This is a genomic window from Pyxidicoccus caerfyrddinensis, assembly GCF_010894405.1.
Lineage (GTDB): Bacteria > Myxococcota > Myxococcia > Myxococcales > Myxococcaceae > Myxococcus > Myxococcus caerfyrddinensis.
This window is the reverse complement of record NZ_JAAIYA010000008.1, coordinates 456,123-554,850: the sequence shown is the minus strand read 5'-3', so window position 1 is coordinate 554,850 and position 98,728 is coordinate 456,123. Positions and strand designations below refer to the sequence as shown.

Annotated in this window: 92 protein-coding genes and 2 pseudogenes (1 of these 94 running past the window's edge); 48 read left to right on the top strand and 46 right to left on the bottom strand. The window is 70.4% G+C overall.

The window, feature by feature from the left end; all coding sequences use genetic code 11:
* From G4D86_RS22165 to G4D86_RS22155, 3 genes are all read right to left on the bottom strand, one after another.
* Positions 1-3,391, bottom strand: a 3,391-nt coding sequence (locus G4D86_RS22165) for a non-ribosomal peptide synthetase (RefSeq protein WP_163995961.1), incomplete at its 3' end; no start/stop codon positions are given.
* Between the two features lie 36 nt (positions 3,392-3,427).
* Complete coding sequence (locus tag G4D86_RS22160; protein ID WP_240360396.1) at positions 3,428-5,401, bottom strand: hypothetical protein; 1,974 nt, start codon at positions 5,399-5,401, stop codon at positions 3,428-3,430.
* A gap of 1 nt (position 5,402) precedes the next feature.
* Entirely contained in the window at positions 5,403-6,578 is a 1,176-nt protein-coding gene (locus G4D86_RS22155) for a cupin-like domain-containing protein (protein WP_163995959.1), read from the bottom strand.
* Positions 6,579-6,656: 78 nt separating this feature from the next.
* Here G4D86_RS22155 and G4D86_RS22150 point away from each other — a divergent pair, with 78 nt between their 5' ends.
* From G4D86_RS22150 to G4D86_RS22130, 5 genes are all read left to right on the top strand, one after another.
* Positions 6,657-6,836, top strand: a complete 180-nt coding sequence (locus tag G4D86_RS22150) for a Xan family putative trans-acting RiPP leader peptide (protein WP_163995958.1) — start codon at positions 6,657-6,659, stop codon at positions 6,834-6,836.
* An 18-nt stretch (positions 6,837-6,854) separates the two neighbouring features.
* Entirely contained in the window at positions 6,855-7,868 is a 1,014-nt protein-coding gene (locus G4D86_RS22145; RefSeq protein ID WP_163995957.1) for an aromatic ring-hydroxylating oxygenase subunit alpha, read from the top strand.
* Positions 7,865-8,851 (top strand): c-type cytochrome, encoded by a 987-nt coding sequence (locus tag G4D86_RS22140; RefSeq protein ID WP_163995956.1) that lies wholly within the window; start codon positions 7,865-7,867, stop codon positions 8,849-8,851. Before G4D86_RS22145 ends, G4D86_RS22140 begins: the two co-directional genes overlap by 4 nt.
* Positions 8,852-8,930: 79 nt before the next feature.
* On the top strand, positions 8,931-10,826 hold the full coding sequence (locus G4D86_RS22135) for a hypothetical protein (RefSeq protein WP_163995955.1): 1,896 nt from the start codon (positions 8,931-8,933) through the stop codon (positions 10,824-10,826).
* A gap of 20 nt (positions 10,827-10,846) precedes the next feature.
* Entirely contained in the window at positions 10,847-11,959 is a 1,113-nt protein-coding gene (locus G4D86_RS22130; protein ID WP_163995954.1) for a hypothetical protein, read from the top strand.
* A gap of 36 nt (positions 11,960-11,995) precedes the next feature.
* Here G4D86_RS22130 and G4D86_RS22125 read toward each other — a convergent pair whose 3' ends face one another.
* The gene (locus G4D86_RS22125; RefSeq protein WP_163995953.1) at positions 11,996-13,273 is read right to left on the bottom strand and encodes a TldD/PmbA family protein; all 1,278 of its coding nucleotides are present in this window, start codon (positions 13,271-13,273) and stop codon (positions 11,996-11,998) included.
* Positions 13,274-13,472: 199 nt separating this feature from the next.
* Between G4D86_RS22125 and G4D86_RS22120 the strand changes: the two genes are divergently transcribed.
* A complete protein-coding gene (locus G4D86_RS22120; RefSeq protein ID WP_163995952.1) occupies positions 13,473-14,813 on the top strand; it encodes a metallopeptidase TldD-related protein in 1,341 nt (446 codons plus the stop codon).
* A gap of 21 nt (positions 14,814-14,834) precedes the next feature.
* On the opposite strand, the gene G4D86_RS22115 is transcribed toward G4D86_RS22120, so the two are convergent.
* Entirely contained in the window at positions 14,835-16,205 is a 1,371-nt protein-coding gene (locus G4D86_RS22115) for a cupin-like domain-containing protein (protein ID WP_163995951.1), read from the bottom strand.
* A gap of 201 nt (positions 16,206-16,406) precedes the next feature.
* On the opposite strand from G4D86_RS22115, the gene G4D86_RS22110 reads away from it, so the two are divergent.
* Complete coding sequence (locus tag G4D86_RS22110; RefSeq protein ID WP_163995950.1) at positions 16,407-17,051, top strand: hypothetical protein; 645 nt, start codon at positions 16,407-16,409, stop codon at positions 17,049-17,051.
* Between the two features lie 3 nt (positions 17,052-17,054).
* Here the strand turns inward: G4D86_RS22110 and G4D86_RS22105 are convergent, their stop codons facing one another.
* Entirely contained in the window at positions 17,055-17,531 is a 477-nt protein-coding gene (locus G4D86_RS22105) for a carboxymuconolactone decarboxylase family protein (protein ID WP_163995949.1), read from the bottom strand.
* Between the two features lie 125 nt (positions 17,532-17,656).
* Positions 17,657-19,129, bottom strand: a complete 1,473-nt coding sequence (gene pdxR, locus G4D86_RS22100; RefSeq protein ID WP_163995948.1) for a MocR-like pyridoxine biosynthesis transcription factor PdxR — start codon at positions 19,127-19,129, stop codon at positions 17,657-17,659.
* A 241-nt stretch (positions 19,130-19,370) separates the two neighbouring features.
* Here pdxR and G4D86_RS22095 point away from each other — a divergent pair, with 241 nt between their 5' ends.
* A complete protein-coding gene (locus G4D86_RS22095; RefSeq protein ID WP_205519676.1) occupies positions 19,371-19,682 on the top strand; it encodes a TetR/AcrR family transcriptional regulator in 312 nt (103 codons plus the stop codon).
* Here G4D86_RS22095 and G4D86_RS22090 read toward each other — a convergent pair.
* Positions 19,604-20,020: a VOC family protein gene (locus G4D86_RS22090; RefSeq protein WP_275899134.1), complete on the bottom strand. Its 417-nt coding sequence runs from the start codon at positions 20,018-20,020 to the stop codon at positions 19,604-19,606. The genes G4D86_RS22095 and G4D86_RS22090 overlap by 79 nt on opposite strands.
* Positions 20,021-20,381: 361 nt before the next feature.
* Here G4D86_RS22090 and G4D86_RS22085 point away from each other — a divergent pair, with 361 nt between their 5' ends.
* Together G4D86_RS22085 and G4D86_RS22080 are read left to right on the top strand one after the other, a co-directional pair.
* Positions 20,382-20,588: a cold-shock protein gene (locus G4D86_RS22085; RefSeq protein WP_163995947.1), complete on the top strand. Its 207-nt coding sequence runs from the start codon at positions 20,382-20,384 to the stop codon at positions 20,586-20,588.
* Positions 20,589-20,664: 76 nt separating this feature from the next.
* Positions 20,665-20,847: a hypothetical protein gene (locus tag G4D86_RS22080; protein ID WP_163995946.1), complete on the top strand. Its 183-nt coding sequence runs from the start codon at positions 20,665-20,667 to the stop codon at positions 20,845-20,847.
* 145 nt (positions 20,848-20,992) lie between these two features.
* On the opposite strand, the gene G4D86_RS22075 is transcribed toward G4D86_RS22080, so the two are convergent.
* The gene (locus tag G4D86_RS22075; RefSeq protein ID WP_205519675.1) at positions 20,993-21,865 is read right to left on the bottom strand and encodes a LysR family transcriptional regulator; all 873 of its coding nucleotides are present in this window, start codon (positions 21,863-21,865) and stop codon (positions 20,993-20,995) included.
* A 107-nt stretch (positions 21,866-21,972) separates the two neighbouring features.
* On the opposite strand from G4D86_RS22075, the gene G4D86_RS22070 reads away from it, so the two are divergent.
* Complete coding sequence (locus tag G4D86_RS22070) at positions 21,973-22,920, top strand: alpha/beta fold hydrolase (RefSeq protein ID WP_163995944.1); 948 nt, start codon at positions 21,973-21,975, stop codon at positions 22,918-22,920.
* A 19-nt stretch (positions 22,921-22,939) separates the two neighbouring features.
* On the opposite strand, the gene G4D86_RS22065 is transcribed toward G4D86_RS22070, so the two are convergent.
* From G4D86_RS22065 to G4D86_RS22050, 4 genes are all read right to left on the bottom strand, one after another.
* Entirely contained in the window at positions 22,940-23,293 is a 354-nt protein-coding gene (locus G4D86_RS22065) for an NIPSNAP family protein (protein ID WP_163995943.1), read from the bottom strand.
* Between the two features lie 51 nt (positions 23,294-23,344).
* Positions 23,345-24,190, bottom strand: a complete 846-nt coding sequence (locus tag G4D86_RS22060) for an SDR family oxidoreductase (RefSeq protein WP_163995942.1) — start codon at positions 24,188-24,190, stop codon at positions 23,345-23,347.
* A gap of 90 nt (positions 24,191-24,280) precedes the next feature.
* The gene (locus G4D86_RS22055; RefSeq protein WP_163995941.1) at positions 24,281-24,910 is read right to left on the bottom strand and encodes a TetR/AcrR family transcriptional regulator; all 630 of its coding nucleotides are present in this window, start codon (positions 24,908-24,910) and stop codon (positions 24,281-24,283) included.
* Positions 24,911-24,963: 53 nt separating this feature from the next.
* The gene (locus G4D86_RS22050) at positions 24,964-25,821 is read right to left on the bottom strand and encodes an SDR family NAD(P)-dependent oxidoreductase (protein WP_163995940.1); all 858 of its coding nucleotides are present in this window, start codon (positions 25,819-25,821) and stop codon (positions 24,964-24,966) included.
* 71 nt (positions 25,822-25,892) lie between these two features.
* On the opposite strand from G4D86_RS22050, the gene G4D86_RS22045 reads away from it, so the two are divergent.
* On the top strand, positions 25,893-26,606 hold the full coding sequence (locus G4D86_RS22045; protein WP_163995939.1) for a TetR/AcrR family transcriptional regulator: 714 nt from the start codon (positions 25,893-25,895) through the stop codon (positions 26,604-26,606).
* 6 nt (positions 26,607-26,612) lie between these two features.
* Here G4D86_RS22045 and G4D86_RS22040 read toward each other — a convergent pair whose 3' ends face one another.
* The gene (locus G4D86_RS22040) at positions 26,613-27,254 is read right to left on the bottom strand and encodes a helix-turn-helix transcriptional regulator (RefSeq protein ID WP_163995938.1); all 642 of its coding nucleotides are present in this window, start codon (positions 27,252-27,254) and stop codon (positions 26,613-26,615) included.
* Between the two features lie 176 nt (positions 27,255-27,430).
* On the opposite strand from G4D86_RS22040, the gene G4D86_RS22035 reads away from it, so the two are divergent.
* From G4D86_RS22035 to G4D86_RS22010, 6 genes are all read left to right on the top strand, one after another.
* On the top strand, positions 27,431-29,851 hold the full coding sequence (locus G4D86_RS22035) for a DNA polymerase domain-containing protein (protein WP_205519683.1): 2,421 nt from the start codon (positions 27,431-27,433) through the stop codon (positions 29,849-29,851).
* A gap of 7 nt (positions 29,852-29,858) precedes the next feature.
* The gene (locus tag G4D86_RS22030; RefSeq protein WP_163995937.1) at positions 29,859-30,746 is read left to right on the top strand and encodes a hypothetical protein; all 888 of its coding nucleotides are present in this window, start codon (positions 29,859-29,861) and stop codon (positions 30,744-30,746) included.
* Positions 30,747-30,827: 81 nt separating this feature from the next.
* Positions 30,828-31,661 carry a vWA domain-containing protein gene (locus G4D86_RS22025; RefSeq protein ID WP_163995936.1) on the top strand — a complete coding sequence of 278 codons (834 nt, stop codon included), beginning with the start codon at positions 30,828-30,830 and terminating at the stop codon, positions 31,659-31,661.
* 9 nt (positions 31,662-31,670) lie between these two features.
* Positions 31,671-32,219 (top strand): protein phosphatase 2C domain-containing protein, encoded by a 549-nt coding sequence (locus tag G4D86_RS22020; protein WP_163995935.1) that lies wholly within the window; start codon positions 31,671-31,673, stop codon positions 32,217-32,219.
* Entirely contained in the window at positions 32,204-32,452 is a 249-nt protein-coding gene (locus G4D86_RS22015; RefSeq protein ID WP_163995934.1) for a PP2C family serine/threonine-protein phosphatase, read from the top strand. Before G4D86_RS22020 ends, G4D86_RS22015 begins: the two co-directional genes overlap by 16 nt.
* A complete protein-coding gene (locus G4D86_RS22010) occupies positions 32,453-34,057 on the top strand; it encodes a phosphotransferase (RefSeq protein ID WP_163995933.1) in 1,605 nt (534 codons plus the stop codon). It begins immediately after the preceding gene.
* 9 nt (positions 34,058-34,066) lie between these two features.
* Here the strand turns inward: G4D86_RS22010 and G4D86_RS22005 are convergent, their stop codons facing one another.
* Positions 34,067-35,230, bottom strand: coding sequence for an FIST signal transduction protein (locus tag G4D86_RS22005; RefSeq protein WP_163995932.1), 1,164 nt, complete (start codon positions 35,228-35,230; stop codon positions 34,067-34,069).
* A gap of 121 nt (positions 35,231-35,351) precedes the next feature.
* The gene (locus tag G4D86_RS22000) at positions 35,352-36,200 is read right to left on the bottom strand and encodes a helix-turn-helix domain-containing protein (RefSeq protein ID WP_163995931.1); all 849 of its coding nucleotides are present in this window, start codon (positions 36,198-36,200) and stop codon (positions 35,352-35,354) included.
* 90 nt (positions 36,201-36,290) lie between these two features.
* On the opposite strand from G4D86_RS22000, the gene G4D86_RS21995 reads away from it, so the two are divergent.
* Positions 36,291-36,698: a DUF3224 domain-containing protein gene (locus tag G4D86_RS21995; protein ID WP_163995930.1), complete on the top strand. Its 408-nt coding sequence runs from the start codon at positions 36,291-36,293 to the stop codon at positions 36,696-36,698.
* 66 nt (positions 36,699-36,764) lie between these two features.
* The gene (locus G4D86_RS21990; protein ID WP_163995929.1) at positions 36,765-37,208 is read left to right on the top strand and encodes a GFA family protein; all 444 of its coding nucleotides are present in this window, start codon (positions 36,765-36,767) and stop codon (positions 37,206-37,208) included.
* Here G4D86_RS21990 and G4D86_RS21985 read toward each other — a convergent pair.
* On the bottom strand, positions 37,205-38,485 hold the full coding sequence (locus tag G4D86_RS21985) for an RNA polymerase sigma factor (RefSeq protein ID WP_163995928.1): 1,281 nt from the start codon (positions 38,483-38,485) through the stop codon (positions 37,205-37,207). The genes G4D86_RS21990 and G4D86_RS21985 overlap by 4 nt on opposite strands.
* Positions 38,486-38,581: 96 nt before the next feature.
* A complete protein-coding gene (locus tag G4D86_RS21980) occupies positions 38,582-38,998 on the bottom strand; it encodes a hypothetical protein (protein WP_240360395.1) in 417 nt (138 codons plus the stop codon).
* 219 nt (positions 38,999-39,217) lie between these two features.
* Here G4D86_RS21980 and G4D86_RS21975 point away from each other — a divergent pair, with 219 nt between their 5' ends.
* From G4D86_RS21975 to G4D86_RS21955, 5 genes are all read left to right on the top strand, one after another.
* Entirely contained in the window at positions 39,218-39,739 is a 522-nt protein-coding gene (locus G4D86_RS21975) for an SET domain-containing protein (protein WP_163995927.1), read from the top strand.
* A 47-nt stretch (positions 39,740-39,786) separates the two neighbouring features.
* Positions 39,787-40,209 (top strand): PaaI family thioesterase, encoded by a 423-nt coding sequence (locus G4D86_RS21970; RefSeq protein ID WP_163995926.1) that lies wholly within the window; start codon positions 39,787-39,789, stop codon positions 40,207-40,209.
* A gap of 142 nt (positions 40,210-40,351) precedes the next feature.
* Complete coding sequence (locus G4D86_RS21965; protein WP_163995925.1) at positions 40,352-41,497, top strand: aspartate aminotransferase family protein; 1,146 nt, start codon at positions 40,352-40,354, stop codon at positions 41,495-41,497.
* 56 nt (positions 41,498-41,553) lie between these two features.
* On the top strand, positions 41,554-42,012 hold the full coding sequence (locus G4D86_RS21960; RefSeq protein ID WP_163995924.1) for a GNAT family N-acetyltransferase: 459 nt from the start codon (positions 41,554-41,556) through the stop codon (positions 42,010-42,012).
* A gap of 84 nt (positions 42,013-42,096) precedes the next feature.
* Complete coding sequence (locus G4D86_RS21955) at positions 42,097-42,387, top strand: hypothetical protein (RefSeq protein WP_163995923.1); 291 nt, start codon at positions 42,097-42,099, stop codon at positions 42,385-42,387.
* A gap of 3 nt (positions 42,388-42,390) precedes the next feature.
* Here the strand turns inward: G4D86_RS21955 and G4D86_RS21950 are convergent, their stop codons facing one another.
* Positions 42,391-43,704, bottom strand: a complete 1,314-nt coding sequence (locus tag G4D86_RS21950; RefSeq protein ID WP_163995922.1) for a sigma 54-interacting transcriptional regulator — start codon at positions 43,702-43,704, stop codon at positions 42,391-42,393.
* 165 nt (positions 43,705-43,869) lie between these two features.
* On the opposite strand from G4D86_RS21950, the gene G4D86_RS21945 reads away from it, so the two are divergent.
* Complete coding sequence (locus G4D86_RS21945; protein ID WP_163995921.1) at positions 43,870-46,950, top strand: serine/threonine-protein kinase; 3,081 nt, start codon at positions 43,870-43,872, stop codon at positions 46,948-46,950.
* A 159-nt stretch (positions 46,951-47,109) separates the two neighbouring features.
* Here the strand turns inward: G4D86_RS21945 and G4D86_RS21940 are convergent, their stop codons facing one another.
* The gene (locus G4D86_RS21940) at positions 47,110-48,627 is read right to left on the bottom strand and encodes a PQQ-dependent sugar dehydrogenase (RefSeq protein ID WP_163995920.1); all 1,518 of its coding nucleotides are present in this window, start codon (positions 48,625-48,627) and stop codon (positions 47,110-47,112) included.
* A gap of 456 nt (positions 48,628-49,083) precedes the next feature.
* Positions 49,084-49,218: a hypothetical protein gene (locus G4D86_RS53850; protein ID WP_275899133.1), complete on the bottom strand. Its 135-nt coding sequence runs from the start codon at positions 49,216-49,218 to the stop codon at positions 49,084-49,086.
* Positions 49,219-49,398: 180 nt separating this feature from the next.
* On the opposite strand from G4D86_RS53850, the gene G4D86_RS21935 reads away from it, so the two are divergent.
* Together G4D86_RS21935 and G4D86_RS21930 are read left to right on the top strand one after the other, a co-directional pair.
* Complete coding sequence (locus G4D86_RS21935) at positions 49,399-49,983, top strand: hypothetical protein (RefSeq protein WP_163995919.1); 585 nt, start codon at positions 49,399-49,401, stop codon at positions 49,981-49,983.
* Between the two features lie 21 nt (positions 49,984-50,004).
* Positions 50,005-51,006, top strand: coding sequence for a toll/interleukin-1 receptor domain-containing protein (locus G4D86_RS21930; RefSeq protein WP_163995918.1), 1,002 nt, complete (start codon positions 50,005-50,007; stop codon positions 51,004-51,006).
* Between the two features lie 197 nt (positions 51,007-51,203).
* On the opposite strand, the gene G4D86_RS21925 is transcribed toward G4D86_RS21930, so the two are convergent.
* The 8 genes from G4D86_RS21925 to G4D86_RS21890 form a co-directional block, all read right to left on the bottom strand.
* Positions 51,204-51,815: an MBL fold metallo-hydrolase gene (locus tag G4D86_RS21925; protein WP_163995917.1), complete on the bottom strand. Its 612-nt coding sequence runs from the start codon at positions 51,813-51,815 to the stop codon at positions 51,204-51,206.
* 79 nt (positions 51,816-51,894) lie between these two features.
* Positions 51,895-52,395, bottom strand: a complete 501-nt coding sequence (locus G4D86_RS21920; protein ID WP_240360407.1) for a hypothetical protein — start codon at positions 52,393-52,395, stop codon at positions 51,895-51,897.
* Between the two features lie 257 nt (positions 52,396-52,652).
* Positions 52,653-53,255: a hypothetical protein gene (locus tag G4D86_RS21915; RefSeq protein ID WP_163995915.1), complete on the bottom strand. Its 603-nt coding sequence runs from the start codon at positions 53,253-53,255 to the stop codon at positions 52,653-52,655.
* Positions 53,256-53,329: 74 nt separating this feature from the next.
* Entirely contained in the window at positions 53,330-54,028 is a 699-nt protein-coding gene (locus tag G4D86_RS21910; protein WP_163995914.1) for a hypothetical protein, read from the bottom strand.
* 600 nt (positions 54,029-54,628) lie between these two features.
* Positions 54,629-54,913 (bottom strand): hypothetical protein, encoded by a 285-nt coding sequence (locus G4D86_RS21905; protein ID WP_163995913.1) that lies wholly within the window; start codon positions 54,911-54,913, stop codon positions 54,629-54,631.
* Positions 54,914-55,048: 135 nt separating this feature from the next.
* Positions 55,049-55,339 carry a hypothetical protein gene (locus G4D86_RS21900; protein ID WP_163995912.1) on the bottom strand — a complete coding sequence of 97 codons (291 nt, stop codon included), beginning with the start codon at positions 55,337-55,339 and terminating at the stop codon, positions 55,049-55,051.
* 391 nt (positions 55,340-55,730) lie between these two features.
* On the bottom strand, positions 55,731-56,987 hold the full coding sequence (locus G4D86_RS21895) for a nuclease A inhibitor family protein (RefSeq protein ID WP_163995911.1): 1,257 nt from the start codon (positions 56,985-56,987) through the stop codon (positions 55,731-55,733).
* 83 nt (positions 56,988-57,070) lie between these two features.
* Positions 57,071-57,220, bottom strand: coding sequence for a hypothetical protein (locus G4D86_RS21890; RefSeq protein ID WP_205519673.1), 150 nt, complete (start codon positions 57,218-57,220; stop codon positions 57,071-57,073).
* A gap of 209 nt (positions 57,221-57,429) precedes the next feature.
* Between G4D86_RS21890 and G4D86_RS21885 the strand changes: the two genes are divergently transcribed.
* From G4D86_RS21885 to G4D86_RS21855, 8 genes and pseudogenes are all read left to right on the top strand, one after another.
* Entirely contained in the window at positions 57,430-59,367 is a 1,938-nt protein-coding gene (locus tag G4D86_RS21885) for a serine/threonine protein kinase (RefSeq protein WP_163995910.1), read from the top strand.
* Between the two features lie 104 nt (positions 59,368-59,471).
* Positions 59,472-60,395, top strand: a complete 924-nt coding sequence (locus G4D86_RS21880) for a DUF2381 family protein (protein ID WP_163995909.1) — start codon at positions 59,472-59,474, stop codon at positions 60,393-60,395.
* A gap of 245 nt (positions 60,396-60,640) precedes the next feature.
* Complete coding sequence (locus G4D86_RS21875) at positions 60,641-61,129, top strand: hypothetical protein (protein WP_240360394.1); 489 nt, start codon at positions 60,641-60,643, stop codon at positions 61,127-61,129.
* A 3-nt stretch (positions 61,130-61,132) separates the two neighbouring features.
* Positions 61,133-61,594, top strand: a complete 462-nt coding sequence (locus G4D86_RS21870; RefSeq protein WP_163995908.1) for an SMI1/KNR4 family protein — start codon at positions 61,133-61,135, stop codon at positions 61,592-61,594.
* 24 nt (positions 61,595-61,618) lie between these two features.
* Positions 61,619-61,741 (top strand): annotated as a pseudogene (locus tag G4D86_RS53035) (DUF5953 family protein); the annotation flags it as partial.
* A 203-nt stretch (positions 61,742-61,944) separates the two neighbouring features.
* Positions 61,945-63,648, top strand: a complete 1,704-nt coding sequence (locus G4D86_RS21865; RefSeq protein WP_163995907.1) for an RICIN domain-containing protein — start codon at positions 61,945-61,947, stop codon at positions 63,646-63,648.
* A 17-nt stretch (positions 63,649-63,665) separates the two neighbouring features.
* Entirely contained in the window at positions 63,666-65,618 is a 1,953-nt protein-coding gene (locus G4D86_RS52185) for a glycoside hydrolase family 16 protein (protein ID WP_205519672.1), read from the top strand.
* 232 nt (positions 65,619-65,850) lie between these two features.
* Positions 65,851-66,216, top strand: a complete 366-nt coding sequence (locus G4D86_RS21855) for a VOC family protein (protein WP_163995906.1) — start codon at positions 65,851-65,853, stop codon at positions 66,214-66,216.
* Here the strand turns inward: G4D86_RS21855 and G4D86_RS21850 are convergent.
* Positions 66,191-67,156, bottom strand: coding sequence for a CPBP family intramembrane glutamic endopeptidase (locus G4D86_RS21850; protein ID WP_163995905.1), 966 nt, complete (start codon positions 67,154-67,156; stop codon positions 66,191-66,193). The two genes, G4D86_RS21855 and G4D86_RS21850, sit on opposite strands and share 26 nt — an antisense overlap.
* A gap of 11 nt (positions 67,157-67,167) precedes the next feature.
* Entirely contained in the window at positions 67,168-68,544 is a 1,377-nt protein-coding gene (locus G4D86_RS53030; RefSeq protein WP_163995904.1) for an alpha/beta fold hydrolase, read from the bottom strand.
* 112 nt (positions 68,545-68,656) lie between these two features.
* Here G4D86_RS53030 and G4D86_RS21840 point away from each other — a divergent pair, with 112 nt between their 5' ends.
* Complete coding sequence (locus tag G4D86_RS21840; RefSeq protein WP_163995903.1) at positions 68,657-69,592, top strand: AraC family transcriptional regulator; 936 nt, start codon at positions 68,657-68,659, stop codon at positions 69,590-69,592.
* A gap of 24 nt (positions 69,593-69,616) precedes the next feature.
* Here the strand turns inward: G4D86_RS21840 and G4D86_RS21835 are convergent, their stop codons facing one another.
* Entirely contained in the window at positions 69,617-70,039 is a 423-nt protein-coding gene (locus G4D86_RS21835) for a hypothetical protein (RefSeq protein ID WP_163995902.1), read from the bottom strand.
* A gap of 47 nt (positions 70,040-70,086) precedes the next feature.
* Between G4D86_RS21835 and G4D86_RS21830 the strand changes: the two genes are divergently transcribed.
* Both G4D86_RS21830 and G4D86_RS21825 read left to right on the top strand, forming a co-directional pair.
* Positions 70,087-70,776, top strand: coding sequence for a MerR family transcriptional regulator (locus G4D86_RS21830; protein WP_163995901.1), 690 nt, complete (start codon positions 70,087-70,089; stop codon positions 70,774-70,776).
* A 203-nt stretch (positions 70,777-70,979) separates the two neighbouring features.
* Positions 70,980-73,070, top strand: a complete 2,091-nt coding sequence (locus G4D86_RS21825; protein ID WP_163995900.1) for a sensor histidine kinase — start codon at positions 70,980-70,982, stop codon at positions 73,068-73,070.
* Here G4D86_RS21825 and G4D86_RS21820 read toward each other — a convergent pair.
* Positions 73,021-79,077, bottom strand: a complete 6,057-nt coding sequence (locus tag G4D86_RS21820; protein ID WP_240360393.1) for an ATP-binding protein — start codon at positions 79,075-79,077, stop codon at positions 73,021-73,023. The two genes, G4D86_RS21825 and G4D86_RS21820, sit on opposite strands and share 50 nt — an antisense overlap.
* A gap of 382 nt (positions 79,078-79,459) precedes the next feature.
* Here G4D86_RS21820 and G4D86_RS54305 point away from each other — a divergent pair.
* A pseudogene (locus tag G4D86_RS54305) lies at positions 79,460-79,510 on the top strand (hypothetical protein); the annotation flags it as partial.
* On the opposite strand, the gene G4D86_RS21815 reads toward G4D86_RS54305, so the two are convergent.
* Both G4D86_RS21815 and G4D86_RS21810 read right to left on the bottom strand, forming a co-directional pair.
* On the bottom strand, positions 79,488-79,898 hold the full coding sequence (locus tag G4D86_RS21815) for a VOC family protein (protein ID WP_163995899.1): 411 nt from the start codon (positions 79,896-79,898) through the stop codon (positions 79,488-79,490). The pseudogene G4D86_RS54305 and the gene G4D86_RS21815 overlap by 23 nt on opposite strands.
* 64 nt (positions 79,899-79,962) lie before the next feature.
* A complete protein-coding gene (locus G4D86_RS21810) occupies positions 79,963-81,456 on the bottom strand; it encodes an alpha/beta fold hydrolase (RefSeq protein WP_163995898.1) in 1,494 nt (497 codons plus the stop codon).
* Between the two features lie 77 nt (positions 81,457-81,533).
* On the opposite strand from G4D86_RS21810, the gene G4D86_RS21805 reads away from it, so the two are divergent.
* On the top strand, positions 81,534-82,430 hold the full coding sequence (locus G4D86_RS21805; RefSeq protein ID WP_163995897.1) for a LysR family transcriptional regulator: 897 nt from the start codon (positions 81,534-81,536) through the stop codon (positions 82,428-82,430).
* A 6-nt stretch (positions 82,431-82,436) separates the two neighbouring features.
* Here G4D86_RS21805 and G4D86_RS21800 read toward each other — a convergent pair whose 3' ends face one another.
* Both G4D86_RS21800 and G4D86_RS21795 read right to left on the bottom strand, forming a co-directional pair.
* On the bottom strand, positions 82,437-83,351 hold the full coding sequence (locus G4D86_RS21800) for a type VI immunity family protein (protein WP_240360392.1): 915 nt from the start codon (positions 83,349-83,351) through the stop codon (positions 82,437-82,439).
* Between the two features lie 115 nt (positions 83,352-83,466).
* Entirely contained in the window at positions 83,467-84,399 is a 933-nt protein-coding gene (locus G4D86_RS21795) for a hypothetical protein (protein ID WP_163995896.1), read from the bottom strand.
* 234 nt (positions 84,400-84,633) lie between these two features.
* On the opposite strand from G4D86_RS21795, the gene G4D86_RS21790 reads away from it, so the two are divergent.
* Positions 84,634-86,235, top strand: a complete 1,602-nt coding sequence (locus tag G4D86_RS21790) for a serine hydrolase domain-containing protein (protein WP_240360404.1) — start codon at positions 84,634-84,636, stop codon at positions 86,233-86,235.
* Here the strand turns inward: G4D86_RS21790 and G4D86_RS21785 are convergent.
* Complete coding sequence (locus tag G4D86_RS21785) at positions 86,222-86,674, bottom strand: DoxX family protein (RefSeq protein WP_163995894.1); 453 nt, start codon at positions 86,672-86,674, stop codon at positions 86,222-86,224. The two genes, G4D86_RS21790 and G4D86_RS21785, sit on opposite strands and share 14 nt — an antisense overlap.
* A gap of 123 nt (positions 86,675-86,797) precedes the next feature.
* Here G4D86_RS21785 and G4D86_RS21780 point away from each other — a divergent pair, with 123 nt between their 5' ends.
* Entirely contained in the window at positions 86,798-87,163 is a 366-nt protein-coding gene (locus G4D86_RS21780) for a winged helix-turn-helix transcriptional regulator (protein WP_240360391.1), read from the top strand.
* A gap of 141 nt (positions 87,164-87,304) precedes the next feature.
* Here the strand turns inward: G4D86_RS21780 and G4D86_RS21775 are convergent, their stop codons facing one another.
* The 4 genes from G4D86_RS21775 to G4D86_RS21760 form a co-directional block, all read right to left on the bottom strand.
* Complete coding sequence (locus G4D86_RS21775) at positions 87,305-88,282, bottom strand: IPT/TIG domain-containing protein (protein WP_163995892.1); 978 nt, start codon at positions 88,280-88,282, stop codon at positions 87,305-87,307.
* Positions 88,279-89,097, bottom strand: coding sequence for an alpha/beta fold hydrolase (locus G4D86_RS21770; protein ID WP_163995891.1), 819 nt, complete (start codon positions 89,095-89,097; stop codon positions 88,279-88,281). Before G4D86_RS21770 ends, G4D86_RS21775 begins: the two co-directional genes overlap by 4 nt.
* A gap of 11 nt (positions 89,098-89,108) precedes the next feature.
* Positions 89,109-90,047 carry a sigma-70 family RNA polymerase sigma factor gene (locus G4D86_RS21765; protein WP_163995890.1) on the bottom strand — a complete coding sequence of 313 codons (939 nt, stop codon included), beginning with the start codon at positions 90,045-90,047 and terminating at the stop codon, positions 89,109-89,111.
* A gap of 93 nt (positions 90,048-90,140) precedes the next feature.
* Positions 90,141-91,586, bottom strand: a complete 1,446-nt coding sequence (locus G4D86_RS21760; protein WP_163995889.1) for a hypothetical protein — start codon at positions 91,584-91,586, stop codon at positions 90,141-90,143.
* Between the two features lie 316 nt (positions 91,587-91,902).
* Between G4D86_RS21760 and G4D86_RS21755 the strand changes: the two genes are divergently transcribed.
* The gene (locus G4D86_RS21755) at positions 91,903-92,346 is read left to right on the top strand and encodes a hypothetical protein (protein ID WP_163995888.1); all 444 of its coding nucleotides are present in this window, start codon (positions 91,903-91,905) and stop codon (positions 92,344-92,346) included.
* Here the strand turns inward: G4D86_RS21755 and G4D86_RS21750 are convergent.
* Positions 92,327-94,102, bottom strand: coding sequence for an ABC transporter ATP-binding protein (locus G4D86_RS21750; protein WP_163995887.1), 1,776 nt, complete (start codon positions 94,100-94,102; stop codon positions 92,327-92,329). The genes G4D86_RS21755 and G4D86_RS21750 overlap by 20 nt on opposite strands.
* Positions 94,102-95,886: an ABC transporter ATP-binding protein gene (locus G4D86_RS21745; protein WP_163995886.1), complete on the bottom strand. Its 1,785-nt coding sequence runs from the start codon at positions 95,884-95,886 to the stop codon at positions 94,102-94,104. Before G4D86_RS21745 ends, G4D86_RS21750 begins: the two co-directional genes overlap by 1 nt.
* A 153-nt stretch (positions 95,887-96,039) precedes the next feature.
* On the opposite strand from G4D86_RS21745, the gene G4D86_RS21740 reads away from it, so the two are divergent.
* The 4 genes from G4D86_RS21740 to G4D86_RS21725 all read left to right on the top strand — a co-directional run bounded on the left by G4D86_RS21740 (position 96,040) and on the right by G4D86_RS21725 (position 97,899).
* Positions 96,040-96,396 (top strand): ArsR/SmtB family transcription factor, encoded by a 357-nt coding sequence (locus tag G4D86_RS21740; RefSeq protein WP_240360390.1) that lies wholly within the window; start codon positions 96,040-96,042, stop codon positions 96,394-96,396.
* Positions 96,383-96,949 (top strand): SRPBCC family protein, encoded by a 567-nt coding sequence (locus tag G4D86_RS21735; protein ID WP_163995885.1) that lies wholly within the window; start codon positions 96,383-96,385, stop codon positions 96,947-96,949. The genes G4D86_RS21740 and G4D86_RS21735 overlap by 14 nt, the downstream gene beginning before the upstream one ends.
* 20 nt (positions 96,950-96,969) lie before the next feature.
* A complete protein-coding gene (locus tag G4D86_RS21730; protein ID WP_163995884.1) occupies positions 96,970-97,392 on the top strand; it encodes a DoxX family protein in 423 nt (140 codons plus the stop codon).
* A gap of 78 nt (positions 97,393-97,470) precedes the next feature.
* Positions 97,471-97,899, top strand: a complete 429-nt coding sequence (locus G4D86_RS21725; protein WP_163995883.1) for a DUF1801 domain-containing protein — start codon at positions 97,471-97,473, stop codon at positions 97,897-97,899.
* A 97-nt stretch (positions 97,900-97,996) separates the two neighbouring features.
* Here G4D86_RS21725 and G4D86_RS21720 read toward each other — a convergent pair whose 3' ends face one another.
* Both G4D86_RS21720 and G4D86_RS21715 read right to left on the bottom strand, forming a co-directional pair.
* Positions 97,997-98,524, bottom strand: coding sequence for a DUF1801 domain-containing protein (locus tag G4D86_RS21720; RefSeq protein WP_163995882.1), 528 nt, complete (start codon positions 98,522-98,524; stop codon positions 97,997-97,999).
* 145 nt (positions 98,525-98,669) lie between these two features.
* On the bottom strand, positions 98,670-98,728 hold the final stretch of the coding sequence (locus G4D86_RS21715; protein ID WP_163995881.1) for an AraC family transcriptional regulator. Its footprint extends 874 nt past the window's final position; only the last 59 of its 933 coding nucleotides appear in the window; its start codon lies off the right edge, out of view; its stop codon occupies positions 98,670-98,672.

Below are 98,728 nucleotides of genomic sequence, written 5' to 3'. Positions count from 1 at the left end.
GCTCCACGGCTTCCGGTACGTGGTACGCGCAGGAGTCAGGCTGAAGCTGGTGAAGGAACCACAGCCGCTGCTGGGCGGAGGAGACGACAGGCGGCGTGCCTTGCGCAAGCGGCGAGGGCGCCGGAAGCGGAGGCAGCCCCGCTGAGCGCAGCTTCTCCAACTCGCGCGCCAGTCCGGCCACGGTGGGAGACGCGAACAGCGCCGCCAGCGGCAACTCCACACCGAAGGCCTGCCGCACCCGCGCCACCAGCCGCGTCGCGCTCAGCGAGTGCCCTCCCAGGTGGAAGAACGAGTCCTCGCGCAGCACGCGCGCGCGTCCCAGCACCTGCCCGAAGAGCCCGGCCAGCAGCTCCTCCACGGGCCCGCGCGGGGGCTCACCTTCCTCGGGCTGCACGTCGCCATCCACGTGCAGCGCGGCCAGCGCCTTGCGGTCCACCTTGCCGCTGGTGGTGGTGGGCAGCTCCTTCAAGGCGATGCAGCGCGAAGGCACCATCGCCTCCGGCAGCACCGCCGCCAGCGCCGCGCGCAGCCTCCGCGCCGCATGGGCCTCGTCGTGCTCCAGGACGACGAAGGCCTCCAGGTGCGAGTCCACCGGCCCCGAGCGGGCGAGCACCGCGGCCTGACGCACGCCGGGCACGCGCAGCAGGGCGGCTTCCACCTCCTCCAGCTCGATGCGCACGCCGCGCACCTTCACCTGGAAGTCGGTGCGGCCCATGAAGCCCAGGGTGCCGTCGGCGAACCAGCGCACGCGGTCGCCGGTGCGGTACAGCCGTTCTCCAGGCACGCCGGAGAACGCATCCGGGATGAATCGCTCGGCCGTCAGGTCCGCGCGACCCCGGTAACCGCGGCCCAGGCAGGTGCCGCCGATGTACAGCTCTCCGGGCACACCGGGGGGCACGGGCTCGCCGCGCGCGTCCAGCACGTACAGCCGGCACCGGTCCAGCGGGCGTCCCAGGCGCACGGGCCGGCCCGCGAGCGTGTGCTCCGCGGCGACGTTGATGCTCGTCTCCGTGGGCCCATAGGTGTTGACGAGCCGCGTGCGCGTGAAGGCGAGCTGCTGGACGAGCCCCTCGGGCAGCACCTCGCCGCCGGCCACGACGACCTTCAGTGTGCGCAGGGCCTCCGGCGCGCCGGGCTCCTCCAGGGCCGTCGCCAGCGACGACGGCGTCATGACGATGTGGGTGACGCCGTGGCGGAGGATGTCGCGCCCCAGCCCCAGCGGGCCCACCTCGCGCAGCACCGTGCGCGCGCCCCGGGTGAGGCTGAAGAGCAGCTCCTCCAGGTGGATGTCGAAGGACAGGCTGCCCGACGCGGCCCAGCAGTCACCGGGCTGCGTGTCGTAGTACGCGTCGAAGGCCGCGAAGCAGTGGACGACGTTGCGGTGGGTGAGCTCCACTCCCTTGGGCTCGCCCGTGGAGCCGGAGGTGTAGAGCAGGTACGCGAGGTGCTCCGCGCGAGCCCGCCGCGGCACCACCGCGGGCACCGCGCCGCCCACGTCTGGCGCCAGCACGGGCACGCCGGGCTCCACGCCCTCGAACAGGGAGGGCCGGCTGACGACGAGCCGCGCCCCGGAGCGCCGCAGCAGCGCCGCGCGCCGGGCCGGCGGGTGCGAGGCCTCCAACGGCAGGCACGCCGCGCCGCTCATGAAGATGCCCAGCAGTGACACCACCGCGTCCAGCGAGCGCTCCAGGCACAGGCCCACCACGCCCTCGGGCCCGGCCCCGGCCGCCGCCAGGTGCGCGGCCAGCCGCGAGGCCCGCGCGGCCAGCTCGCCGAAGGTGAGCGTGCCCTCGGGAGCCACCACGGCCGGCGCGTCCGGCGTCAGCGCCGCCCGGGCCTCGAAGAGCGAGGCCACCGTGGCCTCTGCGTCGAAGGGCCGCGCGGTGTCGTTGAAGCCGTGCACCACCTGCGCCCGCTCCGAGACGGACATCAGCGCCAGCGCATCCACCGCGGTGCCCGGCGCGGCCAGCGCGTGCTCCAGCAACCGCAGGCAGTGGCCGAGCATCCGCTCCACCGTCGCGGGCTGGAACAGCTCGGTGCTGTACTGGAAGGAGAGCTCGAAGCCGCCGCCCGTGGCCACCACGGTGAGCGACACGTCGAACTGGCTCGTCCGCGTGTCCAGCCGCACCGGCCGCGCTCCCAGTCCGGCCAGGGCGCCCGTGAGCGAGCGCTCCTCCTCGTACAGGTCGAACATCACCTGGAAGAGCGGCGTGCGGCCGAGGCTGCGCTCCACGCCCAGCGACTCCACCACGCGCTCGAAGGGCACCTCCTGGTGCGCGGTGGCGTCCAGCACCGTGCGGCGCACCCGGGCCACGTGGGCGTCGAAGGTCAGCCCCTCGGGCAGCGCCGTGCGCAGCACCACGGTGTTGACGAAGAGGCCCACCACGTCCTCGGCCTCCAGGTGCGAGCGGCCGGCGACGGGCGTGCCCACGCACAGCTCCGCCGCCTGCGTGTAGCGCCGCAGCAGCGCGGAGAAGGCCGCGTAGAACACCATGAAGGGCGTCACCTGGTGCTCGCGGCAGTACGCGCGCACCTGCGCCGTCAGCGCGGCGGACAGCGGCACGGGCTCCGTCTGGGCTCCCCGGTCCGTGCGCACGGCCGGACGCGGCAGGTCCGTCACCAGCTCCAGCACCGGTGGCGCGCCGGCCAGCTGGCGCTTCCAGTACTCCAGGTGGGTGGCCTCACGGGCCTCCGTCGCCGGCGTGCGCAGCCACGCGGCGAAGTCGGCGTACTCCAGGCGGGGCGGCGTCCAGCGCGGCTCCTCGCCCCGCGTCAGCGCGGAGAGCAGCTCACCCAGCTCGCGCATCAGCACGTTGAGCGACCAGCCGTCGAACACCAGGTGATGCAGCACCAGCAGGAAGACGTGGCGGCGGGGGGCGAGGCGGAAGAGGCGGAAGCGGTAGAGGGGCCCGCGCTCCAGGTCGAAGGGGCGCGTGGCCTCGTCCTGGAGCCGCGCCGCCAGCCGGGCCTCGCGCGCGTCGGCGTCCAGGGCCTCCAGGTCCTCCAGCGCCAGCACCCGGGCCGGGGCGTCGTGGAAGGCGACGAGCGGGCGCCCCTCCGCGCTGGGGAAGGTGGAACGCAGCGCCGCATGGCGCGCCAGCAGGAGCACCAGCGCGCGCTCCAGCACCGCCGCGTCCACGTCCCCCGTCAGCTCCACCGCGCGCGGCACGAGGTACGCCGCCGAGTCCGGCTGGAGCTGGTGCAGGAACCACATGCGCTCCTGCGCGAACGAGGGCACCGCGGGCGCGCCGTCCGGCCGCCGCACCGGCCCCACCGTGTTCGGCGCGGCGGCGGGTCTGGAGGCCTGCGCGCCGCCGCGCTCCAGCAACTGCTTGAGGCGCTCGCGCTGCTCGGCCGGGGAGAGGGGGGCCACGTCTTTGCCAGAGGCCATCGGCGGGGTGTTTCCTCGAAGGGCTACATCGAAGGGCTACATCCGCATGCGGATGTTGAAGCCGGCACGGAACAGGCCGAGCGCCGTCGCGGGCACGTCCGCGACGCCGGTGTCGGGCTCGAAGCGGAACTCGCCACCGCGCGGCCCCAGGGGCGTCTCGACGAAGAGCTGCACGGAGACGTCCCGCCTCGGCGTGAAGCCGAAGTCCAGGCGGGAGAAGAGGGACACATCACTGACGTTCGCCAGCGTGGTGAGGGTCACCGCGGGCGCGAAGACGCTGCGGCGCGCGAGCGACACCTGTCCCATGCCGTAGAAGCGCCCGAAGTAGAGCGGCTGGAAGTCCCCCGTGGAGCGCAGCCACGTGAGGAAGGCCCGGTCCTCGTAGCCGTGCTGGTTGAAGAAGCCCTCCGCGCGCAGGACCATCCGGTAGATGTCCGCAATCCGCACCTGCGTCATCACCCCGCCGCTGGCCTGCACCCAGGTGCCGCGCGGCGTCTGCTCCTGGAAGCCGTCCGCCGTGCGCTCCCAGCGGTGCACCGCGTCGTCGCGCAGCAGCGCCACCTCGGCGTTGAGGTCCAGCGGGCCCACGCCGCCGGACCAGTCCAGGCCGTAGCGCGGGCGCCGGCCCTCGTCGAAGACGGCGGTGGCGGCGAGCTCGCTGGAGCCCATGGCCACCTCCGCTCGCACGGCCCCGCCATAGCGCGCGCGGTCCGGCGTGCCGCCCTCCAGGTCCGCCGTGGCGATGAGCCACAGGTTGGACGCCAGCGACTCCCAGGGGATGTTGACCTTGATCATGTCCACGCCCGTGCGCAGGTCGAACGCGTCGAGCGGCAGCAGGTTGGGCTGGCGCAGGAAGTCCGTGGTGTTCCACACGCGTGAGCTGCCCCACTTGATCTGCTGCCGCCCCGCCGTCACGAAGACGGTGTCGGCGAGCACGAAGCGGAACCAGAGCTGGTCCAGCAGGACGTGGGGCTCGGACAGCGTGGAGTCCAGTGGGTCATAGAGGAGCCGCCCCGTGACGAAGCCGCGCAGGCTCTCCGACGGCTTCACGTCCAGGTACACGTCCACCAGCGCCGGGAAGAGGGGCTTGAGCTGCGTCTGCCCTCCGCCGCGCGAGCCGCTGAGCTCGCCCCGCTGGTAGTACATGCCGCCCACCGTGAGCAGGTCCGGCGGCTTCGCGGCGACGGGCTCGCGCTGCACGTCCTCCACGACGGCGCTGCCCAGCGCCTCCGCGTCCGGCGGGGTGGCTGCCTCCGGGGACGCCGGAGAGACTGGAGCGGCCGATGCCGGCGGTGGCGCCACGGGGGACGCCGCCGGGGCGCTGTCCTCGCCGGGAGTGGAAATCTCCGCGGGCCGCATCAGCTCGTCCACGGATGCCGTCGCCACGTCCGGCTCGCCCGTGCTCGTGGACGCGGGCGCTGGCGCGGGGGGCGCCGCCACCTCGGGCGCCGCCGCGGCCTCCGCCGCGGCCTCCGCCTCGGGCTCCGGCAGCACCGGTGCCTCCAGGACGCTCGGCGCCGGAAGGTTCGGGGGCAGGTACGTCATCGCCTGCACCTGGCCCTGCGCGAAGAACACCGTGACGCCGAGCGAGGCGTAGTGGAAGGCGAGCTGGTTGCCGGCGGTGGCCTTCACCCCGTAGCAGGGCTTGCGGCCCCTCCGCGCGGCGCACGAGGGCCCGAGCTCCGCCTCCAGCGCCTCGCGGGTGGGCGCGGGCCGTGGGAACACCTCCAGGCGCAGCAGACTGCCCGTGCGCGAGGTGAGCACGGCGCGCACGCCGCGCGTGCCGGGAGGCGCGGACGCACCGAGGTAGGTGACGACGTGGTCCTTGCCCTCTTGCGCCTCCAGGGCGGGCCTGCCGAGCTCCCGGTAGAGGATGCGCGCGGACGTGACACCCGGCTGCAGGTCATTCCAGCCAGCGCCGGCGGCCACGCTGCTCCAGGCAAGCCACAGCACCAGAGCGAGTCGGGCGGGGGAGGGAAGAGGCATCATGATGTCGACCGAGCGTCGCAAGTTACTCCATCGGCTCGCGGGCGAAGAAGGTGGGGGCCCCGGCGTTGCGCTCCACCATGGCGGCGAACGCGCCCGGCGGCGTAGGGATGGGGTCGCCCGACGCCTGGAACGTGAAGTGCTCGTAGTACAGCGCCACCTGCCGCCGCAGGAAGGCCGGCAGGCCCGCCACCAGCGCGCGAGTCCGGGCGCGGTGGCGAGCGTCGGCGGCAGGCTCGTCCGGCTCCGGCGCGAAGGCCTCCGGCGCGTCGACGAAGACGGTGCGCCGGTACAGCGCCAGCGCCCGGGCGCGCTCGGCGTGCGTGCGCGGGAAGAACAGCCGGATGGCCTCCGTCAGGTTGCGCTGCACCTCGCCGAGCTGCTCGAAGGAAGCCGCGAGCACCCAGTTGTTCACCATGACGTTGAGGCCGAAGGACTCCACGTGGTGCCACCACATGGGAGGGATGACGAGCACGTCGCCAGGGCCGATGACGGCCACCCGCGCCTCGCGCTGCGCCTCCCGGAAGCGGGGGAAGCGCTCCAGGTCCGGGGACAGCATGCGCACGTGGCTCGCCTGGGCCTCCTCCAGCATCCGGTCGAACGGCGCGTGGTACAGGCTCGCCATCAGCTCGGGCGCGAACATCGTCACGCGCTTGGTGCCCTCCACCATGCAGATGAAGTTGAGGAAGTCGTCGTAGTGGAGGTTGACCACCTGCCCGTTGGAGCCCGCCCACATCAGCGGGCGGAGCTGCTCCTCCGTGAGGAAGGGCAGCACGCCGGGCCCCAGCCCGTCGAACAGGGGCGTCCCCCGCTCGATGAGGTGCGCCTGCATGTAGACGTAGTCGCCCGACTCGCCCCGCAGGCTGCGCAGCAGCTCGTGCCCGAAGGCGTCGAAGGGCGCGCCCTCGCGGGGGGCGCCGAACGTCACGTCCTGCAAGTCTTCCCGGAAGTGATAGTGCCCGCCGGACCGCGGGTGCATCTGGTGGAAGGTGACGGGGCGCGCGCCGAAGCGGGCCCCCAGAGCGGCCACCTTTGCCTCGGGTGTGGCCGCCGCCCGCAGCTCCCTCAGGAGCGGCCAGTCCTCCAGGCACCCCTCCACCACCACGGGGGCGTCCAGGGCCCGGGCCAGCAGCGCCTCCGGGCGGGGACGGTGGACGCGGGGGACGGGCTGGGCCTCGAAGGGGAGGGGGGGCACGTTCATCGGGAGCGGACTCTACCAGCGTTGACAGCATCCCCGCCTTCCGGGAGCATCATATTCTCATCTTTCAAGGAGGTCGCAATGGCGTCGGACGGAACCACTCCCGTGCAGGCAGCTCCCAGCGTGTCGAGCCAGCCAGCGGCCGAGCCCATGCCGGTGGAGGCCTCGGCGGCGGCGCCCGAGAAGCTGGATGAAATCGAGGAGATCGACTTCCTCCTCGAGGAAATCGAAAGCAAGATCGCCCCGCTCGCGCTGGCCTGAGCCCGGCCCCGTTCCGACGTGCGCTCCTACCGCGAAGCCTTCTCTCCGTACTGGCACCCCGTCGCGTACGCGAGCGAACTGAAGGACCGGCCCCTCGCGGCCCGGTTGCTGGAGACGGACCTGGTGGTGTGGCGCACCGGCTCCGGCGTCGCGGCCACGCAGCGCCACTGCGCGCACCGTGGCGCGGACCTGTGCGCCGGCGAGCCCACCGCCGAGGGCCTGCGCTGCGCCTTCCACGGGTGGACCTGGGGGCCGGAGGGCGCGTGCGTGCGTCTTCCCTCGCGGCCCGGAGGCCCCATTCCGCCCACGGCCCGGCTGGCGGCGTTCCGGGCCACGGAGCGCTACGGCCTCATCTGGGTGTGCCTGGCACCGGAGCCCGCGGCGCCGCTGCCGCACTGGCCGGAGCTGGAGGACGGCGCCCTCGCGGTGGTCCACCTGCCCCGGCTGGACTGGGACGCCTCCGCGGGGCGGATGATCGAAATCGTCCTCGACGTGGCCCACCTGTCCTGGGTGCACCGGGGCACCTTCGGCAACCCGGACGAGCAGGAAGTGCCTCCCTATGACGTGGAGCGCCGGGAGGACGGGGTGCATGCGCGGATCATCTATCCGGCGCTGGCCCCCGGCCTCGACGGCGCCCCGCCGAAGGTGGACCGGACCACGCTCACGTATGACGTGACGCTGCCCTTCGCCGCGCGCCTGGCCTTCAAGCCCACGCTCTTCTATGCGCACACCGTCTACGCCATCGCCTCGCCGGTGTCGGAAGAGAAGATGCGGTGCTTCTACTTCGCGACGTACCACCCGAGGCTGCGCCACTTCCCGGACATGTTCGTGAAGAGCGAGCTGGCCATCCTCGAGCAGGACCGCCGCGTGCTGGAGGGCGTGCGGCCCCGGGCCCATCCCACGGACTTCGCGGGCGAGGTTCACACCCCCGCGGACCGGCTCCCCATCGAATACCGCCGTGGCGTGCTCGCCCTGCGACTGGGCCAGCACGTGGACGGGCCCGCGCCGGACGGCGCTGGAGGAATGCCATGAGGTGGACGAGGGCCGCGGCCCTGTTGCTGGCGCTGGCCGCGTGCCGCGAGCGCGCGGAAGCACCGCCCGCGGAGGCGAAGGCTCCTCCCGCGGAGGCGAAGGCTCCTCCCGCGGAGGCGAAGGCTCCGGCCGTGGAGGCGAAGGCCGCCGCCGCGAACGCCGCACAGGTGGAGCGCGGGCGCTACCTGGCGGAGCACGTGCTGGGCTGTGTCTCCTGCCACACGGAGCGGGACTTCGGCCGGTTCGGCGGCCCGATGACGGGCACGCCCCTGGCGGGCGCCTGCTTCGGCGACGGCTGGGAGCTGCCGGGCCGCGTCTGCGCGCCCAACATCACCTCGGACCCCGAGCACGGCGTGGGCCGGTGGACGGACGCGGAGCTGCTGCGCGCGCTGCGCGAGGGCTTCGGCCGCGACGGCCGCGACCTGTTCCCCATGATGCCGTACCTGGAGCTGCGCGCCCTGTCCGACGCGGACGCACGCGCGGTGGTGGCGTGGCTGCGGCAGGTGCCTCCCTCGCCCCGCGCCACCCCGCGCACGCAGGTGCCCGCGGAGGTGTCCGAGGAGTTGAAGGGTCTGGCCGCGCCGCTCACCACGGCGGTGGCGGAGCCCGGCCCCACGCCCGTCGAGCGCGGCCGCTACCTGGCCACCGTGGCGCAGTGCGCCTTCTGCCACTCCGGTCCCCCGGGCCCCGGCGGCCCGGGGCCCTTCGTAGGCGGCCGTGCCACGCCCACGCCTCACGGCGCCGAGCAGGCCCCGAGCCTGCTGCTGCCTCCGAAGGGCCGCCTCCCTCCGGACGAGGACGCCTTCGTGGCCCGCTTCACCGCCTTCCGCGAGGTGGCGGACGCGCCTGTCCGCGACGGCCAGCTCAACCGGCTCGTCATGCCGTGGAGGGACTTCTCCGGGATGAGGGAGGATGATCTCCGCGCCCTCTACCGCTACCTGAGGACCGCGTCCGCGCCGGTCGCCGCCAAGGCGGGTGACTGACGTGCGCTGGCCTCCCCCCAATGATCCCGGTAGACTTCCGCCGCGCCGCGAAGCCGCTCCCCCTGGTGGCCCCCTTCCCATGAAACCGTCTCCCCTGAGCTGTGTCCTCACGCTCGCGCTCGTGCTTGGCGCGGGCTGTGACGTCCTCAACACCTCCGACGCGGAAGGGACGCGTGGCCGTGGCGCGAGGGCGTTCGACCCCTACGCGAGCTCCGCTTCCGGCGCCATCTCGCTGTCCCTGCTGTCGTTCCAGGGCTGCGCGGTGCTCCCCAGCGGCGAGCCCGTGGCCTCCGGCACGCGGCCGCTGCCCGGCTACCCGGCTGCTTGCCAGAACATCAACTCCGGCTTCCCGCCCGGTCCGCCCGCGCCCCCCACGGCGAAGTTCAACGTGACGCCCGGCGCGCTCTACTTCCTGCGCGAGCTGACGGTGATGGACGCCGCCATCAACGTCCACACGAACTTCACCAACCGCCAGGCCCCGGCGACGTGGATGCGCAAGCAGTCGCTCTTCAAGAGCCTGGACTGGTCCGGCCTGGCCGTTGGCCGCGACGAGTGGCGGCTCATGAGCGACGACGCCTACCGGCGCGAGACCTACTTCGAGAACGCCGCGTGGATGACGTCCAGCGACGACACCTTCCTGCTGGAGGTGCTCGACGCGGACGGCAACGTGCGCGCGGAGCAGACGTACAAGCGCACGGACTTCCTCGCGGAGACCAGCGTCACCGGCCGCACCCGCGTGAGCTGGGCGGTGAACGGCATCGGCCGTCCCAACTTCCCCGGGGACCCGGAGCTGCACCGCGTGGCGAAGTTCGGCGACCCCGTCTTCCACACGGGCGTGAAGGTCTCCCTCGCCAACTCCACCAACCCGTTCAAGTCCTTCACCATGCCGCAGCTCACCGGCGAGGGCGCCATCCGCGTCACCTGGAGCCTGATGAAGGACGCGCCCTTCTACTTCCCCGTCAACTTCGTCCCCGAGGCGGAGCGCCCCGCCACCTGCTACCGCCTGGACGCGGACGGGCTGGCCACCTCCGAGCGCGTGCCCTGCGGCTTCGGCCTGGAGCAGGCGGTGCGGATGAACACGCCCGCCAACGGCCAGTTCTTCCAGCCGGGCGACACGCTGGACTTCCAGGTGTCCCTCCAGGACGGTGACGGCCACGCCCTGCACTCGCGCGACCTGATGCCCAGCTTCGATGAGTACCTCGGCGACGAGTCCAACGGCCTGGGCTATTTCAACGAGGGCATGCTGCTGAACTTCCGCGACACCAGCAGCTCCGAGTCCGGCTTCAAGGTGGTGGGCCCGCTGCAGGACCTGAAGGTGGTCAACGGCACGTACTCGCTGCCGTACTTCGCCTTCCCGGAGCTCAGCGAGCCCAAGTACTACGTCGCGCCCGGCACCAACGTCATTCCCGGCGGCAACGCCACCGAGCCGCCCACCCGCTACGCCGTGAAGCTGCCGGAGAACGCCAGGGCCGGCACCTACGCCGTCGTCCTCAAGGGCCACCGCTCCTTCATGGGCGAGCGCCTCAACCGGATGGACCCCTTCTTCTTCCAGGTGGGCCAGGCCGAGCCCACCACCTACCCGGGCCGCGTGGGCAACTGCCAGCTGTGCCACAACGGGGTGAACTCGCTGAGCAACCTGCACCACGGCGTGAGCGTGGACCACGTGGAGCTGTGCAAGACGTGCCACTTCGACGCGTCCGTCGGCCACATCTCCGAAATGATTCACAGCCTGCACATCAACTCGCGCAAGTACGCGCAGAACAAGGGTGACTGCACGCTGTGCCATCTGACGCGCGAGAGCACCCTGCGCCCCAGCCTCATCGCCTGCAACAGCTGCCACCTCACCTCGCACGGCACCGACTACTTCGACCTGCAGTTCGCGCCGCTGCAGGTCACCCCCAACGCCTACGGCAATTGCGCCAACGCGTGCCACGTCGCCGCGCCGCCGGCAGAGCACGTCCTGCCGAAGAACTGAGCTTCCGAGAGAGACCGCCCATGAGGACTTCCACCGCTGTCTTCACCAGCGTCCTGCTCGCCCTCTCCGGTTGCTCCGGAGAGGACGTCGTCCCGTCCGCGCCGCTGGCGGACGAGGTCCCCTTCTCCCCGCTCCCCGAGCGGCAGACCACCGTCTCCGGCATCGTCTATGACCCGGAGGCGTTCTTCTTCTCGCTGGCCATGTTCCCGCCCGACCCGGAGGACCCGGAGGGTGAGAACGCGCCGCCGCCCGCGCTCTTCGAGGGCATCCCCTTCCTCACGCTGTCGGTGGCCGTGGGCTCCAGCGTGAGCCTCGTGGCCGACGGCGCGCGGGCGGGCTCCAGTCAGGCGCCCTCCACGCCCACCGGCTTCTGGCAGGTGCAGGGCGTGCCCTCCAGCGACACCCTCCACTACCTGGCGCGCGCCGAGCCGCCCGCGCAGGGCCCGGTGCTCACCGGCGGCGTGGACATCTTCCCGTCGCCTCCGTTCGAGACCGTCCCCGAGGGCCAGTACTTCCCCACCACCGCGCTGCGCCCCATCATCGCCTCGCCGGCGATGTGCCAGGGGCAGGTGGCCGCGCTGGTGGGTGAGACGGGCGCGCTGGGCGCGCTCGCGCAGCTGCTCTCCGCGCAAGGGACGCCCACCACGGCGGCGGACCTGGCGGACCCGGCGAAGACGGGCGGCGTGCTGCTCGTCTGGGTGTACGCCCCCAGCTTCGCGCTGGACCTCTTCAACATCCCCAGCGGCGGCATCATCGCCGAGGCCTCGCGCGGCACCGTCTACGGCCTCGACTGGGCGCCGCCGGGCGCCGTCCCCGAGGGGCAGTCGCCCATGGGGTACCTGGCCGCGCCGGAGCCCACCAGCAGCCTGGGGTACTTCGCCGTGGTGCTGCCTCCCGGCGGCGGCTCGGCCCCGGTGACGCTGACCTTCAAGGACACCAAGGTGACGGGGCCGGAGGAGGAGCCGGGCCCGTTCGGCCCCCGCCCCTGGCGCGTGCCGGCCATCACCGTGCCGGGCGTGCCGGGCATCTCCTTCCTGCGCCACTTCGCGCTGCGCGCGGAGGACGAGCCGGTGGACCCGGACGCGGATCCGGTGCCGCCGGACGACCTGAGCTGGCGCTGCATCGGCCAGTGACGCCGAGCGGCGCCGGGGCCCGCTTCCGGGCGGGCCTCAGCGCCAGGGCCGGACGTGGAGCTGGCGGAAGCGCACGGAGGGCTGCCCGAAGGACACGGGCAGCGGGCCGTGGTCCATCTTCCGGCAGCCGCGGGTCGCGAAGAGGTTGGTGACGTCGGCGCCCACCGCGTCGATGGCGGCCAGGGCCTCCAGGCCATTGCCGCTGAGGATGGCGGGTGACACCCGCCGGCCCGGCACGCCGTCGCGCACCTCCTGGGCCTCCACCACGTAGAAGCTGAAGTCCCCCGACAGCAGGTTCATGTGGCGGGGCGTGAGGTGCCGCACGAGCAGCCCGTGCCGCACGTCATGCAGCAGCGAGGCGAGCTCCCCCTGGTGGGGCTCCACGCGGGTGTGCGCCATGCGGGGCAGGGGCGGGTGGCGGAAGCTCACCCGGCGGCCGTGGCCGTTGGGCGAAAGGCCCAGGGCCCGCGCGCTCCGCGTGTCGAGCAGGGGCACGCCGACGACGCCCGCGCGCAGCAGCGGCACCGCGCACGCCGGCTGGCCCTCGTCGTCCGTCGCGTAGGCCAGCGCCTCGTGGCCGTCGGTGGGGTCGTCCGACACGGAGACGTGCTCGGGCGCCACGCGCTCCCCGAGCCGGCGCGCCAGGTACGAGCCGCCGCGGGCGACGACGTCTCCCTCCAGGGGATGGCCGCAGACCTCGTGGAAGAAGCAGGCGGAGGCCGCGCCGGGCGGGAAGACGATGGGCAGCGGGCCCGTGGGGCACGGCACCGGGGGCGTCTGCTCCCCCAACTCGCGCGCCAGGCGGCCCACCCGCGTCCGCAGCGTGGAGGCCGCCTCCAGGAGCCGGGGGACGTCCGGGTACGCGGCGCAGCGCCACTGCTCCACCGGGCCGCCGTCGGCGGTGTGGAGCACCTTCACCTCGACAATCACGGCCTCTCGCTGCGCTCGCACACGCCGCGCTTCGTCGGAGAAGAGGGTGTCGCGCCGCACGTGGCGCAGCAGGACGTCGAGGTGGGCCGCGCCCTCGGCGCGCGCCGCGTCCACCAGTCCGTGGATGAGCTCCGCGAAGGCCTCACCGCCGCCGGAGAGTCCCGGCTCGGGGGCGAGCAGCGCGCGCGCTTCCTCCGCGAGCGAAGCGGGCAGGGCACCGGGAGGCAGGCCCGCGCCCGCCACTTCCGTCCACGTGTGCTGGCTGCCGCCGGGGTGCTCGCGGTGGACGGAGCAGCCGCGCTCGAGCGTGGGCGCCCGGACGCGCAGCCCCGAGCGCTGGTGCACCACCTCGCTGACCTCGTGCCGCTCGACGAACCAGTCCACGCGTTGGCTTCTCCAGGGGCGGCGCCCTGGTGCGAATCATGGCACCGGCGCACACCGGGTGCCCAGCCCGTCCGGCGGGGCGCGGCGGCGGGCGAGGAGGCTGGTGCCGCGAGCGGCCCGGTGTCATGGGCACACGGGGCGAAGCACGCGCGGGAGCGCGGGGATGCGGCATGATGCGGGCGGGAGCCTGACGCGACGGATGCGAACCCCTGGCGGTGGACGGGACGGTGCGGAGACGGAGCAGGGCGCTTCGCTGGCGGCGCTGGCCGAGGCGGGACGTGACGCGCTCGCGGACACCGCCCGCGCGCTCGGCGTGGACAGCCTGGAGTTGCATCTCTCGGCGACGCGGCGGGTGAGCCGGGAGCTCGACGTCCACGCCGGCACGGCCGTCACCACCCGGGGCGAGTCCCGGACGGCGTGCGCCCGCGTCTGGCTGGGAGACTCCTTCGGCGCTGCCGCGGCGCCAGTGGGCGGGCGCGAGGACGTGCGGGACGTGCTGGCCGCCGCCGTCCGGAGCGCGGCCTCCGGCGCGCGAGGACCCGTGCCCCCCGCGCTGGAGCCGGGCCCTGACGTCCCTCCCGCGCTGCCGGAGGACACCTCGTCCCGGCTGGAGGCGCTGTCGGAGCGCCTCCTCCGCACGGGACTTCCTCCCGGCGTGGTGGTGCAGGCGGCGGTGCTCACCCAGACGGCCACCTGGCGCGCGGTGCTGCGCGCGGACGGCGGGTGCCGGGGTGAAGCAGGGCGCGCGGAGGAGGCCTTCGTGCGCTGCGAGACCGCACGCGGCGCCGTGGTGGACGCAGTGGCCGCGCCGCCGGGCGGCGAGGTGGACTTCGCGCCGCTCCGAGCGCGCCTGGAAGAGGCCGTGGCCGCGCTGGAAGGGCCCGCCGGGCCGCCGTCACCGGGCCTGCCGTGGGTCCTGCGCCCCGCCGTGGCGGCGCCGCTGGTGGCGGGCCTCGCCTGGCTGCTGCGCGGAGACGTGGCGGCCTCGACGCCCGCCCTGGCTCGTGCCGCGGGGAAGAAGCCCTTCCCGTCACTGCTGTCCGTGGAGGACGACCCGCGCCAGCCGCTGGGCACCCGCCCGAGGACGCTCGACGACGAGGGCCAACCCACGCGCGGGCTGAAGCTCATCTCCGAGGGGCGGCTGGCGGCCTTCCTCCACTCGGCGGAGACGGCGGCACGGCTCGGCGCCGAGCCCCACGGCCGGGGCTTCCGCGAAGGCACCGCGCCTCCCGCGCCCTCGCCCCTCAACCTCTTCGTCGTCCCGCGCGCCGACGCGCTGCCCGCGGACTGCACGGAGCTGGTGGCCCGCGTGGAGACCTTCACGACGATGTCCCGCCCCGGCGTGGTGCTCCTCATCGCCGGGGGCTGGGAGGTGCGGGGCGGACGCCGCGTGCGCCGCATCGCCCCGGTGGAGCTGGAGCTTCCCGTGATGGAGACGTTCCGCGCGCTCAGGGGCGTGGGGAGCGATTTGACGTTCTTCCCCACCGCCGACGGCGTCGGCACGCCGAGCCTCGTCCTGGCCCTGACCCCACCGGGGTGAGGGCCGGGACGGGCGCCCGCGTCAGGCCTCCTGGCCGGGCTCGCAGTGCTGCACGGCCCGCCAGCGCACCAGGTCGTTCAGCAGCCCCTGGAGGGCGCCGCGCTTGAAGGTGCGCCCCTCCAGCTTCGTGAAGAACGCCTCCTCCAGCTCCTTCACGCGCACCGGCGTGCCCGCGTTGAGGGTGGCCACGAGCTTCTCCATGCGGCGGCTCACCGCGGCATTGGCGGCCAGCATGGACGAGCGGCCATTGGCGGCCACCAGCACCTGGCCTCCCGGGAGCGGCATGGTGACGATGGGCCGCGAGGGATGGGCCCGCACCCAGTCCTGGCCGGTGACGGGCTTCGCGGAGCGGTCCTCCGGCGGCACCCCTTCCATGGCGCCGTTGGTGAGGAAGCGCACCCAGGCGGCGGTGCTCTCGCGGTCCGCGGCCATCACATTCTCCCGCTTGCCGCGCTTGCCGATGGAGCTCTTCAGCGCGTTGGGCACCTTCCACTTCGGCGCGCCCGGCATCTCCGTGTGGCGCAGCCGGTCGGGCCACTCGTGCTCCGGGGCCATCTCGACGAACTCGGGCGGGCGGAAGTTGAAGCCCACCGACGCGGACACGCACATGCCCTTGCCCGGCTCCGCGCGGTGCCAGTACGAGGCCGGCCAGAAGAGGACGTCGCCCGGCGAGGCCTCCAGGAACTTCGCCTGCGAGAGCAGCTGCTCCTCGTCCGCCTTGTCGCGCAGGTGGATGAGCGCGTTGTGGTCGATCAGGTTGGGGCCGTCCTTCGGCAGCTCCTCGCGATGCGCGAGCTTCTCGAAGGGCCAGAGGCTCATCACCTTCTGCCCCTGGATGACGAAGTTGAAGATGTGCAGGTCGTCCTTGTGCACGCCGAAGGGCGTGTACAGGTAGTTGCCCATGAAGAGCGTCGAGTCCACGCCCGACAGCGGCACGCCGAGGGCCTGGAAGAAGCCCCCCAGGAAGCTCTTCACCTGGAGCCAGTGGTTCCAGTGGTACGTCTGGAGGTTGTTGAGCAAGACGCCGAAGCGCCGGCCCTTCAGCTGGTGCGTCATGCGCGCCGTGTACCCGTCGAGCGTCCGGTCCTCGGGGACGGGCAGGTAGCGCGACAGCGAGAAGATGGAGGAGTAGTCAGGGACCTGACCGGGCTCCGGCTCGTGCTCGATGTAGATGCGAATCTGCTGCTTGAAATCGCCCTTGCGGTAGCGCTCACCGCACGCGAGCACCGCCTCGAAGGCGTCCTGGGGCGTGGGGAAGTGCGCGGGAAACAGTCCCCGGAAGACGGTGGGCTGACGGTTCCAGTACTCCTTGACGAACGTCTTCCAGAAGGAGCGGGGGAGGGCGAGGGACGGCTCGGGAGGAAGGTCGAGCACGGAGTTGGATGGGGCCATGGAAGTTCCCTGGGGGGTGAAGCCGGGAAAGAGGCGAGGGGATGATAGCACCAGCCAACGGTGCCTCCGCTCCCAGGCGGGCGGGCGGGCGGGCGGGCAGGCAGGCGAAGCGCACGGGATGAATCCGGTGCATGCTGCGGCCCGCGCGTCGCGCCGGACCCAGGCGGGTCCGTGGCGCGTGACGCTCCCCGGAGGATGCGGATGTCGGGTCAGTCACTGGCGGCGAAGCTGATGGAGGGCGCGCGCGAGTGGGCGAAGCGGCTGCCCTCCGCCCTCGGTGAGGACGTGGCGGTGGACGTGGGGCGCAAGCGGCTGCGCCTGTCCCACCCCCGCGTGGAGATGGTGGTCCGCCAGCTGCTGCGCAAGGTGAAGCACCTGGAGCTGCGCGAGTGGACCGCGAAGCCGGACGTCTACGACGTGCGCCTGTCGGTGCAGGGCTGGAAGCTGCGCGTGCAGACGACGCTGGAGCGCGTGGAGCTGTCCTCCGGCCGCTACCGGCTGTGGCTGCTCACGCCGGGCGTGGTGGAGCTGGAGGAGTCGCGCACGGCCTCGTCCCTGATGATGGGCGTGCTGCGCGCGGGCGCCGGACAGGCGGCACTGCGCGCGCTGGCGGAGCGGCTGCTCCCGCCGGGCATCCGCTGGGACGGCAAGGTGCTCCAGATTGAGGGCAAGCTGCCCTCGGAGGGGCCGCTGCCAGCGAAGCTCTTCGACAACACCTCGCTGGAAGTGTCGGCCGAGCACTGCGCGGAAGGGCTCTGGCTCGGCGCCGAGGCGTGGCCGGGACTGATGGACCTGCTCCAGGTCCTCTTCGGCACCGAGCTGCCGCGCACGCCGCCCGGGACGTGAAGCTCAGCCGCCCTTCTGCGGGGACACCGGGGCCTTGTAGGTGCCCGGCGTCGTCCGCGAGGCGATGGCCAGGCGGTTCCACGCGTTGATGGCGGCCACGGCGAAGGTGAGGTCCGCCAGCTCCTTCTCGGAGAAGTGCGGTTTCACCGCCTGATACACGCTCTCCGGCACGTGGCCCTCCGACACGAGGGTGACGGCCTCCGTCCACGCCAGCGCCGCGCGCTCGCGCTCCGAGTAGTACGGGCTCTCCTCCCACGCATCCAGCCCGTAGAGCCGCTGCTCCGTCTCCCCGGCGGCGCGCAGGTCCTTCCAGTGCATGTCGATGCAGTACGCGCAGCCGTTGACCTGCGACGCGCGCAGCTTGATGAGGTGCAGGAGGTTGGCCTCCAGCCCGCACTCATGCAGGTAGCGCTCCAGCCCCATCATCGCCTGGTACACACCCGGGGCAACCTTCGCGGGATTCAGTCGCTGTGCTTCCATGGCCCATCCTTCCGTGTGGCCGGGCGGCTTTCGGTCCCGGCGTTCGTGGGCCTGATGTAACGGGAGGCCCCGCGCCACACGAGAGCCACTTTCGAGCCGGCTCATGGGGCCACTTTCCGCCCCCATCAGCGCAGGGCCCGCGCCAGTCGTGACACGCCCTCCACCAATTCCTTCTCCGGCACGCAGGCGTAGCCGAGCAGCAGCGCCCCGCGCCCCTGCCCGTGCAGCCGGAAGGCGGAGAGCGGGTTCGCCACCAGCCCCGCCTTGGCGGCACGCTCCGAGGCCTCGCGGTCATCCCTCCCTTCCGGAAGCCAGCCGACCAGGTGCATTCCCGTGTGCAGGGGCTCCACGTCCAACAGCCCCCGAAGCTCGCGCCGGGCGGCCTCGACGAGCACCTGCTGCCGGGCGGCGTAGAGCACGCGCATGCGCCGCACGTGTCGGCTGAAGTGGCCCTGGGTGATGAAGTCCGCGAGCACCGCCTGGTCGAGGATGGGCGAGTGCCGGTCGATGTACCGGCGGGCGGCGCAGAAGGCATCCACCAGGGCCTCGGGCACCACGAGGTAGCCCAGCCGCAGCGCGGGCGACAGCACCTTGCTGAAGGTGCCGGTGTAGAGGACGCGGGCGTCCGGAGCGAGCCCCTGGAGCGCGGGCAGCGGACGCCCCTCGTAGCGGAACTCGCTGTCGTAGTCGTCCTCCAGCACCCACGCATCCGAGCGCGCCGCCCAGTCCAGCAGCGCCTTGCGACGCCGCTCGCTCATCACCACGCCGAGGGGAAACTGATGCGCGGGCGTGACGACGGCGAGCCGCGCGTCCGGACGCAGCCGGCGCCCCGCCTCCACGTCCAGCCCCTCCGCGTCCACGGGCACGGGAATGCGCGTGGCGCCCGCGGCGGTGAGCGCGCCATGCGCGGGGACGTAGCCCGGGTCCTCCACCCACACGGCGTCGCCGGGGTCCAGCAGCACCTGCGCCGCCAGGCTCAGCGCCTGCTGCGTGCCATTGACGATGAGCACCTGCTCCGGCACGCAGCGCACGCCGCGCGCGGTGGCGAGGTAGTCCGCCACGGCACGGCGCAGCGGCGGGTGGCCCGCGGCGGGCACGTGCGACATCAAGTCCCGCCACGAGCGCTGCCAGCGGGTGTGGAGCAGCCGGCCCCACAGCTCGCTCGGGAAGCCGTCCAGCGAGGGAAGGCCCATGCGGAAGGCCATGTGTCCCGGGGCCATGCCGGCCGCGGGGTTTTCCAGCGGCGGCATCGAGGCCACCGCGGCGCCCCGCTTCGACAGCGCGGGCGCGTCCACGCGGCGCTCCGGCACCCGGGCGGTGGCGCGGCGCACGGAGAGCAGCCGCTCCGGCAGCTCGCGGGCCACGTACGTCCCCGAGCCCGTCTGTCCCACGAGGTAGCCCTCCGACAGCAGCCGCGAGTAGGCGTTGAGCACCGTGTTGCGCGACACGTCCAGTTGCTCCGACAGCGCGCGCGTCGACAAGAGCCGCGTGCCCGGGGCCAGCCGCTCCGCGAGGATGGCCGCGCGCAGCGCCTCCGCGAGCTGCTCCTGCAGGGGCGCGCCCGTGGACCCGTCCAGCACCAGCGACGTGGCCGCCATGACGGGCGGCCGCTTCCGGAGTCTCTGCTTCGCTGTCACCTCTCATTCACCTCGGTGATGTCCCACATCACCAACCATCACTGGGATTAACGGTAGAAAGCGCGCAGCGTCTCCGTCGTAGGCATGAGTCCAGGAACACCCGCCCACGTCGGGTGTCCGGGAGCCTGGCGGGGCGGGCCCGCCGGGAAGCCTGTGCCGGGTCTCCTCGTGGGGCCCGGCTCGAGTCCAGGGGGAGGAAAGCATGTTCGGGCTGCCGTGGTTCGACCTCATCGTCGCGCCGGTGCGCATGAAGAGCGACGAGGGAACGCGCGACAGGGTGCTGCGGGCCGCGGCGGGGCTCGTGCGGGAGCAGGGCCCCGAGGCGCTGACGCTCGAGGCCGTCGCGCGCCGTGCCTTTGTAGGCCCGGGCGCGCTGCGCTACCACTTCGGGGGCAAGCGGGGGCTGATGAATGCGCTGGAAGCAGCGCGGGCCGTTCAGGCGCCCTCGTCGCCCCACACGTTCGCCCGTCCCTCGAGCGGCCCCCGCTGGGGCCGCACGACGCAGAAGCGCTGACCGGAGGGCGCTTCCATCACCCACCAGCGCTTGATGAACTCCACCCGCTTGGCGCCCAGCGCCTCCAGCCGCTTCACCTCGGCTTCGATGTCATCCGTCTCGATGTCCAGGTGGACGCGGCTGGGGTGCCCCACCTTCTGCACCAGCAACATCGGCTCGCCGTCCCCCGTCTTCAGCTCCCGGTAGTTGGGGCTGTCGGCGTCGGGCGGGTTGGCTGGCCGGCCGAAGGCGCGGCTCCAGAACTCCGTGGCGGCGTCCAGGTCGTCCACCTTGCAATCAATCACGAATGCGCAAAGCCGGCTGTGGTGCATGTCTCCTCCAGGAGGGACGGAGGCCATGCGGCCCTCCGTGCGGGGGTCCGGATACACGGAAGACAGCGGGCAGGTGAATGCCTTGTGCACCGGCCCGCACTCCGCCACGGCCCCCATGTCGGCTCGCGGATAATCCGTGACTCCCGCGTGCCGGAAACGGGCGAAACGGGCCCTGGCGCATTAGTTTGAGACTGCCGCGGGGCGCTTCCCTGGGGGGCAAGGGGCCGGAATTCTTCGGTTCTTCCGCCAGTTTCACTTCACGGCTGACAACCTGTGGATATTCGGGACCTTCCACAATCGACTTTGGTCCCCTGACAGGCTAGAGGCTGGCCCACCCCACGTCGGGACCTGGGGCGGCCTCCGGGCCGCATGCAGAAAGAAGAAGCACATGGCGACTGGTACCGTGAAGTGGTTCAACGACTCGAAGGGCTTTGGCTTCATCGCCCAGGACAACGGCGGCCCTGACGTGTTCTGCCACCACAGCGCGATCCAATCGGATGGGTTCCGGACCCTGGCCGAGGGCCAGAAGGTGGAGTTCGAGGCGAAGAAGGGCCCCAAGGGCCTTCAGGCCGAGAACGTCCGCATCGTTGGCTGAGAGCTCGGCTCCAGCACCCGTCGGCCCGGCTTCCTCATGATGGGGCCGGGCTTTTGTTTTCAGTGAAGGAGGCTCAATGCAAGGAAGATCCACGAAGCGCCAGAAGGAGCAGGCGCGCAAGCAGCACCAGCAGGAGAAGGACGTCAAGCGCTCCGAGCGGAAGAAGGAGAAGTCTGAGCGCCCCACCCGTCAGCCCGGCGATATCGACCCCGACATCGCGGATATCGTCCCCGGCCCGCAGCCGCCGCTGGAGTACTGAGACACACCGTCTCGGAAGAGGCTTCCAGCGGGTCGCTCGGACCGCGCTCGTCCCGGTGCTGCTCCCCATGCGCTCGCAGGGGACGGCATGCGGTGGAACGGAGCCGGGTGACACGCTGGAAGCGCCGCAGTCCGGAGCGCGGCCTTCAGCGGAACAGCGGGCCAACGAAGTCGATGAAGGCCCGCAGCTTCGGGAGCCGCTCCCGCCCTGGTGGCCAGAGGAGCCAGTACGCCCCTCGCTCCACCAGGTGCTCGCGCAGGACGGCCACGAGCTGGCCCGACGCGAGCGCAGGTGCCGCGACGAGCTCCGGAACCTGGGCGATGCCCATCCCATCCATTGCCACCAACTGCACCGCCTCCGGGTGGTTGAAGACCAGCGTCCGGGGCACGTGCACCGGCGCGTCCTCGCCTTCCACCGACGAGAGTGCCCACGGCTCCAGGCGCCCGGTGGAGGGGAAGCGGAAGTGGATGCAGTCGTGCTCCGCGAGCTGCGAGGGAGTGCGCGGCACCCCGCGCTTGCGCAGGTACTCGGGTGACGCGCACAGCACGTAGCGGATGGGCGCGAGCCGCCGGGCCTTGAGGCGGGAGTCGGCGGGCTCTCCCATGCGGAGCGCGACGTCGTAGGAGCCGGCGGCGAGGTCCACGATGGAGTCCTCCAGCTCCAGCTCCAACTGCACCTCGGGATACCGGTCGCGGAAGCGGCGCAGCTGGGGCACCAGCACGCGCAGGCCGATGATGGGCGGCACCGTCACGCGCAGCCGGCCCCGGGGCTTCGTGAGGCTCTGGGAGACCTCGGCCTCCGCGTCGCTCACCTCGCCGAGGATGCGCACGCAGCGCTGGTAGTAGAGCGTGCCCTCCTGGGTGAGCGACACGCGGCGCGTGGTCCGGTCCAGGAGCTTCACGCCGAGCCGCTGCTCCAGCCGCGCCACGCTCTTGCTCACCGCCGACGCCGTGGTCCGCAGCTGTCTCGCCGCCCGGGTGAAGTTCCGCGTCTCCGCCACGCGGACGAACGTGGCCATCGTCGTGAGGGTCTCCATGCGTGGGATGCATTTATGACATCCATGTCCAAGGTGTCATGCCGCGAGTCGGTCTACCGGGGCAGGGGGGCGGCTCGTAGATTAGGGGCATGAAGACACCTGAGCTTCCTGCCTCTTCAGTCCCGGTCTCCCGGCGACAGGCCCTCGCGAGCGGCTCGCAGCCCACGTCCGATGCGAAGGCGTTCCGCTACCGCACCGTGGACATCGACGGGCTCTCCATCTTCGTGCGCGAGGCCGGAGACCCGGCGGCCCCCACGCTCCTCTTGCTGCACGGCTTCCCCAGCTCGTCCTTCATGTACCGCGAGCTGATGGACGCGCTGAAGGACGAGTTCCACGTCGTCGCCCCGGACTACCCGGGCTTCGGCCACAGCTCGGCGCCGCTCCGGGGCGAGTGGCCCAACACGTTCGAGGCCATCACCGACGTGGTGGACACGCTGACGACGCGGCTCGGGCTGAAGCGCTACGCGCTGTACGTCCAGGACTACGGCGCGCCCGTGGGCTTCCGGCTCGCGGCGCGGCACCCCGAGCGCATCACCGGCATCGTCACGCAGAACGGCAACGCCTACGAGCAGGGGCTGACGCCGCTGTGGGCTCCCATCCGCGCGCTGTGGGCGAACCGGGACGACGCGGCGGCGGAGGCGGCCGTGCGCGGCATCTTCACGCGCGAGTTCCGGAAGATGGAGCACGCGACGGGCATCCGGGACTCCAGCCGCGTCAACCCGGATGCTGCGCTGCTGGACCAGCTGCTGCTGGAGCGGCCTGGCGTGGCCGACGTACAGCTCGACCTCTTCTACGACTACCGCACCAACGTCGCGTCCTACCCCGCGTGGCAGGCGTACCTGCGCCAGCACCAGCCGCCGCTGCTCGCGGTGTGGGGGCAGAATGATCCGGGCTTTGCCCCCGAGGGCGCACTGGCCTTCAAGCAGGACGTGCCCGGCGCCGAGGTGCACCTGCTCGACAGCGGCCACTTCGCCCTGGAGGACCACGGCGACGTCATCGCCGACCACGTGCGCGGCTTCCTGCGCCGCCTCTCCTGAGCGCAAGGCCCCTGGCGCGTTAGCGTGACAGGTCCGCGCCCGTCCGCCGCAGGTCCTGGATGGTGGCTTCATCCACCTCGAGCATCACCGAGGTGAAGCTCTCGATGAAGGCGAGGATGGCCTCGCGAGGCCCCTTGCGCCACTCGTCGCTGCCGTAGAAGGCGTCCTGGCTGCGGTCCCGGTCCGCCACGCTGTCGTAGGCGCGGATGAGGAAGTACGAGACGTCGTCCTGCGGGGACGGGCCCGCGGAGACGACGTCCACCTTCCAGCGCTTCAGCATCGGCAGGGCCTCGCGCAGGAAGAGGTCGTGGAAGGACTGCCGCGTTCCCGGCTTCAGGTTGTACGAGCGGACTTCAATCCAGCGTCGGGCCATGAGGCAAACCTAGCCCCGGACGCGGGTGGAGTGCATGCGCGGGAGCGCCGCTCAGGAGTACGCGGCGCGGTGCTCCTGGCACCACTGCTCGAAGGTGTGAGCCGGGCGGCCGGTGACGCGCTGGACGTCGTGCTTCAGGATGCCGCCGTTGCCGGACCGGATGGCGGTCCACAGCTCCATCAGCCCCTCCACCATCCACTCGGGCGCTCCGGACTTGCGGACGTTCTCCCCCGCGACGGTGACGGGCACGTCCACACACTGGATGGGCTTGCCGAGGACGCCCGACAGGATGCGCACCTGGTCATGCGCGCTCAGCAGCTCCGGCCCGGTCAGCTCGTAGATATGCCCCTCGTGGCCGGGGGAGGTGAGTGCCACCGCCGCGACCGCCGCGATGTCCTTCGGGTCGATGGGTGCCACCCGGCCATCCGCTGTCGGAGTGAACACCTTCCCCTGCGCGCGGATGGGCCCGCTCCACTGGAGCGCGTTGGACATGAACGAGCCCGGCCGGAGGAAGGTCCAGGCCATGCCCGACTCCTCGATGAGACGCTCCTTCTCGCGATGCTGCCGGCCCATCCGGCTGTTCCCCGAGGTGCCCAGCGAGGAGACCTTCACCACGTGCCGGACTCCGGCCCGTCGTGCCTCCTCGATGAGCATCGGGTCCGCCGTGTCGCCTTCGCCGGTCAGCAGGGTGACCATGAACAGGCGCTCTACGCCCTGCACCGCGCGCTGGACGGTGGCGCGCTCACCCAGGTTGCCGATGATTCGCTCGATGCGGGCATCCAGGTGGGCCACCTTCCGCTCGTCGCGCGTGACGATGCGCAGCGGCGCTCCCTGCGCCGACAACTGCTGGACCAGCTCACTGCCGATGTTTCCCGTCGCTCCGGTGATGAGGATCATCTCTCGCTCCTGGCTGCATGTGGACTTCGTAATTGAATGGTCAATCATTAATGGTGCATGAAGAAGGCGTGGGTACCGCCTCGTCGGCGGTCAGCGCCGGGGAGGGCGCTCGGGGGCCAGGCCCACCCAGAGGGAGTGGACCACGCCGCGCACATACGCCTGCTGCGCGGAGGGCTGCTTGCGCACCTTGTCGACCACCACCTGCAGGAAGTTGTGGTGCCACAGGGCGCCGATGAAGGTCTGCGCGACGATGTCGAAGTCGCCGTCGCGAAGTCGTCCCAGCCGGGCCTCGGCGGCGAGGTAGTCCGCCACCTTGCGCGTCCTCCTCGCGGCGCGCTCCGAGGCGCTCGCCATGGGGTGCTGGGTGCGCGGGCCCTCCTCGGCGTCCTGGCGGTTGCTCCAGGCCATCATCGTCGTGGGCGTGAAGCTGGAGAACTGCTCCAGCAGGTGCGTGCCCAACTCCACGAGCGTGTCCTCGACGCTGCCCTTGCCCACCCGGGCGTCCAGGTCGATGGGGAGCAGGTGCTCGGGGTCTCCCTGCGGCGCCATTGCCGCGCGGAAGAGCGCCTCCTTCGTCTTGAAGCGCTTGAAGAGGATGCCCGGGGAGACCTTCGCGCGCTCGGCGATTTCCAGGCTCGTCGCGCGCATGCCGCGCTCGAGGAACACCTCGCGCGCGGCCTTGAGGATGTCTTCGTCCTGGATGGTGACGGGCCGGGCCATGATGGATTATTGACTGGTCAATATCCTAATGAGGCCGGCCGGGCCCGTCAACGCTATCTGCGGGCGGGAGCCGCGCCCGGGGCGAGCGTAGGCGTCGCGGGGGGGCGGGGCTTCATCATCCGCGCGGCGACGCGGAGGATGAGCGTCCTGGAGAAGATGCGGGGCAGGGAGGACTGGATGCGGTTGCGCCAGCCCGGAATGACGGAGGCGCGACCCTGCTCCAGGGCCCGCAGGCCCTCCGCGGCCACGGCCTCGGGCGTGGCCATGGGGCCCACGGCCGCGTCGCGAGTGCCCACCACCTCGAAGAAGCCCGTCTCCACGGGGCCCGGGCACAGCGCGAGCACGCGCACGCCGCGCTCGCGCGTCTCGCCCCACAGGGCCTCGGTGAAGGAGAGGACGAAGGCCTTGGTCGCCGCGTACACGGCCATGTACGGCACCGGCTGGTAGCCGGCGATGGAGGCCACGTTGATGATTCCGCCCGTCCCGCGAGCGAGCATGGCGGGCAGAAAGAGGTGGGTGAGGTCCATCAACGCGGTGACGTTGAGCATCACCTGCTCGTGCTCCCGCTCGAAGGGATTGGCGTCGAAGGGCCCCAGGGAGCCGAAGCCCGCGTTGTTGATGAGCAGGTCCACGGGCAGGCCGCGCGCCTCGCACGCGGCATGGAGCTGGCGCGGGGCATCCGGGCGGCTGAGGTCCGTGGCGAGCACCTCGGCGCGGATGCCGTGCGCCGCTGACAGCTCGGTGGCCAGCGCGCGGAGCTTGCCCTCCGAGCGCGCCACCAGGACGAGGTCCAGGCCGCGCGCGGCCAGCAGGCGGGCGAAGGACTCGCCGATGCCACCGGACGCACCGGTGATGAGGGCCCGGTGGCCCGGGGAGAGGACGGAGGAGGGACGGGGATTCGGAGCGGTCATGTGCTAGAGAATGTGAGCGCGAACTCACGTTCTCAACTCGCCTACTGCTCGCGTTCGGCCAGGAGCCCTCCATGACGTCCAGCACCCCGCTCCCTCCTCGGAGGAAGCCTCGCCAGTCCCGTGCGCAGGCGACGTGTGACGCCATCATCACCGCGACCGCTCAGATTCTCGTCAGGGATGGGTACGACGCCGCGAGCACCAACCACGTCGCGCGCGTGGCGGGCGTGAGCGTGGGCTCGGTGTACCAGTACTTCTCCAGCAAGGAGGCGCTGGTGATGGCGGTGATGGACCGCTACCGGGCGGAGGGACTCACCGACCTGGAGGAGGGCTTCGCCCGGGTGTCCGGCGCGACGCTGCGGGAGGCGCTCCAGCTGCTCATCCGCCAGTTGCTCGCGACGAAGGCCGCCAACCCGCGGCTGCACCAGGTGCTGGCGGAGCAGCTCCCCCGGATGCGGCAGCTCCAGCAGGTGGACCCCTATGCCGTGCGCATGCTCCGGATGGTGCGCACCTTCCTGGAGCCGCACGCCCGGACGCTGCGTCCACGGAGCCTGGACATGGCCGCCTTCATCATCTTCAACACCGTGGAGTCGCTCACCCACGCGGCGCTGGCGGACCGCCCCGAGTACCTCGCTCGCGAGGACTTCGCGGACGAATTGTGCGCGCTGGTGATTGGCTACCTCCAGCCGGAGCGGGAGGAAGTGAAGCGCGGCGGGCGCCCACCGGTGCGGGCACCCAGGCCGGCCCCCGTCGCCGCCCGCAAGGCGCGGTCCTCCCGGAAGCGGTAGCCCCCGTTACGGCACGGTGCGCAGCACCTCGGCGTGGGTGATGCGGTCCAGCCGGAAGGGGCGGCGCTCGTCCTTGTCCAGCTCGACGGCGTCGATGCGCGTCTCGTGCCGGTCCATGATGACGGACATGATGCGCACGTCGCGCTTCGTCTCCAGGTAGTTGCCGTCCACGTAGGTGATGCGGATCGGCTGCTGCTCGAACCACGCGCGCTCTATCGCCTCGCGCACGGCCTTCTTCGCGGGGAGCGACGGCACGCCGAGGAACGACAGCTCCTTCAGCCGTGTGAGCAACTCACGCTGCGCGGACGTGGACAGCGCGGAGCGCACCTTGTCGAGCGCCGACTCCAGCGTGTCGGTGAAGGGCATCAGGCGCATGTCGATGGCGAAGCGCCCCAGCGCGACGACGAGCGCGGCCTCGCGCGCGGTGAAGTTCACCGGCGGCAGGCTGTAGCTCCGGTCCAGCGCGTAGCCACCTCCGCGTCCGCGCTCGGCGGCGACCGGCATCGCCGCGGCGCGCAGGGCATCCAGGTCCCGATAAATCGTCCGGATGGTGACGCCGAAGCGCTCGGCGAGGGTCTCCGCGGTGACTCCCGTGCGGCGACCCCGGAGGTATTCGGCGAGGGCGAAGAGACGCTCGGTGCGCTGCATGGCGAGGAAACCTGACATACCACTGTCACACCGGTGCCTCAAGATGACACTCAGCCACCCCCGCGCGGGGCCTTCCCACCTTGCATCGCGAGCACGGAGCGGGTTGCATCATGAGCGTTCTCGACGGTCACCCGCGACTGGGCCTTGCCCCTGCAGCCACCCTCATGGCCAACCCGATGGAGGATGAGTGGCTCTGGGGCTGGGACCCGACGCCGGGCATCGTCTCGGTGTGGGCGGAGCCCGACGGTCGCGCCTTCGTGTGGCGGAGGCCACCCGGCGGGGGTGGGCTGGTGCGCGAGGACGTGCGCTTCCGTCCCTGGCTCCTCCTGTCCTCGCTGGAGGACCTGGCGCACCTGGGGCCTCGGCTCCGTCCGGAGAAGGAGGGCCCCGGTCCGAATGTCGTGACGTGGGAGGAGCTGGAGGGACCGGGCGCGCTGCGCTACCTCGTCCGCGCGAATGACGGACGCGCGCTGTCGGCGGCGGTGCTGCACGGGGCGTCGCGGCGCCTGGGGCGTCCCTTCGGGCACCTGCGTGATTTGGACGCGAACACGGCGCTGTCGCTGCCGCCCGAGGAGCAGTACCTCACCGCCTCCGGGCGCACGTACTTCCGCGACCTGGCCTTCGACGATTTGCGCCGCCTGCAGTTCGACCTGGAGACGACGGGCCTGGACGCGGAGAAGGACCGCATCTTCCTCGTGGCTCTCAGAGACCCGGCGGGCGGGACGGAGGTGCTGGACGCGCGGGGCGACGACGATGCCGCCGAGGCGGACCTCATCCAGCGGTTGATGGAGCGCATCCGCGTCCATGACCCGGACGTCATCGAGAACCACAACCTGCACGGCTTCGACCTGCCCTTCCTCGCGCGACGCGCGCGGTTGCTGGACGTGCCGCTCTCACTGGGGCGCGCGGGCTCTCCAGGACTGCGCCAGCGCCCGGCCTCGCGCGGGGCCGCGGTAGGACGCGGAACGGGGGGGCGCTCGGACGCCATGCGCCGCAGCCGGTACACCGTGCCGGGCCGCGAGCTCATCGACACGCTGGACGCCGTGCTCCGGCACGACTTCTCCGCGAGGGACCTCCCTGGCCACGGGCTCAAGGTGGTGGCGAAGCACCTCGGCCTCGCCGGGCCCGAGCGCGAGCTCATCCCCGGAGCGAAGGTCCACGAGGTCTTCCTGAAGGACCCGGAGCGGGTGAAGCGCTACGCCCGCGACGACGTGCACGAGGCCGCGGGTCTCGCGCGCCTGCTCGGTGGCGCCGCCTTCGCGCTGGCCCGCATGGCGCCGCGCCGCTACGAGCGCCTCGCGGACGCGGGGCCCGCCACCGGTGTGCTGGACCCGTTGCTGGTGCGCGCCTACCTGCGCGCGGGGGCGGCGCTGCCCGCGCACGAGGCGGGAGACGGCACGTCGCACAGCGGCGCGGCGCTGCACCTGTTCGCCACCGGCGTCGCGCGGCACATCGTGAAGGCGGACGTCGCCAGCCTGTACCCGTCGCTGATGCGCCAGTACCGCATCGGCCCGAAGCGGGACAGGCTCGGCGCGCTGCTCGCGATGGTGGAGCGACTGGTGGACCAGCGGCTGGCCGCGAAGGCGAAGGCGAAGGCCGCGCCCCCCGGCTCGGCGGAGCGCTACACGCACGAGGCGCTCTCCGCGGCGATGAAGATTGTCGTCAACTCGGCCTATGGCTACCTGGGCGCGGTGGGGCTCACGCGCTTCTCGGACGTGCATGCCGCCAACGAGGTGACGCGGCACGGGCGCGAGGTGCTGGCGCTGCTGTGCCGTGAGCTGGCGCGGCGGGGCGTCACGCTGCTGGAGGCCGACACGGACGGCGTGTACTTCGCGGTGCCGGAGGACTGGCGCGAACTGGACGAGCGGCGCGTGGTCTCCGAGGTCGCCGCGCTGCTGCCGCCCCGAGTGAAGCTGGAGTTCGACGGGCGCTACGCGGCGATGCTGTCCCACGAACCGAAGAACTACGCGCTGCAGCCGTATGACGGGGCGCTCGTGCTGCGGGGCGTGGCCTTCCGCTCCAGTCGGGCGGAGCCCTTCGGCGAGGACTTCCTGCGCCGCGCGCTGCGCTGCCTGCTGGCGGGCGACATCCCCGGTGTGCGCGACGCCTATGTCTCCACGGTGATGGCGCTGCGCAGGCGGCAGGTCCCCACCTTCGAAGTGTCCTCGCGGGTGCGGTTGACGAAGAGCCCGTCGCAGTACCTGGCCATCCGCGAGCGCCGGCGCGAATTGTCCTACGAGGCCATGCTCTCAGGTGGGCGGAAGGACTGGGCCGTGGGCGAGCGGGTGCGCATCTACCGCGCGATAGGTGGCCGCGCGGGTCTGCTGCCGGACCCCGAGGACGACAGCGCAGCGAGCAACACGGCTGCCGCGCGCGACTACGACGTCGAGTACTACGTGCGCCTGCTGCGAGAGACGTTCGCCGCCCGGCTGGTGCGCGCGCTGACGCCCGAGGACTTCGCGACGGTGTTCGACGACCCCGGCCAGCCGTCCCTCTTCGCGCCGCTGCTCACGAATTCGCGGCCGGTGCTCACCGTGGTGCTCGACCCTCGGAGCGTGGAGCCGGCCGAGGGCGGTGAGTCCCCGCCCGCGAGCTAGTCGCCCCATGGCCGCCGTGTCCTTCTCGGACGGAGTCGCCGTGGACGCCGACACCCTCGTCGTCGGCGCCACCGAAGGGAGTGCTTCCCGCATCCACCTGAAGCTCGCGGACACGTGGCTCACGCACGACGTGGCGCACGACTCCATCACCTCCGTGGCGCACCACCACGGCCTGGTCTGCGCGCTGGGAAGGCACGGCCTGGTGACATGGGTGGGGGAGTGGGGACGGCCCCTGACGCCCTGGCGCATCCGTGGCCGCTTCCGCGAGTACGTCATCACCGAGGCCGAGGCGCGCGGCCCGCTGGAGCGCGTGCGCGCGGTGGACGGTGCGTTCTTCGCCTGCGGCCGGGGCGGGCAGGTCTACCGCGTGCAGTCGGGCTCCTGGCTCCGGCTGGAGCGGGGCCTGGACCCCTGGCGGGAGAATGCCTTCCTGGACCTGGACGGCGTCGCGCGGGATGACCTCTACGTCGTCGGCTTGGATGGCGTCGCGGCGCACTTCGACGGCTCGCGCTGGCGCTACCTGGAACCGCCAACGCGCGCGCACCTGTATGCCGTCCGCTGCCTCTCCCGGGGCGAGGTGGTGGTGGCGGGCGCGGAGGGCGCGCTGTTCCGGGGAGGTCGGCGCGGATGGCGCGCGCTGCGGCATGGCGCGCCGGGGGAGAGCTTCTGGTCCATCTGCCCCTTCGGCCGGAAGCTCTACCTCACCTCGGGGCTGCACGGCCTCCACGCGTACGCGCGGGGCACCTTCACCAACGTGACGCCCGGCGGGGCGCACCGGCCGCTGACCCATCGCTTGGACGCCGCGGGTGACGTGCTGTGGTCCGTGGGGCCGCGCAGCCTGCTGCGCTTCGACGGCACCGCGTGGTCGGAGAGTGCCTTCCCGGAACCTGCGTGAACCCGCGCTCCGGACTATTGGCCCGGGCCCGGCTGCACTACGCTTTCGGCCCCTGCCATCACGGCTTGCTCGAAGGAGACCATGGCGTACTCGGCGGAGATCAGCCGGACAAACCCGGCGTGCATCCTCATCCTCATCGACCAGTCCGGCTCCATGGAGGAACCGTTCAGCGGCTCCCAGCGGCGCAAGGCGGACGGGGTGGCGGACGTCACCAACCGGCTCCTGCAGAACCTTGTCGTCCGGTGTGCCCGCGAGGAGGGCATCCGCGACTACTTCCACCTGGGCGTACTGGGCTACGGCGGAGAGGTGGGGCCTGCTTTCCGGGGGCCGCTCGCGGGGCGGAGCCTCGTGCCCGTCAGCGAGATTGGCCACGCCCCGGCTCGGCTGGAGGAGCGCACGCGCGAGCGTGAGGACGGGATGGGCGGGCTGGTGCGCGAGAAGGTCCGCTTCCCCATCTGGTTCGAGTCGGTGGCCAACGGCGCCACGCCCATGTGCCAGGCGCTCGGCCGCGCGACGAGCCTCGTGGGGGACTGGGTGCGCCGGTATCCCGACGGCTTCCCGCCCATCGTCGTGAACATCTCCGACGGTCAGCCCACCGACGGAGACCCCACGGCGGTTGCGTCCGAGTTGCGCGGGCTGCGCACCACGGACGGCGAGGTGCTGCTGCTCAACGTGCACCTGTCCGCGCACGCGTTCACGCCCATCCAGTTCCCCAGCTCGGACGCGGGGCTGCCGGATGCGCACGCCCGGCTCCTCTACGGACTCTCCAGCCGGCTGACGCCGGGCATGCTGTCGGCCGCGCGCGAGGAGGGGCTCCAGGTGGGCGAAGGCGCGCGGGGCTTCGTCTTCAACGCGGACATCATCTCGCTCATCAAGTTCCTGAACATCGGGACGCGCCCGAGCAACCTGCGCTAGGGGACGTTCGTGCGCATCCGCCTCGAAGCCGTCTCGCTGCAGAAGGCCGGGAACCAGCCCTCCGAGAACGAGGACGCGTACGCCCCCGAAAGCGCGGGCGCGTCCCGAGGTGCGGGCGCTTCCGGTGTCGCGCCATTCCTCGCGGCCGTCGCGGATGGCGCGACGGAGAGTCTCTTCTCCGGCCATTGGGCCCGGCTGCTGGCGGGCGCCTTCGCGCGCGGCGAAGTTCCCGATGCGCAGGGGCTCCTCGCCGTCCTCCCCGAGCTCCAGCGGCAGTGGCACGCGCACGTCGGCGCGAAGCCGCTGCCCTGGTACGCGGAGGAGAAGCTCCGCGAGGGCGCCTTCGCCACGCTCCTGGGTGTGCGGCTCTCGGAGCAGCCCACGGTGGACTGCTCCGGCACGTGGGAGGCGCTCGCGGTGGGGGACTCGTGCCTCTTCCAGCTGCGTCGCGGCGGGCTCCTGCGCAGCTTCCCCTGGAGCAGTCCGCCGCGTTCGGCTCCACCCCGTTCCTCCTCTCCACGCATGTGCACCAGAACGGACGCGTGGGCGCACAGGTGAAGGTTGCCTCGGGAGACCTGCGGGACGGCGACACGCTCTTCCTGATGACGGACGCGCTGGCGTGCTGGTTCCTCGCGGAGCACGAGCGCGGCCTGTCCCCCTGGACGGAGCTCCCCGGCTCGCTGTCAGGAGAGGGCAGGGCCGCGTTCGAAGCACTCATCGACCGGCTGCGCGCGCGGAAGGCCATCCGCAACGACGACGTGACGCTCCTCCAGCTCTCCGTGGAGAAGTGAGTGAAGCTCCCTTCCGACAGTGACTACCAGGCGGCCATCCAGCACCCGCACCAGGCCTTCGCGGACCCGGAGCTCCAGGCGGCCGTGCCGGAGCTGGTGGAAGCGGGGGCCCTGGCCGGACTGCCCCGGCCCCGTGCGGGGAACTTCGCCACCGTCTACAAGCTGAACCATGGCGAGCGCGCCTTCGCGGTGCGCTGCTTCACCCGGCCCATCCAGTCAGACCAGCCGGCACGCTACGCGGAAATCATCCGGCACCTGTCCGCGAACCGGATGCCGTGCGCCGTGGACGTCACCTTCCTCGACCGGGGCATCCAGGTGCACGGGGACTGGTTCCCCGTCGTGAAGATGGAGTGGGTCCAGGGCGAGTCCCTGGCCCGCCACGTCGACAAGCACCACGCGTCGCCCAGGGCGCTGTTCAACCTGGCCGCCGCCTGGGTGGAACTTCAGGCGGACCTGCGGCGCGTGCGGGTGGCCCACGGGGACTTGCAGCACGGCAACGTCGTCATCGCTCCCGAAGGGCTCCGGCTGGTGGACTACGACGGCATGTTCGTCCCCGCCCTCGCCGGGCGCCGGAGCCATGAGCGCGGGCACGCCAACTACCAGCACCCGGACCGCGCTCCGGACTTCTTCAATGAGCGGCTGGACCACTTCTCAGCCTGGGTGGTGTGGGCCTCCCTCGTCGCCCTGGCCCACGAGCCCGCGCTCTGGGCGCGGTTCCAGGGCGGTGATGACTGCCTGCTGTTCCGCAAGAAGGACTTCGTCGAGCGCCAGCGCTCCCCGCTGTTCCAGGCCCTGCTGTCCTCCCCCCACGAGCGTGTGAGGGCGGTGGCGTCCTTCCTGTTGGACTCGCTCCTGACGCGCCCCCCGCACGAAGTGCCTCCCCTGGACGCGCCGGCCCTCGCCGGCCTCCAGGTGCCTGCTGCCGCGGTGGGCCCACGAAGCGCGGCGAAGGCGGCGCTGCCTCCGGGGAAGGCGCCTGCCGCGGTGCCGGCGCCCACTGCCGCGCTCGAGGTGTCGCGCTTCATGGTCCCCGCCCCCGCGTCCGCGTCCGCGCCAGTGCCCGCCGCGGTGCCGGTGGAGGACCGCCGGGTGGCCAACGGCTTCCTGCTCGCGGGCGGCCTGTCCGCTGTCCTAGGCGTCGCCCTGTCTCCCGCGTGGTGGGTGGGGCTGGGCCTCACGGGCGGCCTGGGGTGGGTGTGGGCGCGCTCCGCGTTCCATCGGCAGGCGGCCCTGAAGCGGCACGGAGAGCTCCAGGCGTCGCTCGCCACGACGCAGCGGGAGCTGGCGGAGGCAGAGGCCCGAATCCAGCAGTTGATGGAGAAGCGCGCCCGTCGCGAGAAGGAGCTGCACTCCCTGGGCGCGGAGGTCCTGGCCGGCATGGAGGACCTGGAGCGCCCGCGCAGCGCGCCCTCGCTCGCCCTGGCGCTGAAGTCGCGGACCACGAGCCTGGAAGTGCTGGGCCTGGAGCTCGTCGCGGCCCGGCGCCAGTGCGCCAACCTCCACTGGCGGCGCGAGGAGCTGGAGCGCGAGCTGGCCTCGCTCGGCATCGTCCAGTTCAGCCGCTACCTGGCGCTGCTGCTCAAGGACAGCCAGGAGGCCACCTGAGCCCCGGCGTCACGGCGTGGCGCCGAGCACCAGCGCCGTCAGCGTCGTGTTGATGTGGAACCCCGAATAGATTTCGAAGTGCACGTTGGAGCCCACGGCGGGCGGCGCGTACCGCAGCGTGTCCGCGAGCGCGGGCGCCAGGCCCAGCGAATGCGCCATCCCCATCCGCGCGCCGCAGTGGAACAGCAGTGCGGCCTGGGGCCGGGAGACGCGGCGCGGAACCTCCTCGGTGAAGAAGCGCCGGGTGGAGTCCACCAGGTCCCCCAGCCTCATCAGCTCCAGCTCCGTGTCCTCCTCCAGGAGGTTGGCGAAGAGGATGGAGCCGTCCTCCAGCGGCTTCCACGGTGAACGCAGGAAGTACTCGCGTCCCACCTTGAGCGCCGTGGGACGCAGCGAGAAGCCGCGCGGCTTGCCGAACTCCAGCTCGTCCACGCCCACGCCGAGCAGCTCCGCGTACCGGCGGGCCGCCGGCTGGCCGTCGATTTCCAGCGCGCGCGTGTGCGTCTCGTCCACGCGGGTGATGCGCAGCAGCTCCCCAGTGGGCACGTACCAGTGCGAGCGCATGGCGGCCCAGGGCGCCTGGGTGTGGAGGAGTGCAATCCAGGCCGCGTCGGTGACGACCTCTCCGTCCACGTGGAGCAGGGCGGACTGCTTCGCGGGGTCCGGCTCGTGGTCGCTCGCGCCGCCGCCGACGAGCACCAGCCCCTGGTTGCGCTCCAGCAGGCCGAGCAGCAGTTCCTCCTTCTTGTAGCGGTAGCCATCGTCCATGACGACGCCCACGTACCGCCGCGGGTCCAGGTCCTCCTGGCGGACGCCGAGCTCCTGACACGCGCGCCGCATGGCCTGTCTCCCGGCGGCGAGCGCATCCATCGACAGTCCCAGGCCCAGCCCCAGGCCCACCTCGAAGTCACCGGACAGCGCCCCCATCACCACGGAGCCCGAGTGGATGCCCCGGTTGTCCAGCTCCCCCGCCGTCGTCGCGCCCACCAGCCGGGTGCCCTTCGGCAGCCGCTCGCGCACGGCCCGGTTGAGGGCGTGCTGGTCGCGCTCGCGCGAGGCGAAGAGGGTGACGAGCTTCGGGGTGGGGCCGAAGAGCTGGGACACCAGCTCCTCCGCGACGGCGACCGGGTCCTGCTGGGCGGACCGGGCCGTCTGCATCTGGATGCGGGGCATGAAGGGGGGCGTTCCTGGAGCCAGGGGACGGGCGACGACTGGGAGCAATCGTCGCCTCAATCAGGCCCGATTGAAAATTTGCACCTGTCCTGCTTGGCGAGCACCTGGGGCTTCTCGGGGCTCAAGCGCCGGAAAAGCCGGTTCCCCGCCGTCCCGCTCTGCTCGCCCGCGCTTCGGCGACGTACCGGGCCGGTGGGCGGCCCACGACCGCTTTGAAGTCGCGGATGAAGTGCGACTGGTCGAAGTACCCCAACTCCAGCGCGAGGCTCGCCATGTCCGGCACGTCCGCGCGGGCGAGGCGCTCGGCGGCCTCGTGGAGGCGGTAGCGCTGGAGGACCCACTTGGGGCTCACGCCCACGGCCGCGCCGAAGCGGCGCTGCAGCTTGCGCGGCTCCAGCCCCGCGAGCGCGGCGACCTGCTCCATGCGGAGGATGGTCGGGTCCGCGGCGAGCCGCTCCACCAGGTCCCTCAGCCGGGCCGTCTCCTCGGGCAGCGGTGGCAGCCGCTTGCACAGGAAGTCCTCCGCGAGCACCACGCACCGCCGCGCGTCCGGCTCTCCGAGGATGGCGTCCCGCAGCGCATGGGCCTCCGGGCCGAACACCGTGCGCAGGCTCAGGCCCCGGTCGGTGATGCGCGAGAGCGGCGCGCCGAGGAAGGGCTGGAAGGCCGCCGGGCGGAACTTGATGCCGAAGACGCGGTCCTGGCCGCGCAGGTACCGTCTGAATCTGCGCGCCGTCTGCACGCCCATCACCCGGGCCCGTCCCCGCTCGAAGACCAGGTGCACACACGGGTGCGGCAGCGTCTCCGCCAGCACGGGCGGCTCGCCGCGCAAATCCCACCGCACCGCCCAGTAGTGCTGGACGAAGGGCTCCAGCAGAGGGGAGGGCGCGAAGCGCTCATGGGCAATCCGGCCCTCGGGCGCGCGGCGCTGGAGGACGCCACGGGGCGCGTCGCGACGGGGGCGGCTCACTGTCCGGCATTCTGGGCAGGTGTCGCGTTTTTGCAATCGCAGCGCGGCGCGAGGGCGTATCTGACGGGCCACTCAAGGAGTGAAGACGCCATGACGAAGCGCGCGAGCGGAGCATTCGACGTCAAGCTGTCCCCCATGGCCCCGGACGCGGGGGCCGAGGCCTCGGCGATTGGCCGGCTGGCCCTCGACAAGAAGTTCCACGGTGACCTGACGGCGACGAGCCAGGGACAGATGCTCGCGGTGAGGACGCCCGTCGAGAACTCGGCCGGGTACGTGGCCCTGGAGCGCGTCACCGGCAGCCTGCACGGCCGCACCGGGACGTTCGCCCTCCAGCACTCGGGGACGATGACGCGCGGCGTGTCCCACCTCGTCCTCACCGTGGTGCCGGACTCCGGCACGGGGCAGCTGGAGGGGCTCTCCGGCGCCATGAAAATCATCATCACCGGGGGCCAGCACGCGTACGAATTCGACTACGCGCTCCCCTCCGGTGAAACCTGACATAAGGCTGTCACGACGGGGGCCTAGAACTCTTCCTGTCCTTCACGCCGCACAGGAGAACCCGTCATGAGCGAGACCCAGACCCAGAAGACCTCCAGCAACCTGAAGACGCACGCGGGCGGCTGCCGGTGTGGCGCCGTGCGCTTCGAGGCCGAGCTGGACCTCACCGCGCCCGTCAGCCGCTGCAACTGCACCATCTGCACCAAGGTGGGGGCCACGAGCGTCGTGGTGAAGCCGAGCGCCTTCCGCCTGGTGTCCGGCGAGGAGAGCCTGGGCCGGTACAGCGAGGGGAACAGCCCCAACTACCGCGCCTTCTGCAAGAAGTGCGGCATCCAGGTCTTCGGCGGCGGCCACGTGCCGGAAATCGGCGGCGACTTCCAGAGCGTCTACGTCAACTGCCTGGATGACGTGGACCTGAGCGAGCTGACCGTCCGCTACTGGGACGGCCGCAACAACAACTGGGCCGCGGGCATGCGCGCCCAGCCGTGGCCCGTCCGCGCCCGGGCCTAGTGCCGCGCCCGGGAGGACTCGGCGCACGCCTCGGCGCGCTCCAGCAGCAGCTTGCGCTCACGTGCGTTGCGCGTGAGCGAGGCAGCGCGCTCGAACTCCTTCCGGGCCTCGTCGAAGCGGCCGAGCTTCGAGAGCAGATCGCCCCGCACGCTCGGCAGCAGGTGGTAGCTCTTGAGCGAGGGCTCCGGCAGCAGCGCGTCCACCAGCTTCAGCCCCTCCGCGGGGCCGAAGGCCATGGAGATGGCGACGGCGCGGTTCAGCTCCACGACGGGGGAGGGCATGAGCTGGACCAGCTCGCCGTAGAGCCCGGCGATGCGCGCCCAGTCCGTCGCCTCCGGCGTCCGCGCCCGCGCGTGGCAGGCGGCGATGGCGGCCTGCAGCACGTATGGGCCCCGGGGGGCGCCGCTCTGCTCGGCGCGGTCCAACTCGGCGAGCCCGCGGCGGATGAGGAGCTGGTCCCAGAGGGCGCGGTTCTGGTCGAGCAGGAGGATGGGCTCCCCCGTCGGGCCGGTGCGTGCCCGCATCCGCGACGCCTGGATTTCCATCAGCGCGACGAGCCCGTGGACCTCCGGCTCGTTGGGCGTGAGGCCGGCGAGGATGCGCCCGAGGCGGAGCGCGTCCTGGCACAGCTCCGGCCGCATCCAGTCATCCCCGGCGGTGGCGGAGTAGCCCTCGTTGAAGATGAGGTAGATGACGCCGAGCACCGACGACAGCCGCTCGGCAAGCTCGGGCCCGCGCGGCACCTCGAAGGGCACCTTCGCCTCGGCCAGCGTGCGCTTGGCCCGGACGATGCGCTGGGCGACGGTGGGCTCCGGGACGAGGAAGGCCCGAGCGATTTCGTCCGTCGTGAGGCCGCCGAGCAGCCGCAGCGTGAGGGCGACGCGCGCCTCGGACGACAGCACCGGATGGCATGCGGTGAAGACCAGGCGCAGCAGGTCGTCACCGACGTCGTCGTCGAGCGCCGCGTCCAGGTCTGGCGTGGACTGCTCCTGCCAGGCCTGCATCTCGTGGCTCAGCTCCTCGTGCTTGCGCTCCAGCCGCTGGTTGCGGCGGATTTCGTCGATGGCGCGGTGCTTCGCGGTGGCCATGAGCCAGGCGCCCGGGTTCGTCGGGACGCCTGACTTCGGCCACTGCTCCAGCGCGGCGACGAGCGCGTCCTGCGCCAGCTCCTCGGCGCGGCCGACGTCGCGCACGAAGCGCGTGAGGCCGGCGATGAGCCGGGCCGATTCGATTCTCCAGACCGCGTGAATCGCGCGCTGCGTCTCGGTGGCCGTCACGGCGCTCGACTTACGCAGGCCCGGCCATCCGTGCAAGGCCGGGCATGACGTCCCACCCGCGCCGTGCTCCTCACACACGCGGCGCGAGGACTCCGCTCACTTGCCCGGGCGGAAGCGCATGGCACTCCAGATGGAGTCGAGCGCTACCTGACGCACGCCCTGGATGCCCTGCTTCTCCAGGTGCCGCCAGAGGATGTCCCGGTTGAGGTCCGTGTCCAGCTGCCCCGCCTTGGGATACGCCACCCACGCGATGCGGTCCGCCTTCGCGGCCTCGATGAGGGGCGCGCACTTCGCGTCCACCTCGGCGAGGTTCTTCACGAAGACGAGCAGGCCCTCTGCCTTCGCGGAGGTGGTGGTCACCACGTCGTCGAGGTCCACACCCGCGGGCTTGCCGACGACGCGGGTCTTCATTCCGTCCTTGAGGTTCAGCTTCTTCGCGAGGCTCATGGCGGGGCTCGCCTCCCGTGCGAGCGTGCTCATGCAAAAGATGAAGTCGAAGGGCAGGAACAGCATGGCATGAGGTCTCTGTGAAGGGCCCGGGTCTGCGCTGCTTCCAGCCCTACGACGAACGAGCCTCAGGGAGATCGACACTCCGAATTTCCCGGGGCTTTTCGCCCGGGCAAGTGCGCGGAATCACAAGGGCCCCGTGGGTAGGAGACCTGGAGGCAATTGCGCGGGCGGCGGCCCCCGGTTAGAACTTGATTCTAGAATCAGATTCTAGAGGAGTCGCGCATGCTCGACATCCAGGGCTGGCTGAGGAGCGGGCTGTACGTGGCCCCCTCCGCCATCCAGGGCCAGGGGCTCTTCACCGACCGACCCATCGCCGAGGGTGAGCTCGTCATCCGCTGGGGCGGCCGAATCCTCCCCGCCTCGGTGCGCGACGCCGGAGGTGTGCGGGACCACACCTCGGTGGCCATCGCCGAAGGGGTGGTCATCGCGGCGCTGCCAGACCAGGAGTGCAGCCCCGACGACTTCATGAATCACGCCTGTGACTCGAACCTGTGGATGCACGACGCGCTCACGCTCTGCGCGAGGCGGCCCATCCCCGCGGGCGGCGAGCTCACGGCCGACTACGCGCTGTGGATGGACGCGGAGACGTACGTCATGCGCCGCGAGTGCAACTGTGGTGCACCGGCGTGCCGTCGCACCGTGACGGGCCGCGACTGGCGGCTCGCCGGCGTGCGGGAGCGCTACGCCGGCCACTTCTCGCCCTTCCTCCTGCGCAGGATGGCGCGCGAGACGGCCGCGGCGTGAGTCGAGCGCCCACGCAGAATCAGCAGGCAACGAAGGAGGGACACCCCATGGATGCGCTGTTGCAGCTCGGTCGACAGGTGCTCGGACAGCAGTCGTTCAGCACGTTGCTGGGAACGGAGCTGACCCATCTCTCGCCGGGCGATGCCGTGCTCGAGCTCCGCCTGAAGGACGACCTGCGCCAGCAGAACGGCTTCGCCCACGGTGGCGTGCTGAGCTACCTGGCGGACAACGCCCTTACGTTCGCGGGCGGCACGGCGATGCAGGTGCCCGTCGTCACCTCGGAGTTCAAGATCAACTACGTCCGCCCGGCCATCGGCGTCCGCCTCATCGCGCGCGCCCGCGCGGTGCACGCGGGGAAGCGCCAGGCCGTGTGCCACTGCGACATCTTCGCCCTCTCCGAGAAGGGCGAGACGCTGGTGGCCGTCGCCCAGGGCACCATCGCCGCCATGCCCCCGCGCGAAGAGTCCTGACCGAGGCATGCAGTGCATATGCATGAAGGCGGGCGGGTTGCTGGCATAGGAAGGTCGTCACTTGTGTTGCGAATGGGTCTGCATAATATGCGCGCCCATTCTCACCGCGGCCATGTGACCGCCAGGAGCTCGTTCCACTCCCATGTCCAGCCAGCCCGGCCTTCCGGCCCTGCTTCCGACCTACGCGCCCTATCCGTTTCCCATCCACCGGGGGGAGGAGGACCGCGTCTATGACGACCAGGGGCGGGCGTATCTGGACTGGTACGGAGGGCACTGCGTCTGCGCCACCGGCCACTCCCACCCGCGAGTGGCGGAAGCGGTGGCGGCCCAGGCCCGCGCGCTCCTGTTCTATTCGACGGCGGCCTCGCTGCCGGTGCGCGACGCCGCCGCGGAGAAGCTGGTGGCCTTCGCGCCCGAGGCCATGGCGTCGGTCTTCTTCTGCAACTCGGGTACGGAAGCCAACGAGAACGCGCTGAAGATTGCGCTGCTGCTGACGGGGCGGAAGCGGCTGGCCGCCTTCGAGGGTGGATGGCACGGGCGCACGCTGCTGGCGCTCTCCGTCACGGATGACCCGAAGCTGACGCAGCCCCTGGCGGACCTGCTGGTGCCCAAGCGGGTGCTGCCCTTCAACGACGTGGCCGCGCTGGCGTCGGCGGACCTGTCCGACGTGGCGGCGGTCATCGTGGAGCCCATCCAGTCCATGGCCGGGGTGCGCACTGCGAACGTCGAGTGGCTCCAGGCCCTGCGCCGCGCGTGTGACGCGAGCGGGACGCTGCTCATCTTCGATGAAATCCAGACGGGCATCGGCCGCACGGGCGCGCCATTCGCCGCCCAGCGCTTCGGCGTGACGCCGGACCTCATCACCTGCGCCAAGGCCATGGCGTCCGGTGTCCCCATGGGCGCGGTGCTGATGACGGCCGCGGTGGCGCGGGCCCTCAAGTCGGGAGACCTGGGCTCCACCTTCGGTGGCGGGCCGCTCGCGTGTGCCGCGCTGAGCGTCACCCTGGACATCCTGCGCGACGAGCGGCTCATGGAGCGCGCGCTCCACGTGGAGGCCCTGCTGCGCCGCGAGCTGGAAGGCACCGTGGTGCGACAGATTCACGGCGCGGGGCTGTTGCTCGGCCTGCGGGTGGGCCCGCGTGCGTCGGCCCTGCGCCAGCACCTGCTCGCGTCGAGCATCCTGGTGGGTGGCTCGCATGACCCCGAGGTGCTCCGCCTCATGCCGCCACTCAACGTCCGCGACGAGTCCGTTGCCGCGCTGGTGAAGGCCATCCGAGCGTTCCAGTAGCGGGGCTGTCGCGAAGACGGGTGGCGCGCGCATGGGCATTTGCATAGATGGGGGCCATGGCCCCCGTCACCTTCCGCATCGCCACTGTCGCCGACCTGCCCACCATCCTTGCGCTGCTCGCCGATGACGCCATTGCCCGCTCGCGCACGGGCTACAGCGTCGAGCCCACGCCGGCCGTGCGCGCCGCCTTCGATGAGATTTCCGCAGCATCGGACAACGAGCTCATCGTGGGCGAGCTGGCGGGCGAGGTCATCGCCACGCTGCAGCTCACGTACATCCCGGGCCTGAGCCGCGGAGGGATGCGGCGCGCACTGGTCGAGGCGGTGCGCGTGCGCGCGGACCTGCGGGGGCAGCGCATCGGCGAGCAGTTGATGGAGGACGCGATGGCCCGCGCCCGTGCGCGCGGCTGCGGGCTGATGCAGCTCACCACCGACAAGCGCCGCGCTGACGCCCATCGCTTCTACGCACGGCTGGGCTTCGAGGCGAGCCACGAGGGCATGAAGCGCGCGCTCTGACCGCGTCCCGGCTCCGAAGCGGGCCTGGAACTCTCCGGCGGCGCGCGGTTAGAGTCCCGGCCCCTTTCAGTGGAGTGTTCCAAGATGGAGTACCTGAAGAAGCTGGGGCTGGGGCTCGTGGTGGCCGCCGCCCTGATTGGCTACAAGTTCTATAGCAAGAGCAGCGCGAAGTCCGAGGTGCGCGAGCAGCTCGTGCAGATCTGCGAGAAGGACGCCGAGTGTCTCGGCAGCGTCGATCAGCACTTCGAGTCCTGCTTCGATTCGCACTACAAGCTCGGCGGGCGGCGCCGCGCTGGCGGGCTGGACAGCAGCGCCATGGTCTCCTGCATCAACGACAAGGCCGGCAAGGCGCTGTTCTCCGTCAGCGACGAGTAGTCCCTACGGGCTTTCCAATCCCCACCGCTGCATCAACCGGTAGAGCTGGGTGCGGTGCAGTCCCAGTGCTCGGGCCGCCGCGCTGACGTTGCCGCCATGCGCGGCCAGCGTGGCCTCCAGCGTGGCGCGGTCCGGTGGTGTCGCGGGAGGGGAGGGCGCCGTGGATTCGGAAGGCCCCTCCAGCGCAAGGCCCGCCTCCGCGTCCAGGTGCTCGGCGCGCAGGGAGCGGTTACCGGAGGACATGGCCTCACGCGCTGCGCGCCGTGCCTCACCCAGCAGCTCGCGCACGTTGCCGGGCCAGGCACGGGCAAGGCAGGCCTCCACGAAGGTGGCGTGGAGGGCGGAAGTGGGCGCGTCTCGTAGTGCGTGCGCGAGCAGCCACGGCACCTCTTCCAGTCGCTCGCGCAGGGGTGGCAGTCGCACCCGAGCCTGGGCCAGCCGGTGGAAGAGGTCCGCGCGGAACTGTCCGGCCGCCACCGCGGCGCGCAGGTCCTTGTGGGTGGCCGAGCACACGCGCACGTCCACGGGCTGTGCCCGCGAGGCCCCGAGTGCCAGCACCTCGCGTGTCTCCAGCACGCGCAGCAGCTTGGCCTGCACCTCGGGCGACAGCTCGGCCACCTCGTCGAGGAAGAGGACGCCCCGGTCCGCGGCCTGCACGTAGCCCTCCGCGTCCGCATCCGCGCCCGAGTAGGCGCCGCGCCGCGAGCCGAAGAGGAGCCGCTCGGCCACGCTGGCGGGCACCGCGGCGCAGTTGATGGCGACGAAGCGCCCCCGCGCGTTGGGACCGGACTGGTGGTAGGCGCGCGCGGCCAGCTCCTTGCCCGTGCCCGTCTCACCGGTGATGAGCAGCGTGTCGCCGGCCACGGCGGCCGGAGTCACCTGCTCCAGCACCGCGTGGAAGGTGGGGCCCCGCACCACGTCAGGACTGGAGACGACGTCCGCGCCGGCCAGCCGCCGCACGTCCTCGCGGAACAAGGCCAGCGTGTTGCCCAACCGCAGCACGCGGGGACTGGTGAAGGTGCGGCGGCCCACCACCTGCTCGCCGTCCACGAACGTCCCGTTGCGGCTGCCCAGGTCCTCGACGTGCCAGTGCAAGCCGTCGCGGCGCACCTCCGCGTGTTGTCGCGAGAGGCGCTCATCCGGCAGGGGCAGGTCGCCCACGCCCTCGCGTCCCAGGGTGAGCCGGCCACCGGAGAGGGGAACGGGACGGAACAGCGGCGCGCCTCCGGAGAACACGAAGACGAGGCCGGGCCGGGGTGGCTCCGGCGCGGCCTGCTCCAGCTGGCTGTCTTCCTGTGTCTCCAGGTCCGTCCGCATCGTGACCCCGCTGTCCCGGCGGTGCCCGCCGGGTGAGAGGCTGGCACGGCGGCTCCGCACCTGCCAGTCGCGAGGGCGGCACCTCCGGCGCGCCCTGGCCGGGCTGTTGCGTGACGACACACCCGTGTCAGCCTTCGGCCCGGGGACTCCGTGAGGAGGGAGTGCATGAACTGCCCGGACATGGAGACATGGCAGGCCTGGCGCCTGGGCGCGCTGCCGCCAGAGACACAGTGCGAGCTCGCGCTGCACCGCGAGGGCTGTGCGCGATGCCAGAGCCTCGGCCAGGGCGCGGGTGCTCCGACGGCGGATGATGTCTCGGTGACCTCCGGCGACCTGTCCCGTCCGGCGTCACGTCCGCTGATGCGGGGCACGAGCGTGGGGCGCTACGTCGTGCTGGAGCCGGTGGGCTCGGGCGGGATGGGCGTGGTGTATGCGGCGTATGACCCGAAGCTCGACCGCAAGGTGGCACTCAAGCTCGTGCGCACCGACGCGGACGTGCCGGGCGCGGCCCGGCAGCAACGGTTGCTCCAGGAGGCTCAGGCGCTCGCGCGGCTCTCCCACCCGCATGTCGTCTCCGTGCACGATGCCGGCAGCTTCCTGACGGACCAGGTGTTCCTGGCCATGGAGTTCGTCGGCGGCGGCACGCTGCGCGACTGGCTGAAGGAGGGCCGCCGTTCCTGGCGCGACACGTTGCAGGTCTTCCTCCAGGCGGGACGGGGGCTGGCGGCCGCGCACGCGGCGGGGCTCGTGCACCGCGACTTCAAGCCCGACAACGTCCTGCTCGGCACGGACGGGCGGGTGCGGGTGACGGACTTCGGGCTCGCGCTGAGGGACGCGGACGGAGCGCGGAAAGGCTCCGATGCCGCCATGGGCTCCCTGGGCCACCCGGTGGCGGGCACTCGCGGTTATCAGGCACCGGAGGTGCTGGCGGGCAGACCCGCCGATGCGCGCGCCGACCAGTTCTCCTTCTGCGTCGCGCTGTACGAAGCCCTCCATGGGCGCAGGCCCTTCGACGACGGCTTCGAGGGACCGCCCGCGTCTCCGGGGGAGGCCCGCGTCCCCGCCCGCGTGCGGCGCGTGTTGCGGCGTGGCCTGTCCCTGGAGCCGGCGGAGCGCTACCCGTCCCTGGATTCACTGCTTCAGGAGCTGGCCCGGGACGCGGGCGCCACGCACGCGCGCCGGCTCGCGGTCGCCGCCGTCGTGCTGGCCGTGCTCACGGGGTTGGGGCTCCTCCCGTACACGCGCTGGCGCGAGGCGCGCGCGTGCGCCGAGGCAGCGAGCCTGACGGGCCTCTGGGACGACGCACGGCGGGACGCGGTGTCCCGGGCCTTCGCGGCTCTCGGGCGGCCCTTCGCGACGGAGGCCTGGCGCCGGGCCGGGCCGCTGCTGGACGCCTACGCGAGCGTCTGGGCCGCCCAGACGCGGGACAACTGCGAGGCCACGCGCGTGCGCGCCACGCAAGGGGAGGAGGACTACCGCCTGCGCGACACCTGCCTGGAGCGACGGCGCGACGAACTGCGCGCGCTGGGGGACCTGCTCGCGCAGCCTGACGACGAGGTCGCGGGCAAGGTGGTGCAGGCCGTGCAGTCGCTGAGCCCCGTCACGCAGTGTGGCCCGGGCGAGGCGGTGCTCCCCCGCGCGGCGGATGACGGCGGGGCCACGTCGAAGGCGTTGTGGGCCCAGGTGGCGCGGGCGCGGGTGCTGCGCGCCGCGGGGCGCTATGCCCAGGGCATGGCGTTGGCGAAGGACGCCGCCGAGCGCGCCGAGCCCGGCTCCTCGCTCCAGGCGGAGGCCCTGCTGTGGCTTGGCGTGCTGCAGGACCTGGCGGGGGACTCCCGGGCCGCGGAGAAGAGCCTCGATGAGGCCCTGCTCGCCGCCGAGCGCTCGCGGCAGCGAGAGCTGGAAGCGTCGGCCTGGATTCAGCTGGTCAACACGGTGGGCGTCAACCAGGGGCGCGCCGAGGACGGCCACCGCTACGCGCGCCACGCCGGCGCGGTGCTCGAGTCGCTCGGCCGGCCCGACCGGCTGGAGATTGCGTTGTCCATGGCCGAGGGACAGCTCGCCTGGCGCGAGGGGAAGCCGGTGGAGGCGCTCCAGCACCTGGAGCGGACGCTGGCCCTGCAGGAGAAGGAGCTCGGCCCCGACCACGTGGACCAGGCGCGCATCCTGACGATGATTGCCGTCGTCCAGCTCGGGCAGACGCGCCTCGCCGAGGCACGGGCGACGTCCCAGCGCGCGCTGGAGTTGCGGGAGAAGGTGCTCGGTCCGGAGCACCCGGAAGTGGCGGCGTCGCTGCACGTGCTGGGCGCCATCGTCCGGCAGATGGACGAGCTGCCCACGGCCCTGGCCCTGACGCAGCGGGCGCTCACCCTGCGCGAGCGGGCGCTGGGGCCCGAGCACCCGGAGGTGGCGGCGTCCGCCAACAACCTGGCCATCATCCTGACGGAGCTGGGCCGCCTGGAGGAGTCCCGCCCACTGCTGCTGCGCGCCCTGTCCATCCGTGAGCGCGTCCAGGGAGTGGACCACCCGGAGACGGGCACCGCGCTCAACGGCCTGGGCGTGCTCGCCTTTCTCCAGCACGAGAACCAGGAGGCGCTGCGCTACTTCCAGCGCTCGCTGGCCATCAAGGAGAAGGCGCTGGGAAAGGAGCACCTGAGCGTCGCCTTCGCCGTCTGCAACATCGCCATCGTGTTGCACCGGTTGGGGCGTGAACAGGAGGCGCTGGCCTGGCACCAGCGCGCCCTGGAGGTGCGCCTCAAGGCGTTCGGAGAACGGCACGACGACGTGGCCTACTCGCTCGCGGAGCGGGGCGAGGTGTACCGCGCGCTGGGCCGGCTCACCGAGGCGTGGGACGACTACGCGCGCGCCCTGCGCATCTACCGGGAGATGGGACGCGAGAAGGTCTCCACCGTGGCCGCGCCCCTGCGAGGCCTGGCGGAGGTGCACCTGGCGCGCGGGCACGGCGCCGAGGCGGTGGCCCTCTTCGACGAGGCCCTGAAGCTGCTGGAGTCGATTCCCGCCACGGCCCAGGACATCGCCGAGGCGCGCTTCGCGCTGGCACGCGGGCGGTACGCGACAGGCCGCCACGCGGAGGCGCTCGCCGAGGCCCACCTGGCCCGCACGGAGCTGGAGGCCGCGGGCGAGTCAGCGCGGCACTCGCTCGCCGAGGTGCGTGCGTGGCTGTCCCGGCACGAGCGCCGCGCGGACACGGGGGGCCCGCGTGAAATAGCCCGCGGCCAGAGGTGATGCACATCAACCCGCTCACGCCTGGGCTCGCGACCACCGCCGAGCAGAGCTCCCGTCCGTCCTCAAGCAGTCCGGCACGGCGTTCACCGGACGGATACCCTACGTCAGCGTGAGCCACGCGATTCTGTACGTGCGCACGAATTGAGCGCGGGCGTCTGGTTATCGCTGGTAGCCGATTGCGATGATTCGGCCTGACGCGTCGCTGCTCACAAACAACTCGCCATTGGGGCCCACACCCAACCCCACCGGCCGATGCGGCCAGCTGGCTGCGGTGTCGCTGGCGCCGTCGAACTCGAAGAAAGGCTCGTAGCGAACCGGCAACCCGTTCTCGAACACCACCCGCACCACCTCGTAGCCCTGGGCGGGCTGTCGATTCCAGGAACCGTGGAAGCTGACGAAGGCGTCGTCGACCACCTCGGGCGGGAAGGACGCGCCGTCGTAGAAGACGATGTCGAGCGGCGCAACGTGAGCGGGCATCGCCAACCTCGGAGGCACCACATTGTTGACGTCGCGGCACCACGCATCGGAGTGGGTGCCATCATTCATGAAGCCCGGATCTGCCCACTGCGTCGTCGGGCCCATTCCCACACCAGACGGAAGCAGGAACTCACTGAAGCAGTAGGGATAGCCATAGAACCGCCCGGCTTCGGCGAAGAGGTTCAGCTCTTCAGCGGGATTGTCGGTGTGAATGTCGCCCCCGAGGTCGGCACGGTTGAGATTGTCTCGCCCGTTTTCCACACCCCACAGCCGGCCCTGGCTGTCGAAACGCAGGCCCACTTCGTTCCGAAGGCCATCGGCAAACACCTCGCCGTCCGTGAAAGCCACGTTGCCCGCCTGAACCTGGGCCGCGGTGAAGCGACGAATGCGAGCGCGCGTCGAATCGTTGTCCACGTTCGTGGCTGAACCGACGCTCACGTAGAGGCGGCCTTCGGCGTCGAAGATGATCGTCCGGGTGACATGGCCGCCCGCAGGGATGCCGGTCACCACTTCTTGCTGGCCGCTCAGCGCTGCTCTCGTTCCGGTTGCGAATGGCCAACGCAGGACGCGCGTCGCGGAAGAGGCATAGAGATATCCGTCGTGCAGTGTGATGCCATGGTTGAGCCCGCTGGCCTCGGCCAGCGTCGCCCGTTCGGACGAATCCGAAACGCCGTCACCGTTCGAATCGTAGAGCGCGGTGATTCGACCCCCGGTGCGCTCGATCACCAGAACGTCTCCGTTCGGAGCGACGATCAACCCTCGCGGATTCGCAACGGTCGCCCAGGTCCATGCACAGTACCCCGCTGGCAACCTCGCATTGGCCACGTTGGCGCTCGAAGGCCCCAGGCAGCTGTTCTTGAGAGAAGTCCCAGCATCGGAACTCCCGCCGCCGTCCGCCACACCGGCGTCACTCGTTGGGTTTTGATCTCCGGCATCGGTTCGACTCCCGGCATCCATTTCGACGCCGGCATCGCTCTCGGTGGAGGGCCGGTCCGAACAAGCCAGGAGGGTAGAGGCACAGAGCGCTGCGACGAGCCCAAGTCGTTGGTGAAGCGGCATGGCTCCGCAACGGACGCGCCCGTCCGCGAGCAGCTTCTCGGCGGCCCGGTTCGCCCCCACGGTCGCCTCGAACACGCCGAGCCCGAGGGCCGGCATCTTGACGCCGTTGCTGAGCGGGAGGGAGAAGCGTCTTCCAGTCATGGTGTTGTTGCCTCAAAGAAAGAGGGGTTTGCTGCGGCCCGTATTCCTTGTCGCGCGCTGGCTGCTGGCCGGACGAACGAACGTCTTGATGGAACAGAAATACGCTCTGAGCATGCGGAACACTAGTAACTGGGATGCAATGGCCTTTTAAGCACAGGTTGAAAATGAGGTGCGCACTGCGAGCATTGAAAGCGGCGGGATGCGCTGCCCTTGACGGCTGTCGGTCAGCCGAACGCGAACTTCCCAGCCCTCTTCTGGCAGGGGCGGCGGACGCGCCTGCCACCGAACATGTGCGCGAGCAGGGCTCAGGAGACCGTCCGGTCCGTCGGCCTCCAGAACCAGGGACAGGGTCCCACCGGCGCCGGGGGAACCACCGCGACGACAAGGGCATTCATCACCTGCCTCTCCCTGCTGCGGCCTGGGCCCTGCCTGGGAACCGCGCCCCTCCCCTGATTCCTAGCGGGTGGCCTGGAAGCAAAGGAAGTTGCCGCCCGTGAAGTTGAAGTAGAGGCCCGTCGAGCTGGAGGTGCTCGCCGAGGGGAGGCAGCGCGTCACGACAATCTCGGCGCGCTCCCGGTTCGCTCCCGACACGGTGGAGTCGGCGCCGGAGAATACCTTCAGGTGTCCGGCCGAAAGCGAACCATCGGACCTCACGCATAAGAGGGATGGGGGCCCTGTTGAGGGAGAGGGAGGGTGCAGAGGGGCCGAGGAACCAGGCCCGGTCCGGCGCGGCTCCCAGGAGCGCTCGCGCCATGGGAGGGAGCATGCGAGGTGGGTGAAATCCACTTCCCCAACGGGAACCGTGCCGGGTGGGTCCGGGCCTCGCCCGAGGAGGAGGAGGCCCCCCTGCTGCGAGCGCTCGGTCGCGAGCAGCCTCGAGCGCTCCTGCTCCTGCTGGGCGGCGCGGACGCGATGGCGCCCGAGAGCGAAGCCCGGCTGCGGCAGTTGTTCAGCCGGGGGCTCGCGACAGCCGCCGTCGAGTCGGGCGCGCTCGTCATGGATGGGGGAACCCACACCGGCATCATGGCCCTGATGGGCCAGGGCATGGCCGGCCGGGCGCGGCGTGCATCGCTCCTGGGCGTGGTACCGGAGGGGCGCATCACCTGGCCCGGCAGGCCGGCGGGCGACGGGCTGGCGCAGGGGTCCCCGGTGGCGGTGGTGCTCATTCCGCGGGCGGGCCCGCCCACCACCTTCAAGCGGCTGGTCCTCCGGCACCTCCAGACGGCCTCGTATCTCACCTACCAGCAGGCGGAGGGTCGGCTCCTGCAGATGCGCGACGCCCTCGCGCGGCTCCATGCCCGGCAGGGCACGCCCTCTCAGGAGGCCCCGTCGAAAGCCCCCCACCCCAGCCACTGAACCAGCACGGGAGCACAGGTCATGGCGAAGATCTTCGTCAGCTACCGCAGGAAAGACAGCCCCGGGCAATCGGGCCGGCTCTATGACCACCTGGTGGCCCACTTCGGGGAGCAGCAGGTCTTCCGCGACATCGAGGCCATCGCGCCCGGCGTGGACTTCGTCGACGCCATCCAGGAGGCCGTTGGCTCCTGCGACGTCCTGGTGGCGGTCATCGGCCGCGAATGGCTCACCATCCGCGGCGAGGATGGACAGCGCCGGCTCGACAACCCGAAGGACTTCGTGCGGCTGGAGATTGCCGAGGCGCTGGCACGGGACATCCGGGTGATTCCCGTGCTGGTCGCGAACGCCACGATGCCCTCCGCAGGAGAGCTGCCCCCGGACCTGGTCACCCTGGCCCGGCGCAATGCCATCGAGATCGACGACGCCCGGTTCCGCACGGACATCGACCGGCTGATCCACTCCATCCAGCAGGTCGTCCCGGAGCTACACGGGGTGCAGGCCCGTGCCCCGGCGGAGGCCACCTTCGTGGCCGCCAGCCGGGCGCAGCTGAGGGTGCCACCACCGTCCCCTGCGAAGCGCTCGCACAAGGGCGTCATCGTGGGCCTCCTGGGGGTCCTCCTCGCCCTGGCCGCCCTCGTGCTCAGACCCCAGCTCGTGGTGGGGATCCGTGAGGTGGCGCGGGACACGACAGCGCAGTTCAAGAAGCCCGTCGTGAAGAAGTCCGTCGCGAAGAAGCCCGTCGCGAAGAAGCCCGACCCGGTGCCGGGGACTGGCGCGGGAGGCTCGGGGACGGCGGGCCAGGAGGCGCGCGCCAACTCCCTGGCCGAGAAGAAGGAGGAAGCGAAGAAGGCGGAGGAAGCGAAGAAGGCGGAGGAAGCGAAGAAGGCGGAAGAAGCGAAGAGGGCGGAAGAAGCGAAGAGGGCGGAAGAAGCGAAGAAGGCGGAAGAAGCAAAGAGGGCGGAGGAAGCGAGGAGGGCGAAGGAGGAGATCCTCAAGGAGGTCCTCAAGGAGATCATCCACTAGGAGCGGCCTCGTCCTGCCCGGGGTGCCCGAGCGGCCCGGAGCCTCCGGACGGGCTCAATGGCTGGCGGAGACGCCCGGCGCGTCCTCTGCTCGCGCGCCTACCACGGAGTCCTCAAACGCCGAGCAGGCCTTCCGGCCCGCCGCCCTGCGCATGCCTTCCATCCACATCCGCGTGCGGTTCGAGAACGGCATGAGGCTCAGGTGTCCTGGGGCAGCGCGGCCACCAGCTCCTCCAGTGCCGCGCGCCCGCCGCGGAACACCGGCCAGCCGTCGCCCACCAACACCGTGTCGATGCGCGTCCTGGCCAGCAGCCCGCGGACAGAGGCCCGCGCGCGGGCTGCGTCCTTCAGCTTCGCGTCCGGCAGGAGGTTGAGCCGGCCGCCCATATGGCCGCGAAGGAGGTCTCCCGTCAGCAGCGTCGTGTCCTCCAGGAGGAAGGCCAGCTCGCCGGGCGTCTTGGAGCCGTGCAGCTCCAGGGCCTCCAGGCCGGGGACGAGCGTCTCGCCGTTGGCGAGCCACCGGTCGCATTTCAGGGGAAAGGTATCGGACTCGGCGCGGGGGCCGGCGACCTTCGCACCGAAGTCCGCGACCAGCTCCCGCGTGGCGCGCACATGCTCCGAGTTGGTCAGCACGACCCAGGTCACCCCACCCAGCGAGCGCAGGTGCGCGGCATCATGCGTGGACAGCGGGAGCGGGTCGAAGACCACGTTCCCTTCAGGGCGGACCCAGAGGACGCTGTGGAAGTCCAGGTTGCGCGCCTCGTCGAAGCGAGACCATCCATAGAGGTCTTTGCGGTGCAGGGCTTTCATGGCGCCCCAGCCTGCCCGCATGGCGTGCCGCCGGGAAGCGCCAGTACCCGTCACGCCCGCTTCAGCGGACCGGGAAGCGTCACGGACGTCGCTCGATGTGGAGCGGGCCCTGGAAGGCAGTCGGCGGGGTCAGCTCCAGCTCGGGCCCCATCGGAAAGGCGGCCGCTTCCTGGACCGGAGGACGCCCCTGGAACCCGTCACACGTGCCGTCCTCCTGCCATTTGGAGCGGAACTGCCGCTCGGAGAACGCAGCGTCATCCGCGCGCACCCGGTACTTCCCGAGCACGAGGAACGGCATTCGCGGAGCGACCGGGAACGTCATGAACGCCGTCCCTGAGCAGTCGCCGGTCTCGAAGTAGACGAGGAAGGCCAGGTCCGAGAGGGTGGTGGAATGGCTCGGGACGGTGCCCTCGTGGGTGGGCTGGCCCGTCTCCTGATCCACCCGCCACGTGTAGCCCTGCGCATCGACAAGGTACGGCGCGCAGACGGGGGCGACCACGCGCCCCGCCGCATCCACATAGAACAGGTCGTCGCACGTGCCCGGCTTGCCAGGGACACCCTGCTCCCCCTGAGGGCCCACCGGACCGCGCTCCCCCGCTGCTCCTGCAGCCCCGGGCTCTCCCTGCCGCCCCTGGGGACCTGGGGGACCCTCCTTGCCAGAATCGCATCCCACCATCGCCAACAGCGCTACGCACAGACATCCACGAATCATCATGGTTCCACTCAGGCTCGGGTCTCGAGCACGACCTTCGTTGGTTTGACTCACGGGGCGCTCCGCCCGCTACATCAAGGTGGCGCAGACCAGTACGGCGTCGAGCTGGCGGTCGGCCCGCGAATTCAACGTGTATTGCGGAGCTTCCCGAGGAGCAGCGGCAGCTTCAGCGTGAGGACATAGGCGACGTCAGCCCCGCCCGGGCGCTGGCGTCGCAACTCGCGTGACAAGGGAATGGTGTAGCGCACGGAGGCGGAGAAGACTCCGAGGGTCAGGAATGGAGCCATTTGAAAGGCAGACATGCCAGGCCTGTCATCTGTCTTCGGCTCCCGGCTGTACCCCATCTCCAGCCCGACGATGCTGTAGGTCGCCTGGAGTCCGCCGGACCAGCGCCACTGGCGTTCATCCAGCGGCTGGAACTGGGTGAACACGCCCACGCCCAGGACACAGCCCTCCTGGAAGAGGCACTTCTCCTTCGGGTGGAGGTAGTGGAGGCTGCCCTCTCCGCCCAGCGCGAGGGTCCGCTCCCCCGAGGGCTCGGGGATGATGGTGAGGGTCGGCCCGAGGTTGAGGAAGAGGCCCCCGTCATCCGCCTCGACCATCAGGGATAAGAGGGGTTCGAGCCATCCGAGGTCTACATCGGTGATATCGGCGCGTGCGGCAGGTGCCCACAGCACGGCCACCGCCCAGCACAGCCCCGCGAGCCACGGGAATGCCCTTCGCGCCACGGCCCGCCGCGGAAGCTCTTTTCGCCAGACACGCAAGACACACACGCTCGACGTCATGGGCCGTCCTCACGAAGTCAGAACAGAAGTCCGAGGCCGAAGTAGGGCCCCACATGGCCATCCGAGGAGGCGGCGCCCGGCACGCGGCCCACATCCTTCAGGACGAGTCCTCGCAGCCCGACCCGGAGCTGAACGATGCCCGCGTGGAGGGCCACCCCCGCCTGGGCATCGAGCTGTTGGAAGGGAAGGGGAGTCGCCTGCACACGGGCCTCCACGTCGACCCGGTCCACCGCGCAGGCTTGAAATGAGAGCGCCAGGCTGGGCCCCCACTGCGTCAGGCCTGGAGCCACGGCCCGACTCAATCCGGACTCGATGCGCAGGCGCGCGAAGGCGCTCCTCCACAGGGCCCAGGAGAGGTGCAGCGTCTGCAGGGAGAATTCCTCCATCTTCGACGTGCCCGCGGGCGTCACGGACAGTCCGGTGAGGCGCCCCTCCACACCGAGCCGCCACACCTCGAAGCCGAGATACAGGTCCCCGCCCACGCCGTCGCCCAGGAGCGCATCCACCTGCCCACCCAGTCGAAAGACGGCGGTGTCGCTCCAGACGCGCGACCGCAGCTCCCGCGGCGGGCCGCCGTGAGGGTCGTGGTCTGCGTCGCCGAGTGAGGCAATCCAGGCCGCTGCCTCCAGGATGCCCACCACGTCCGAGATGGGATTCGAGGAGTCGGAGCTGCTCTCGGTCGGGGTCTCCGTCGAGGTCGGTCGCGAGGTCCCCACCGCGGACGCCTCATGGGCCGGAGAACTCTGGGGATTCCCCACGGGCGAGGCACGGTGGGAGCGCGAGGCGGGCGGGTCGGAGGACGGCTCGGCGCTGGCGGAGACCGCGCGGAGCAGGACGAGGCTGACGGCCCATGCCCTCCATGGGACGAAGGGGGGAGACGTCACGGGACGACCTGGACGCGCGGCCACCACAGGGAGGAACCTTGGCGGCCCCCCGCTCGCGCCGGCCGCGCGGCGTGGGTGCTCGCCACGCCCGGAGAGAGCAAGCCATGTGCCGAGGACATGGACTCACCTGCGACGCAGGTGACTCGCGCTCACGCAAGCCGTGGCGACGAGGCCCGCTGTGCAACGCGTTGCACACGCGTGCACGCCCGTGCGTGTGTCATGCCCTCGCGCCCCCGCCGGACGTCTGTCGGGAACGCGAGTGGGGCTTCCCTGGCGTTGGGACTGGCCGCCAGCCTTCGCCCGTTTCGCAAGGAAGTGTGCGGCGAGCCCGCGGACATCGCCCGGCTGCGCTCCAAGCCCGGTCAGGCGGAGGTGTTCCGCGCGGGCGCCGCGCACACGTCCAAGGCCGGCGGCTCATGCTGACAGCTCCTTCTACGGGCTGTCGATGACGACCCGAGGCCCGTCCCCGCCCGACAGCTCGCGGGTGAGCTCGATCTTCAGGGGAGAGCCTTGCGGAATCGGCACCTCCGACCGGATGACCACGAGCGTCCCCTCCACCCGGGACGGAGTCACACAGCCGACTGCGTTGGCTCTGAAGTCGGTCGGCGCGGGCTGGGGTGTGAACCAGCCAGCCAGGACACAGACGGACTTGCCGTCCCCGTCACAGTCGCCTCCGTCGCCGTCATTCGCGTCCACGCAGGTGAGGACGGCGGTCACCGTGACATGGCCATCCACATCACGAGTCGCCGTGGCCGCTCGAGGCCCCACGACATCGAAACGCGGGCCGCAGGCGGTGGCAAGACCCAGGACAACCATCCATGAAATCACGCGCATCGCAGTCTCCAGGGGTGCTCAAGGATTGGCGAGGACGAGGCTGCCGACGCGCACGTCGGCCCGGACCAGGATGTTCAGATCCGGCTCCCTCGGAATCGGCTCGGGTGAGACGAGGGACAGCTGCGCGCCGATGATGGTCTCGACCTTCTGGCACGACTCGGCCGTCGCGATGGGGCTCTCGAAGGCGGTGTCCGTCGCCTCGTACCACTGAGCGGAAACACAGACGCGGTCACCATCCGCGTCACACTCTCCATCACCCCGAGGGAGACCATGGACCACGTCACACGAGAGGGTAACGGCGATGGACACGCGGTCGTCCTCCTGTCGCGATGCGGTGGCCTCTTGGATACCGGGAGCTTCGAGCCCGGGCTCACAGCCGGTAAGAGACAGCGTGACGAACGCCGCGAGAGTGGGACACAGCCAGCGATTCACGTGGGTTCCTCCCAGAGTGGGTCGCGAGTGCTTTTGCAACACACGTACCGCAATGGAAGCACGGGCCTCCAGAGGGAGGAGCGCCACCGCCCTGACACGGAAGTCGTGAAGGCGGGGCGCTGATGCGTCGCGGGCCGGACAGGGCTGTCATGCCCGCCAGGGCCCGGTCCCCACCGGGCCGCCAGTCATGTGGACCCGCCTACGTGGCCTTCATGAAGGACCGCTGCATCGTCGTGGACATCCTTGGACAGTTCGTGGTCGCGCGGGATCAGGTCTCGATGGCGATGGACTTGATGCCGACGAGGTCACCGCACGAGGTGCGGCCGACGAGGAAGACCTGCACGGCGGCCTGGTTGGGGCTGCCCGGCGGCGCGTGCAGCGCGACGTAGATGACGTCGGTGAGCTGGGTGTCGAACGCGTTCTCGATGTTGGCCGCGGCCCACGGATCGGCGCTGCTGCTCGACGGCTCCAGCGCGCGGAAGTAGTTCGAGACCACGCGCACCTCGGCGGTGTAGCCAAACGGCACGCCGGCCAGCGCCAGCACCGTGGCGGCGGTCGGCGCGCTCCCGCCCTCGCCCGGCCACGACACCAGCTCGACGGGAAGGTCGCTCTCGCTCATGAGCAGCACGTGCGGCAGCTGCGGCGACACCGCGTTCGACCACAGCGTGATGCAGGTGGAGAGGCCGCCCTGCGCGTAGGTCCTGAGCGCGTCCATCGTCGCCGTGCCGATGCCGTACGTCGCCGCCACCGCCGCCAGCGACGTGTACGGGCGCGCGGCGATGAGGTCGTTGGCCTGCGCGCCGGCGACGCCGTGCCCGGTGAGCTGCGCGTACGTGGCCTGATTGGCGAGGTCCAGCGCGGTCACGGCGGTGGGCTCGTCGAAGGTGACGCCGTCGAACGTGCCCGCAAGGCAGGTCTGTCCGTGCAGGCAGTTCCACCACGGCAGCGCGTGTGCGCGCAGCTGCGCGAGCGCCGTCGTGCCGACCCAGGTGACGGCGCCCATCTGCGCCACGCGGGTGTACGGGCGCCCCGTGTACAGGGAGTTCGCGGCGCGCGCCTCGAGGAGGTTGTGGATCGTGGCCGAGTCGGCGTGGTTGACGCCCCACACCACCGACTCCGACTCCCAGCCGCGGAAGCTCACGCCCTCGACCGTCTCGCCCGCCGGCGCCGGGTGCGCCGCCGCGTACACGTCGAGCTGCTGCAGCACCGTGTCGTCGACATTGGGCACCGCGTCGAGCTCGGCGATGGTGGTGAAGTAGGCGTCATCGGCCGAGGGGGAGACGCCGTCGGCGCCGTCGCGGTGGGCGGTGATGGCCACCGCCGCCCAGGGGTGGATGCCCACCTGGTTCTGGAGCACGCCGACGACGCTGCCGGGGTAGTTGACGAAGTCGAGGATGCGCGCCTCGGCCTCGGGCGAGAGCTGGAGGGCGGCGGCGGCGGAGCGGGCCGCCTCGGAGCCGTCCGGGGGAGGGGCCTCGGAGCATGCAGCGAGGAACAGCAGGACGAGCGAAGCGATGCGTCTCATGACGGAACTCGATTGTGGAGGGACGGCCGCAGGATGCGTGACGAGCGCAACCGTCGAAGCGTCATCCGGCAGGCGATTTGCTGTCAACGCCACGACTCGTTCCACTCGTGGACCTTCCGCGCCTCCAGCAGCGACAGCGGCATGAGGCCTGTGTTGTTGATGATGACGTCCACGCGTCCCAGCTCCGTTCGCGCGGAGCCGATGAATGCCTCGAAGACCGAGGGCAGGTTCACCCACGCGATGCTGCGGCAGTAGCGGGCGCGGCATCGACGGCGGGCGCCCGGTCATCGAGCCGGAGCGCCTCCCGCTGTCCGCCTCTGCGGGGCGAGACGGCATGGGGCGGCACGCGGATATCGGCACGCGCTCCGACCTACGGCTTTTGCTAGAAGGGGACCCAGCACGTCTTCTTTCTTCAGGCCAACCTGACCAGGGCGCCAACCGCATGAACACCGACCTGTTCCACCCGGATCGCCTCGGCCCAGGCGACTGCATCGGCCCCTGGAAGATTCTGGAGGTTCTCGGCGCGGGCGGCCTGGGGCGTGTGTTCAAGGTCGAGGGCGACGGCAAGGTGTACGCGCTCAAGATGGCCGTTCGTCTCCCCGGCGAAAAGATGCCCGGCGAAGAGGATGTGGACGGTTGGTGCCTGCGCGAAGCGACCGCGATGATGGGCCGCTCTCCGCATCCGAACATCCCGCGCGTTTTCTCCGTGAGCCGGTGGCCCGACCCGGAAGCAGGATTCCTGTTCATCGTCATGGAGCACATCGACGGATGGCGGTTCCACGACTGGCGTTACGAGAAGCATCCGACGGCATCGCAGCTCGTAGACGTGCTCCTTCCCATTGCGCGGACGCTGTCGGACCTGCACAAGCGCGGCATCCATCATCGCGACCTCAACGCGAACAACATTCTCATTCGGAAGGATGATGGCGGGCCGTTCGTGCTGGACTTCGGCAGCGTACGCCTTCCCGGCGCTCGCACGCTGACCCAGGGAATGCCGCTCGTAGACCTCTCCGTCATGCCTCCCGAAGCGCTGGAACAGGCCCGCGCGCATGGCGACGACGCACGTTTCGAGGGTGGAGAGATGGCCGACCTCTACGCGTTCGGCGTGCTGCTCTACACCGCGCTCACGGACGGCTACCCCTTCAATCCGGCGCTATCGCCAGAGCAGCTGGCGGTCGTCATCCGTTTGCGCGTTCCCCGCGCTCCGCACCGGGTGAATCCCAAGGTGCCACTCAGCCTCAGCGCCATTGCCATGCGACTCCTGGAGAAGCGTCCGGAGGACCGCCTCCCGAGCGCGGAAGCACTGCATCAGGCGCTCTGGGAAGCGAGCAAAGGGCGAACGACGCGCGCCTGGAAGGTGCCGCTGGACCTGCCCGAAAGCGGCCCCGCGCCGATGACGCAAGAGGAGGTATACGAGCGCGAGCTGGAGGAGCGAACCCGCAGTGCCGTTGCAGTGCGCAAGGCCGAGGGAAACGCAGCCCTGGCGGAGAACACCGCGGACGGCGAGGAGAATCAGCCTTCAGTGGAGGAACTCTTCGCTCACATCGGGGAGGCTGCCGCGCGACGCGGGCGGGTTGGCGGGACGTGGGAGCGCGCCCGGCGCTCCCTGCCTGGCGCCGCCACGGCCTGTGTGCTGGTGGCAGGCCTCATAGCCCTTGCCTCATGGTGGAGCGCGCACCGACCGGACGCTCTTCCTTCTGTGTCGTCTCATGCTTCTACGCAGCCTGCGCAGCCAGAGCCCGGTCGGGAAGTGGCGGCCCCGATGAAGCCGCCGGAAGCTAGGACCGCCGCAGCCTCGCCCGAAGTGGCGGTGTCCACCCCTGCGACCATCGCAGCACGCGCTGTTCCCTCCGAGGACTCAACTTCCGTGAAGACTCATACGAATGTGCAGCCCACGCCCTCCAACGCGCTTCGTGCCGCGAGAAGAATGGTCGGCGCTGCCATCACCTGCTCCGCTCTCACGGGATGTCCCGGCGCCCAGCTCCGTCCACCGCCTCCCGCTGAGGAGTGCCCTGACGGTGCGGTGGAGACCATGGCGGAGTGGGGTATCAATACGAGAAGGCAGCACCTTGCGACGTTCGATCCCCTGACCGGTGCCCATTTCATCACCGTGAGAGAGGGCCGGACCACGATCTTCATCATAGGTGGCCAGTTCGAGAAGATGCCTGTAGACGCGGAGCTGATCGGGCGACTCATCTTCGGGGAGCGCGTCTTTGGCCGAATCACGGAAGCCAGGGTGAACGGTCGTACCTTCCCGGTCTGCTTCGAACTGGAGGATGAGGACAAGGGCCGTGGACTCGTTCGTGAGCCGGGCGGTGGGCCTGACACACCCAAGGTATTCTCCAGCGTCACCGTGCGGGCAGTCCGTCGGTTCGAGTAGGCCCGGACGGACGGCTCCGTGGAGCACGGACACCGAGGCAGGACATGGTAGAGACGACGCAGCAAGTCCCTTCGTTGCGTTCTGACTCGTGAGGTCTCCTCTCCGTGTTCGCCTCCCCGCCCATTGTTCTCCTGGCGCTCATGCTCCTGGATGGGTCCTCTGCTGCAAAGCCGGGTGCCGCTGCCTGCCAGACCGGCGTTCAGCACGTCGAGTTACCGGCAGTGCCCACGGACAATATTCCCACGGTGTGTATCTCCCCGGGACAGGGCACGACCTTCAGCTTCGATTCGGACTTCACGCGCGAGTCGCTGGCATTGGATGGAGCGGAGAACTTCACGAAGGTGGACGCGGCCCAGAGCACCGTGAAGCTCGTGCCCTCGGAAAAGCTGGTGCCCGGAGAGAGGCTGAAGCTGACGGTGCGCTTCCGGGACGACGAGGCCCCGGCCGGAGCGGCATTGCAACTGGTGGTGCACGCCGTCCAGGCCGCCACGCATGTGGAGGTTCACCGCGAGAAGCGCACGGTGGAGTCATGTCAGCGCGAATTGAGGGAGAAGGATGCCGCGCTTCAGCAGTGCCGTGCGGACAACGAACGGCTCCGGACCGAGCGAAGCGGGCCTGGGGGCATCGTGGCCCTGCGTGCATCAGGGCTCATGGACAGCGACGGAGTCGTAGCCAGCCTCATCACCAAGAGCGTCACCGAGGCCGCTACGAACGCGCTCCGCGCGTCGGGAGTCACTGCGTACCGGGCAGCAATGCGTGTCGCCGTCGAAGTGTTCCTGGTCGTTCTGGAGGACGCGCCCCCGTGGAAACCGGAGAGCGCGACACTGACGCTTCAGGGAACGAGGGGTGTTGAACTGAAAGTGCTGACGGTCTGGCTGTCGGAGCCCATGGTCCCTGGCTCGATGGGCATCAGTGTGTTCGTGGAGGCAGACGCACCCGCGGACGCGCCGGCGGGACCCTTCACGCTGAAGCTCTGGGATGCGAGCGGAGCCCGTACCGTTACCATCAGCGGTATCACGTTCCCGTAGGCGGCGACGCCTGCTTGTCGGGCCAACCCACCAAGAGGGCTCCCCACCGCCGTGACTTGTGTGCGGCGCGTTGTCGGTGCTATCCGCTTTTGCGTGTTTACCCCTGCCGAGCATCGTCCGCTCGTCGTCGCGCTCACTGCGGCGGCCCTCGCCGCGTGCGGCTCGGCCACGGTCGGCGCAGTCGGCATGCCCCCGCCACTGCGAAGTGGGTCGGGCCGGTGGTGCCGAGCCCCGAGGGCGGCCGGGTGACCACGACCATCTACTACGGCCCGTGGCAGTGCAACGCCAAGCAGTTGGGGCGCTGCCAGCACCAGTGCGCATCCGAGGGCCGCGTGCTCATGGGCTGCATCTGGCTCGCGGACATCAAGGGCGATTGGGTCGGGCGCTTCATGTTCCTCCCGGCGGAGGGTGGCACCCGCTATCCGCTCACTCACTGCTGCTGCGACTACGCGACTGTCGATCCCCGGCGCGGCAGAGGCATCTGGGACAACGCGCGGGACGCGTTCCGGGCCAATTGGATTGAGGAGTTCGGCGCATGGCCCAGCACGGCCGGCCGCAACTGGCCGGGCCACCACATTCGCGACCTCGGCCACGGAGGGCACCCCACCGACCCGAGCAACATTCTGCCCGTGCCGGACCCTGTCCACACGCTCTTCAACAACGCCTATCCGCAGTGCTACGCGCGCGGCAGTCGGTGGTCCGCCCCCGGGCCCAACCTCCCCCACAGCGATTAGCCCATGACGCCAACCCTGGACCAGCTCCTGGCCACTGTGGTGCGCGAGCACTACCCGCACCCTCCCGCGACCGAGGCGGAGATTGCCGCGTTCGAATCGCGCGCGGGCTGGCAGCTCGGGGCCGAGCTGCGCGCCTTCTACTTGCGGTGCAATGGCGCGGAGCTGTTCGAGCCGCTGCCCAACGCGCGCTACAGCCTCCTCTCTCTCGGAGAGCTACAGCGCGCCCGCGTTCGAATGCGCGGCAGCGACGATGACTCCATGGGCCCCGCGTCCTGGTGGACGCTGGTGGACTGCCAGGACTCGGATTTCATCTTGGTGGACGTGGCCCAGCCGCCCCCCTATCCCCTGTTGGATGCGTACCACGGCACATATCCGGCCGTGACGCCCGTGGCAGCGTCGCTCCGCGAGTTTCTGACGCGCGCCCTCACGAGCAACAACCGCCTCTACTGGCTCCACGATGACTAGTGGAGTGTCCGCGAAGTAATCCTGGTTGTGCAGCTCACGGACGCGCCGCTCGACCTCGACAACCCCGCCCACCTGGACGCGCTCCTGTATGCCTATGCGCGCTTCCCGGAGATCGGCGGGCGCTCAGCGCCCCGGTTCCCCGCCTGACACAGGTGTGTCGTCACGTGACAGGCCCCGGGAACGACACGCTCGCGAGTCCTCGCGCGCAAGTGCGCTGAATTCCGAGCCTTCACGCTTTTCACGGATGGGGCGCGGACTGGCACATCGGTTGCCAGTGGGCAGGCCGAAGCCCCGGCCCTCGTGGAGCGAAGGCGTTCCGCGAGGGTCTCCCCCTGCAAAGGATTCCCTCCGTGAAAGACGACATCAAAAGAGCGTTGTGGCGCAGTGGCGCCCTGGCCGTGGTGGCCGGGACGGCCCTCGCGGCCTCCCCCGCGCTCGCGGCCCCCACCACCATCGTCGCCCAGCACTCCAACAAGTGCCTCGACGTCAGAGGCGGACCGACGGCCACCGGCGACGGCGCGCTCATCGAGCAATGGAGTTGCACCGGCCAGTCCAACCAGGCCTGGACGCTGACCGACAAGGGCCAGGGTCAGTACCAGCTCGCCGCCAGCAGCAGCGGCAAGTGCGTGGAGGTCATCAACGGTGCCACCGGCAACGGCGCCGGCATCCAGCAGGCGACGTGCTCGGGCCTGTCGAAGCAGCTCTGGCGGCTCAACAGCAAGGGCTCGGGCCGGTACGAAGTCGTCGCCGTCAACGGCGGCCGCTGCCTGGATGTGACTGGCGGCCCCACCGCTACGGGCGACGGCGTGCTGACGGAGCTGTGGGACTGCACCGGCGAGGCCAACCAGGCCTGGACGCTGACGCCGCCCACGGCGCCGCCGCCGCAGAGCACGGCGAAGCCGCTCGTCGCGAAGCACTCCGGCAAGTGCCTGGACGTGCGCGGCGGGGTGACGGCCGTCTCGAATGGCGACCGCATCGACCAGTACGCCTGCACCGGACTGGCGAACCAGGACTGGACGCTGAAGGACATGGGCGGCGGGCAGTACGAAATCATCGCCCGCAGCAGCGGCAAGTGCATGGAAACCATCAACGGCGGCACCGCCAACCTGACGGGCATCCAGCAGTGGGATTGCACGGGCCTGCCCCGGCAGCTCTGGAACATGCAGAGCGCCGGTGCCACGGGTGAGTACCGCTTCGTCCACGTCCCCAGCGGCCGCTGCCTGGATGTGACGGGCGGCCCCACGGCGACGGGCGACGGGGTGCTGATGGAGCTCTGGGATTGCACGGGTGAGGCCAACCAGACGTGGACGGTGGGCACGCCGACCACGCCGCCACCGACCAACACCTCCGGCCCCTATGGCCAGGATGCGAGCCAGTACACGCTGTACTTCAACGAGGAGTTCGACGGCTCCACCCTTGACACGGGCAAGTGGACCGACCATCTCTGGTACCAGCCTGCGGACTCGACGCCCAACTACGTCATCAGCAATGGCAGTCTCAAGATCTTCCCGGTCGCCGGTACCAGCTACGTGCGCGACTACCGGCACATCACCACGGACGGGAAGTATTACCAGACGTATGGCTATTTCGAGATGGAGGCGAAGCTGCCCTATGGCCGGGGCCCGTGGCCGGCGTTCTGGCTCTACAACCATGACCAGCCGGACCCGTACCGCCCCGAAATCGACATCATGGAGGCCTATCCCGGCGGCGGTCCCAACAGCGGCTGGTCCAACTCCAGCCTGCGTCCCACTGCGTATGGCGCCACCATCTGGACGGGCTGGCCGGAGGAGCAGGGCGGCTACAAGATGGTCCAGGCCGGCACGGACCTCTCGGCTGGCTATCACCGGTATGGCTTGAAGTGGGAGGCCAACCGCCAGTCGTTCTACCTGGACGGGAACCTCGTCTACACGACGGCGGTGAGCATGCCCGAGCGCATGTACATCCTGCTGAGCTTCCAGTTCGGCAGCGCCAGCGGCGCGGGAGATTCCACGACGCCGACGGGGCAGGGCAACGCGTTCGACGTCCGCTACGTGCGCGCTTGGAAGTTCAAGTAGTCAACCGAGAGGGCTCCATGAAACTTCATCAAAGACTCTTCGAATCTGGCTATGCGGTACTGCTCGCGTTCTTCCTCCTGGCGCTGAGCCCGGAGGCGCGAGCCCAGGGCACCACGGTGCAGCGGCTCGGCACCCCCAGCCTGTCGGCGGCGCCGGGCCAGTCCGTGACGCTGGCGATGCGCTTCAACGCGGCGCCCATGGCGGAGGACTACGCGGTCTTCATCCACTTCATCGACTCGGCTGGCGTGAATCGCGCGCCGTCCAGCGTCGACCACGCGCCGCCCGTTCCGACCTCCCAGTGGAGCGGCACCGTCGCCTACAACCACACGGTGACGCTGCCGGCGTCCCTGCCGAAGGGCACCTACTCCGTCCGCGTGGGCCTCTACCAGACCCACTCTCCCTGGGGCCGCGCGGCCCTGACGACGGGGACGGGCGTCACCGTCGATGACCAGCTCCGCTACACCGTCGGCACGCTCACCGTGGGCGCGGCGACGTCGGAAATCCTCCAGCTCGCCACCCCGAGCCTGTCCGCGCAGCCGGGGCAGTCGGTGACACTGGGCATGCGGTGGAATGCCGTGCCGCAGGGTCAGGACTATTACGTCTTCGTCCACTTCGTGGATGCCAATGGCGTGCAGCAGGCGCTCAGCGGTGACCACCTGCCGCCGGTCAGCACGGCGACGTGGAGCGGCGCCGTTTCCTACAACCGGACGGTGACGGTGCCCACGGGCTTTCCGGCCGGGCAGTACACCATCCGCGCGGGCCTCTACCCGATGTCCGCGCCGAACAGCCGCGTCACCTTGAAGCCAGGGCCTGGCGTCACCGCGGACACCGAGACGCGCTACACCATTGGCACGCTCACCGTCGGCCAGCCGCAGACCACCACCCAGGTGCTGCAACTCTCCACCCCGAGCCTGTCCGCGCAGCCAGGACAGACGGTGACGCTGGGCATGCGGTGGAACGCCGTGCCGATGTCCCTGAACTATTACGTCTTCGTCCACTTCGTGAGCTCGAGCGGTGTGCAGATGGCGCTCAGCGGCGACCACCTGCCTCCCGTCGATACCTCCGTCTGGAGCGGTGCCATCTCCTACAACAGCAGCGTGACGGTGCCGGCGAATTTCCCCGCCGGCCAGTACACGATTCGGGTGGGGCTCTACCCCATGTCCGCGCCGGACAGCCGCGTCACGCTGGCGACGGGGCCGGGCGTCACCGCCGACAATGAGACGCGCTACACCGTCGGCACGCTCACCGTCTCCGGGGGTACTTCGTCTTCCGGCGGGCCCGTCGGCCAGGATGCCAGCCAGTACGTGCTGACCTTCTCGGAGGAGTTCAACAGCGGCTACGACACCAGCAAGTGGAACGACCACATCTGGTACGAGACCTCCAATCCGACCCTCAACTACGCGGTGAAGAACGGCGTGCTGAAGATCTGGCCGCAGCGCGATGCCAGCGGGAACTTCTTCAACCGCACCATCGACACCGACGGGAAGTACTACCAGACGTATGGCTACTTCGAGATGGAGGCGAAGCTGCCCGTGGGCCGAGGCGTGTGGCCGGCATTCTGGCTGTTCAACCACCCCGGTGACCGCAGGCCCGAAATCGACATCATGGAGGCGTACCCCGGCGGAGGCCCGAGCTCCGGCTGGGGTGACTCCAACCTGCACCCCGTCGCCTTCGCCGCGACGGTATGGAACAACGGCGCCAGCAATCCCGCGGCCGGCAGCAAGACGCTGCAGACGGTGGACCTGTCCGCGGGCTTCCACACGTACGCGGTGAAGTGGGAGCCGGGCCGGCAGACGTACTACTTCGACGGGCAGCCGTTCTGGACCCTGAACGTCAGCATGTCCGACCCGATGTACCTCATGCTGGACCTGTGGTTCGGCAGCGCGAGCGGCACGCCCGACGGCTCGACGCCCACGGGGGAGGACAACTCCTTCGAGGTCAACTACGTCCGCGCCTGGCAGTTCAAGTAGTGCTCACTGGGCCCGCTTCGGACACGCCGGAGCGGGCCTCGCCATCCACTCGGGGAAAGCGACCGCGCTTGCACCGGAGGACGCGGCCCCTTATTTTGCGCGCCGGTCGGAAAACGGCAGAGCGGTTCGGTGAGCCCCGCTCACTCCCACGGTGGGAGCACTTGTTCCACCTCGTTCAGGTGAGAACCCACGGCCATGCAAGGCACACGTGTGCCTTACAGAGGCTCCCACCATGAAGCTGAATCACCTCGACCTGCAGGTCCCCGACGTCCAGCGCACCGCTCTGTTCTTCGAGCGCTACTTCGACTTCGAGCACGGCTCCAATCGCGCCTCGCCGGCCATCGCCATCCTCTCGGACCGGCATGGCCTCGTGCTCGTGTTGCAGAAGCTCAAGGACCCGGCGCAGGCCTACCCGGAAGGGTTCCACCTCGGCTTCTACGTCGACACCGAAGACGCCGTGATGCAGTTCCACGCCCGAGCGACGGGCGACGGGCTGGACGTCTCCGAGGTCATCCGGAACAACCGCGGCACCATGGTGTACTGCAAGGCGCCGGGTGACCTCCTCGTCGAGGTCAACTGCCGCCCACGCTCGTCCTGAGCCGCACGGGGACGACGCTGTTCCGGCGCACCAGCACCAGGGCCCCCACCACCAGCAGCGGGCACACGATGAGCATCGTCACGTGCAGGGGGGTGGGGAGCTGCGAGGAGGGCGTCGCGTAGCGGGTGAGCAGGAATGACACCGCGTTGTTGAGGATGTGCACGCACACCGGCAGGCGCACGCTGCCGGTGTGCTCGGCGAGCCACCCCAGGAACAGGCCCATCGCCAGGGCGATGGGGCTGTGGATGGGGTCCATGTGCATGACGCCGAAGAGCGTGGCCGCGGCGGCGATGCCCGCCGTGCGGCCCCAGCGCTCCACCAGTCGGCCCTGCAGGTAGCCGCGGAAGAACAACTCCTCGGCCGTGCCCGCGACCAGCGCGCCGAAGAGCATCAACAACGCGAACGCCCCGGCCGAGGCCCCGCTGGTGGCCTGGATTCCCTTCAGCGTGGTGGTCCAGTCCCACGCGCCGGTGAGGATGGTGGCGCTCTCCATCGCCTGCCCCAGCGCGCAGCAGCCCACCACGGTGGCCGCCCACACCCAGGCAGGCAGCGGTGCCCCGGCCTGGAGGCGCAGCCGCTCGCGCCACGGCTGGGGAGACAGCGAGGCGCCCAGGAGCGCCACCGCGAGCGTGGTGGTGCTGGACATCACGATGCTCGCCACGTGGAGCCAGGGCCTCAGCTTGAGTTGCTCCACCAGGGCGTTGATGGCCGCAGTGTCCTGGGGCTTCGCGCCGGTGCGCGCCAGCTCCACGGCCACTGCGATGCCGAACATGAGGGCCCCGGCCACCACGAGCGTCACCAACGTGAGCACGAACGCGAGGAAGACGGTCCACACGCGCGGGCGCGCCGGAGCGAGCGGCGTCGTGGCATGGAGTGGGACGGACAGCGGCGCGGGGGAGGGCGTACTGTCAGTGGAGGAGGGCTCGGACTGGGAATCCATCGCGCGCGACCTTAGCGCGCAATGCCTCCCACGCGAACCCCCGGGCTGGCGGACGACATGAATGCGCGGATCTCCGAGATGACTTCCTCCGAGGTGTCTTCGAAGAAGAAGTGGCTCGCATTGGGGAACTCGACGGTCTTGTGATTGGGAAGGGTCTGTTCCCAGCGCTCGAGGTCGCTCCGGGGGAAGCCGGGGTCCTTCTGCGCCCAGAAGATGAGCGCCTGTTTGTCTTTGAGGGCGGGAAGGCCGGCCTCCAGCTCCGCGAACCAGTCGTTCGCTGCGGTAATCTGGCCCGGATAGAAGGCGGCAATGCCGCGTCGGCCGAGCGGCCGGAACGGACGCACGTAGACGTCCGCCACGTCGGCAGGCAGCTCGCGGACGATGCTGTCCTTCAGCGCGAATGTGGCAATCCCGTTGAAGTTGGTCTGCACGAACTCACCCACGGGCCCGCCGGCGATGACCGACCAGATGCCGCGCGGCTCGCTCGTGCTCGTCCTCCACGCCCAGGTGCTCCCCAGGATGAGGCGGCGCACGAGCTCGGGACGGCGCTCCGCGAAGCTGGTGCCGATGGGCCCACCCCAGTCCTGCATGGCCAGTGTCACGTCACGAAGCCCGAGCTGGGCGACGAACTCCTCCAGGACGCGGCTCTCCTCGCCAGGGGTGAAGCCGAACCCGTCCGGCGCCTGGGACAGGCCGAAGCCGGGGTAGTCGAGCGCGATGCAGCGGTACGAGCCGCGAAGCCCACGAATCAAATCTCTCCACTGGAAGGACCAGGACGGGTTGCCGTGCAGGAAGAGCAGCGTCTCGCCGTGTCCTTCGTCCACGTAGTGGATGCGCGCGCCGCTCGGGAGGTCGATGAACCGGTGCTCGACGTCGAACATCGAGCGCGGGATGTCGGCAACGGCGGGCGGCGCGGCGCGCTCGCTCGCGAGCGCCGCGAAGACGCCAGCGGCTTCGAGCGTCCCGAAGAGCACGAGGGTGGCCACACCAAGACGCGAGCGGCGCGTGCGCTCGGCGGAGCGGGGGACGAACCAGGCCACGGCGGCGGCAGCGGCGAGGACGGCGGGGAGCCCGGCGGCGGCGAGCCCGCGAGGGCCCAGGAGGGCCATTCCCAGGAGCAGGACCAGCGCGAGCCCGGAGACCGCCATGGCCAGCGCACGTCGTGGCCGGCCCGCACGTCCGGCAAGCGCGCGGTACGCGAACGCCGCGCCCACCGCGATGAGCACGCACACGGGCGTCACGACCGCATAGCGGAGCTCGGGGAAGAAGGTGAGCCCACGGGTGCGCGGCACCACCGCGATGGCGAGCGTTGCGAGCAGCACGGCAGGGACGGACGCCGCCCATCCCGACGCGAGCGTGCGAAGAACCTTCGGAGTTGCTGATTCCATGGTGTGACCTCCTCCGTTTCGCGAAGTACCGTAGGTCCGAGCCGGAGGACTGTCAGTGCCTGGAACGCCAGAAGAAGTATCCAATCGTCCAAACCTGAGGGCGCTCGCGAGCGTGGACCCGTTCAGCGACGTGTTCACCGCGATGCGCGTCAGGAGTGCGCTGTATTGCCGGATGGAGGCCACCGCGCCATGGGGCGTGAAGTTCCCCGGCTCGCCGCACGCGAAGTTCGGGCTGGTGACGCGCGGGAGCTGCTGGCTGGAAGTCGCCGGGGAGCCGAGCCCGATTCCCCTGCGCGGCGGTGATTGCTACGTCGTCGCGCCCGACGTCGGAATCACCGTGCGCGACGCGCTCCGCACCCGTCCCGTCGACGGGGAGGCGCTCATCCAGCAGAAGGTCGGCGACTTGCTCCACCTGGGAGGCGGCGGCGTGCGCACCCACGTCATCACCGGCCTGTTCGAGTTCGACGCGTGGAGCGGCAAGCCCGTCTTCGAGATGCTGCCGGGCGTCCTGTGCGTGCGGGGCGACGAGGCCCAGGCCAGCGCGCTGGGGGCGACGCTCAACCTCCTGGCGCTCGAGACCGCGGCGCCCACCATCGGCTCCCCCGTCGTCATCAACCGGCTGGCGGAGATTCTCTTCGTGCAGACGATTCGCGCACACTACGCATCGGGCAGGGCGGGCGAGCAGGGGTGGCTGGCGGCGCTCGGGAGCGGGCCGCTCGGCGCCGCGCTGCGCGCGATGCACCATTCGCCCGCGCACCCCTGGTCGGTCGAGGCGCTCGCCAGCGTGGCGGGCATGTCGCGCTCGGCCTTCGCCCTGCGCTTCAAGGCACAGGTGGGTGAGACGCCGCTGGAGTACCTGACGCGCTGGCGGATGTACAAGGCGGGGTGCCTGCTGCGCGACGGGGACTCCGGGCTCGCGGAAATCGCCGATGCCGTCGGGTACGAGTCCCCCGGCGCCTTCAACCGGGCCTTCCAGCGCGTCCACGCGCAGACCCCGGGCGAGTTCAGGCGTCGCACCCGTGTGGATGCCGCGGCCCGGGCCGGATAGCGACGGGCGGACGGGGCCAGCGGCTCACGCGGCCGAGAGGCCCGCGAGGAGCAGCCCCGTGCCCGCCGCCAGCAGCCCGAGCGTGAGCGAGCCCACGCCCACCCAGAGCAGGGCCATGAGCCGGTTGGGGCGCTGCGGGTCCTTCCCGAGGACGGACAGGAAGAACCCCGCCGGCATGAGCAGCGCGGACACCGGCACGCCGTAGCGCGCGACCAGGTCGAAGGCGAACGGCAACTTCGCGGCGTCGATGACCGCGAGGATGGCGATGCTGAGCACCAGGAGCACCGCCGCATGGGCGTGCCCCGCGCGGAAGAAGTTCTTCTGCAGCGTGTTCGCGGGGACAATTCCCCGGCCGACGCGGGTGAGGAACCAGCCACCCGACTCCACCGTGATGAGCGAGAGGAGGAGGGTGCCGATGAGGATGAGGGTGTGAGGTTGGATACTCATGGTATCCAATGTTAGATAGCGTAGCTATCCAGTGCAAGGAAATCCGCATGCGCATCTCCGAGCTCGTGGAGCGGACAGGCGTCCCGCTCGCGACCATCAAGTACTACCTGCGCGAGGGGCTGCTCCCGGCCGGCGAGGCGACCGCCGCGACGCGGGCCGAATACGGCGAGGCCCACGTGCGCCGCATCGCCGTGATTCGCGCGCTCACCGAGACGGTCGGCCTCAGCGTGCAGAAGGCGCGCGAGGTGCTCCGGCTCATCGACCAGCCCCGGGACTCCCTCTTCGACACCTTCGGCCAGGCCATCGAGGCCCTGCCGCCGGAAGTGACGCCGGAGGCCACGGCCGACTACCCGCGCGCCCGTGCCGTGCTGGAGAAGCTCGGCCAGCTCTATGACCCCCGCTTCGCCGCCGTCGCCCAGCTCGAGCGCGCGCTCGCCGCCGCCGAGGCCGCCGGCATCCCCCTGGACGACGCGCGACTCGCCGTCTACGGGCCGCACATCCGCGCCATCGCCGAGTTTGACATCAGCCGCATGCCACTGGACGACGCCACGGCGGCCGTCGAGTACGCCGTGCTCGGCACCGCGCTCCACGAGCCCGTGCTCGTCGCGCTCCGCCGTCTCGCGCATCAGGACGTCGCGGCCCGGCGGTACGGCGTCGCTCCGCCCGCGACACCGCCCGCGTCGAGGAAGTCCGCGCGCAAGTCCCCCCGTGCGCGGAGCCGGCCCAAGGGGAGCTGAGGCTGCGGGAGCGCCATAGCGGGCAGCCGGGCTCGGCGGCCCCGCCAGGCGGGCGTCGACGCCCTTGGGGAAGCGTCGGGACGAGGCACGACGGATTATGGATGTAGGGCGAGGACCGCCTGCCTGGAGCGGGCGACGGCCGGTATTCCCATCTTTCATGCACCTGGGATGGGACCCCCCTTCCCAGGGCAGGGGGCTCTGGCATGAGGTGGTTGCGAGAGCTGCGAAGCACCACGCGCGAGACGCTGGTGACGGTGGGCTGGGCCACCGTGCTGGGGTGCTTCTTCTTCGGCCTCGGGGTGGTGAGCGAGCGCACCACCTTTGCTCCCTACAACAGTGCCTCCATCTGGCTGCCGAGTGGACTGGCGCTCGCGGTGCTCGTCCGGGTCGAGCGCCGCCACTGGGGCATCCTCCTCGTCGCCATCTTCCTCGCCGAGCTGGCCAAGGTGCTGGTGCTCGGCGGTGCGCTTCCCCTGGCCCTGGCGTGGGCGGCAGCCAACTGCCTCCGTGCACTGCTGGGGGCGGCTCTCCTGTGCGCCTGGGCGGGGAGGCCGGTGCGGCTGCAGTACGTCCGCGAAGTCGCCGGCCTCATCCTCTTCGGAGGGCTGCTCGGGCCGCTCGTCAGCGCGACGCTCGGGGCCGCGTCGATGATGCTCTGGCTGGAGGGCGCGGCCCCCTTTTCCACCGAATGGCGCGCCTGGTTTCTGGCCGACTCGCTGGGAACCCTGCTGCTGACGCCGCTGCTGCTCACATGGTGGCCCCTCCCACGAGAGTTCGCGCGTCCGCGGTGCCTGGCCGAGCTGGTCCTCGTCCTCGGTGCAGTGGCGGCGGTGTGCCACTTCGTCCTCGGAGGCTCCATGCGCTGGGCCTTCCCCTATCTTCCCTTTCCCCTGCTCATCTGGGCGGCATTCTGGTTGGGGCCGGCGGGAACGGCCGCCGCGGTGGCGGCGCTCGCGGGCTTCACGCTGGGAGAAACAGTCGCCGGGCGTGGCCCTTTTTCCGGCGAACCCGTGTCGCTCGAGGCGCAGCTTCTCGCGACGCAGGCCTACCTCGTCGTGATGGGGCTCTCCGCCTCCGCGTTCGCGGCGCTGGTCGCGGAGCGCCGCGCTACCGCGCGCACCCACCGGTTCCTCGCCGACGTCGGGGTGCTCCTCGCCGAGTCCCTGGATGCTCGCCGCACGCTCTCCATCATCGCGGAGCGGGTGGTCCCCCATGTCGCCACGGGGTTCGCCGCATGGGTGGCGCAGGAAGACGGGCGGCTCGTCCAGGTGGCCGGGACGGGGGTGGGGCCGGAGCACCACTCGGTGCTCGCCGCCCGGCTGGTGCCTCCCCTCCAGCCATGGGTGGATCCGTCCGGGCGCATCATCCTGGTGCCGATGTCGGGCAGGGAGAAGCCGGTGGGCGCGCTGGTGCTGGTGTCGGAGGAGCGGTTGCGGCCGCTCCGCGCTCGCGAGCGGTGCCTTGCCGAGGAGCTCGCGCGGCGCTGTGCCCTGGCCGTGGAGAACGCCCGGCTCTTCGACCGCTCGCAGCAGGCCGTCCATGCTCGCGACGAGTTCATCGCCATCGCGGCCCACGAGCTGCGCACCCCGCTGACCGCCCTCCACCTGCAGCTGGGCACGCTCATGCGGTCGCTGAGCCAACGCCCGGTGGTCGAGTCGGTGCGGCGGAAGCTCCAGCTGGCCATCAAGCAGGTGACGCGCCTCTCACACCTGGTCGACAGCCTGCTCGATGTCGGGCGCATCCACTCCGGGCGTCTGGAGCTCGCCCGCGAGGAGGTGCGACTCGACGAGCTCGCGCGCACCACGGCGGAGCGTTTCAGGGAGCAGCTCGAGCGGGCCGGCTGCCCGCTGCTGCTGCGCCTCGAGGACGACGTGACTGGAGAGTGGGACAGGCTCCGCATCGAGCAGGTGCTCACCAACCTGCTCTCCAATGCCGTGAAGTTCGGCGCGGGACGCCCCATCGAGGTGGAGGTGTCCCGGGCCGGCGACCGGGCCCTCCTCAGCGTGAGGGACCATGGGGTGGGGATGGATGCCCAGGCACTCGCGCGTGTCTTCGGCCGCTTCGAGCAGGCGGTGTCCCCGCGCGAGTATGGGGGGCTCGGGCTGGGGCTCTACCTCGCGCAGGAGATTGTCGAAGCGCATGGGGGCCGGGTGCATGCCGCGAGCCGCCCCGGCGAGGGCGCCACCTTCACGGTGGAGCTTCCCGCGCTCCCCGAAGAGGCGCCCAGCCATGGGGGACCGGGGTTCAGCGAACAGGCCGCCGAAGGGCTGGGTCCATCGGGAGCACCACCGTGAAGGTGGCCCCTCCGCCCTCCGTTCGCGTCAGGTGGATGGCGCCCCCGTGGGCCTCCGCGATGTGGCGAGCCATCCACAGGCCCAGTCCGAAGCCCCCATAGTTCCGGGTGGGCGCGGCACGCTCGAAGCGGCTGAAGATGCGCTCCGCGTCCTCGATCGCGACACCTCCGCCATGGTCCACGATGCGAATCGAAGCGCCGCGTGCGTCCCCGGCCACGGTGACTTCCACCGGCTTGCCCATCCCGAACTTGAGGGCGTTGTCGAGAAGGCCCTCCACCAATTGGCGCAACCGCGCACGGTCATAGGTCCCCACGACGGGCGAGCTCGCGCTCAACGTGAGGGTGCAGCCCATGCGTGCGGCCCTCTCTCGCGTCTCCTCGACGATGGCACCCACCATCGTGGAGAGGTCGGCTTGCTCCGGGGCGAGCTCCAGGTGGCCCGAGACGAGCTCCGCCACCTCGACGAGCTGCTCCACCTGCCGCGTCAGGCGGTGGAGCTGTCGCTCCGCGGCGTGGGCCCGGGTGCTCACGTCCTCGGGAGCCGGCGCGGCGCGCTCCCCGGAGGTGACGCCGCGAATCAATGACCGGACGCTCAGTGACAGCGCGCTCAGGGGCGTGCGCAGCTCGTGGCTCACGACGTTGAGCCACTCGTCGCGCGCCTTCACCGTCGCGCGGAGCTGTTCCTCGGCATGTGCATGTTGCGCCACGTCCCGGCGCACGCGCGCCATCTCCAACTGGGTCCGCACCCGGGCGAGCAGCTCCCGTGCCGAGAAGGGCTTGACCAGGTAGTCATCCGCGCCGCTGTGCAGCCCCTCCACCGTGGACTCGTCGCCCGCTCGGGCGGACAGGAGGATGATGGGGATGGCCCGCGTGCGCTCGTCGGCGCGCAGGGCGCGCACCAGTCCGAAGCCGTCCAGCCCTGGCATCATCACATCGGAGAGGATGAGGTCCGGCGGGTGGGCGCGCGCCTCTTCGAGGGCCTTGTTCCCGTCCGTCGCCATCTGGACGTTGGGGAAGATGCGCCGGAGCAACCCGGAGACGTAGGCGCGCAGGTCCGCGTTGTCGTCCACCAGGAGGATGCGGGAGCGCGCGTACTCCGGCGGCACCTCGACCGCGCCGTCGAGTCCTCCGAGGCTGGAGGTGTCCTCCGCGTCCCCGGCGCCCGAGGACCAGCGCCGGGCCTCCTCGACGAAGGGCGTGGCGCCAGCCGCGGAGGCGCGCGTCCTGAGCGTCTGCTGGATTCGCTCCGGGGGAAGGTGTGCCGAGCCGCGCGGCAGGCGCACGGTGAAGGTGCTGCCCTCACCCAGGCTGCTCGTCACCGCGACGCTGCCGCCGTGCATCTTCACCAGCTCCTGCACCAGGGCGAGGCCGATGCCGGTTCCCTCGTGGCTGCGTCCCTCGGTGGCGCGGACGCGATAGAAGCGCTCGAAGACGCGCGGGAGCTCTTCCTCGGGGATGCCCACGCCCGTGTCCCGGACGGTGAGGACGGCCTGCTCGCCCGTCCACTCGAGGCCGACGCGGATTTCACCCCGGTGGGTGTACTTCACGGCGTTCGAGAGGAGGTTCAGGACAACCTTCTCCCACAGGTCCGGGTCGACGTAGATGGGCTCGGGCAGCGGCGGGCAGTCCACCACCAGCCTCAAGCCCGCGCTCGCCGCGGCGGATTCGAATGCGCTGGCCAGGTGGCTGGTGATGCGCGCGAGGTCCGTCGGAGCGAACGTCGCCTGGGCCCGGCCCGCCTCCATCCGCGAGAAGTCGAGGAGGGTGTTGACCATCTTGTAGAGCCGCAGGGCATTGCGGCGCACCAGGTCCAGCTCCGCTCCCTCCAGGGCCTTGCGTGTCCGGGACAGCGCGTCCTCGATGGGGCCGAGAATCAGCGTCAGCGGAGTCCGGAACTCGTGGCTCACGTTGCTGAAGAACGCCGTCTTGGCCTGGTCGAGCTGGGCGAGCTCCTCCGCCCGCTTCTTCTCCTGCTCATAGGCGCGGGCGCTGGAGATGCTGGCGGCGAGCTGCCGCGCCAGGAGCTGCAGGAAGCCCCGGTACTCGTCATCGAGCGCGCGGAGCGGGCTGAGCCCGACGACGAGCACGCCCGTCGTCTCCGCGTCCGCGCCCATGGCCACCGGAAGCAGGAGGGCCCGCGTCGTGGGCTCGGGCCAGGGCCCGCCCGGGAGGGGGCCGAATCTGGAGTGGAGGTCTTCGACCAGCACCTCCTGCCCCGTGCGAGCCACGCCCTGAAGCGGCCAGGACGTCGTGTCGCCAGGGCTCAGCTCGGTGGGCGCGGCGCGCGCTCCCTGGGCCAGGCCGGCGCGGCTGACCAGGTGCGCCGTGTCGGCCTTGACGGCGTAGAGGAGGGCGAAGGGCACATCGTTGCCGGCCTGCGCGAGGACGACATCCAGCGAGCGGTAGATGTCCTCGACCTTCTTGTCGAGGGCCGTGCGGATGGACAGCTCCCGGAGGATGGCCAGCTGCCGGTCACCGACCACCTGACGCGTCGTCTCGCTCGCGATGGCGAAGAGGCCCGCGATTTCTCCCTGCTCGCCAATGGTCGGGTTGTAGGACCAGGTGAAGTAGGCCTCTTCCCTCAAGCCGCCGGGCCGCCGCGCGAAGTTGACGTTCCCGTTCTCGATGAACAGCGGCTCGCCCGTCTCGTGAACGCGCTTCATCAAGGGGCCGAGGAGGGTCCATTCCTCGGCGAGCGCCTCATTCCCGCGCGCGCCCATGGTCTGCGGATGCTTCGCGCCGAGGATGGGCCGGAACGGGTCGTTGTACAGCATGATGAGCTCCGGCCCCCAGAAGAGGATGATGGGGTAGGGGGAGCGGAGCATGGTGCTGACGGACGTGCGCAGGGACTGCGGCCAGCGCTCGAGCGGACCCAGCGGGTTTTGGGACCAGTCGATGGAGCGCATCAGGGCGCCCATCTCGCCGCCGCCCTGGATGAAGGCTTCCCCGGTGGCCGGCCGCGTCGGCGGTGGGTGCGCCTGGAGATGAGCGACCACCGCCGCGGGCACGACGGCCTTCGCCGTGCGCTCGAGCGGGAGTGAGAAGGAGAACGTGCTGCCGCCGCCGGGCGGGCTCTCCAACTGGATGCGCCCGCCGTGGCCTTCCACGATGCCCTTCGCGATGGAGAGGCCCAGGCCATGGCCCTCGCGCCGCTTCTGGGCCGCGTGCCAGTAGCGGTCGAAGATGTGGGGTTGTGCTTCGAGCGGGATTCCGGGGCCGGTGTCCGCCACGCTGAAGCGGAGGCTCCCGGTGTCCTGCTCGGACTCCACCCGCACCCGCACGGTGCCGCCGGGGGGCGTGAACTTGATTGCATTGGAGAGGAGGTTTCCGAGGACCTGGAGGATTCGCTCCCGGTCGCACGGCACCGGCGGGAGGCCGGCGGCGATGTCGGTCTGGAGCGTGACGCCCTTCTCCATCGCCTGCGGCTCGAAGGTCTCGCGCACGTCGCGGACCAGCTCCTCCACCGCGTGGGGCCGGGGCTCGAGTGAGAGGCTGCCGGAGTCGATGCTCGCCAGGTCGAGCAGGTCCCCCACGAGCCGGTTCATGCGGCCCACGGAGCGGAGGACGGAGTCCGTCTGCCTGCGCCTCCGGGCATCGCGCTCGTCCTGGCCCAGGGAGCGCTGGAGGAGCTCCGTGGCGGCGCTGATGCTGGCCAGGGGAGAGCGCAGGTCGTGACTGACGATGGCCAGCGTCTCCTCGCGGGAGCGGGTGGCTCGCTCGGCTTCGGCGAGCAGCCGGCTGGCTTCCTCTGCGTGGGCGCGCTCGGCCTGGACGGCCTGCCGGCGCAGGTGGGAGACGGTGAGCTGCGCGTTGACGCGGGCGAGGAGCTCGTTCGCGGAGAAGGGCTTGACGAGGTATTCGTCGGCGCCGCTCTTCAGGCCCTCGATGGTGGCCTCTTCTCCCGCGCGCGCGGAGAGCAGCACCACCGGGATGGTCCGGGTGCGCGGGTCCGTGCGCAGCATGCGGACCAGGTCGAGGCCGTTCATGCCCGGCATCATCACGTCGGACAGGATGAGGTCCGGGGGATGTGCCTGGGCCGCGGCGAGCGCCCGCGCACCGTCGCTCACCGCCTCCACCGTCCAGTGCGGCGACAGCAGGCGCGAGAGGTAGGTGCGCATGTCGGTGTTGTCGTCCGCGACCAGGATGCGCGCACCCGCCTGGAGCGGAGAAGGTGCCGCCTGCGCGGGGCGCGGCGCCGTGAGCGGAGCGCTGGCGTCGTTCCATTGGGAGACCTCGGCGAGGAACGCGTCAGGTCCAATCCCGGTGGGCGCGAGCGCCCGGGCCTCACCGAGCTGCTCCCGGGGCAGGTGCGCGGCGCCGGTCGGGAGGCTCACGCTGAAGGTGGTGCCCTTGCCGAGGACGCTCTTCACCGACACCTGCCCACCGTGCAGGTGCACCAGCTCCCGCACCAGGGCGAGGCCGATGCCGGTACCCTCGTGACTCCGCCCTCGCGCGCCCTCCACCCGGTGGAAGCGCTCGAAGATGCGCGCCAGCTCCGCGTCGGGGATGCCCGTGCCCGTGTCCTGGACGGTGAGCTCCACGCGCTCGCCCAGCCACTTCAGCGCGACGCGGATTCCGCCCTGGAAGGTGAACTTGAAGGCGTTGGAGATGAGGTTGAGGACAATCTTCTCCCACATCGTCGGGTCGACATAGATGGCCTCCGGCAGGGCGGGGCACTCCACCACCAGCTCGAGGTCGGCGGACGTCATCGCCGAGTCGAAGGTGCTCGCGAGGTCCCGGGTGAGCGCGGCGAGGTCCGTGGGGACGAAGGAGGCCCTGGCACGCCCCGCCTCGAAGCGGGCGAAGTCCAGCAGCGTGTTGACGAGCTTCTGGAGCCTGAGGCCGCCGCGCCGCACCAGCTCCTGGCGCTCGCGCTGTCCGGGCGGGAGCGGCTCCCGGACGTCCGCCAGGCCGTCCTCGACAGGCCCCAACATCAGGGTGAGGGGCGTGCGGAACTCATGACTGACGTTGCTGAAGAAGGCCGTCTTGGCGCGGTCCAGCTCGGCGAGGGCTTCGGCCCGTTTCCTTTCCTCCTCGTAGGCGCGGGCGTTGCTGACGGCCGTGGCGAGGTGGTCCGCCACCAGGCCCAGGAACCCGCGGTAGTCGTCGTCCAGCGGGCGGCGCGCGCTCAGGCCCACGACGAGAAAACCGTAGGCGCGCTCGGCCCCCGGACGGGAGATGGGCAGCACCCAGGCGGAGTGGGGAGACTCGGGCCACGCGCCGCCGGGCAGCTCGCCGAAATGGGCGCGCACGTCGGAGACGAGCCGGGCGCTCTGGGTTGCCATGACCTCGTGGAAGGGCCATGGGGCGCTGGCCGGGTCCTCGCTGGAGTGCGTCCATCCCGCCGTCGCCACCAGGGTGGGGTGCGTGCCCGTCTCTTCCAGCCGGTAGAGCAGGGCGAAGGGTACGTCGAAGGCGTTGCCCTCCAGCGCCCGGGCTGCTTCCCGCCAGGCTTCTTCCTCCCGCTTCACCGCCCCCGCGCGTTCCGCGAGGTCCCTCAGCGTCCGCAGCCGCCGCTCTCCGAGGACGCGGTTGGTGGTCTCCGTCACGGTGACGAGGACGCCACCGACGCCCGCGCTCTCGTCACGGATGGGGCTGTAGGAGCAGATGAAGTAGCACTCCTCGGTGAACCCGTGGCGGTCCAGGGGGAGCAGGAAGTCCGTCAGACCGACGGCCCTTCCCTCCATCACCCCTTCGAACATGGGCCCGATGATGTGCCAGATTTCCGCGAACGTTTCGCGCGTGCTCCGCCCCATGGCGGCGGGGTGCTTCGTCGAGCCCAGGATGGGGCGGTAACCGTCGTTGTACAGCTGGACGAAGTCCGGTCCCCACGCGATGTACATGGGGAAGCGCGACTCCAGCAGGATGCTCACCGCGGTGCGAAGGCTCTGGGGCCAGTGCTTCACCGCACCGATGGCCGTCTTCGACCAATCCGTGGCGCGGATGAGGGCGCCCATCTCGCCTCCGCCCGCGAGCACCTCGGCGGAGTTCTCGAAGGTTGAAGGCATGCTCGTTGTGGCTTCGCGAGAATCCGTCGAGTGCTTCATCGAGTCTTTCGCTACCACACGCCGTTTGGGGCCCAAGCCGGATGTGGACGAAGGTTGGGACGTCAACTCCGGATGACCACCTGCCGAGCCATCAGGCCCTGCCCGACAACGCCTGGTTCCCTGCCCTGAAATCCCGCCGTGGCACCTTGCGTCGAAGGCGGCGTGAGGTCAGGGAGGCCCCTGCCAGCTCGGAAGGTCTGTATCCTGGCGGCGCTGGCAGCCACCTTGCTGGCCTTCCAGGGCACGGGAGCCCAGGCCGCGTCCCAGGCTCCGGCCGCGCAGCTCGCCGCCGCCGGATGAGTCGTCCGGCTGTGGGTGCGGTGCCGCCTCGGGCGGCTTCGAGCTCGCGCTGGGGCTCGGGGCTTTCGCCCTCACGCGCCGCCGCCGCTCATGACGGGAGGCGAATCGCGGAAGACCGCCTCCATGTTGTTTCCGTCCGGGTCGAGCACGAAGGCGGCGTAGTAGCCCGGCGGGTAACCCGTCGAGGTGGGGCGGAGGCCCGGCGGGCCATTGTCGGTCCCGCCCGCCTTCAGGGCCGCGGCGTGGAAGGCGTCGACCTCGGCGCGGCTCCTGGCCCTGAAGGCCGTGTGCTGCTTCACGCTGTGCGGATGGAAACGGTCAATCCAGAAGATGGGCTGGTCGACACCGTAGCCAATGCCATCCGCACCGGTGTTCTCGGGGAGCTGGGAGACGCGGCGGAGGCCCAGCGCGCCCAGTGCCGCATCGTAGAAAGCGGCGGAACGTGCGACGTCCGCGACACCAATACCCGTGTGGTCGATCATGACGTGGATTCTCTCCTCGCCTCGCACGGGAGTCTCGAGACTTCGGGCCCGAGAGGCCGCGATGTCAGTTGCGTGGCGGGACGGAAGCGCTCTGGCCGAAGTCCGCGCCGCGAAGCCCGAGGACGCAGTCGAGCGGCAGCGGTGCCCCGGGGTCTCGCAGGAACGCGAGGGTGAGCTGCGCGCCACACGGGTTGAACGACGCGCCATGGCTGTGGCCCCGGAGCTCGACGTAGCGGGCGTGAGGCATGGACTCGAGCAACTGCCGTCCCCAGTCCGGCGGCGTGTCCGGGTCGAACTCCCCGGCGAAGACGAGCGCCGGCACGTCGCTCTTCACCGGCTCGTTCTCCACGGCGGGAACGGTCGCCACGTTCCAGGCGCGGCAGGTCTCCGCGGAGGCGGTTCCCTCGTCGACGCCTCCCAACCCCAGCGAAGGTGAGCGCTGCGCGACGACGCGAGCCGGGTCCTCGAAGGGCAGCTCCTCCGAGCACCATACGGAGAGGCGCAGGCCCCAGCTCATCGTGGACGGGCCCTGGTTGTCCTCCACCAGCGGTGTCAGCTCCGTGTAGTCACCCGCGGCCGCCCGGCTGATGATTCGGGGGACGAGGGGAATCAGGTCGACCCGGTGCAGCGCCGAGTAGAGGGCCTCGACCACCTGCGCACCGCGCACCTCCACCGGCCGTCCGCCTGTCATGGACTCCTTCAGCTTCAGGGGCAGGGGCTTGCGCTCGGCGGTGGCGACGAGCTGGGCGAAGCGCTGGCGCAGGTCGGGATATGCGGCGCCGCATTCGCGGTCGACGGCGCACCCATTGAAGACGAGGTCGAGGACGCGCTGGAGGTTCGTCGCGGACACCTCATCGAAGTTCACCTCGGGGGGCAGCACCGAATCGAGGACGACGGAGCGCACGCCGGACGGGTGCCTGCGCAGCACCGTCAACATCAGCCGCGTGCTGTAGGAGAGGCCCTGGAGGTTCCACTGCGCGTAGCCCAGGAGCTTGCGCAGGTCTTCGAGGTCGTCCGCCGTGGCCGCCGTCGTGTACCCATCCAGGTCCACACCCGAGGCAATCAGTGTCGCGCGGCAGCGCCCTGCCGCCTTCGCCAGCGCGTCCAGGGCCTTCTGTCCCCGCAGTCGACCCGCGGCGATGTCTCCCTTGAGCGCGTTGATTTCGGGGCACTCGAGCGCGGGCCGAGCCATCCGGCCTCCGCGTGGCTCCATGACGACGAGGTCCCGTTCGTCGAGCAACGGGTTGCGCTTGCCCGAGCGCAGGTGGGCCGTCGCGCTCACGCCGGGGCCGCCGGGCATGTAGAAGACGGGGTCGGCGGCCGGGTGCTCGGCGCGGCTGCGCAGGCGCATCACGGGCAATTGGATGAGACGGCTGCCGGCCTTGTTTCGATTCTCCGGAACCACCAACAGCCCGCAGTCGATGCGCTCTCCGGGTTCCACGGTGGCAGGGCAGGGGGTGGGCTCGAACCGGGGCACGGCGCTCGAAGGGGGCTGCGCAGCCGGCGCGGCGAGCGCGACGAAGAGCGAGACCACGAAGGCGGTGGTGTGCGGGAACATGGAGACCGTTAGACCCAGCCTCCGCGGGGGAGTCCAATACCGAAATCCCGCGCTGTGATAGCGAAACGGTCTCACCCATGCTCGACGCCCGACGCCTCACCTGCTTCATCGCCGTCGCGGAGACCCTGCACTTCCGCAAGGCCGCCGAGCGACTGCGACTGGCCCAGCCCGCGCTCAGCCAGCAGATTCGCCGACTGGAAGAGGAGCTGGGCTGTCAGTTGCTGCGCAGGGACCGCAGGCGCGTGGAGTTGACGCCAGCGGGCCGGGCCCTGCTGGAGGCCGGGCGGCGCGCGCTCGTCCACCTCACGCATGCGGCGGAGGCGGCACAACGTGCCGCCGCCGGACAGGAGTTGCTGCTGCGTGTCGGCTTCCTCAGCCCCGCGGCCTACTCGCTCGTCCCGGATGTCCTCCGCCGTTTCCGCGTCGAGCACCCGGAGGTCCACCTCGTGTTGCGCGAGGCGGACAGTGTGACGCTGCTGGAGGAGGTGCGGCTGGGGCAGCTCGACGTGGCCTTCGTGCGAGGCCCCATCACCGCGCCGGGCATCCGCATCGACGTGCTCCACCGGGAGCCGCTCGTCGTGGTGTTGCCGTCGGGGCACCGGCTCGCGAGGAGGGCACGGGTGCCGCTCGGGGAACTCGCCGACGAGTCCTTCATCGGCTTCCCGCGAGACACGGCACCGTCGCTGCACGACGCGATGACGGGCATGTGCCTGGAGGCGGGCTTCGCGCCCACCTTCGTCACGGAAGCGGGCGAGTGGTACACGATTGTCAGCCTGGTCGCCGCCGGGCTCGGCTGCGCCATCCTTCCAGCTTCGGTTCGTACCTTCGAGCGGAAGGGCGCCGTCTATCGAGACGTGGCGGGAACGCCCCGGCACGTGGAGCTGGCCATCGCCCGGGGGCCCACACCTCCCGGGCCGGCGCTTCGGGCTTGTCTGCGAATCGTCTCGGACGTGACGTCCGTGGACCTGCTGTGAGCGATCTCACTTCAGGAATCGACGAAGCCAGCGGCGCTCGAATGTCTCATCGATGAGCCACGGTGTGCGCTCCTCGTAGAGTCGAGGTTCGAGCACCTGGGCGAGCACGCGGTAGGGAGCTATTTCTTCCTGGGTAGTTGCATCACCCGTCAGTGGCCACTCGCTCAGGCGCACGAGAAGGCGTTCGTCACCCAGGGCTTGGAGTGAAACGCTGGAGGGAAGTCGCTGGCGGAGGGACTCGATGCCGCCCAACTGGCCCAGTAGCGGCCGGCCAAGAAAGGTGAGCCAGTAGGCCCCTCGGGCCCGCGTGCCGATGGAGCGGGCCGTGGGGCGGAGGTTGTAGACGTCCAGGCCCGGGTAGCGGAGGCAGAGTTCCTGGATGGCTTGCCTGGCAGCACCGCGAAGGCCACCGGGAGAGATGAAGGCAGGGCTGACGTAGCCAAAGCTCCAGGGCAGTTCCTCCGCCAGGGCGAGCGCCAGGTCCCGCACGTGGTCAGGACCATGCTCCAGCAAGAACTCCGTGGGCAGGGTGAACGCCGCCGCGCTGACGGCCTCCTCGTGGCCCTGCCACGCGGGGGCGTCCAGCCACTTGCCCGTGTACTCGAAGCCATGGGCGCCCACCTCGGTGTGGCTCTCCTGCAGGCGCGCTTCGCTTCCGTTGGGCCAGGGAGTTTCGAGCAGTTCCTTGCGGACAGACTCCCAACCCGCGTCGTCCAGCGGAGCCCACTCACCATCTGGCATGGTGTACCAGGCCAGCGCCTGGGCGGGGACTGCACGGCGGTAGGCCTGCACAGCCCGCCACAGGCCCGCGGCCACGTCACCGTGGGAGCGCCTCATGAAGAAGCAGAAGAGCAGGCCATCACGAAGCACCACCCGACCTCGGGTGTCGCGGATGCGGAACGAGGGAAGCGACGTGGTCACCGGAAGACTCCCGTCGGTGAGAGGATGACAGCCTTGCAGCCCAGCGCTTCCGTGTAGACGGTGCCCTGGTCGGACCCGGCGAAGGCGCTCTTCGGGCCATACCGTTTGACGTGTGTCAGGCGTCGGCAGGGTCCACGCGGGAGAGGAGCTGGACTCCGTCGCACATGGGGCAGAATGAAGTGAAGCCCTCCAGCTCCGCGTCCGGGGGCATGTCCGGGAAGCGGAACCTCGCCATGACGCTGGGTGGGTCGAAGGCCTCGCTCCAGCCGCACTTGTCGCACGGGGCGATGTGCCAGCCCTCGCGCTCCTGGAGGTACTGCGGGGTGACGTGGAGCGGGTGATACAGGCCCGCGCCACTCAGGAAGCGGAGCTCCTCGCCCTGGTGGATGTCCTGGAGCCCATGGGGCGCGTTGAGGAGTCGGGCGACGTAGACCCACGTGTCGCCGGAGTACCGGCGCTGGAACTCCTCCTGGGAGAGCTGTGTCTGCCCGGGCCTGTAGAGCACCCGTCGCGAGGGGCCCCGCTCCGCGCGCAGGACGCGGACCCAGCACAGCTCGGGCCGGCGGCCTGTCCGTCGCGGCTCTCCGTCATGCACCAGCACCTCCAGGTCATTCGGGTGGCTCTCGTGGAAGCGGCCCTGGAGGTGCGGGTCCTGGCGCCAGGGGGACGCGGGGGCGGGCTGCGGCCCGAAGTGGACGAGCCAGGCGGGCGTGGCCGGCAGGCCGCGCGCGGCGACCTCCTCCGCCGTGAGCGCACGAAGCGGGAATCCCATGGGGAGGCGAACGGTGACGCCCGGGCGCTCCGCCAGCTCCGCCACGCTCTCACGGTCTCCCTTGGCGGACAGGCCCGCATCGGGGTCGACGTACACGTACCCGAGGAAGCGCTCCTGGAACTCCCATGGCAGCTGCATCCACACCCAGCATCCCCAGGGGATGGGGCCTGCCGGCCTCGCCTTCGGCACGGGCGCTGCCGTCTCCGGGGTGGCCAAGGGCTCGGGCGTGCGCGGAGCGGGCGTGCCACGAAGCTTCTTGCGGAGCCAGTCGAACATGCCTCCATTTTGCCACCGCTCCCTCCCGCATGGCAGTGGAGTAGCCTCCCGCCGGCCATGGGATACAAGCGCAACGTGATTGCAGAAGCGCGAAGGGGCGTCTGGCTCTTCCTGGGGCTGGTTCCCTGGCTCGTCGGAGCGGCCCCCGTGCCGACGGAGCCCGCGGAGCAACTGGTAGGAGTCTGGGGGAGTGAGCGTGTCCTCGGGCCACAGGTCCGAGGGGAACTGACGTTGGTGCGAAGTGAGGGCGCCTGGCGCGCACGCATCGCGGGCTTCGACGTCCCGGCCCGGGTGGACGGTGGGAAGGTCTCCGTCGTCTTCCCTGGAGGCCAGGGCGAGCTGCGGGGGACGCTGGCGGAGGACGGCCGGCGCATCACCGGCCATTGGATTCAGCCGCGGGTGCTGATGAGCGGCATGAAGTTCGCCACGCCGGTGGAGCTGCGCGCGCTCCAGGCGGATGTCTGGCGTGGCGAGGTGGCGCCCCTGGAGGATCGGTTCTCGCTGTACCTGGTGGTCCGGAAGCAGCCGGACGGCTCCGTGAGTGCGTTCATCCGCAACCCGGAGCGGAACTTCGGCAACCGGATGCTGTTCCGGGTCGGTCTCCAGGGCAGCGCCGTCCGTCTCACGCCCTCGCCTGGGAACGTGCAGATCGAGGGCACATTCGACGCGCAGGCTGGGCGGCTGTCGCTGCGCCTGCCGTCCATGGACACGACGTTCGACTTCACCCGCCGGGAGCGGACCCAGGCCGTGGGCCTCCATCCCCGCACGCCCGCGCCGGGCCCCTACGTCTACCAGCGGCCCATCGCGGAGGAGGACGGCTGGGCAACGGCCTCCCTTGCCGAGGTCGGCATGGACGTCCAGCCCCTCCGCCAGCTCGTGCAGCGCATCCTCGACCAGGAACCCGGCCCGGAGTCCGCGCCGGCCATCCAGGGACTGCTCGTCGCTCGCCTCGGGAAGCTGGTGGTTGAAGAGTACTTCCAGGGCTTCGACAAGGAGCGCCCCCATGATCTGCGCTCCGCGTCGAAGTCCTATGCCTCCGTGATGATTGGCATCGCGCTGGACCAGGGCGCACCCTTCACCGTGGACACGCCGGTCCTCTCGATGTTCCCCGAGTACAAGGGGCGGCTCGCGAATCTGGACGCGCGCAAGCGCAAGCTCACCGTCGCGCACCTGATGACCATGTCGACGGGGCTGTCCTGCGACGACGATGACCCGGCCTCACCTGGAAACGAGGACCGGCTCGAGGACGACGTACCGGACTGGTACAAGTACACGCTGGACCTTCCGATGGTGCGCGAGCCCGGCGAGAAGGCCGTGTACTGCTCGGCGAACATCAACCTGCTGGGCGGCGTCCTGCGCAATGCCACGCGCATGTGGATTCCGGAGTTCTTCGAGAAGAACCTCGCCACGCCGCTCCAGATGCGCGGCTACCACCTGGACCTGATGCCCACGGGCGAGCAGTACCTGGGCGGTGGCATCTACATGCGCCCGCGCGACGCGCTCAAGCTCGGGCAGCTCTACCTCTCCGGGGGCACGTGGAATGGACGGCGCGTGGTGAGCCAGGCGTGGGTCGAGCGCTCCACGGCGAACCACGCGACGATGGGGGATGGACGGACGTATGGCTACACGTGGTGGCGCCACGAGCTCCGCGTCGGCGACCGCGTGTATTCAGAATACGAGGCCAGCGGAAACGGGGGACAACTGGTGATGGTCGTCCCCGAGCTCGACCTCGTCGTGATGTTCACCGCGGGCAACTACAACCACGTGGCCATCTGGAGGAAGTTCCGGGAGGAGCTCCTGCCTCGGTTCATCCTCGGTGCTGTCACCTCGAAGTGAGAGGCGGTGCGCCGCGAGGCTGGATGGGAGCTCGGGACCGTCGCCCCCAGAAGACGAAGAGCGCGAGCGCGACGAGCAGGAAGTTGAAGGGCGTATTCGCGGCCTCGCCGCGCGAGACGTGGAAGACAATCGCGCTGACCTGGAGTGCCGCGCAGCCCAGCGCGGCGAGGACGCTCAAGCCCGGCTTGATGCGCGTGAGCGAGGGCAGGACGATGCCGAGCCCGCCGCACAGGTCGATGACCGCCGTTGCATACAGGAACGCTTCCGGAACCTCTCCTGCCCACGGAATCATCGCGGCGAGCGCCGAGACGGGAGTCAGGAGCTTCCAGAGGCCCGTGCCGGCGAAGACGATTCCCAGGAGCGCCTGGACGACCCACAGGCCGGCGGGAAGAGCTTTGGACGGCTTCGCGCTGCCGCCGATGGGAGCAGTCACAGTCATGGCATTCCTCGTGGTCTTGCTGGTTACTTTCATGTGCCTGGTCACGAATGGTGACCCTGGCTATCTCGCATACCGTGCGGACGCCGGACAGGAGGCACATTGATGTCACTAGGGAACGGAAAGATGACCAGGCGCTACGACGACGACTGCGTCGCGACGCGTGAAATCCTGAGCCTGGTCGGGGACAAGTGGAGCGTGATGGTCATCGTCAACCTAGGCGAAGGGACGATGCGCTTCAGCGACCTCAAGCGCGCCATCGAAGGAATCTCGCAGCGCATGCTGACCCTCACGCTGCGCGGCCTCGAGCGAGACGGGCTCGTGACGCGGACCGTCTTCCCGACGATTCCGCCGCGCGTGGACTACGCGCTCACGCGGCTTGGACAAACACTGCTCGAGCCGGTGACCGGGCTCGCGGTCTGGGCGCAACGCCACCGGCCGGAGATCCAGCGCGCCCGCGAGGCCTTCCAACGCGCTGCCACGTCGAAGTGAATCCTCTGCAAGCGGGTGGACTTCACCGTCGTCGACCCTTCGCTGGCCGGAGCAGGCCGTGGGGCGTTCGAAAACGAAGAGGCCGCCCCGGGCTGAGTCCCCGGGACGGCCTCTGTCTGTGCTTCGCCGAGCCGCGGTGGGCTACGGGTTGACGGTCATGTCGCCGAGCTGCGCCGGCTCGAAGGACGTGGTGCCCAGGTTGCTGCCAGCGCCGTTGTTGTCGCAGTACGTCCAGTTCAGGCCGTCGTCCAGGCTGAAGCGGTACGCGTAGGCGTAGTGCGTGGTGGCCGCCACCGTGGGGGCGGTGAGGGTGCCCGCGAACTCCAAGTCGTTGCCAACCTTCACGTTGAAGGTCGTCGGGAAGTAGCGCCAGGTGGTGGCCGTGGTGGGGTTGCTGCTCAGCGGGCCGTAGCCCACCTCGGCCTTGAGGCCCGCCACCGGGCCCGGGTTGGCGTCCGTGAGGCCCCCCTCGTAGAGCCGGCCGTAGATGGTCTCCGTCTGCTGACCCCGGATGACTGTCGTCGTGTTCGGATACTGGAGGATGCAGTAGTCCGCCTGGGCCGGGTTGGACGACCCATTGAGCACGCCCGTGAAGGTGAAGCCGCTGGGGAGGGGCACCACGGTCGACCCGGCGTTCACGGGGTAGGTCAGCACCACGTCCACCCCGTTCACGGGGTAGGTCAGCACCACGTCCACCCGGCCCACCGTGGCGTTGGCGGGCACGGTGTTGCAGGTGAGGGTCGTGGAGCTCGTATACGTGCAGCTGAACGTCACGGTGCCGATCTTCACGGTCATTCCCAACACGAAATCCGTCCCGGTGATGACGACGTTGCTCGTCGTCACGGTGGCCGAGGCCAGGGTGGTGTTCGGGGAGATGCCCGTCACCGCCATCGACACCGTGTCATTGGGCAGTCCCGGCGTCGGGGTGGGGTCGAAGTGGAAGTCGGTGTTGTTGTTGTTCGTGTCGAGGCTCGCCGTGTTGCGGGCCAGGGTCGAGTTGGAGGGCGGGTAGATGGCCACGGTGCCCTCGACCATGCCCAGGCCCACGGTGATGCTCGGGACGGTGTAGCTCGCGATGTTGGTGGCCAGCGGGGCGGTGAGGGAGACGCGCTGCGTCACCGTCCCGTGGCCTGGAGGACACCGCCGTCCAGGAAGGTCTCCAGCGCCTGAGCCAGGGCCCCGGGGTCGACCGCGTGGGTCTGCCCCTCCAGTGTGCGGTGTCGCGCCCCGGGAATGGCACGTGCGAGGGTCTGGATCGCCTCGCGCATCCAGGGCGGGCTCGCGCCTCCGTCCATGACGAGCGTCGCCGAGCGCACGGCCGGGACCTGCGCGAGCCGCTGTGCACCCCGGGCCGTGATGCGCAGGTCATGGCCGAGCGTGTGGGCGAGCCGCTCGAGGCCGGTCCACATCGGCGACGTCCGCATCCGTGCGACGGCTGGCTCGGGCAGCTGCATCACCTGGGTGAAGTAGCGCTCGACCGCCTCCGCGCGACGTCCCCCCACGGCGGCCTCGTCGAGCTGTGTTGCGAGGGCCTCGAAGACCTTCGCCCGGCTCGCATCGAGGATGACCGGGGGCTCGTAGAGGACGAGCTTCGGGATGGCGAGTCCTTGAATGGCGGCGTCGAGGGCCAGGAGGCCGCCGGACGAGTTGCCGAACACGAACGCGGACCCGCCGGCCGCGGTGATGAGCGCCGAGAGGTCCTGCACCTCCCGGTCGACCGCGGAGGGGGGCGTGTCCCCGCTGTCCCCGCGGCCGCGCCGGTCGTAGCTCAGCACGGTGAAGCGATGCGCGAGCAGCGCCGCCAGCGGCGTGCCCGACGTCGGGGCCGTGCGGTCGCAGAACGCGCCTCCGACCAGGATGAGCGCAGGGCCCTTGCCCGTCTTCTCGTACGCGATGGACGTTCCGTCAGCGGACTTGACGCTTTCGAGTTTCATGGCAGCTCCTTTCAGGCAGAACCCGGGCGATAGCCGTGGGTGCGGAACGGGACGCCGAGCTCGCGGCAGACTTCCGAGAGGACCTCCGGCGAGTGGTAGTAGTTGCGCAGCCGCGCAATCCGGTCGCCTTCCACTTCGACCCGCACGACGGCATGCACCTCCTCCCCCGACCACCAGAGGAAGAGCGACTCGCCCCGGTGCGCACGGAGCTCACAACGCGGCGGGGCCACGAGCTCGAAGCCACCCTCGGGGCAGCCGAAGAGCGTCCCCTGCAGTGAGGTCGCCCGGATGACCTCGGCTCCGTGCTCGACCTTGAACCCCGGGTACTCCAGCGTCGCGGTATCGAGGAGGAGCGCCGTGAGGCGCTCGAGGTCCCGCGCGTTGAAGGCGTCACAGAAGGCGTCGAGCACGGCTGGCGCCACGGGGACCTCGCGCACCGGTTCCGGCGTCACCAGCCTGGCGCGCCCCCTGTGCAGGGCGGCCTTGATGGCTCCGGTCGTGGTGGAGAGCGCCTCGGCGACCTCCTCCAACGACAGGCCGAAGGCGTCCTTGAGCACGACCGAGGCTCGCTCCTGGGGTGAGAGCTGAGCGAGCAGCGTCCCCGCGCCCTCACGCGTCGACCGGGGGTCTGTATGCGTCGCCGGGCCAGGGGACTCGGGGTCGATGACAGCCGGAAGCTCGCGCGTCTGACGCATCCGGTTGAGCCAGAGGTTGGAGGCGACACGAAAGAGCCACGCCCGCGGATTGCGCGGCGGTGCTGCCATGAGGCCGAGACTCACGAACGCCCTGGCCAGCGTGTCCTGGGTCATGTCCTCGGCATCCCAGGGGCTGCGCGTCAGGTGCCGGCAATACCGGTAGAGGTCTGGCCGGAGCGGCTCGTACGTATCGAGGAAGCGACGCCAGGACGCGTTGACGGCGTCGCCCAGCGGGTTAGCGGGTGGAGTGCTCATGACCAGAAGACACGCGACGGGTGGAAAAGGATACGGGCGCTCCTCGCCGCTGACGGACGAGCGGGGGCCAGGTCCCTTGTATGCGGTGCGGGCTCAGGGGAGCCGGAAGACGCGCAGGTTCTCCTCTCCCTTGCGCACGTAGACGAGGGCGTCGTGCGTCGCCAGGTAGAAGAAGCGGTTCTTGACGAGCTCGTGCCACCCGTCGAAGGCGCCCGCCTCGTACTCCGGCGCCTCGCGGAGCGTGAGGGCCACCGGGTCGACCTCGAAGGTCCGGTACTCGAAGCTCCCATCCCCGTCGCGGTCGTACCGGAACGCGGCGATGTAGCGGTTGAGCGGTGGCACGTAGGCGAAAATCTGTCCCTCGAAGTCACCGCTGAAGCAGCGGGAGACCTCGAGCTCGCTCTTCAGGTGCAGGAAGCCCCACTCCCCCGTGTCCATGTCGTACGTGACCAGCCGCGGAGGAAAGGTGTCGTGTTGCGCCTCCGGGGCGGGGAAGCTCACCAGCTTGCGACCCACCCTGACCATCTGGGCGAATTGCCACGCGGGGGGAGTGATGACCTCCCAGTTCCAGGCCTGGTCGTCGGTGTCGAAGGACCACCACTTCGAATAGTTGTAGTTCTCCGTGGGGCCGAAGAGGTACCGGTGTTTCACCTCGTCCCAGAACGTCCAGCCGGCCGCGCCGCCGTAGCCGGTCGCCCCGTCGTAGGTGGCACCCGGGGTGTTGAAGGGGTTGTGGCGCTTCCAGGTGTGGGTGGTCAGGCTGTAGCGCCACATCCGCCGGACGCCAAAGGCGACCTCCTGGAGGTCCGGGTTGTAGACGAGCCCGTTGTACGTGTGGCGGGCCACCGGGTGGCCAGTCGAAGCGGCGGGCCGGCTCGGGTCGAAGAACTCATCCCCGTAGACGTCGCTGTCCGGGTGGGCCTTGGAGTACTCCGCCGCGGGCGGGTAGTAGCTGTACGTGTTCCCGTAGACGACGCCCGTCCAGTTCGCCGGGTTGTCTGGGAGCTGCTCGATGCTCCAGCGCATCTTCGCCATGTCGAAGCGGTAGACGCCGTTGTTGGAGCTGTCGCCGTGCCCGCCGCCGAAGGCCCACCAGCGGGCGCGAGGCGCGTCGACCGCCACGCCGGAGTAGGCGTTGATGACCCCGGCGATTCCCCCGGAGCCGAGATCCCTGAAGCCGGGAAGCGCCGCCTTGACCTCTGCGTCGAGCGAGGTGAGCGGCGTTCCAGAGACCTGGATCCACCGCCCCTTGGGGACGAGCGCCCACGACGCCGCGTTCACGAGCCCCGTCGCGTCACGCCCGGGGGTCCACACGTTGCCCTCGAGCGTGCCGGTGTCCGTGCCGTTGCCCCAGGTGAACGAAGGAGGCGGTGGTGGCGGATTCCCCGCGTCGGGTGGAGGACTGCCTGCATCGGGTGACGGATCCTCCTGGGGCGGGTCCTCCGACGACGAGCTGCAGCCAGCGAGCACTCCCGTGACAGAGAGCGCCAGGATGAGAATCCAAGATGACGAACGTTGGCCCAGACTGACTGCGGACATGCTCCACTCCTCGACAGGATTGCTGAACGGCCACACCTCGCGCGGAAGGAACGCCCGCGCCGGGGAGGTCCTCAGTCGCAAGTGACATGCCATGGGGCACTTGCATGGACTCACCTGGAGGCATGGCTCATGGCGCAGGCCCTGCGCCCTGGATGCACGGGGGGCCAACCCCACATCGTGTGGCCCACGTGCCCCACAGGCGCCGCGTTTCGTAAGGAGCCGGACCTGACAACCGGGTTGCTTCAGTTGTTCCAGTGCACTATGGCCAGCCGAAGTGGCCCGTGTCGCGCCGGATTGAGGTCAAGGACCTGACGCCATGAAGAAGCTGAGCGCTGAGTCGAAGCTCCAGAGGCTGCTTCGAATCTTCGAACGGACGGGCGACCGAGGGGCGTATACACGTCCGTTCGCCGAGCTCCCCGCTGACGTCCAGATACGTCTGATGGAGCAGGTCATGGTGCGCTCCGATGAGCTTCCGGTCATCGCCTGCTTTCGCGACCCGATGGAGTGGGTCCTTCTAACGACTGAGCGGGTGGTCATCCGCCAGTCGGAGGAGGTCGTGACCCTTCCCTGGAGCGAGCTCAAAAACGCGACAACGGACATCGCCCATGTCAATCAGATGCTGGCGATGGGGCCGGCCGGCAAGCTGGCTTTGAGTCGCCTGACGCTGGTTCGTCACACGGGCGAGGCGCTCGAGGTCGAGTTGGAAGCGGGACCACCGTTCTTTGGATTCTGGAACGTGCTCAAGTCGATTGCCTCTTGAGCGGTTCCAGGCTCGCCGCGAGCCGCCAGCCCTTGGCGCGCTCCTGCTCCTGCCAGAGCGCTGCGTAGACGCCGCGCTTCGCGAGCAGCTCCTCGTGCGTGCCTGTCTCCGCGACGCGCCCCTTGTCGAGCACGACGATGCGGTGCGCCCGGCGCACGGTGCGCAGGCGATGCGCAATCACGACGACAGTCTTCTTCTTGACCAGCTCGTCCACCGCGCGCTGTATCTCGGCCTCCGCCGACGCATCGACCGAGGCGGTCGCCTCGTCGAGGAGCACGACGGGCGCGTCCTTGAGGATGGCGCGCGCGATGGACAAGCGCTGGCGCTCGCCGCCCGAGAGGGTTCCGCCTCCTTCCCCGAGGACGGTGTCGTAGCCGTTCGGCAAGGCGGTGATGAAGTCGTGGGCGCGCGCGGCCTTCGCTGCACGCTCGACTTCCTCGCGTGAGGCGTCCGGCCGCCCGACACGGAGGTTCTCGAGGATGGTCCCGGAGAAGAGGACGACGTCCTGGAACACCATCGCGAGGTGCTGGTGCAGTTCCTCGAACGGCATGTCGCGAATGTCGACGCCGCCGATGCGGATGGCACCCGGGCGCGGGATGTCCCACAGGCGCGCCACGAGGTGGACCAGCGTCGACTTGCCCGAGCCCGAAGCGCCGACGAGCGCGGTGAGCGAGCGCTCGGGGAATGTCACCGAGACGCCGTCGAGCACGGCCTCGTCTTCGTACGCGAAGGACACGGAGTCAACCTCCACGTCGAACGTCTGGGGCGATGCCGCTCTCGCGGACGACTCCGCCAGCGGCTTCTCCGCGAGCAGCCGGTCGACGCGACCGAGCGCGCGCTGAGACGCTCGAAGCAGGAGCAGCGCCATACCGAGATCCGCCACCTGGCGCACGACGCCCACCGTCACGATGAGGAAGACGAGCAGCACCCCGGGTTGAATCGAGCCGCGCAGCGCCAGCGCGCTTCCAGCGTACGCCACCGCGACGAAGCCCACCTCGACGACGAAGCCGAACACGGCGAGCAGCGGAGAGGGCAAGACATCGGCGCGGATGAGGGCGTCACGCAGGCGCTCCATGGCCTTCACGAGGCGCTGGTAGACCTCGCCGTGTCGGCCGAACGCGCGAAGCACGGCGATGCCCTGCACGTATTCGACGACGCGCGCGCTCACGTCCGCCGAGGACTCGAGCACGGCCTCGATCTCGCGCACGAAGATGGGTGTGGTCGCAGCCATCACGAGGAGCGCCACCGGTAGCGCGGCGAGGATGACGAGCCCCAGGCGCCAATCGAGAAAGCAGAGGCCGAGGCCGACCAGCATCGGCAGTGCGAAGCTCGACGTGAAGATGGCGATGGTGTGCGACCACACGTCCTCGACGAGCGCGACGTCGGTGGTGAGCACGCCTGCCAGCTCACCGCTCCTTCGCTGCGTGAAGAACCCCATCGGCAAGCGTCGCAGGTGATCGGCTGTACGGATGCGCGTCTGCCCCATGAGCGTGTGCGCGGAGATGAAGATGTTGGACATCGCCCCGCCCGAGAACGCGAGGCGCAGCAGCGCTGAGAGCGCGATGCCACCGGTGAGCCACCATGTCAGGTGCATCGTCAGCCGGTGCTCGAGCGCTTCGCGAACGAAGAAGAGGACCAGGGCGTAGGGCGCGGCGACGGTGAGCGCCTCGGCAAAGGCGAAGAGCAGGCCACGGCGGAGACGTGCGTCCCTTCGGCCAGCGAGCCGCTCGCCGAGCATGAAGATCTCCCCGAGCATCACGCCACCTCCTGCGCGGTGGCGGGTGTGCCCGGCTCGCCCAGCGACCAGTCGAGCGCTTCGGTGTGGCTGCGCCAGAGACGTTGGTACAACGCGCAGCGCGCGAGCAGCTCGTCGTGCGCACCCTGGTCGTTCACGCGGCCTCCGTCGAGGACGACGATGTGGTCGGCGGTGGCGATCGTCGACAGCCGGTGCGCGACGACGAGCACCGTCCGCCCCGCGCACAGCTCGGAGAGCGCTTCCTGGATGCGCGCTTCGTTCTCGGGGTCGGCGAAGGCCGTCGCCTCATCGAGCAGCAGCACCGGCGCGTCCTTGAGGAGCGCGCGCGCAATCGACAGGCGCTGCTTCTCGCCCCCCGAGAGGCGTGCGCCGCGCTCACCGAGCAGCGTGTCGTACTTCCTGGGGAGCGCCTGGATGAAGTCGTACGCACGCGCGGCGCGACACGCGGCATCGATCTGCGCATCGGTCGCCTCGGACCGAGCGAGACGAAGGTTCTCGCGAATGGTGCCGTGAAAGAGGAACACGTCCTGGAACACCATCGAGATGTGCGAGAGCAGCTCGTCGAGCGGGAGCGCGCGCACGTCGACGCCGCCGAGCTCGACCACGCCGTGCGTCGCCTCCCATAACCGGGGCACGAGCCGCACGAGCGTCGTCTTGCCCGCGCCCGAGGGTCCGACCAGCGCCGTGACCTTGCCCGCCGGCGCTTCGAAGGAGACGTCGCGGAGGACCTCGGGTCCGCCGTCCTCGTAACGGAAGCCGACGCCACGGAACGCGACGCCATTGTGCGCGGGCTGGGCGACGCTCGCGGGAGTCTCGAGGTCCGGCGCGGCGAGGATGGCCTGGATGCGCGCGTTGCCCGCCTGGATGCGGTCGACGTTGCCCCACGCAAACATCAGCCGCATCATCGACATGAGGAGCTGTGGCCCGAGCACGAGGAAGAGCACGAGCGACTCGAGCGAGAGCGTGCCGCGCGTGTAGAGCCAGCCGCCCATGGGCACGAGGACGACGAGGCTCGAGCCGATGAGCGCGCCAAACGCGCCGTAGCCACGGCCGTTGGTGCGCATGAACCCCTCCATCCACGCGAGCCCCTCTTCGATGGAGCGCGAGAGGTCGCCGAAGCGCTGCGCGGACAGGCCGAAGGTCTTGATGACGTGGATGCCCCGGAGGTATTCGAGCAGCGAGCTGTTCATCCGGCTCTGGATTTCGTTCCACTGCTGATGCGCCTTGCCGACGTCGCGCATGGCGACAGCCATCGCCACGACGGCGAGCGGCGCCATCACGAGGCTTGCGAGGGCCATGCGCCAGTCGACCCACAGGAGGGCGACGGCCGTCGCGAGCGGGACGACGAGCGCGGTGACCGCATCCGGGAAGTGGTGAGCGACGAACGCCTCGATCTGGTTCACGTCGTCCATCAGCGTCTTCTTCAGTTCCCCGGCGCCACGACGGCTGAAGAACGAGAGCGGAACGGCGCCGAGCTTCTTCGCGAGCCGCAGGCGCAGCTCATGAAGGGTGCGGTACGCGGCGACGTGCGCCAGCATGTTCGCCGCGGCGACGAGGACGTAGCGCAACGCGAGCGCGCCCGCGGCGACGAGGGCGAGCGAGCGAACCGCGTCGAGGTCCGGCGGCGTTGCGTAGATAGAAGTAGCCATGCGCGCGACGACGAAGAACGGCACCAGCGCGAGGGCTGCCGCCAACGTCGACGAGAGCGCGGCTCCGGCGACGAAGGGCCCCTGCAGCCCGAGGAGCGCTCCGAGGCCCTTGAGCGAGCGTTCATTGGGTTCCATGCCGCCGAGGAAACCTCGGGGGCAGGCACCGGGTATTGGATCTTTTTACCCGTGGACCTGGTCGCAGTAGCCGGGCTCGGCGGCCAGCGCGGCACCACGTAAGCACACCTGGTTCTCGAATATGACTTGACGGGTATATGAACGGCGAGGTATATGACGCTCGTGGAATCATCGTTCGCCATCATCGCGGAGCCCCACAGGCGGGCCATCTTGAGCCTGCTGCTCTCGTCCGAGCGCTCCGTGGGCGAGCTCGAGCACGAGCTTCAACTGTCGCAGCCGTCCGTCTCCAAGCACCTGCGAGTGCTGCGAGAGGCCGGGTTCGTGGAGTCACGAATTGAAGCGCAACGCCGCCTCTATCGACTGAGACCGGAGCCACTCATGGAGCTCGACGCATGGCTCGTTCCCTTCCGGCGCTTCTGGTCAAAGCACGTCGATGCCCTGGAGCAACACCTGGACAAGATGGAGGAGGCGCCCCCAGTGAAAGGAAAGAAGAAACATGAGAAGCCGTGAGCAATACGCGCCGGGTGCCGCTTCTGGCGCTGAGGTTCGAAAAGAGGGAGAGAAGTGGACGCTCGTTCTCGTCCGCGACCTGCGCCATCCTCCTGCAAAGGTCTGGAAGGCGCTCACGGAACCCGAGCATCTGCGCGAGTGGGCTCCGTTCGATTCTGACCGGAACCTCGGTACCGTTGGCACCGCGAAGCTCTCGACAGTGGGGGCGCCGAAGCCACTTGTCTCCGAGACCCGGGTGAAGCGGGCCGACGCGCCCAAGGTGCTCGAATACAGCTGGGGGGAACAGGACATCCGCTGGGAGCTGGAGCCGCAGGGAGGCGGCACCCGGCTCACGCTCTGGCACAACATCGAGCGCGGCTTCATCGCGTGGGGCGCCGCGGGCTGGCACATCTGCTTCGACGTCCTCGACCGGTTCCTCGCGGGTGAGTCGATTGGACGCATCGTCGGCGGCGAAGCGATGAAGTTCGACGGCTGGCAGCGATTGACCTCCGAGTACGCAAAGCAGTTCGGCGTTGAGACCCCCGGTTGGCCGTCCAGCGCCCCGAAACGTTGAAACGAGGAAGGAAGAACCCCATGGAATCGACCCTGCAGAATCCGGCCACCGTCGCCGCCAGGACCACCCCCAAGGCCACGACCATCGGCTATTGGATCGTCACCGCGCTCTTCTGCCTGCAGATGAGCTTCACCGCCTACGCACAACTGCGCCTGCCGGAGGTGGCGCAGGCGTTCACCCACCTCGGCTTCCCCGACTACTTCCGGGTGGAGCTCTCGTGGGCCAAGCTCCTCGGCGTGGTGCTGATGCTTGCGCCGGTGCCGGCGCGGCTCAAGGAGTGGGCCTATGCCGGCTTCGGCATCAACATCGCTTCGGCGCTCATCGCCCACCTCGCGGTCGGCGATGGCCCGGAGGCGTGGGGCTTCGCGGTGGCCACCGGCGTGCTCTGGGGGCTCTCGTACTTCTTCTGGCGCCGCCTGCAGGCCACGCCGACGAGCGCCTGACCGCGCACCGCACCTTCGCAGACGTATTGAGCCTTACGCTGAGCGCAGCAAAAACAGATGCGAGAGTTGGAGCTGTATATGAAGAAGACCGTTCCGGTGGAATCTGCGTCAGCATTGATCGATGAGAAGATCAAAGGACTTGGGGACTGGCGCGGGAAGACGCTCGCGAAAGTGCGCAAACTCATCCACGAGGCGGACCCTGAGATCGTCGAAGAGTTGAAGTGGATGGGGACTCCCGTCTGGTCCCACGGCGGCATCATCTGCACGGGAGAGACTTACAAGAGCCACGTCAAGATGACCTTTCCCAAGGGAGCTGCGTTGATGGACCCTTCAGGTCTATTCAACTCCAGCCTCGACGGGAATGTCAGGCGCGCCATCGACATCCACGAAGGCGACAAGATCAATGAGTCGGCCTTGAAGGCGCTCATCCAAGCTGCAGTGGTGCTCAATCTCGAGGGCAAGAGCAAGCCGAAGCCCCGGCGAGCGAGCAGCAAGCGGGCCGACTAGCTTCATCGCAGGTCCCGGCCGAAGCTCCTCTCCTGTGGGAAGAGCTTCGGCACCAGCCTCCTGCCCGGCCCCACGGCAGGAGCCGAGGACGGGCCGCTCACATTCGTTCGCCGGGCAATTGGCTGGCTTGCTTCACCCAAGCGGCGAGCTGAGCCTCGTCGAGCGGGTCGTCCTCGTGGATGTCGAGGTAGCGCGTGTCCTGGCTCTTGGACTCGCCGGGGGGGACAGGACGCAGCGACATGCCGCGGAAGAAAGTCACCTTGACGTACTTCGTGAAGCAATGGAATCCGAGGAACCAGCTCTGGTCCTCGACTCCGTACAGCGGCGTGTTCCATTTGATCGCCTTGCGCACGCCGGGGACGGTGCGCGCGATGAGCGCGTCGAGGCGGCGCCCGACGTCGCGTTTCCAGCCCGGCATGGCCGCGATGTAGGTCTGCACGGGGGCGTCGCCGTAACCTTTCGCGATCTGAGGATTGCCGCCAGAGAGGAGGCGCGGCTTTGCGGCCACCGCGGAGCCTTTGCTCCTGGCTGCGGTGGCTTTGGGCGCTGCAGCGCGCGCCGGCAGTTTCTTCGCCGCGGCCTTCTTTACGACCTTCGCCGACTTCTTGGATGTCTTGCCGGCCATTGTGTTCACTCCATGAGTGTGGTGGCTCCGACCCCGGAGGGCCAACCACGAAGGACGAAGCAGGTCATTCCAACTGCTCAAGGATAAGCTGCCGACCCAGGCTGCCGAGGTCAATCTCCACGTCATCCGCGTCAGCTTCATCCGTTCACGCGTCATCTGCGTTGACACTCACCGATGCCGCCTGGCTTGCCCGCGCATAGCGGC

Excerpts from the sequence above, each read along its gene's own strand:
- G4D86_RS21765 (WP_163995890.1), bottom strand. The coding sequence starts at position 90,047 with ATGAGCACTCCACCCGCTAACCCGCTGGGCGACGCCGTCAACGCGTCC.
- G4D86_RS21785 (WP_163995894.1), bottom strand. The coding sequence starts at position 86,674 with ATGACTGTGACTGCTCCCATCGGCGGCAGCGCGAAGCCGTCCAAAGCT.
- G4D86_RS22090 (WP_275899134.1), bottom strand. The coding sequence starts at position 20,020 with ATGGCCTCCGTCCCTCCTGGAGGAGACATGCACCACAGCCGGCTTTGC.
- G4D86_RS21965 (WP_163995925.1), top strand. The coding sequence starts at position 40,352 with ATGTCCAGCCAGCCCGGCCTTCCGGCCCTGCTTCCGACCTACGCGCCC.
- G4D86_RS21815 (WP_163995899.1), bottom strand. The coding sequence starts at position 79,898 with ATGATCGACCACACGGGTATTGGTGTCGCGGACGTCGCACGTTCCGCC.
- G4D86_RS21975 (WP_163995927.1), top strand. The coding sequence starts at position 39,218 with ATGCTCGACATCCAGGGCTGGCTGAGGAGCGGGCTGTACGTGGCCCCC.
- G4D86_RS21990 (WP_163995929.1), top strand. The coding sequence starts at position 36,765 with ATGAGCGAGACCCAGACCCAGAAGACCTCCAGCAACCTGAAGACGCAC.
- G4D86_RS22050 (WP_163995940.1), bottom strand. The coding sequence starts at position 25,821 with ATGACCGCTCCGAATCCCCGTCCCTCCTCCGTCCTCTCCCCGGGCCAC.
- G4D86_RS22140 (WP_163995956.1), top strand. The coding sequence starts at position 7,865 with ATGAGGTGGACGAGGGCCGCGGCCCTGTTGCTGGCGCTGGCCGCGTGC.
- G4D86_RS22035 (WP_205519683.1), top strand. The coding sequence starts at position 27,431 with ATGGAGGATGAGTGGCTCTGGGGCTGGGACCCGACGCCGGGCATCGTC.
- G4D86_RS21850 (WP_163995905.1), bottom strand. The coding sequence starts at position 67,156 with ATGGATTCCCAGTCCGAGCCCTCCTCCACTGACAGTACGCCCTCCCCC.
- G4D86_RS21745 (WP_163995886.1), bottom strand. The coding sequence starts at position 95,886 with ATGGAACCCAATGAACGCTCGCTCAAGGGCCTCGGAGCGCTCCTCGGG.
- G4D86_RS21755 (WP_163995888.1), top strand. The coding sequence starts at position 91,903 with ATGAAGAAGCTGAGCGCTGAGTCGAAGCTCCAGAGGCTGCTTCGAATC.
- G4D86_RS21835 (WP_163995902.1), bottom strand. The coding sequence starts at position 70,039 with ATGAGTATCCAACCTCACACCCTCATCCTCATCGGCACCCTCCTCCTC.
- G4D86_RS21830 (WP_163995901.1), top strand. The coding sequence starts at position 70,087 with ATGCGCATCTCCGAGCTCGTGGAGCGGACAGGCGTCCCGCTCGCGACC.
- G4D86_RS21735 (WP_163995885.1), top strand. The coding sequence starts at position 96,383 with ATGAGAAGCCGTGAGCAATACGCGCCGGGTGCCGCTTCTGGCGCTGAG.
- G4D86_RS53030 (WP_163995904.1), bottom strand. The coding sequence starts at position 68,544 with ATGGAATCAGCAACTCCGAAGGTTCTTCGCACGCTCGCGTCGGGATGG.
- G4D86_RS22135 (WP_163995955.1), top strand. The coding sequence starts at position 8,931 with ATGAAACCGTCTCCCCTGAGCTGTGTCCTCACGCTCGCGCTCGTGCTT.
- G4D86_RS21930 (WP_163995918.1), top strand. The coding sequence starts at position 50,005 with ATGGCGAAGATCTTCGTCAGCTACCGCAGGAAAGACAGCCCCGGGCAA.
- G4D86_RS21995 (WP_163995930.1), top strand. The coding sequence starts at position 36,291 with ATGACGAAGCGCGCGAGCGGAGCATTCGACGTCAAGCTGTCCCCCATG.
- G4D86_RS21955 (WP_163995923.1), top strand. The coding sequence starts at position 42,097 with ATGGAGTACCTGAAGAAGCTGGGGCTGGGGCTCGTGGTGGCCGCCGCC.
- G4D86_RS21760 (WP_163995889.1), bottom strand. The coding sequence starts at position 91,586 with ATGTCCGCAGTCAGTCTGGGCCAACGTTCGTCATCTTGGATTCTCATC.
- G4D86_RS22070 (WP_163995944.1), top strand. The coding sequence starts at position 21,973 with ATGAAGACACCTGAGCTTCCTGCCTCTTCAGTCCCGGTCTCCCGGCGA.
- G4D86_RS21980 (WP_240360395.1), bottom strand. The coding sequence starts at position 38,998 with ATGCTGTTCCTGCCCTTCGACTTCATCTTTTGCATGAGCACGCTCGCA.
- G4D86_RS52185 (WP_205519672.1), top strand. The coding sequence starts at position 63,666 with ATGAAACTTCATCAAAGACTCTTCGAATCTGGCTATGCGGTACTGCTC.
- G4D86_RS22110 (WP_163995950.1), top strand. The coding sequence starts at position 16,407 with ATGTCGGGTCAGTCACTGGCGGCGAAGCTGATGGAGGGCGCGCGCGAG.
- G4D86_RS21870 (WP_163995908.1), top strand. The coding sequence starts at position 61,133 with ATGACGCCAACCCTGGACCAGCTCCTGGCCACTGTGGTGCGCGAGCAC.
- G4D86_RS22080 (WP_163995946.1), top strand. The coding sequence starts at position 20,665 with ATGCAAGGAAGATCCACGAAGCGCCAGAAGGAGCAGGCGCGCAAGCAG.
- G4D86_RS22150 (WP_163995958.1), top strand. The coding sequence starts at position 6,657 with ATGGCGTCGGACGGAACCACTCCCGTGCAGGCAGCTCCCAGCGTGTCG.
- G4D86_RS22115 (WP_163995951.1), bottom strand. The coding sequence starts at position 16,205 with ATGGCCCCATCCAACTCCGTGCTCGACCTTCCTCCCGAGCCGTCCCTC.
- G4D86_RS22075 (WP_205519675.1), bottom strand. The coding sequence starts at position 21,865 with ATGGCCACGTTCGTCCGCGTGGCGGAGACGCGGAACTTCACCCGGGCG.
- G4D86_RS21940 (WP_163995920.1), bottom strand. The coding sequence starts at position 48,627 with ATGACTGGAAGACGCTTCTCCCTCCCGCTCAGCAACGGCGTCAAGATG.
- G4D86_RS21970 (WP_163995926.1), top strand. The coding sequence starts at position 39,787 with ATGGATGCGCTGTTGCAGCTCGGTCGACAGGTGCTCGGACAGCAGTCG.
- G4D86_RS21820 (WP_240360393.1), bottom strand. The coding sequence starts at position 79,077 with ATGCCTTCAACCTTCGAGAACTCCGCCGAGGTGCTCGCGGGCGGAGGC.
- G4D86_RS22130 (WP_163995954.1), top strand. The coding sequence starts at position 10,847 with ATGAGGACTTCCACCGCTGTCTTCACCAGCGTCCTGCTCGCCCTCTCC.
- G4D86_RS21805 (WP_163995897.1), top strand. The coding sequence starts at position 81,534 with ATGCTCGACGCCCGACGCCTCACCTGCTTCATCGCCGTCGCGGAGACC.
- G4D86_RS22005 (WP_163995932.1), bottom strand. The coding sequence starts at position 35,230 with ATGCCCCGCATCCAGATGCAGACGGCCCGGTCCGCCCAGCAGGACCCG.
- G4D86_RS21720 (WP_163995882.1), bottom strand. The coding sequence starts at position 98,524 with ATGGCCGGCAAGACATCCAAGAAGTCGGCGAAGGTCGTAAAGAAGGCC.
- G4D86_RS21780 (WP_240360391.1), top strand. The coding sequence starts at position 86,798 with ATGACCAGGCGCTACGACGACGACTGCGTCGCGACGCGTGAAATCCTG.
- G4D86_RS22055 (WP_163995941.1), bottom strand. The coding sequence starts at position 24,910 with ATGGCCCGGCCCGTCACCATCCAGGACGAAGACATCCTCAAGGCCGCG.
- G4D86_RS21885 (WP_163995910.1), top strand. The coding sequence starts at position 57,430 with ATGAACACCGACCTGTTCCACCCGGATCGCCTCGGCCCAGGCGACTGC.
- G4D86_RS22095 (WP_205519676.1), top strand. The coding sequence starts at position 19,371 with ATGTTCGGGCTGCCGTGGTTCGACCTCATCGTCGCGCCGGTGCGCATG.
- pdxR (WP_163995948.1), bottom strand. The coding sequence starts at position 19,129 with ATGGCGGCCACGTCGCTGGTGCTGGACGGGTCCACGGGCGCGCCCCTG.
- G4D86_RS22040 (WP_163995938.1), bottom strand. The coding sequence starts at position 27,254 with ATGCAGCGCACCGAGCGTCTCTTCGCCCTCGCCGAATACCTCCGGGGT.
- G4D86_RS21810 (WP_163995898.1), bottom strand. The coding sequence starts at position 81,456 with ATGTTCCCGCACACCACCGCCTTCGTGGTCTCGCTCTTCGTCGCGCTC.
- G4D86_RS22065 (WP_163995943.1), bottom strand. The coding sequence starts at position 23,293 with ATGGCCCGACGCTGGATTGAAGTCCGCTCGTACAACCTGAAGCCGGGA.
- G4D86_RS22120 (WP_163995952.1), top strand. The coding sequence starts at position 13,473 with ATGCGAACCCCTGGCGGTGGACGGGACGGTGCGGAGACGGAGCAGGGC.
- G4D86_RS22155 (WP_163995959.1), bottom strand. The coding sequence starts at position 6,578 with ATGAACGTGCCCCCCCTCCCCTTCGAGGCCCAGCCCGTCCCCCGCGTC.
- G4D86_RS21960 (WP_163995924.1), top strand. The coding sequence starts at position 41,554 with ATGGCCCCCGTCACCTTCCGCATCGCCACTGTCGCCGACCTGCCCACC.
- G4D86_RS21740 (WP_240360390.1), top strand. The coding sequence starts at position 96,040 with ATGACGCTCGTGGAATCATCGTTCGCCATCATCGCGGAGCCCCACAGG.
- G4D86_RS22025 (WP_163995936.1), top strand. The coding sequence starts at position 30,828 with ATGGCGTACTCGGCGGAGATCAGCCGGACAAACCCGGCGTGCATCCTC.
- G4D86_RS21950 (WP_163995922.1), bottom strand. The coding sequence starts at position 43,704 with ATGCGGACGGACCTGGAGACACAGGAAGACAGCCAGCTGGAGCAGGCC.
- G4D86_RS22105 (WP_163995949.1), bottom strand. The coding sequence starts at position 17,531 with ATGGAAGCACAGCGACTGAATCCCGCGAAGGTTGCCCCGGGTGTGTAC.
- G4D86_RS21750 (WP_163995887.1), bottom strand. The coding sequence starts at position 94,102 with ATGCTCGGGGAGATCTTCATGCTCGGCGAGCGGCTCGCTGGCCGAAGG.
- G4D86_RS22060 (WP_163995942.1), bottom strand. The coding sequence starts at position 24,190 with ATGATCCTCATCACCGGAGCGACGGGAAACATCGGCAGTGAGCTGGTC.
- G4D86_RS22085 (WP_163995947.1), top strand. The coding sequence starts at position 20,382 with ATGGCGACTGGTACCGTGAAGTGGTTCAACGACTCGAAGGGCTTTGGC.
- G4D86_RS21825 (WP_163995900.1), top strand. The coding sequence starts at position 70,980 with ATGAGGTGGTTGCGAGAGCTGCGAAGCACCACGCGCGAGACGCTGGTG.
- G4D86_RS22030 (WP_163995937.1), top strand. The coding sequence starts at position 29,859 with ATGGCCGCCGTGTCCTTCTCGGACGGAGTCGCCGTGGACGCCGACACC.
- G4D86_RS21730 (WP_163995884.1), top strand. The coding sequence starts at position 96,970 with ATGGAATCGACCCTGCAGAATCCGGCCACCGTCGCCGCCAGGACCACC.
- G4D86_RS22045 (WP_163995939.1), top strand. The coding sequence starts at position 25,893 with ATGACGTCCAGCACCCCGCTCCCTCCTCGGAGGAAGCCTCGCCAGTCC.
- G4D86_RS21795 (WP_163995896.1), bottom strand. The coding sequence starts at position 84,399 with ATGTTCGACTGGCTCCGCAAGAAGCTTCGTGGCACGCCCGCTCCGCGC.
- G4D86_RS21725 (WP_163995883.1), top strand. The coding sequence starts at position 97,471 with ATGAAGAAGACCGTTCCGGTGGAATCTGCGTCAGCATTGATCGATGAG.
- G4D86_RS21925 (WP_163995917.1), bottom strand. The coding sequence starts at position 51,815 with ATGAAAGCCCTGCACCGCAAAGACCTCTATGGATGGTCTCGCTTCGAC.
- G4D86_RS21945 (WP_163995921.1), top strand. The coding sequence starts at position 43,870 with ATGAACTGCCCGGACATGGAGACATGGCAGGCCTGGCGCCTGGGCGCG.
- G4D86_RS21855 (WP_163995906.1), top strand. The coding sequence starts at position 65,851 with ATGAAGCTGAATCACCTCGACCTGCAGGTCCCCGACGTCCAGCGCACC.
- G4D86_RS21770 (WP_163995891.1), bottom strand. The coding sequence starts at position 89,097 with ATGAAACTCGAAAGCGTCAAGTCCGCTGACGGAACGTCCATCGCGTAC.
- G4D86_RS21895 (WP_163995911.1), bottom strand. The coding sequence starts at position 56,987 with ATGAGACGCATCGCTTCGCTCGTCCTGCTGTTCCTCGCTGCATGCTCC.